Consider the following 110,067-nt stretch of genomic DNA (forward strand, 5'->3'; position numbering starts at 1 on the left):
CTTTTGGCTTTATGCCACTGGTTGGTCATTGGGATACGTGGAGGCCAAACCCGACTTATTAAGGAACTATCATGTCCCAAGTCAACATGCGCGATATGCTGAAGGCCGGTGTGCACTTCGGTCACCAAACCCGTTACTGGAATCCGAAAATGGGTAAGTACATTTTCGGCGCGCGTAACAAGATTCACATTATCAACCTTGAAAAAACCCTGCCAATGTTCAACGAAGCTCTGACTTTCGTAGAACGTCTGGCCCAGGGCAAAAACAAGATTCTGTTCGTCGGTACCAAGCGTTCCGCTGGCAAGATCGTTGCTGAAGAAGCAGCACGTTGCGGTTCGCCGTACGTCGATCACCGCTGGTTGGGCGGCATGCTGACCAACTTCAAAACCATTCGTGCTTCCATCAAGCGTCTGCGTGACCTTGAAGTTCAAGCCGAAGACGGTACCTTCGCCAAGCTGACCAAGAAAGAAGCGCTGATGCGCACTCGTGATCTTGAGAAGCTGGATCGCTCCCTGGGCGGCATCAAGGACATGGGCGGTCTGCCAGACGCACTGTTCGTGATCGACGTTGACCACGAGCGCATCGCGATCACCGAAGCCAACAAGCTGGGCATTCCGGTCATCGGCGTTGTCGATACCAACAGCAGCCCGGAAGGCGTTGACTACATCATCCCAGGCAACGATGACGCAATCCGCGCTATCCAGCTATACATGGGTTCGATGGCTGACGCAGTTATCCGTGGTCGCAACAATGTTGGCGGCGGCACTGTAGAATTCGCAGCTGAAGAAACTCAGGCTGCAGCTGAGTAATTGACGCCCTGGCGTTGACTCAGTAAGCAAAAAGGGGGCTTGGCCCCCTTTTTGCCACCTCGAAAACCATTTGTCGGCGCCCACTTGTGGTAGCGCTCACCCTGCATCTGTAACGTGCAGCGGCTACAAGGTGATTCGGGAAGAATTGAACGCCCGTTCGATCGGGTGGAATGGTTGAAAACCTATCCAAGAGGAATTTGAAAATGGCAGCAATTACTGCAGCGTTGGTTAAAGAACTGCGCGAGCGTACCGGCGAAGGCATGATGGATTGCAAGAAAGCCCTGGAAAAGGCTGACGGCGACATCGAAAAAGCCATTGATGACATGCGTGCTTCGGGCGCGATCAAAGCTGCGAAAAAAGCTGGCAACGTTGCCGCTGAAGGCGCAATCGCAATCAAGGACGACGGTAAAGCTGCCGTTATCCTGGAAGTGAACTCGCAGACCGACTTCCTGGCTCTGCAAGACGACTTCAAAAACTTTGTTGCTGCCAGCGTTGAAAAAGCTTTCGCTGACAAGCTGACCGATGCGGCTCCGCTGATCGCTGCTCAAGAAGCTGATCGCGAAGCACTGGTTGCCAAAGTAGGCGAAAACGTCAACATCCGTCGTCTGACCCGTATCGAAAGTGACGTTGTGGGCTCGTACCTGCACGGCAACAAGATCGGTGTTGTTGTGGCTCTGAAAGGCGGTGACGTCGAGCTGGCCAAAGACATCGCGATGCACGTAGCTGCAAGCAACCCTGAGTTCCTGCTGCCTTCGCAAGTTTCGGCTGAAGCGATCGAGCGCGAAAAAGCTGTGTTCATGCAGCTGAACGAAGAAAAAATCAAAGGCAAGCCAGAAAACATTGTTGAGAACATGGTCAAGGGCCGTATCAGCAAGTTCCTGGCAGAAGCGAGCCTGGTTGAGCAGGCGTTCGTCAAAAACCCTGAAATCAAGGTTGGCGAGCTGGCCAAGAAAGGCGGCGCAGAAATCGTTTCCTTCACTTACTACAAAGTAGGCGAAGGCATCGAGAAGCCGGTCGACAACTTCGCTGAAGAAGTTGCTGCCCAGCTGGCTGCCGCCAAGCAGTAAGACGGTTTTTCAACTGTCGCCCGAAAGAGGCTGCCCGCTCACGCGCGCAGCCTCTTTTCAGATGGGGCAACCAATTTTTTATTGGTTTCCACTTGGAACTGACTTACAAAGCCATGTTCCGATGGCGCTGAAGCAGCGCCAAGCTAGAGTGAACGCCAGCTGTAAACAGCTCGCAAAGAATTTTAAATACGCCGCAGGAGAGATTCGCAATGGCTCAGCAGGGCAGTGGTTATCAGGCTCGCTATAAACGCATTCTACTCAAGCTTAGCGGCGAGGCCTTGATGGGCTCGGAAGAGTTCGGGATCGATCCGAAAGTGTTGGATCGAATGGCGCTGGAAGTCGGTCAGCTGGTCGGTATCGGCGTACAGGTCGGTCTGGTGATCGGTGGTGGTAACCTGTTCCGCGGCGAAGCGCTGAGCAAAGCCGGCATGGATCGGGTGACAGGCGACCACATGGGCATGCTGGCCACTGTGATGAATGCCCTGGCCATGCGCGACGCGCTGGAGCGTGCCAATATCTCGGCCATCGTGATGTCGGCCATTTCCATGGTCGGCGTAACCGATCACTATGATCGCCGCAAAGCCATGCGCCACCTGAACTCCAAAGACGTCGTGATTTTCGCGGCCGGTACCGGCAATCCGTTCTTCACCACGGATTCGGCAGCCTGCCTGCGCGCAATCGAAATCGACGCGGACGTCGTGCTCAAGGCGACCAAGGTTGATGGCGTCTACACAGCCGATCCGTTCAAAGACCCGCATGCCGAGAAGTTCGATCATCTGACTTATGATGAAGTGCTGGATCGCAAGCTGGGTGTGATGGACCTGACGGCTATTTGCCTGTGCCGCGACCACAAGATGCCGCTGCGCGTATTCAACATGAACAAACCCGGTGCCCTGCTGAACATCGTCCATGGCGGCGCTGAAGGTACCCTGATCGAGGAAGGTCAACAATGATCAACGAAATCAAGAAAGACGCTCAAGAGCGTATGCAAAAGTCTCTGGACTCCCTGTCCCATGCATTCGGTCAGATTCGTACCGGCAAGGCGCACCCAAGCATTCTGGGTAGCGTGATGGTGCCTTACTACGGCACTGACACCCCGCTGAGTGGCGTTGCCAACGTCACCGTGAAAGACTCGCGCACGCTGCAGGTCGTGGCGTTCGAGCGCAACATGCTCGCAGCCGTCGACAAGGCTATCCAGAGCGCCGGTCTGAACCTCAACCCGACTAACCTGGGTGAGTTGCTGTTGATCCCGATGCCGGCCCTCACCGAGGAAACGCGTAAAGGCTTCACCAAGCAGGCACGCAGCGCTGCTGAAGACGCGCGTGTTGCCGTGCGCAATATTCGTCGTGATGCTTTGGGCGAGCTCAAGAAACTGGTCAAGGACAAGGAAATCAGCGAAGACGAAGAGCGTCGTGCCATCGCTGATATCGATAAGCTGACCAAAGAATCCGAGGCCCAGATCACCAAGGCCACGGACGAGAAAGAAAAAGACCTGATGGCCGTATAAGGGTCGAGCTTTAAATGGACAAGACCAAGCAGACTGCGCCGTCCGCGGTGCCGCGCCATGTCGCGATCATCATGGATGGCAACAATCGCTGGGCGAAAAAACGCTTTATGCCGGGTGTCGCCGGGCATAAAGCGGGCGTGGATGCTGTTCGGGCCGTGATCGAGGTGTGCGCTGAGGCCAAGGTCGAAGTGCTGACCCTGTTCGCCTTCTCCAGTGAGAACTGGCAGCGCCCGGCCGATGAGGTCAGTGCCTTGATGGATCTGTTCTTCAAGGCCTTGCGTCGTGAGGCCAAGCGCCTGAACGAGAACAACATTAGCCTGCGCATCATTGGCGATCGTTCGCGCTTCCATCCGGAGCTTCAGGCCGCGATGCGCGAAGCCGAAGCCATGACTGCGGGCTCCAATCGTTTTATCCTGCAGATCGCCGCCAACTACGGCGGTCAGTGGGATATCGCGCAAGCCGCGCAGCGTTTGGCGCGTGAAGTTCAGGCCGGGCATCTGCGTCCGGAAGACATTACTCCTGATCTGCTGCAAACCTGTCTGGCGACCGGCGATCTGCCGTTGCCGGACTTGTGCATCCGCACGGGCGGAGAGCACCGCATCAGCAACTTCCTGCTGTGGCAACTGGCTTACGCCGAGTTGTACTTCTCCGACCTGTTCTGGCCGGACTTCAAACACGATGCCATGCGCAATGCGCTGGCTGATTTCGCTTCGCGCCAGCGTCGTTTCGGTAAAACGAGCGAACAGGTCGAAGCTGGAGCCCGGGTTTAATGCTTAAACAACGAATCATCACTGCACTGATCCTGCTGCCGATCGCCTTGTGCGGGTTTTTCCTGCTCGAAGGTTCCGCTTTTGCGCTGTTCATCGGTCTGGTCGTGAGCCTCGGTGCCTGGGAATGGGCACGTCTGGCGGGCTTCACCGCGCAATCGTTTCGCGTCGGCTTTGCTGCCGTCGTCGCATTTATGTTGTTCGTCATGTACGTGGTGCCCAGTCTCGCGCCGTGGGTGCTGGGTGCTTCGGTGCTTTGGTGGGCAGTTGCGACGTATCTGGTGCTGACCTACCCGCGTTCCAGCGAACATTGGTCCAGTGCTGCCAGCAAGCTAGTGATTGGTCTGTTGATTTTGCTGCCGGCCTGGCAAGGCCTGATGCAGATCAAGCAATACCCATTGGGTAACTGGCTGATCATGGCAGTGATGGTGCTGGTCTGGGGCGCAGATATCGGCGCTTATTTTTCCGGTCGTGCATTCGGCAAGCGTAAGTTGGCCCCTCAAGTCAGTCCGGGTAAAAGCTGGGAAGGCGTCTACGGCGGTCTTGCCCTCAGTCTGGTGATCACCGCTATTGTCGGCCTGGTACGTGACTGGACGGTTGCCGAGTTGCTCAAGGGTTTGATTGGTGCTGCGCTGATCGTCTTCATCTCGGTTGTGGGCGACCTCACCGAAAGCATGTTCAAGCGTCAGTCCGGCATCAAGGACAGCAGTAATCTGCTGCCAGGTCATGGCGGCGTTCTTGATCGTATCGACAGTCTGACCGCGGCCATTCCAGTCTTCGCGGTGTTGCTGTGGATGGCTGCGCCGTGAGCCGCCCGCAACAGATCACTGTTTTGGGGGCGACCGGCTCGATTGGTCTGAGCACCCTTGATGTTATTGCGCGTCACCCTGAGCGCTATCAGGTTTTCGCATTGAGCGGTTTCACTCGCCTGAGTGAGTTGCTGGCGTTGTGCATACGGCATGTGCCGCAATTTGCCGTGGTACCGCAAGTCGCCGCTGCGCGCGGTTTGCAGGATGATTTGCGCGCAGCCGGTTTGTCGACCCGTGTGCTGGTGGGGGAAGAGGGCCTGTGTCAGGTCGCTTCTGCTCCGGAAGTCGACGCGGTGATGGCGGCGATCGTTGGCGCGGCTGGCCTGCGTCCGACTCTGGCGGCCGTTGTGGCCGGCAAGAAGATCCTTTTGGCCAATAAAGAGGCGCTGGTAATGTCCGGCGCCCTGTTTATGCAGGCGGTACGCCAAAGCGGTTCTGTGCTGCTGCCGATCGACAGCGAACACAACGCGATTTTCCAGTGTATGCCACTGGATTTTGCTCGCGGATTGAGCGCTGTCGGTGTTCGCCGGATTTTGCTTACAGCCTCTGGTGGTCCGTTCCGACAGACGCCGATGAGCGAATTGGCGCACGTTTCACCTGAGCAAGCGTGTGCCCACCCGAACTGGTCCATGGGGCGCAAGATTTCAGTAGACTCGGCCAGCATGATGAATAAAGGTCTTGAGTTGATCGAGGCTTGCTGGTTGTTTGATGCAAAGCCGTCGCAAGTCGAGGTGGTGATCCACCCGCAGAGCGTGATTCACTCGCTGGTCGACTATGTCGATGGCTCGGTACTGGCGCAATTGGGGAACCCTGACATGCGCACACCGATCGCCAATGCTCTGGCTTGGCCGGAACGCATAGACTCCGGTGTGGCGCCGCTGGATCTGTTCGCAGTTGCGCGCCTGGACTTTGAGGCGCCGGATGAGCAGCGCTTCCCTTGTCTGCGTCTGGCGCGTCAAGCTGCCGAAGCAGGCGACAGTGCACCGGCGATGCTCAATGCGGCGAACGAAGTGGCGGTGGCGGCGTTTCTCGACGGACGAATCCGTTACCTGGAAATCGCGAGTATCATCGAGCAGGTGTTGAACCTCGAACCGGTCGTAGCACTGGATGATCTCGACGCTGTGTTTACGGCAGACGCCAAGGCGCGAGTTCTGGCTGAGCAGTGGTTGAAGCGTCACGATCGATAGAATTTGAAACACAATGGCGTCACGCGGCACTGAACAGGATTGCGGAGAAAGTAGATGAGCGCGCTCTATATGATTGCCGGCACCCTGATCGCCTTGGGTGTGCTGGTCACCTTTCACGAATTCGGCCACTTCTGGGTCGCGCGGCGCTGTGGCGTCAAGGTTCTGCGCTTTTCCGTAGGCTTCGGCATGCCTCTGCTGCGCTGGCACGACAAACAGGGCACTGAGTTCGTCATCGCCGCGATTCCGCTGGGTGGCTACGTCAAAATGCTCGACGAGCGTGAGGGCGAGGTGCCGGTTGATCAACTGGATCACTCGTTTAACCGCAAGACGGTTCGTCAGCGAATCGCCATTGTTGCCGCCGGCCCTGTCGCCAACTTCCTTTTGGCCCTGGTGTTTTTCTGGGTGCTGGCCATGCTCGGTAGCGAGCAGGTACGCCCGGTCATCGGTGCGGTCGAGTCTGGCAGCATCGCCGCCAAGGCTGGTTTGGGTGTGGGGCAGGAGATCGTCGCGATTGATGGCGAGCCGACCACCGGTTGGGCAGCCGTCAACTTGCAGTTGGTGCGTCGGCTTGGTGAAAGCGGTTCGTTGCAGTTGCTGGTGCGTGAGCAGGGCTCTACCGCGGACTCTCCACGCGAGTTGGTGCTGGATCACTGGCTGCAGGGGGCTGATGAGCCCGATCCTATCCGCTCATTGGGTATTCGTCCGTGGCGTCCGGCCTTGGCGCCCGTGCTTGCCGAGCTTGATCCAGAAGGTCCAGCTCAGGCGGCTGGCCTGAAAACCGGTGATCGCCTTCTGTCTCTGGATGGCCAGGCGCTTAATGACTGGCAGCAAGTGGTTGATACCGTTCGTACGCGTCCTGATACCAAAATCATGCTGCGTATCGAGCGCGACGGTGCTCAAATCGACGTCCCGGTCACCTTGGCAGCGCGCGGCAAAAGCAAGTCTCCAAGCGGTTATCTGGGGGCGGGTGTAAAAGCTGTCGACTGGCCACCGGAGATGATCCGCGAAGTCAGTTACGGGCCGTTGGCCGCGATTGGCGAGGGCGCCCATCGTACTTGGACCATGAGCATTCTGACGCTGGACTCACTCAAGAAAATGCTGTTCGGCGAGCTCTCGGTAAAAAACTTGAGTGGACCGATAACCATTGCTAAAGTGGCGGGCGCTTCTGCCCAGTCGGGCGTCGCTGATTTCCTGAATTTCCTTGCTTATCTGAGTATTAGCCTGGGAGTTCTGAATTTGCTGCCCATCCCTGTACTGGATGGGGGGCACTTGTTGTTTTATCTGATCGAGTGGGCGCGTGGTCGTCCCTTGTCGGATCGGGTGCAAGGTTGGGGGATACAGATCGGTATCAGTTTGGTGGTCGGGGTGATGTTGCTTGCTCTGGTCAACGATCTGGGTCGACTGTAAAGCTTCGCTGAATTGCGAATCTGCCGCATTTTGCGGCAGTTTGTTTATTGCCAGTTGGAATAAGAAAGGACTTCATGAAACGTCTGCTGCTAACTGCGGTTCTCACCGTATTGATGATCGCCGAAGTTCACGCCGAGTCCTTCACTATCTCTGATATTCGCGTCAATGGCCTCCAGCGGGTCTCCGCGGGTAGCGTCTTTGGTGCCTTGCCGTTGAACGTCGGCGAGCAGGCGGATGATCGTCGCCTGGTGGAATCCACTCGTGCGTTGTTCAAAACCGGTTTCTTTCAAGATATCCAGCTGGGCCGCGAAGGCAACGTTCTGGTGATCACGGTTGTTGAGCGTCCATCTGTCGCCAGTATCGAGATCGAAGGTAACAAAGCGATCTCTACTGAAGACTTGATGAAAGGCCTCAAGCAATCCGGTCTGGCCGAAGGCGAGATCTTCCAGCGTGCCACCCTCGAAGGTGTCCGTAACGAACTGCAACGCCAGTACGTCGCGCAAGGCCGCTATTCCGCGACCGTCGATACCGAAGTGGTATCGCAGCCGCGTAACCGTGTTGGCCTGAAAGTGAAGATCAACGAAGGCACCGTTGCTGCCATTCAGCACATCAACGTGGTAGGCAACACGGTTTTTCCCGAGGAAGACCTGACCGACCTGTTCGAGCTGAAAACCACCAACTGGCTGTCGTTCTTCAAGAACGATGACAAATATGCCCGTGAAAAACTGTCCGGTGACCTGGAGCGTCTGCGTTCCTACTACCTGGATCGCGGCTATATCAATATGGATATTGCTTCGACCCAGGTGTCCATCACTCCGGACAAGAAGCATGTCTACATCACCGTCAACGTGACCGAGGGTGAGAAATACACCGTTCGTGACGTCAAACTCAGCGGTGATCTCAAAGTACCTGAAGATCAGATCAAGTCCTTGTTGCTGGTGCAGAAAGGCCAGGTGTTCTCGCGCAAGCTGATGACCACTACTTCTGAACTGATCACCCGTCGTCTGGGTAACGAGGGTTATACCTTCGCCAACGTCAACGGCGTGCCTCAGCCGCACGACGATGATCACACCGTAGACATCCTGTTTGCTGTCGATCCGGGCAAGCGTGCCTACGTCAACCGCATCAACTTCCGTGGCAACACCAAGTCCGAGGACGAAGTGCTGCGTCGCGAAATGCGTCAAATGGAAGGTGGCTGGGCTTCGACCTACCTGATCGACCAATCCAAGACCCGTCTTGAGCGTCTGGGCTTCTTCAAGGAAGTCAACGTCGAAACGCCGGCTGTTCCGGGTGTCGACGACCAGGTTGACGTGAACTACAGCGTTGAAGAGCAGGCTTCCGGTTCGATTACCGCCAGCGTCGGTTTCGCCCAGAGCGCCGGTTTGATCCTCGGTGGTTCGATTACCCAGAACAACTTCCTCGGTACCGGTAACCGCGTCAGCGTCGGTCTGACTCGAAGCGAATACCAGAGCCGCTACAACTTCGGCTACGTTGACCCCTACTGGACCGCCGATGGCGTGAGCCTGGGTTACAACGCGTTCTATCGCACAACCGACTACGCTGAACTCGATGCCGATATTTCGAGCTATTCCGTAGACAGCCTGGGTGCGGGTGTTAACGTTGGCTACCCGATCAGCGAGACTTCGCGACTGACCTTCGGTCTGTCTGCCCAGCAAGACAAGATCAAGACCGGCAAATACACCGTTGACGAGATTTTCGACTTCGTTAACAAAGAAGGCGACAACTACCTGAACTTCAAGGCGTCGGCCGGCTGGTCCGAGTCGACCCTGAACAAAGGTGTACTGCCAACCCGTGGTCGCTCCCAGAGCCTCACCCTGGAAACCACCATTCCGGGCAGCGACCTTGCATTCTACAAACTTGACTACCGTGGTCAGTTGTTCCAGCCGATCAGCGAAAACTACACTTTGCGTCTGCACACCGAACTGGGTTATGGCGACGGTTATGGTTCCACAGATGGCTTGCCGTTCTATGAAAACTACTATGCTGGTGGTTTCAACTCGGTTCGTGGCTTCAAGGACAGCACCCTCGGCCCGCGTAGCACACCAAGTTCGGGCAACAACCCGGGTACTGTCAAAGATCCGGACCAAGACCCGCTGCCGTTCGGTGGCAACGTCCTGATTCAGGGCGGTGTGGAAGTTCTGTTCCCGCTGCCATTCGTCAAGGATCAGCGTTCCCTGCGTACTTCGGTATTCTGGGACGTGGGTAACGTTTTCGATTCGCAGTGCAAGGACACCACCAACGCAAACGGCACTTCGTCCAACACCAAGTGCAACGACATCAGCCTGAGCAACATGGCCAGTTCCGTCGGTGTTGGCGTGACCTGGGTTACCGCGCTGGGCCCCCTGAGTTTTGCTCTGGCCATGCCGGTCAAAAAACCGGATAACGCTGAAACTCAAGTGTTCCAATTCTCCCTCGGCCAGACGTTCTAAGCGTCTGACCCAAGATAACGACAATGGATTTTGTAGGAGTGCATCGTGCGTAAGTTGACTCAATTGGTTCTCCTGGCCTCCGTACTGGTGGCAGGCCCGGCATTCGCCGACATGAAAATTGCCGTTCTGAACTATCAGATGGCGTTGCTGGAATCGGACGCGGCCAAGAAATACGCTGTCGATGCGGAGAAGAAGTTCGGTCCTCAACTGACCAAGCTCAAAACTCTGGAAAGCAGCGCCAAGGGCATTCAGGATCGTCTGATGGCCGGTGGTGACAAGATGCAGCAGGGCGAGCGTGAGCGTCTGGAGCTGGAGTTCAAGCAAAAGGCCCGTGACTTCCAGTTCCAGTCCAAGGAACTGAATGAAGCCAAGGCCGTTGCTGACCGCGAAATGCTCAAGCAACTGAAGCCGAAACTGGATAGCGCTGTAGAAGGCGTCATCAAGAAAGGTGGTTTTGACCTGGTGCTCGAACGTGGCGCAGTGATCGATGTCAAGCCTCAGTACGACATCACACGCCAGGTTATCGAGCGCATGAATCAGCTGAAGTAACCCATGACCGTGACTATCAAGCTCGGCCAGTTGGCCGAGTTCCTCGGCGCCACCCTGCGTGGCGACCCGGAGAAGCAAATTACTGGGCTAGCCACTTTGCAAGAGGCTGGCCCAGCTCAGTTGAGCTTTCTGGCAAATCCTCAATATCGAAAATACCTGGCCGGTTCTCAGGCAGCAGCCTTGTTGCTCAAAGACGCCGACGCAGAAGGTTTTGCCGGTAATGCATTGGTGGTGCCAGATCCTTATCTGGCTTATGCACGTATCTCTCACTTGTTCGATCCCAAACCGAAAGCTGCCGCGGGTATCCATCCCTCGGCAGTCATCGCTGACGACGCTGTGGTTGATCCAACCGCCAGCATCGGCCCCTTCGTGGTGATCGAGGCGGGTGCACGCATTGGGGCGCAAGTCACGCTGGGTGCCCATTGCGTCATCGGTGCCCGCAGCGAAATCGGCGAGGGCGGCTGGCTCGCTCCGCGTGTCACGCTGTATCACGATGTGCACATCGGCAAGCGTGTGGTTATCCAGTCCGGTGCCGTGCTCGGTGGTGAAGGCTTCGGCTTCGCCAATGAGAAGGGTATCTGGCAGAAAATTGCCCAGATCGGTGGTGTGACCATCGGCGACGATGTGGAGATCGGCGTGAATACTGCCATCGACCGCGGCGCGTTGGCCGATACCGTGATCGGCAATGGCGTGAAACTCGACAACCAGATCCAGATTGCCCACAACGTCCAGGTCGGTGATCACACTGCCATGGCCGCGTGCGTCGGGATCTCCGGTAGCACCAAAATCGGCAAGCACTGCATGCTGGCCGGAGGTGTCGGTCTGGTCGGCCACATTGATATTTGCGACAACGTTTTCCTGACCGGGATGACCATGGTGACGCACTCGATTACCGAGCCAGGCGCCTATTCTTCCGGCACAGCCATGCAACCGGCTGCCGAATGGCGCAAAAGCGCGGCACGCATTCGTCAGCTCGATGACATCGCGCGTCGTTTTAAACAGCTGGAAAAGCGCGTTGGGGAAGTGACCCCTGACGGCAATGCTTCATCAGATGGCTGATACCATTTCCATATCAAGTGTGCACAGCCTCTAGACTGCCTCCTTGATTTGCTAGAGGAGTGCGCGTCAGTCGCGCTCCCAATCTTTACATAGGCTTCCCCCCGAAATGATGGACATCAACGAGATTCGCGAATACCTGCCTCACCGTTACCCGTTCCTGCTGGTGGACCGGGTGGTGGATCTGGACACTGAAGGCAAGCGCATTCGCGCCTACAAGAATGTCAGCATCAATGAACCTTTCTTCAATGGTCACTTCCCGGCGCATCCAATCATGCCAGGCGTGCTGATCATCGAAGCGATGGCTCAAGCTGCCGGGATCCTCGGTTTCAAAATGCTCGACGTCAAACCGGCGGACGGCACCCTTTATTACTTCGTTGGTTCCGACAAGCTGCGTTTCCGCCAACCGGTCAAGCCTGGCGACCAGTTGATCCTTGAAGCCACGTTCATTAGCTGTAAACGCAAGATCTGGAAGTTTGAATGCCAGGCTTCGGTCGATGGCAAGCCGGTCTGCTCGGCCGAGATCATCTGCGCGGAACAAAAAGTATGAGTTTGATTGACCCTCGCGCAATCATCGATCCGTCGGCCGTTCTGGCAGACGGCGTCGAGGTCGGCCCTTGGTCGATCATCGGCGCAGGTGTGGAAATCGGCGAGGGTACCGTGATCGGGCCGCATGTGATCCTCAAAGGCCCGACACGTATCGGCAAGCACAATCGCATTTACCAGTTTTCCTCGGTAGGCGAAGACACGCCCGATCTGAAGTACAAAGGTGAAGAGACCCGACTGGTGATAGGTGACCACAACGTCATCCGCGAAGGCGTGACGATTCACCGTGGCACCGTGCAGGACCGTTCGGAAACCACGCTGGGCGATCACAACCTGATCATGGCCTATGCCCACATCGGTCACGACAGTGTCATCGGCAATAACTGCATCCTGGTCAACAACACGGCGTTGGCCGGCCATGTGCATGTTGACGACTGGGCGATTCTCTCCGGGTTCACCCTGGTTCACCAGTATTGCCACATTGGCGCCCACAGCTTTTCAGGCATGGGTACCGCGATCGGTAAAGACGTTCCCGCGTTTGTCACCGTGTTTGGCAACCCGGCCGAGGCGCGCAGCATGAATTTTGAAGGCATGCGCCGTCGCGGTTTCAGCGAAGACGCTATCCACGCATTGCGTCGTGCCTATAAGACCGTTTATCGCCAAGGGCTGACAGTCGAGCAGGCACTGGCTCAACTGGCCGAGCCTGCTGCTCTGTTCCCGGAAGTCGCGGTGTTTCGCGATTCCATCCAGTCGTCGACACGCGGCATCACCCGCTGATCATGGCCAATTTGCGTATTGCGCTGGTGGCGGGTGAAGCTTCCGGTGACATTTTGGGTGCCGGCCTCATGCGTGCCCTCAAGGCACAACATCCGTCGGTCGAGTTCATCGGTGTCGGCGGTCCGTTGATGCAGGCGGAAGGTCTGACCTCGTACTTTCCCATGGAGCGCTTGTCGGTCATGGGGCTGGTTGAGGTCCTCGGTCGTTTGCGCGAGTTGCTCAAGCGTCGTAAAGAGCTGATTGCCACGCTGATTGCCGAAAAACCGGACGCGTTCATCGGTATCGATGCCCCCGACTTCAACCTCAATATCGAACTCAAGCTGCGTCAGGCCGGGATCAAAACCGTGCATTACGTCAGCCCGTCGGTGTGGGCGTGGCGGCAGAAGCGCGTGCTGAAGATTCGCGAAGGCTGCGATTTGATGCTCACCCTTTTCCCGTTCGAAGCCAGATTCTACGAAGAGAAAGGCGTACCGGTACGCTTCGTCGGTCACTCGCTGGCCGATGCCATTCCGCTGGAGGCTGATCGTGCGGCTGCGCGTGCCGAGTTGGGATTGCCTGATGGGCCGCTGATCGCGCTGATGCCTGGTAGTCGTGGCGGTGAGGTCGGTCGCCTCGGCGCACTGTTCCTCGATACCGCCCAGCGCCTGCGCGCGATGCGTCCGGGTGTGCGCTTTGTCATGCCGTGCGCCAGCCCGGAGCGCCGTTTGCAGCTTGAAGAACTGCTCGCTGGCCGCGATTTGCCGGTGACCTTGCTCGATGGCAAGTCTCATCTGGCCTTGGCTGCCTGTAACGCCGTATTGATCGCCTCCGGTACGGCAACCCTCGAAGCGCTGTTGTACAAGAGGCCGATGGTGGTTGCCTATCGTCTGGCACCGCTGACGTTCTGGATTCTCAAACGCATGGTCAAGAGCCCGTATGTATCGCTGCCAAATCTGTTGGCCCAGCGTCTGCTGGTTCCGGAGTTGTTGCAGGACGATGCAACTGTCGAGGCGCTTGCCCAGACCCTGTCGCCCTTGATCGAGGGCGGTGAAGAGCAGACTCGCGGCTTCGACGAGATTCACCGCACGCTGCGTCTGGACGCATCCAATCAGGCGGCGCATGCCGTCCTTAACCTGATCGGTCAATCACGATGAGCAAGACAAGCATGCAAATGGGCCTGGATTTCACGTTGGTCGCCGAAGTTGAAGAACTGGTCGCCGGCGTCGATGAAGTCGGTCGCGGCCCGTTGTGCGGTGCAGTGGTGACGGCAGCGGTGATCCTCGATCCGAACCGCCCTATCGTCGGGCTCAACGACTCGAAGAAACTCACCGAAGCCAAACGGGAAAAGCTTTACGACGAGATCATCGAAAAATCCCTGAGCTGGTGCATCGCTCGCGCCGAAGTCGAAGAAATCGATGAATTGAATATTTTGCACGCGACCATGCTGGCCATGCAGCGCGCCGTGGCCGGGCTGCACATCCAGCCGAAACTGGCGATGATCGATGGCAACCGCTGCCCGAAACTGCCGATGCGCGCCGAAGCGGTTGTAAAGGGCGATAGCAAGGTGCCTGCCATTGCTGCGGCATCGATTCTGGCCAAGGTCAGTCGTGACCGCGAAATGGCTGCGTTCGAACTGATTTACCCGGGTTATGGCATTGGCGGCCACAAAGGCTATCCGACGCCCGTTCATCTGGAAGCATTGTCCCGGCTCGGGCCGACCCCGATTCACCGGCGCTCGTTCGCCCCGGTGCGTCAGGCATATGAGGCGCTGGAAGGCCTGACGCAGGTTTAGTCGCAAGGCTGATGTTTTGTTCGAGGCCCGGTACAATCCGGGCCTTGTTGTCTCTATGTAACTGGACAGGATCACTATGCCGGCTTCATTCGTTCACCTACGCCTGCACACTGAATACTCCCTGGTCGACGGGCTGGTGCGGATCAAGCCACTGGTCAAGGCCCTGGCTGGCATGAACATGCCGGCCGTCGCGGTCACCGATCAGAACAACATGTGTTCCCTGGTCAAATTCTATAAAAACACCATGGGCGCAGGGATCAAGCCGATCTGCGGCGCTGACCTGTGGCTGTCGAACAAGGATCCGGATGCGCCGCTGAGCCGGATCAGCCTGTTGGTCATGAACGCCAAGGGCTATCGCAATCTCACTGAGCTGATTTCCCGTGGCTTCATCGAAGGTCAGCGCAATGGCATGATCATCGTCGAGCGAGAGTGGGTCGCCGAGGCCAGCGAAGGCCTGATCATGCTGTCTGCCGCCAAAGAAGGCGAGATCGGCATGGCCCTCATCGGCGGTAACCCGGCTGAAGCTGAGGTTCTGACGCGTGAATGGATGGCGGTGTTTCCGGATCGTTTTTATCTGGAAATCCAGCGTACCAACCGTCCCAACGATGAAGAGCAACTGCATGGTGCTGTGGCTCTGGCCGACAAGCTGGGCGCGCCACTGGTGGCGAGCAACGATGTGCGTTTCATCAAGCAGGAAGACTTCGCCGCCCACGAAACCCGCGTTTGCATCGGTGAGGGCCGCGCCCTCGACGATCCGCGGCGTTCGAAGAATTACAGCGATCAGCAATACCTCAAAAGCGCCGAGGAAATGGCCGAGCTGTTCAGCGACATTCCTGACGCCATCGAAAACACCGTCGAAATTGCCAAACGCTGCAATATCGATGTGAAACTGGGCACGCACTTCCTGCCCAACTTCCCGATTCCCGATGGCATGACCATCGATGAGTACTTCCGCAAGGTGTCCTTCGACGGTCTGGAGGAGCGGCTCGCGGTTCTGTTGCCCAAAGACACCACCGAAGACTACGAAGCCAAGCGTCAGGTGTACGTCGACCGCTTGAATTTCGAGCTGGATATCATCATCCAGATGGGCTTCCCCGGTTATTTCCTGATCGTGATGGACTTTATCCAGTGGGCCAAGAACAACGGCGTACCGGTTGGACCAGGTCGTGGGTCGGGTGCTGGATCGCTGGTGGCCTATGTGCAGAAAATCACCGACCTCGACCCGCTGGAATACGACCTGCTGTTCGAACGTTTCCTTAACCCGGAACGGGTATCGATGCCCGACTTCGACGTCGACTTCTGCATGGACGGTCGTGATCGGGTGATCGACTATGTGGCCGAGAAATACGGGCGCAACGCGGTAAGCCAGATCATCACCTTCGGTTCCATGGCGGCAAAAGCTGTGGTGCGTGACGTGGCGCGGGTACAGGGCAAGTCCTACGGCCTGGCGGATCGTCTGTCGAAGATGATTCCGTTTGAAGTCGGCATGACCCTGGAAAAAGCCTACGAGCAGGAAGAGATCCTGCGCGACTTCATTAAGGTCGATGAAGAGGCGGCGGAAATCTGGGAGATGGCGCGCAAGCTCGAAGGCGTTGTGCGTAACGTCGGCAAGCACGCTGGTGGTGTGGTGATCGCACCGACCAAACTGACCGACTTCTCGCCGATCTATTGCGACGAGGCCGGTGACGGTCTGGTAACCCAGTTCGACAAGGACGATGTTGAGGCTGCCGGTCTGGTGAAGTTCGACTTCCTCGGTCTGCGGACGTTGACGGTTATTGACTGGGCGCTAAAGACCATCAACCGAGACCGCGCCAAGGTCGACGAACCACCGCTGGATATCGCGTTCATCCCGCTGGATGACAAACCGACTTACCAGTTGCTGCAAAAAGCTGAAACCACTGCGGTGTTCCAGCTTGAATCCCGAGGCATGAAAGAGCTGATCAAAAAGCTCAAGCCCGACTGCCTGGAAGACTTGATCGCACTGGTAGCGCTGTTCCGTCCGGGCCCGCTGCAGTCCGGCATGGTGGACGACTTTATCAACCGTAAGCACGGTCGCGCCGAACTGGCGTACCCGCACTCGGATTACCAGTACGAGGGCCTCAAGCCAGTATTGGCACCGACTTACGGCATCATCCTGTATCAGGAACAGGTGATGCAGATTGCCCAGGTCATGGCCGGTTACACCCTCGGCGGTGCGGACATGCTGCGTCGGGCGATGGGTAAGAAAAAACCCGAAGAGATGGCCAAACAGCGCGGCGGTTTCATTGAAGGTTGCAAGACCAACAATATCGACGCCGACCTCGCCGGTAACATTTTCGACCTGGTGGAAAAATTCGCCGGTTACGGCTTCAACAAGTCTCACTCCGCCGCTTACGGTCTGGTTTCGTATCAGACTGCCTGGCTGAAAACCCATTACCCGGCGCCGTTCATGGCTGCGGTACTGTCGGCGGACATGCACAACACCGACAAGGTCGTGACCTTGATCGAAGAAATTCGCACGATGAAGCTGCGTCTCGACGCGCCAGACGTGAATACTTCGGAGTTCAAGTTCACGGTGAACGACGACGGCCGCATTGTGTATGGCCTCGGCGCGATCAAAGGGGTCGGTGAAGGCCCGGTAGAAGCAATCACTGAGGCGCGTCAGGAAGGCCCGTTCAAGGATTTGTTCGATTTCTGCGCCCGTGTCGACCTCAAGCGCATCAACAAGCGCACGCTCGACGGTTTGATTCGCAGCGGTGCACTGGATCGTCTGGGGCCTTATTTTCACGACGAACAAAAGGCTTATCAGGCCAATATCGACCGTAATCGCGCGGTGTTGCTGGCGGCGATGGAGGAGGCGATCAAGGCTGCAGAGCAAACCGCCCGCACCCACGACAGTGGTCACGCCGACCTGTTTGGCGGTCTGTTCGTCGAGGAAGATGCTGACGTTTATGCCAGTCATCGCAAAGCCAAGGAGCTGACCCTCAAGGAGCGCCTCAAGGGTGAAAAAGACACCCTGGGCCTGTACCTGACCGGTCACCCGATTGACGAATACGAAGGTGAGATCCGCCGTTTCGCCCGTCAGCGCATCATCGACCTGAAACCGGCGCGCGATACGCAAACCGTGGCCGGGATGATCATTGCCCTGCGGGTGATGAAGAACAAGAAGGGCGACAAGATGGGCTTCATCACCCTCGACGACCGCTCCGGCCGGATCGAAGCGTCGCTGTTTGCCGAAGCGTTCCATTCCGCGCAGTCGCTGTTGCAGACCGACGCGATGGTGGTGGTTGAAGGCGAGGTCAGCAACGATGACTTCTCCGGCGGCCTGCGCCTGCGGGTCAAGCGCGTGATGAGCATGGAAGATGCGCGCACCAACCTTGCCGAAAGCCTGCGCCTGAAGCTGCAAACCCAGGACCTCAAAGGCGATCAGCTACGCTGGTTGGGTGATTTGCTCAAGCGTCATCGCGGGGCGTGTCCGATCACCATGGAGTACACCAGCCCCGATGCGAAGACCTTGCTGCAGTTTGGCGAGACCTGGCGCATCGACCCGGCGGATGCGTTGATTCAAGCCTTGCGTGACCAGTTCGGGCGAGACAACGTCTTCCTCCAATACCGTTGAGCGGCAGGTGCCATCATTGCGCTTGCCCGAAACCTGAATTTTTAATCTCGACCTTAGCGCGCCTCTCCCTTAAGGTAGGGCGCGAATAGACAACCGGCCGACCCAAGCTCATTTGGGATACGACCCAAGACGGACGCCTATGAACCCGAATTTTCTAGATTTCGAACAGCCGATCGCCGACCTGCAAGCCAAGATCGAAGAGTTGCGCTTGGTCGGTAATGACAATTCGCTGAATATCGGCGATGAGATCTCCCGCCTGCAGGACAAGAGCAAAACGCTGACCGAGGACATCTTCGGCAAGCTGACCAGCTGGCAGATCGCACGCTTGGCGCGTCACCCGAAACGCCCGTATACCCTGGACTACATCGAACACATCTTCACCGAGTTCGATGAACTGCACGGCGACCGTCACTTCTCCGACGACGCTGCGATCGTGGGGGGCATTGCTCGTCTGGAAGACCAGCCAGTGATGATCATCGGTCACCAGAAGGGCCGCGAAGTCCGTGAGAAAGTACGCCGCAACTTCGGCATGCCGCGTCCGGAAGGCTACCGCAAGGCATGCCGTCTGATGGAAATGGCCGAGCGTTTCAAAATGCCGATCCTGACCTTCATCGACACCCCGGGTGCCTATCCAGGTATCGACGCCGAAGAGCGTAACCAGAGCGAAGCCATCGCCTGGAACCTGCGTGTGATGTCGCGCCTGAAGACCCCGATCATCGCCACCGTTATCGGCGAGGGTGGTTCAGGCGGTGCACTGGCCATCGGTGTTTGCGATCAGTTGAACATGCTGCAGTACTCGACCTACGCGGTGATCTCGCCGGAAGGTTGTGCTTCGATTCTGTGGAAAACCGCCGAAAAAGCGCCGGACGCTGCTGAAGCCATGGGCATCACTGCCGAGCGCCTGAAAGGTCTGGGCATCGTTGACAAGGTGATCGGCGAGCCTTTGGGCGGTGCTCACCGTGATCCGGCCGCTGCCGCTGCCTCGATTCGTGCCGAGCTGAGCTCGCAACTGGCGATGCTGAAGAAGTTCGACAACGAAGCGCTGCTCAAGCGCCGTTACGATCGGCTGATGAGCTACGGTCTCTGACAGATCGCGCAATACCCAATGTGGGAGCGGGCTTGCTCGCGAAAGCGGTATAACAGTCGACAGATGTGTTGAATGTTGAGACGCCTTCGCGAGCAAGCCCGCTCCCACTTTGATTTGGGCAAAGAGTTAGATAGGGGTCAGTCCGTGAGTGATCTGCCTTCCCGGCTTCTGCTGAATCTTGCAGCTTGGCGCAACGCCACTGCATGGCGCGTCGCTTTCTCCGGTGGTCTCGACTCGACCGTCCTGCTGCATCTGCTTGCCGATCTCGTAAAAGACCAATCCCTTCCGGCGCTAAGCGCCATCCACATTCATCACGGCCTCCAGCCTGCGGCGGATGCGTGGCCACAGCATTGCCAGTCGTTCTGTGATGCGCTGGGTGTTCCATTGCAAGTGGAGCGGGTCACGGTGCAACCGGGTGCGAGTCTGGAGCGAGCGGCGCGCAATGCGCGTTATGCGGTGTTCGGTGCGCTGACGCAGGCCAATGATGTGCTGCTGACCGGTCAGCATCGGGATGATCAGGCCGAAACATTACTGTTTCGTCTGTTGCGTGGCGCAGGTGTCAGAGGATTATCGGGCATGCCGAGCCAGCGAGCGCTGGGGCGGGGTGTTCTGATTCGACCTTTGCTTGATGTCCCTCGGGCTGAACTGGAGGCCTACGCACAAGCTCATCAATTGCACTGGATCGAAGACCCGTCGAATCAGGATCGTCAGTTCTCGCGTAATTACCTGCGCCATCAGGTCATGCCGCTGCTGAGCAGTCGCTGGCCGCAAGCGCCAGCAAGCATGGCGCGCAGCGCTGCGCATCTGCGTGAGGCGCAGGGTTTGCTCGATGAATTGGCGCAAATCGATCTGGCACAGGCTGCAACGCCTCATGAGTTCCAATGGCTGCGCTTGCCGTCTCTGGCGTTGGCGCCACTTTGCGCTCTCACCGCCCCCCGGCAACGAAATGCGCTGAGTCATTGGCTCGAACCGCTGACACGTTTGCCTGACACCGACCATTGGTCTGGTTGGGCGGATCTGTGCAATGCCAGTCACGATGCTTCGCCGGTCTGGCGTCTGGCCGATGGCGAGTTGCATCGCAGTGCCGGTCGTCTGTGGTGGCTCAGTGGCGACTGGCTGCGCGCTCCAGTGATCGACGGCGAGTGGCAGGCACCGGCGTCGCCGCTAAGCTTGCCCCATAACGGGGGGGTCATGTTCAGCGGTCAGGCTCCCTGCGGCCCGTTACGCATTGCCTATCGGCAGGGTGGCGAAGTGATGCATTTGGCGGATCGCGGCCATCGCGACCTCAAACGGTTGCTCAATGAGCGTGCGGTGCCGGGTTTCGTGCGTGGCAGATTGCCGCTGCTTTTTCGCGGTGACGAATTGCTCGCGGTGGCGAACCTGCCGGGACTTGATGGCCACGAGCAGGACGGCTGGAAAATGAGTTGGCAGCCAACAGACGAAGATCAAGGTTTGAGATGAAAGGGGCATTCCGGTAGACTACGCTCCCTTCTTGATACAACTTCTGTGGATTCGCCTGAATTGCAGGAGTTGCCGATTACCAAGCAGTCTTTGCTGGGCGATTCCAAAAAATGTGTAGCGCACAACGTACCGGTGTTTCATCTGCCGGTCTGTCCCAACGCGGCGGTTTTTTTGAAAGGTGCACTGTGATTAACGCTGGTGATCGGGGGCTTCGGCCTTCCTTCGCTTTCCCCGGCGGCTCGTACCGCTTTAACGCAGACTTCTAGGGTTTTTCATGACGCGCTACATATTCGTCACGGGCGGTGTTGTTTCTTCATTGGGGAAAGGCATTGCCTCGGCTTCATTGGCGGCCATCCTGGAGGCGCGGGGGCTTAAAGTCACCATGCTTAAGCTGGATCCGTACATCAACGTTGACCCGGGCACGATGAGCCCGTTCCAGCACGGTGAAGTGTTCGTCACCCATGACGGTGCCGAGACTGACCTGGACCTGGGCCATTACGAGCGGTTCATCCGCACGACCATGACCCAGAACAACAACTTCACCACCGGCCGTGTCTACGAGCACGTGCTGCGCAAAGAGCGCCGTGGTGACTACCTGGGTGCAACCATCCAGGTGATCCCGCACATCACCGACGAAATCAAGCGCCGCATCATCAAGGGTGCTGGCGATGCTGACGTGGCCATGGTCGAGATCGGTGGCACCGTGGGTGACATCGAGTCGCAACCGTTCCTCGAAGCCATTCGTCAATTGCGTTTCGAAGTCGGCGCCAAGCGCGCGATGCTGATGCACCTGACCTTGGTGCCGTACATCGCCACGGCCGGCGAGACCAAAACCAAGCCAACCCAGCACTCGGTAAAAGAGCTGCGTTCGATCGGCCTGCAGCCAGACGTGCTGGTGTGCCGTTCCGATCACCCGATCGACATCTCGTCGCGTCGCAAAATCGCTCAGTTCACCAACGTTGAAGAACGTGCGGTGATCGCGCTGGAAGACGCCGACACTATCTACAAGATCCCGGGCATCCTGCATTCCCAGGGCCTGGACGATTTCGTTGTCGAGCGTTTTGGCCTGCAATGCGGCAGCGCTGATCTGTCCGAGTGGGAAGCAGTGGTTGATGCCAAGCTGAACCCGGAACACGAAGTCACCATCGCGATGGTCGGCAAATACATGGAGCTGCTGGACGCCTACAAGTCGCTGATCGAAGCGATGAGTCACGCCGGCATCAGCAACCGCACCAAGGTCAACCTGCGCTACATCGACTCCGAAGACATCGAAAACCAGGGCACTGCGCTGCTCGAAGGTGTTGACGCGATTCTGGTGCCGGGTGGCTTCGGTCTGCGTGGCGTGGAAGGCAAGATCACCGCTGTTCAGTACGCTCGCGAAAACAAGGTTCCGTACCTGGGTATCTGCCTGGGTATGCAAGTGGCAGTCATCGAGTTCGCCCGTAACGTAATGGGCTGGAAAGACGCCAACTCCACCGAGTTCGATCGCGCCAGCGGTCACCCGGTCGTGGGCCTGATCACCGAGTGGGAAGATGCGACCGGTGCCGTTGAAGTGCGTACCGAAGCTTCCGACCTGGGCGGCACCATGCGTCTCGGCGCTCAGGATTGCCTGCTCGAAGCCGGCTCCAAAGTGCACGATTGCTACGGCAAGGACGTGATTGTCGAGCGTCACCGTCATCGTTACGAAGTGAACAACAACCTGCTGCCGCAAATCATCGAAGCCGGCCTGAAAATCTCCGGTCGTTCCGCTGATGCTGCGCTGGTTGAAGTGGTTGAAGCACCGGATCATCCATGGTTCGTGGCTTGCCAGTTCCACCCTGAGTTCACCTCGACACCACGCGATGGCCATCCGCTGTTCAGCGGTTTTGTCAAAGCAGCGTTGGCTCAACACCAGAAGAAGGCGTAACCCCGATGGCACAGAAGATCATCCGCGTCGGCGACATCGAAATTGCCAACGACAAACCCATGGTGCTGTTCGGCGGCATGAACGTGCTGGAAAGCCGTGACATGGCCATGCAGGTTTGCGAAGAGTACGTGAAGGTTACCGAAAAGCTCGGCATCCCTTACGTGTTCAAGGCCAGCTTCGACAAAGCCAACCGTTCTTCTGTGGCCTCTTATCGCGGTCCTGGCCTGGAAGAGGGCATGCGCATCTTCCAGGACATCAAACAAGCCTTTGGCGTGCCGATCATCACCGACGTCCATGAGCCTGATCAGGCTCAGGTCGTTGCTGAAGTCTGCGACATCATCCAGTTGCCGGCCTTCCTGTCGCGCCAGACCGATCTGGTTGTCGCGATGGCCAGGACCAATGCCGTGATCAACATCAAGAAAGCCCAGTTCCTCGCCCCTCAGGAAATGAAACACATCCTGAACAAGTGCGTGGAAGCGGGTAACGACCAATTGATCCTCTGCGAGCGTGGTTCGAGCTTCGGCTACAACAACCTCGTGGTCGACATGCTCGGCTTCGGCATCATGAAGCAGTTCGAGTACCCGGTGTTCTTCGACGTGACTCACTCGCTGCAAATGCCTGGCGGTCGTTCCGACTCCGCCGGCGGTCGCCGCGCACAGGTTCTGGATCTGGCCAAGGCTGGCATGAGCCAAGGCTTGGCGGGTCTGTTCCTTGAGGCCCACCCAGACCCGGACAACGCCAAATGCGATGGCCCTTGCGCCTTGCGTCTGGACAAACTGGAGCCATTCCTGGCCCAGCTCAAAGCTTTGGACGAACTGGTGAAGAGTTTTCCGACGGTAGAAACCGCGTAAACCTCAATTCTCCGGTAAAGTACCGCACGATTTGTCGCTCATGCCCTCGGGCATGAGCGTTATCGTCTGCAAGACTGCCCGCTGCACACCCCTTGCCGACGGTAAAAAGATTTCCTCTAGCTGCGTCGTTTTCGTCAACTTTGGAGTGTTTACAACAATGGCAAAAATCGTCGACATCAAAGGTCGTGAAGTTCTCGACTCCCGTGGCAATCCCACCGTGGAAGCGGACGTGCTTCTCGACAACGGCATCATCGGCAGCGCCTGCGCGCCATCCGGTGCATCCACTGGCTCGCGTGAAGCGCTCGAGCTGCGTGATGGCGACAAGAGCCGTTACCTGGGCAAGGGCGTGCTCAAAGCGGTAGCCAACATCAACGGTCCGATCCGCGATCTGCTGCTGGGCGCCGACCCTAGCGACCAGAAAGCCCTGGATCACGCGATGATCAAGCTCGACGGTACCGAAAACAAAGCAACCCTGGGCGCCAACGCCATCCTCGCCGTGTCCCTGGCTGCGGCCAAGGCTGCTGCACAGGATCAGGACCTGCCGCTGTACGCGCACATCGCCAACCTGAACGGCACTCCGGGTGTTTACTCGATGCCGGTGCCGATGATGAACATCATCAACGGCGGCGAGCACGCCGATAACAACGTCGACATCCAGGAATTCATGGTTCAGCCAGTCGGCGCCAAGTCTTTCTCGGAAGGTCTGCGCATGGGCACCGAGATTTTCCATCACCTCAAAGCTGTACTGAAGGCTCGTGGCCTGAGCACCGCTGTTGGCGACGAAGGCGGTTTCGCACCGAACCTGGCGTCCAACGAAGACGCTTTGAAAGTGATCTCCGAAGCCGTAGCCAACGCCGGTTACAAGCTGGGCACCGACGTGACCCTGGCGCTGGACTGCGCGGCCAGCGAATTCTACGAAGACGGCAAGTACAACCTGTCCGGAGAAGGTCAGGTATTTACCGCTGAAGGTTTTGCCGATTACCTCAAAGGCCTGACCGAACGTTATCCGATCATCTCGATCGAAGACGGTCTGGACGAGTCCGACTGGGCTGGCTGGAAGATCCTCACCGACAAGATCGGGGAGAAGGTTCAACTGGTTGGCGACGACCTGTTTGTGACCAATACCAAGATCCTGAAAGAAGGCATCGATAAAAAGATCGCCAACTCGATCCTGATCAAGTTCAACCAGATCGGCACGCTGACCGAAACCCTGGAAGCCATCCAGATGGCCAAGGCTGCCGGTTACACCGCCGTGATCTCGCACCGCTCGGGCGAAACCGAAGATTCGACCATTGCCGACCTGGCTGTGGGCACCTCGGCTGGCCAGATCAAGACCGGTTCGCTGTGCCGTTCCGACCGCGTTTCCAAGTACAACCAACTGCTGCGTATCGAAGAGCAGTTGAATGGCAAAGCCAAGTACAACGGTCGTAGCGAGTTCCGCGGTTAAGCGCAAACTGATGGAAGGACACCGGATTGTGTCGGAAAAGTCGTGACAGCGATGGATTTGCCACTAATCTGATGCCTTGAAAGCACAAGCCTGGTTCTTCCAGGCTTCGTGCTATCAGACGTTTCAAATTTTGCATGGCTGTCTTTTTTCACTGGATACCTGATATTCGATGCGCAGTCCCTACTGGTTGTTTCTAGTGTTGCTCTTGCTACTGGCCGGTCTGCAGTACCGTCTGTGGGTGGGCGATGGCAGTCTGGCGCAGGTCGCCGAACTGAATCAGCAGATTGCTGATCAACACGCCGAGAACGAAGCCTTGCTGGAGCGCAACCGGGTGATGGACGCTGAGGTCAGTGAGCTGAAAAAAGGCATGGAGACCGTTGAGGAACGAGCTCGCCATGAACTGGGCATGGTCAAGGACGGCGAAACCCTTTATCAGTTGGCTCAATGAACGATTCGCTGCCGGCCTTCTGGGCCGTGATTCCTGCCGCGGGCGTGGGTGCCCGAATGGCCGCGGACCGTCCCAAGCAATACCTGCAACTGGACGGGCGCACAATTCTCGAACACAGCCTCGGCTGTTTCCTCGATCACCCGAGCCTCATGGGGTTGGTGGTCAGTCTTGCTGTTGATGATCCTTATTGGCCGAACCTTGCTTGCGTCAACGATCCGCGTATTCAGCGGGTAGACGGCGGGGCCGAACGTTCTGGCTCGGTGCTCAATGCCTTGCTGCATCTGAATGCGCAGGGTGCCGACGATGACGATTGGGTGCTGGTGCACGATGCGGCACGACCTAACCTGAGCCGTGATGACCTCGACAAGTTGCTTGCCGAACTGGCCACTGACCCGGTGGGCGGTTTGCTGGCGGTGCCTGCGCGCGACACGCTCAAACGGGTCGACAAGCATGGTCGTGTTGTCGAAACCGTTGATCGCAGTGTGATCTGGCAGGCTTATACGCCACAGATGTTTCGCCTTGGTGCGCTGCACCGGGCGTTGGCGGACAGTCTGGTCGCGCAGGCAGTGATTACCGATGAGGCCTCGGCGATGGAGTGGGCTGGTCTGGCGCCGCGTCTGATCGAGGGGCGCGCGGATAACCTCAAAGTGACCCGGCCGGAAGATCTGGAGTGGCTGCGTCAGCGTTGGGCCAATCGCCGCTGAATCCCGGTCGCATAAACAACCCATCCCTCAGTTGCGATACTCAGGCCGCTCGGCCAACCCTTCCTTCAAGAAATCCACCAGTTTTCGCACTTTCGGCGACAGGTGCCGCTGCTGCGGATACAGCGCCCACACCGCGGTATTCGGCGGTTGATGGGCCTCCAGCAACGAAATCAACGCGCCGCTGTGCAGGTGCTCCAGCACGTAATAGTCCGGCAACTGACACAGACCGACCCCTTGCAGCGCCGCATCCAGCACCGCTTGCCCACTGTTGCAGCGCCAGTTTCCCTGTACCCGTTGGGAAAATTCCCGACCGTTCTGTTCCAGTTGCCAGATATCCGAGCTGCCGATCAGGCAATTGTGCCGGCTCAGTTCCGACAAACTGTGTGGGCGGCCATACCTTTCCAGGTAGGACGGCGACGCACACAGATACATGCGCCGTGGCGCCAAGCGAGCAGCGACCAGTCGCGAGTCCTGCAACCGGCCCAGGCGAATCGCCAGATCCAAACCCTCATGCACCAAATCGAGTTGACGGTTGCTCAGTTCGATGTCAACGCGCAGTTGCGGGTAATGCCCCATGAATCGCGTCACCAGCGGCACGATAAAACGTTCGCCGTATGCCACGGCACAGGTCATGCGTAGCATGCCTTTGGGTTCGCTGGTCAGATCGCCGACCGCGCGCAGAGCTTCTTCTCGCCCGTCCTGCAAGCGTTGGCAATGTTGCAGAAAGGTTTGGCCGGCCTCGGTCAGTGCCACTCGACGAGTGCTGCGGTAGAGCAAGCGTGTCTGTAAACGCTCTTCCAGTCGTACGATTTGTCGACTGATGTGTGAGGAAGAAACACCAAGGCGTTCGGCAGCGGCGGTGAATTGGCTGCATTCGGCAACGGCGACGAATTCATCGATGCCTTCCCAGCGGTTGTCGGTCATCGGGATTATCCCTGTGTGGCAATAATGTTTTGCTTTTGTTCGGATTATTCATCAGTTGGCGCTGAACTACACTGCGTGTCTCGTTTTTATTCACTGGAGAGTCAGCATGATCAAGTCGCGCGCCGCCGTTGCCTTCGAGGCCAAGAAGCCGCTGGAAATCGTAGAGGTCGATGTCGCCATGCCCAAGGCGGGTGAAGTGTTGCTGCGCGTGGTGGCTTCCGGTGTTTGCCACACTGACGCTTACACGTTGTCCGGCGCTGACCCGGAAGGCATCTTTCCATCGATCCTCGGCCACGAAGGCGGCGCCATCGTTGAAGCGATCGGCGAAGGTGTCACCTCGGTTGCCGTTGGCGATCATGTGATCCCGCTGTACACCCCGGAATGCGGCCAGTGCAAATTCTGCAAGTCGGGCAAGACCAACCTGTGTCAGGCGATTCGTGCCACCCAGGGCAAAGGTTTGATGCCGGACGGCACTTCGCGTTTTTCCTACAAAGGCGAAACGATTTTCCACTACATGGGGACTTCGACCTTTTCCGAATACACCGTGTTGCCGGAAATCTCCGTGGCCAAGATCGCCAAGGACGCGCCATTGGAGAAGGTTTGCCTGCTGGGCTGTGGCGTCACCACCGGTATCGGCGCCGTAATCAACACCGCCAAGGTCAAGCCGGGTGACACCGTAGCGATCTTCGGTCTCGGCGGCATTGGCCTGTCGGCGGTCATCGGCGCCGTGAAGGCCAAGGCTTCGCGCATCATCGCCATCGATATCAACCCGGCCAAGTTCGAGATCGCCAAACAGTTGGGTGCCACCGATTGCGTTAACCCGAAAGACTTCGATCGTCCGATCCAGGAAGTGATCGTCGACATGACCGACGGCGGTGTCGACTTTTCTTTCGAATGTATCGGTAACGTGCAATTGATGCGCGCAGCGCTGGAATGCTGCCACAAGGGTTGGGGTGAGTCGGTGATCATCGGCGTGGCCGGTGCGGGCCAGGAAATCTCCACTCGTCCATTCCAACTGGTGACCGGGCGCGTCTGGCGCGGTTCGGCGTTCGGTGGCGTGCGTGGTCGCACCGAGCTGCCAAGCTACGTCGACATGGCCCAAAGCGGTGAAATTCCACTGGATACGTTCATCACCCACACCATGGGCCTGGAAGACATCAACAAGGCATTCGACCTGATGCACGAAGGCAAGAGCATTCGTACCGTCATTCATTTCTGATCAATCGCGACGTCATGGCTGCAAGTCTTGAAGGCTTGCAGCGTCGGCCGCGTAGGAGTCTTTACATGAGTCTGGAAAATATCTCCTGTCAGAAAAGTTTTGGTGGATGGCACAAGCGCTATCGCCATCGCTCGGATGTGCTCGGCTGCGACATGGTATTTGCCGTGTACTTGCCGCCACAGGCGGAGCAGGGCGGCAAGTTACCGGTGCTGTACTGGCTATCGGGCCTGACCTGTACCGATGAAAACTTCATGCAGAAAGCCGGCGCCATGCGCATGGCCGCCGAGCTCGGCTTGATCATCGTGGCGCCGGACACCAGTCCGCGTGGCCCTGATGTGCCGGGCGATCCTGAAGGTGCGTGGGACTTCGGCCTCGGTGCCGGATTTTATCTCAATGCCACGCAGGAACCGTGGTCGAGGCACTATCGGATGCATGACTATGTCGTGCAGGAATTGCCTTCACTGGTTGAAGCGCATTTTCCGGCCTCCGATAAGCGCAGCATCAGCGGCCACTCCATGGGCGGTCACGGCGCGCTCGTATGTGCGTTGCGTAATCCCGGGCGTTACCAATCGGTGTCGGCCTTTTCGCCGATCAATAACCCGATGGATTGCCCGTGGGGGCAGAAGGCGTTTTCGCGCTATTTGGGTGAAGACCGTTCGAAGTGGAAAGAATGGGATGCCTGCGCGCTGATCGCCGAAACCAACGAAAAGCTGCCGCTGCTGGTTGATCAAGGTGATCGGGATGACTTCCTGGCCACCCAGCTTAAACCCGAAGCCCTGCAACAAACGGCAAAACAAGCGAACCATCCGCTGACGTTGCGCCTGCAACCGGGCTACGACCACAGTTATTTCTTCATCTCAAGCTTCATAGACGACCACTTGCAGCATCACGCACGCGCTCTGCGCGGTTAATGCAGGTAGAATCACGCCCTGACAAAAATCGGGGCGTTTTTTTATGCGTATTGGCCACGGCTATGATGTGCACCGTTTCGCTGAAGGCGATTTCATTACTCTGGGCGGCGTGCAGATTGCACACGGCTTCGGGCTGCTCGCTCATTCCGACGGTGACGTCCTGCTGCACGCCTTGAGCGATGCCTTGCTCGGCGCAGCTGCGCTGGGTGATATCGGCAAACACTTTCCGGACACCGACCCGCAGTTCAAGGGCGCCGACAGTCGCGCATTGCTGCGTCATGTGGTCGGGTTGATCCACGCCAAAGGCTGGAAAGTCGGCAATGTCGACAACACCATCGTCGCCCAGGCGCCAAAAATGGCCCCGCATATCGAATCGATGCGCGCGCTGATCGCTGCGGATCTACAAGTTGAGTTGGATCAAGTGAACGTGAAAGCTACCACCACCGAAAAGCTTGGCTTTGTCGGTCGCGAAGAAGGCATCGCCGTGCACTCCGTTGCCTTGTTGCTGCGCGCATGAATGAACTGCAATTGCTCGGCCCGCGGGCCTATGGCGAACCCCTCGGCACTGCGGTACTGAAAGCCATCGCGGAAGATTTTCAGGTCGATGAAGTGCTCGACATCCCGTTCAGCGGCGATGGCGAACACTTGTGGATCTGGGTCGAAAAACGGGGTCTGAACACTGAAGAGGCCGCGCGGCGTATCGCCAAGGCTGCCGGCGTCCCGTTGCGCACCGTCAGTTACGCCGGGCTCAAGGATCGGCAGGCGCTGACCCGTCAGTGGTTCAGCGTGCAACTGCCGGGCAAGGCTGACCCGGATCTGTCGGCGGCGGAAAACGACACACTGAAAATCCTCAAGACCACCCGCCATAAGCGCAAGCTGCAACGTGGTGCGCATTCGGCCAACGGCTTTACCTTGCGCCTGACCCAGTTCGCCGGCGACAAGGCGGCGATCGAGCGGCGTCTGCAGTTGATCGCCAAACAAGGCATTCCCAATTATTTCGGCGCCCAGCGTTTCGGCCATGACGGTGGCAACGTCGTCGATGCGCGTGCATGGGCGGCGCGCAAGGCCTTGCCAGAGCAGCGCAATGTGCGTTCGCGCCTGCTGTCGACGGCGCGCAGTTTTCTGTTCAATCAGGTGCTGGCGGCGCGGGTCGCTGATGGCACCTGGCAGCGCGCGCTGGTCGGCGATCTGTTGGCGTTCACCGATAGCCGCAGCTTTTTCCCGGCCGGTGAAGCCGAGTGCAGCGATCCGCGTCTGGCGATTCTCGATCTGCACCCGACCGGCCCGCAGTGGGGCGAAGGTGACGCTCCGACCGCTGGCGCTGTCCATGATCTGGAACAGGGGATTGCCGCCCGTGAAGCAGAACTGCGTGACTGGTTGATTCACGCCGGCATGAGCCACGAACGTCGCATCCTGCGACTGCCCATTGGCGGGTTGACGTGGCATTATCCCCAGCCTGACATTCTGCAACTGGAATTCGTCCTCCCGGCCGGATGCTTCGCCACCGTATTGGTGCGCGAGCTCGTTGATCTGGTGCCGGTGGGGCAGACGGACAGCCCATGCGTATTCTGATTTCTAACGACGATGGGGTAACCGCACCCGGTCTCGCCGCGCTTTATGCTGCGCTGGCGGATTACACCGAATGCGTGGTTATCGCCCCGGAGCAGGACAAAAGCGGCGCCAGCAGTTCGCTGACGCTCGACCGTCCATTGCATCCGCAATATCTGGCCAATGGCTTCATCAGCCTCAATGGCACACCGACCGACTGCGTGCACCTGGGCCTCAATGGTTTGCTGGAGCGCGAACCGGATATGGTGGTTTCCGGTATCAACCTCGGCGCCAATCTCGGCGATGACGTGTTGTATTCCGGGACAGTGGCGGCAGCCCTTGAAGGCCGGTTTCTCGAGCGCCCTTCGTTCGCCTTTTCGCTGGTCTCACGTCAGGTGGATAATCTTCCTGCGGCGGCCTACTTTGCGCGCAAGCTGGTCGAGGCCCATGCCGGGCTCGATCTGCCGCCGCGCACGGTGCTCAACGTGAACATTCCCAATCTGCCGATTGATCATATTCGCGGCATTCAGTTGACCCGACTCGGTCATCGCGCTCGGGCGGCGGCGCCAATGAAAGTGGTCGATCCGCGCGGCAAGTCTGGTTACTGGATTGCCGCCGCCGGCGATGCTGAAGACGGCGGCCCCGGGACTGATTTCCATGCCGTGATGCAGGGCTATGTTTCGATTACTCCGTTGCAGCTTGATCGCACCTTCAACGATGCCTTCAGAGGGCTCGACGGCTGGCTGGAGGGGCTGCGCTGATGGCTCGTGAACACGAAGACAGAATGCGTAGCGGCATCGGCATGACTTCCCAGCGAACGCGCGAGCGTCTGATTCAGCGTTTGTACGAAGAGGGTGTGTCCAACACTAAGGTACTGGAAGTGATCCGGCGCACGCCGCGTCACCTGTTCGTCGACGAAGCGCTGGCGCACCGCGCTTATGAAGACACGGCGTTGCCGATCGGCCACAACCAGACCATCTCCCAGCCTTATATGGTGGCGCGCATGAGCGAGTTGCTACTGGAGGCCGGGCCGCTGGACAAGGTGTTGGAGATTGGTACCGGCTCCGGTTACCAGACCGCCGTGTTGTCGCAACTGGTGGAGCGGGTCTTCTCGGTTGAGCGCATCAAGGTTTTGCAGGATCGCGCCAAGGAACGTCTGGTCGAACTGAACTTGCGCAACGTGGTGTTCCGTTGGGGCGATGGTTGGGAAGGCTGGCCGGCACTGGCGCCGTACAACGGTATTATCGTCACTGCCGTGGCCACCGACGTGCCGCAAGCGTTGCTCGATCAGTTGGCTCCGGGCGGGCGCCTGGTGATCCCGGTAGGCTCGGGTGAAGAACAGCAACTGATGCTGATCGTGCGCGAAGAGCACGGCTTTTCCCGACACGTTTTGGGCGCTGTGCGATTCGTGCCTTTGCTCAATGGGCCGCTGGCCTGAGCATATATTCAAAGGCGCTGAATTCCTTTCGTTCGCTTTGGTCTTACTTCGGTGGCGAGGGTTTAAACGCAGCAGGTTGTCAGCTTGCAAACGTGTGCGCGAAGCCATTTCGCAACATTAAAGGTAAAGCTGATTCGGCCCGTTATACTGGCGACACTTCATGCCGAAAGCCGGCATTTCAAATTTTTCAGCCACCACAAAGGGAGCGGCGGGTGAGTCTCACAGTCATTGCGCAGCGTATGGTTAACACGAGCTTTCAGCGCCTGGTGACTGGCCTTGTCTTGAGCACCTTGTTAGTGGGTTGCTCCAGCACCAAATCGAGCAATGTTCGAGTCGTTGATCGCAACGCGGTCGCTCAGCGTCCTACAGTGACAACTGGGCAGTATGTAGTCCGAAAGGGGGACACCTTGTTCTCCATCGCGTTTCGCTACGGCTGGGACTACAAAGCCCTCGCGGCTCGGAACAATATTCCTACGCCGTACACGATCCACCCAGGTCAGACAATTCGCTTTGATGGCCGCACCGGTTCAACGTCCACGGCGGTGGTGAGCCGCTCCAGTTCTTCGCCTTCATCGTCGAGTAAAACCACGGTAATCCGGCGCCAGGCGAATGGCACGACAACCACTACAACCACCGGTTCTACGGGCGCTGTACCGTCCGTCGCCAGCAAGCCAGCGCCCGCTCCACTGCCTCCAGCGGGTCCGGCCCCTACCGGCTGGGGATGGCCATCTAATGGCATCCTGATCGGGAAATTCTCTTCAAACGGTAGTTTGAATAAAGGAATTGATATCGCCGGGGATTTGGGACAGCCTGTTTTAGCTGCGTCTGATGGGACGGTTGTATACGCCGGGAGTGGCTTAAGGGGCTACGGCGAATTGGTCATCATCAAACACAGCGAAACCTACGTAAGTGCTTACGGTCACAACCGTCGGCTGTTGGTTCGGGAGGGACAGCAGGTCAAGGTCGGACAGACAATTGCCGAAATGGGGTCAACGGGTACAGACCGGGTGAAACTGCATTTTGAGATTCGCCGACAAGGTAAACCTGTAGATCCGCTGCAGTTCCTGCCAAGACGTTGATTTGTAAGCCAGCCTGTTCCGTCGCGTAGAGGGGACAGGCTCCAGCGCTGCCAAGGATAAAGGCGTCGCTTGAGCTTGGGGTCGAACTCACCAAAGGACTATAACAATGGCTCTCAGTAAAGAAGTGCCGGAGTTTGACATCGACGATGAGGTTCTCCTTATGGAAACCGTCATTGATTCGGATTCGATGTCGAATGATGAAGGGGCTGCTCCACCTTCCGTTCGTTCCAAATCCAAACACTCCGCTTCACTTAAACAACACAAGTACATCGACTACACGCGGGCACTCGATGCCACGCAACTGTATCTCAACGAAATCGGCTTTTCCCCATTGCTCTCCCCGGAGGAAGAAGTTCATTTTGCGCGATTGTCGCAAAGTGGCGATCCGGCCGGGCGTAAGCGCATGATTGAAAGTAACCTGCGGCTGGTGGTCAAAATCGCCCGGCGTTACGTCAATCGGGGGCTGTCACTGCTGGATCTGATCGAAGAGGGCAACCTCGGGCTGATCCGGGCGGTGGAAAAGTTCGATCCCGAGCGCGGCTTCCGCTTCTCGACCTACGCGACCTGGTGGATTCGTCAGACCATCGAGCGCGCCATCATGAATCAGACCCGGACCATCCGGTTGCCGATTCACGTGGTCAAGGAGCTCAATGTGTACCTGCGGGCTGCACGGGAGCTGACGCAAAAACTCGATCACGAACCTTCACCCGAAGAAATCGCCAACCTGCTGGAAAAACCGGTAGGTGAGGTCAAGCGTATGCTGGGCCTGAATGAACGGGTTTCTTCGGTCGACGTCTCGCTGGGTCCGGATTCGGATAAAACCCTGCTCGACACCCTCACTGATGATCGTCCAACCGATCCATGCGAACTGCTGCAGGATGATGACCTGTCACAGAGCATCGATCAGTGGCTGTCTGAACTGACCGACAAGCAGCGTGAGGTGGTCATACGCCGCTTCGGCCTGCGCGGCCACGAAAGCAGCACGCTGGAAGATGTAGGCCTGGAGATCGGGCTGACCCGGGAACGTGTCAGGCAAATTCAGGTGGAAGGCCTCAAACGCCTTCGCGAAATCCTTGAAAAGAACGGTCTGTCGAGCGAGTCGCTGTTCCAGTAAGCCACTCGATAGACCGACCGCCAAAAGCCCCGACTGGTTCGGGGCTTTTTGTTTTGTGGATTAACGCGGGTTTACTTGGCGCGATGTAGTCTCAGTTTGTAAGCCATTTCTTACTGTTTCGTAAGTGTTCGCTATTTTTACACGGCAGAAGAAGCCGATTGAGCGAGCTTATGTTTCTTAAGTTTATGATTAATAAGATTATTTTTTGATATGAGGTGCTTGTGACAGCCCATTTTGGCGTCCAGAGGCAATTGCTCTTGGCAGGGAACTCTTTAGTATCTGGGTTGTGTCGACGGACAGACACGCCCTTCAAGGATGAGGGGAACGGACATCGCAGGAAGCGATTCATCAGGACGATGAAAAGGAACACAGGGAATAGGGAAAAAATGTGGGCGGGTCAAACCGCCCCTTTTTTTTGCCTGTAAAAAGGCAAAACCCGGCAAAGCAAAAAGGCCCGCAAGGGGCCTTTTTATCGAGCGCGTGACAGATCAGCGTTCGAGGTCTTTGATCTTGCCTTTGACGCCATCCCACTCTTCGGCGTCTGGCATCGATTCTTTCTTCTCGGTGATGTTCGGCCAGATTTCGGCCAACTCGACGTTCAGTTGAATGAACTCCTGCATCTCTTCCGGAACTTCGTCCTCGGAGAAAATGGCCACGGCCGGGCATTCTGGTTCGCACAGGGCGCAATCGATGCACTCGTCCGGGTGAATCACCAGGAAGTTCGGGCCTTCGTAAAAGCAGTCCACCGGACACACTTCTACGCAGTCGGTGTACTTGCACTTGATGCAGTTGTCGGTGACGACGAAGGTCATTTCTAATTCTCTCCTCAGGCGGCGGCAGCGTTGCCCCTTCACGGTAGGGGGCGCCAGGTTCGGGAGCGATGTCTGCCAGCCAGGCTATTAGCCGGCAGCATCCCAAACCGCGCGAGATTCTACCAGCTTGAAGCCGTTTGCGTTATATCCGCTTCGTTAGTGCTTAGATCCGGTTCTTCAGTGCATATAACATTTCGAGCGCCCGACGCGGCGTCAGGTCATCCAGATCCAGCTTAGCCAACTCATCCAGCACCGGATGCGGCAGGCTGGCGAACATGTCACTTTGTTGCGGTGTCGCCGGTTTGCCCTTGGCCGCTGGTTTTGGCGCTTCATGTGGCAAAGCGGTGTCTTCCAGGCGGCTCAGATGTTCGCGGGCGCGTACGATCACTTCGCTCGGCACACCGGCCAGTTGTGCAACCGCCAAGCCATAGCTCTGGCTGGCAGGTCCGGGCAGGACGTGGTGCAGGAACACGATGCGTTCGTTGTGCTCGGTGGCGTTGAGATGCACATTCGCTACCAGTGGCTCGGCTTCCGGCAAAACGGTCAGTTCGAAATAGTGCGTAGCGAACAACGTATAGGCGCGTAGATGCGCCAAACGCTCGGCCGCCGCCCATGCCAGCGACAGACCGTCGAAGGTGCTGGTACCGCGACCGACTTCGTCCATCAGCACCAGGCTGCGCTCGGTAGCGTTGTGCAGGATGTTGGCGGTTTCGCTCATTTCCACCATGAAGGTCGAACGGCCACCGGCCAGGTCATCGCTCGAACCGATCCGGGTGAAGATCCGGTCGACCAGTGACAACTCGCAACTGGCTGCCGGTACGAAGCTGCCGATATGCGCCAGCAGCACGATCAATGCGGTTTGGCGCATGTAGGTGGATTTACCGCCCATGTTCGGGCCGGTGATCACCAGCATGCGCGTGTTGTCATCCAGGCTCAGATCGTTGGCCACGAACGGCGTGGTCAGCACTTGCTCGACCACCGGGTGACGCCCCTGAGTGATGCGCATGCACGGCTCGCTGACGAAGCGCGGGCAGTTCAGGTCAAGGTTCAGCGCACGTTCGGCGAGGTTGCTCAGCACGTCCAGTTCGGCCAGCGCACCGGCGGTGTCCTGCAACGGGGGCAACTGGCTGATCAGATCTTCCAGCAGCGCTTCGTAGAGCATCTTTTCGCGGGCCAGGGCACGGCTCTTGGCTGACAGTGCCTTGTCTTCGAATTCTTTCAGTTCCGGTGTGATGAAGCGCTCGGCGCCCTTGAGGGTTTGACGGCGGATGTAGTCTGCCGGAGCCGATTCAGCCTGCTTGCTCGGCAACTCGATGAAGTAGCCATGAATACGGTTGTAACCGACTTTCAGGTTGGCCAGGCCGGTGCGGGCTTTCTCCCGCGCTTCCAGATCGATCAGGAACTGGCCGGCGTTTTCGCTCAACGATTGCAGCTCGTCGAGTTCGCTGTCGTAACCGGTTTTCAATACGCCGCCGTCACGGATCACCGCAGGCGGGTTGTCGATGATGGCTTTTTCCAGCAGCGCCGCCAGTTCCGGGTAGGTGCTGGTGGTGGTGGCCAGACGTTGCAAGTGCGGCGCTTCCAGATCGGTCATCGCCACTTGCAGTTGCGGCAGGGCGCCGAGGGCATCACGCAGCCGCGCGAGGTCACGGGGACGGGCATTGCGCAGACCGATTCGCGCCAGAATCCGCTCGATATCGCCGATTTCCTTGAGCTGCGGTTGCAGCTTTTCGAAGCGGTAGCCGTCGAGCAGACAAGTGATCGAGGTTTGGCGCGCCAGCAGTACGGTCAAGTCACGCAGCGGACGATTCAGCCAACGGGTCAGCAAACGGCTGCCCATCGCGGTCTGGCAACGATCGACCACCGATTGCAGGGTGTTGTCGCGACCACCGGCCAGGTTGGTGTCGAGTTCCAGGTTGCGGCGGCTTGCGCCGTCCAGCACCACGGTGTCGTCGAGGCGCTCATGGCGCAGGCTGCGCAAATGGGGCAGGGCGGTGCGTTGGGTTTCCTTGGCGTAGGCCAACAGGCAACCGGCAGCGCCGATGGCCAGGGTCAGGTTTTCGCAGCCAAAACCTTTCAGGTCCTGGGTGGAGAACTGTTGGCAGAGACTCTTGAGCGCCGAGTCACGCTCGAAATCCCACGGCGCACGGCGACGCACGCCACGGCGTTTTTCCGCTGGCAGATCTTTCGGCCAATCGTCCGGGATCAACAGCTCAACCGGGTTGACCCGCTCCAGTTCCGCCAGCAGGTTCTCCCAGCCTTTGATCTCCAGCACGGTGAAGTTACCACTGGTGATGTCCAGCACGGCCAAGCCGAACAAACGCTCGTCACCCAATACCGCCGCGATCAGGTTGTCGCGGCGCTCATCGAGCAGCGCCTCGTCGCTGACCGTGCCCGGGGTGATGATCCGCACCACCTGACGTTCCACCGGGCCTTTGCTGGTGGCCGGATCGCCAACTTGCTCGCAGATCACGACCGACTCGCCGAGCTTGACCAGTTTCGCCAGATAACCTTCCGCCGCGTGGTAAGGAATCCCACACATCGGAATTGCCTGCCCCGCCGACTGCCCGCGCGCGGTCAGGGTGATGTCCAGCAACTTGGCGGCCTTCTTCGCGTCTTCGTAGAAGATCTCGTAGAAGTCGCCCATGCGATAGAACATCAGCTGATCCGGGTGCTGGTTCTTCAGGCGCCAGTATTGCTGCATCATCGGGGTGTGGGAGGACAGGTCGGAGACGGCTTTATTCATCGGATTGTCAGGCAACTCGTTCAAAGGTGTAGGGCAAAAGCGAGGCATCTGCCAGGCTTTTACGCGATGAGCGCAAGGTTACCATGAGCGGTCTGCCCGACGCAGGCGCGACGGCCCGCTGACAGTTTTCTGCATTTAAATGTGATTTATGCACGATTTATGCAAATCAGCATTTGTCTTCGCGAAAAACTTCAAGCACTATGCGCGTTATGCAAAAACGCAACGTATCCTCCGTCTTAAGAGCACTGCTCGACCAGCACGGGATCTCCCCCACGGAGCTCCACCGTCGCACCGGCGTGCCTCAATCCACTCTCTCGCGGATTCTCAGCGGGAAGATCGTCGATCCTTCGGATAAACACATCTCGAAGATCGCCGAGTACTTCAATGTCAGCACCGATCAGTTGCGCGGGCGCGCGGATGTTGCGCCGTCGGCCGGTGCCGCGCGTGGTGACGTGCATGCGGAACTCAAGGACATAATGCTGTGGGACGACGACACCCCTGTCGATGACGACGAGGTGTCGGTACCCTTTCTTCGCGAGGTTGAATTGGCAGCTGGATCAGGAAGATTCGTCATCGAAGAAAGCGAGCGCTCCAGCCTGCGCTTCGGCAAGCGCAGCCTGCGGCACAACGGCGTGCAGTTCGACCAGGCCAAATGCGTGACCGTGCGTGGCAACAGCATGACGCCGGTGTTGCGCGATGGCGCCACCGTTGGTGTGAATGCGGGCAAGTGTGGCATCGGCGACATCATTGATGGCGACCTGTATGCGATCAATCACAACGGCCAGTTGCGGGTCAAGCAACTCTATCGCCTGCCTACGGGCATTCGCCTGCGCAGCTTCAACCGCGACGAACATCCGGACGAGGACTACACCTTCCAGGAAATCCAGGAAGAGCAGATCGTCATCCTCGGTCACGTCTTCTGGTGGGGCATGTACGCCCGTTAAGCAGACCCCGGTCAGATAAAACCCGTCCTCGGCGGGTTTTTTTTCGCCTGTGCAAAACCCCCAGCGCCTTGATTTATGCGGCTTTCATGCATGAACGCATGCTGCGCGCATAAATAAATGCATTTGCGCATTGACTGGATATGCATCCATGCATATTATTACCACCAAGCCGCTCGACAAAGCGGCTGGAAACGAAAGCTCTTTAGTTCCACAAGAACAGGCAGCGATGAACCGGCCTCAACGGTTCAGAGGGTTGGCAACTGACCCGGGTGTGCAGCGTAAAGCACCATAAGCAGTTATCCGGCGGGCAGGGACCGCGGTCGGAAAAACAATTTGAATGGACTCGTACCGCGCCAGTAGCGCCGAAAAGTCAGCTTCCTTTTTTGAACACAGGATTTAAAGGAAGGCGAAGGAGCGCATTACTGAAAAGCCCGGCGGATTTGCCGGGCTTTTTGGAATGCCTACCTCAAGAGAAACCGTTTGAACCCAACACACACTATTCATCAATCACACCAGGAGGCGTGACATGACAAACGAGCAACAAGCGTTGGCGGACATGCCTATCTGGCTGGTCATCCTGCTCGCCCTGGTCGGCGGGGTATCCGGCGAAATGTGGCGGGCCGATAAGGAGGGCGCTCGTGGCTGGGCGCTGATGCGACGTCTGGCATTACGATCAGGGGCCTGCGTTATTTGCGGCGTCTCGGCGATCATGCTGCTGTACGCCGCCGGCATGTCGATCTGGGCTGCGTGCGCAATTGGTTGCCTGACCGCAATGGCCGGCGCCGACGTGGCCATCGGTCTTTACGAACGCTGGGCGGCCAAGCGCATCGGCGTCTGCGAAGTGCCAGCGCCGCGCGATCCACACTAACCCCTTCACTGATTTGCTCTGCCGCAACTGTTGCGGCGGGGTTTTGCGTGGACATTTGAAAAGGAGGTCAATACATGCCGGCACCGATCCAGCAGCCCTCGCAGCTGTTCACCGCGATGGCGACAACCTTGCGCAACGCCACCGGCCTGAATGTGCAGGTTGGCGGTCACGAAGACTTCAGTGCTCCCGGCGATCAGGCCTGGGTGTTGATCGACTTTGACCGCAACGCACCGGGAATACGTGCCGCTGATGGACGTATCGCTCATGTGCTGACGCTGTCGCTGCAAGTCATCCCGGCACTTTCCGCCACGGCGTTTGCAGCGTGCGATCTGATCGCCGTGCTGAAAAACCTGATTACCGACAACCGTTGGAACCTGCCCGGCGATCAATGCGATCTGCCAATGAACATTGACGGCTTGCCTTCATTGCTCATCCGCGCCGAGCAGCAATACAAAGCCTGGACCCTGACGTTCACCCAGACCCTCTACCTCGGCCCGACCTTGCTTGATGACCCGCTCGGCACGCCGAAATTCGCCCGTACCTGGGAAGTCAGCAATATCGACGACCCCGACCAATACACCGCGCTGGAGGCCTGACCGATGTTCGACGCATTGCTGCGCATGCAACTGGGCCCGGTCATCGAACGTCTGGCCGAGATGGAAGCGGAAATCGAAGACCTGCATCGGCGCGCCGAAAGCTACTGCCGCATCGGCGTCTGCCAGACAGTCGACGCGGCGAGCAACACCTGCACGGTCAGCCACGGTGGCCTGCTCACGCCGGCCATCAAGTTCTTCAACCCGAGCGCCGGAGCGCAAAGTGAATCGCGGATCCCGACCGTGGGTGAGCAGTGTCTGCTGTTCAACTACGGCAGCGGTGAAAGCAGCGCGCAGAGCGTGGCGCTTTTCGGTCTGAACAGTGACCGTTTTCCGCCGGCTTCGACCGTACCGACGCTGACGCGACGCGTGCATCAGGACGGCAGCGAAAGCGGCTACGACGACGCCACACACACCCTGCATTGGCAGAACGGCCCGGCAGCCTTCAGTGGTTCTCGCGAAGCGCTTGAGCTGAGCATCGGCGCCGCGCGACTGGCAATGACCCCGCAGGCGATCAACCTGCAACTGGGCGCGGTCGGCCTGACCATCGACGCCTCGGGCGTGCACTTCAGCGGCCCATTGGTCGATCACCAGGGCCGTGTCATCAGCCCCTGATTCAAGAGCTTCCCATGATCGGAATCGATAGAGACAGCGGGGCCACGGTCGACGACTGGCTGCAGTTTGTGCAGCGCGCGACCCGGGCCCTGACCACACCGCTGGGCACCCGGCAAAAAAGGCCCCTTTATGGCTCGCTGATCCCCACGCTGCTGGGGAAAAACCTCGGCGACGACGTTTTGCTTCTGGCTCAGAGCCACGCAGCACAGGCGTTCTACAACAAGCAAAACGGCATCGATGATTTTCAGCCGCAAGTGATCGTCGCCAGCCGTCAGGGCGCCGGTCTGCTGCTGCGTTTCGCCGGTACCTGGAAAAACCGTCAACAGACATTCGAGGTCGTGACATGAGCATGTTGATCCCCGGCCAGAACCAATTGGCCGAACCCGCGCTGATCGCCGTCGACGCCTTCGAAGACCTGCTCGCCGAGTTCAAGACCTTCGTCGTCGAATACGTCAGCGCCCGAGCGCCGGGCAGCGCTGCGAAACTCAAAACCAGTCTGGAGAACGAGAGCGAGTTGCTGACGATGGCGCTCGAAGCCTTCTGCGTTCGACTGCAAACCCACGAGCGCAAATACAACGCCCGCATCAAGCAGATGCTGGCGTGGTGGGCGACTGGCAGCAACCTCGACGCACGGCTGGCGGACATGGGCCTGGAGCGGCAGTTGCTCGATCCGGGTGACCCGGCGGCATTCCCGCCAGTGCCGGCGATTTACGAAAGCGACGACGACGCCCGGTTGCGTTATTACCTGGCGCCGCATGCACCGGCGGCGGGTTCGCGGATGCAGTATCGCCGCGAGGTGTTCACCCTCGGCGAACGGCCGACGGTGAAAGTCGAATCCACCGATGCCGGTGTGGTGAATGTCACTTACACCTTCAACCCGGATGGCCTCCCCGCGCAGGTCAAGGATGGCAATGGCCGCCGCACCGCGCCGGGCGAAGTGCAGGTCACCGTGCTTGCTCGGAACGGTGACGGCACGCCTTCGCAGGCATTGCTTGAAGGCGTTCGCCAACACTTCGCCCGGCCCGATGTGCGACCGGAAACTGACCTCGTCACCGTCAAGGCTGCCGACATTCAGCGCTACAAAATTCGCGTCGTTGCCAAGATCAATTCCGGCCCCGATTCGGGCCTGACCCAAGTCGCCGCGCAGCAGCAACTGCAGGCTTACGCCGACAGTTGCCATCGTTTGGAAGGACGGGTCGATCCGAGCTGGATCGACTACACGCTGCACAGCGCCGGTGCCGTGCAACTGCAGATTCTGGAACCGCTGGCGCCGATCGTGACCACTGCGTTTCAAGCGCCGTACTGCACGGCGGTCGAGGTCGAGGTGCTGACGTTATGAGTGAGCCAACACAACGCCCGAGTTTGTTGCCGGCCAACAGCTCGGCACTCGAACGCGGGCTGGATCAGGGCTTCGGCGCACTGCTTGATCGCATCGTGCCGCCGTTTCCTGAACTGATGAATCCGAGTGAAACACCGGTCGCGTTTCTGCCGTATCTGGCGGCGGATCGCGGTGTCGCCGAATGGAGCACTGCCGCACCGGAAACGGAAAAGCGCCTGACCGTCGAACTCGCCTGGCCCACCGCACGCCAGGCCGGCACCCGCAAGGCACTGGAGAACGCGGCCAAGGGGTTGCAACTGCGCCCCGAAGTTCGCGCTTGGTACGAGCAGACACCGCCCGGCGCGCCCTACAGCTTTACCGTGCGCGCCTTCAGCGACCAACCCTACAGCGAAGAAATCGACGCCCGTCTCGACCGACGGCTGGCCGATGCCAAGAGCGAACGGGATGTGCTGTCGGTCTCGGTCGGCTTGAGCGCTTTTGGCAGACATTACATCGGCGCAGCGACCTTTTGCGGCGAACTGACCACGGTTTATCCGGTGTTCATCGAAGGGCTTGAAACCTCTGGCGAGGCGTTCATGGCCGCTGCTTTGTACACCGTCGAAACATCCACTATTTATCCTCAGGGGGCCTGAATGGCTGACTATTACACCCTGCTCACCAACGCAGGGATTGCCTATGAAACGGCGTGCAAGGCCGCGGGCGTACCGATCAAGTTGACGCAAATTTCCGTCGGCGACGGCGGCGGCTCGGTCTACAACCCGGCCGCGACCGCCACGGCGCTGAAACGTGAAGTCTGGCGCGGGCCGCTCAATGCGCTGTTCCAGGACGAGAAGAATCCGAGCTGGCTGCTCGCCGAAGTGACCATTCCGCCGGATGTTGGCGGTTGGTATGTGCGGGAAGCGGGGCTGTGGACGGACACTGGCGTTCTCTACGCCATCGTCAAATATCCGGAGTCGTTCAAACCGGTTTTGGCCACGTCGGGGTCGGGGAAAGAGTTCTACATTCGCTCTATTTTCGAGACCAGCAATGCGTCGCTGGTGACGTTGTTGATTGATGACACGGTGGTGAAGGCGACTCGTGCATGGGTCATGAGTTACCTCGCCGAAGAACTCGGCAAACTCGATGGCAAGCAATCGGTGCGTGTTGCTGCATCCAACAACATTGTGTTGAACGGCGCGCAGCAAATCGACGGCGTGGCCGTGATTGCTGGCGACCGCGTGTTGCTGACGAACCAGACCCTGGCCAAGGATAACGGCCTGTGGATCGTCGCCAATGGCGACTGGGTGCGGGCGACCGATGCCAATACCAGCGCCAAGGTCACGCCCGGTCTGACGGTGATGGTGGAGGAGGGCGCGGCGAACGGAGATTCGCTGTGGCACCTGACCACCAACGCGCCGATCACCTTGGGCACCACCTCACTTACCTTCAAGATGCTCGCCGGGCGCACCGGGATTGCGGCCGGGACTTACAAAAGTCTGACGGTTGATGAATATGGCCGGGCGACTGCCGGGGCGAATCCTGAAACGTTGGCCGGGTTTGGCATTAAGGATTCTTACACCAAGGCTGAAGTTGAAGCGCTGATTGCCAAGGCGTCGGCGTTGCCGGTGGGCTCGATTGTGGCGTTCCCGGTTGACTCGCCACCGCCGGGGTTTCTTGAACTGGATAACAGCGTCAAGAGTAGTGCGACTTACCCGGACTTGAGCGCCTATCTGGACGGCAAGTTCAATAAGGGTGATGAAGGGGTTGGGAATTTCCGTTTGCCTGAGGCGCGTGGGGAGTTCTTGCGTGGTTGGGATCATGGGCGCGGTGTGGATGCCGGACGAGGCCTCGGCAGTTGGCAAGCCGACGACAACAAGTCGCATGCCCATACCGTCACACGCATGCAGGCGTTCGCCAACGCCTCCGGCAGCAATCCGAGTGCCGTAGTGGTAGACAACGGCAATACTGCTGTAATGACCAATTTCGCGGCTGGCTTCAATAGTTCTGGTGGAGCGGAGGCACGACCTCGCAACATCGCCGTCATGTGGTGCATCAAAGCCTGGAACGCCCCGGTCAATCAGGGAACCATCGATGTTGCCGCGCTGGCCAAGGAAGTCGAACGGCTCAAGTCCGCCGTTCCGGTGGGCGCTGTTCTGGCATTCCCGACAGGGATCGTTGCACCCGGTTATCTGGAGCTGGATGGCAGTGTGCAGAGCATTGCGACTTATCCGGATCTGGCAGCGTTTCTCGGCACCACCTACAACAAAGGTAACGAGGGCGCGGGCAATTTCCGGTTGCCAGAGTCGCGTGGTGAATTTCTGCGTGGTTGGGATCATGGCCGAGGAGTAGACGCTGGACGGGAATTGGGAAGCTTCCAAAAGGCAACACTCATAGCGACCGATGCAGTAACCCCCGCACTTACAGCGCTGCAAGACACGACCGTTGGGTTCAAGCTTGGTCCGACTCTCACTGAGAACAGTCATTCCTACGTTGGAGGTGACGTTGTCAGTAAGGCCATGTATCCGGATACCGGCATTTCCGTTAGCACGGCTGAGAGAGCAGGGCTGTCATATTTAGACAGTCTGCCTATCTATGACCGAGGCATTCTTGTTGGAGCACGCCCACGAAACATCAGTGTCATGTGGTGCATCAAAGCCTGGAACGCCCCGATCAATCAGGGAAGCATCGATATCGCCGCGTTGGCCGTTCTCGCGCAGCAAGCATCGGAAACCAACCGAGGCTCGGCGAAAATTGCCACTCAGGCACAAGCGGATTCGGGAGCGGATGACACGACCATCGTGACACCGAAGAAACTGCGCTGGGGATTCCAGATATTAAAGGCCGCGAACGGCTATCTGGTTTTTCCAACATGGCTGGGTGGTCTGATCATCCAGTGGGGTTATGCCTCGATCCCGGCTGCCTTCACGGCAGTTCCGTTTCCGTTGAGCTTCCCTAACGCCTGTCTGGGTGTGCAATCCACACCGTTCAACGTTTCGGGTGCGGCCGATGTAATCGAGTTCACGAGTATGCCGTCGAATACCGGATTCACAGCCGTAGGCGTCAGCTCTGGTTTGTCGGGCGGGGCAATACAAACGCCCACGAACTTCTTTTGGTTCTCTATTGGACATTAAAGGTGAATGGCATGAAGTACGTGACATTTGATGCCACAGGCATTCTCAACTCACGCCTGATTCGCGGCGTAAATGAAATTCCCGAGGGCGCCCTCGAAGTCGATGAAAGCCTGTGGATGCGCATTACACAAGAGATGGATGGCGTTTGGAAACTCGATGCCGCGGGCGTTATTTCCAAACATGCCCTGCCTGAGCAACAGCCTGCGTCATATACCGCTGAGGAAGTCGAAGCTCTACGACTTCGCGCTTATGCCAATCCCACTACCGGTTCGGATCGATTTTTCGCCGAAGCGCAGCGCATGGAAATTATGGGAGAACCAGGCTGGGAAGGTATTCGTGCTGCTGGAGTGTGCAGATTCAATGAAATTCAGCAGGAATTCCCATGGCAAGTTCCTCGGTTGCCATAACTGAATAAACGCCCCGCATCGCCAGGGCGTTTTCTTATACGAAACTCAACACCCGCCAAGCCCCTCCCCACGAGGGGCTTTCCCGTTTATGGAGAAACGAAAAATGGCAACCCGCCAAACCTACACCGTGCTCGTCCCATTCCCCACCGGCGGTGGGCACTGGTCGAGCGTCGGTCAAGACCTTGATCTGCTCGACGTCGAGGCGAGTGCTTTGCACACCGCCGGTCGACTGGAACTGAAAACACCTACCACCCAGGCCAAAAAGGCCGCTGCCAAGAAGGCTGACTGAACATGGCTGAGGTTTTGAACTTCGAGCACAACGGCATTACCGTCAATGCCACCGAATCCCCCGAGGCCATGGGTGGCCTGGGTGACAACGTCATCGGTCTGGTCGGCACTGCGCCGAAGGCCGATCCGCTGATTCCGCGTAACGCACCGTTCCGCATCAACAGCTTCACCACCCATGCGCTGCTCGATCCGACCGGTTCGGAAGAGGGCACGCTGTATCACGCGGTTTACCAGATCCTCAAAGTGGTCAAGGTGCCGGTTTACGTAGTGATCGTCGAAGCGGGCGCGACCCCCGCCGACACCGTCAACGCAGTGATTGGCGGCGTTGAGCCGGCGACTGGCCGCAAACTGGGTCTGGCCGCACTGGGCAGTGTCCCGGAAGACCTGACCATCATCGGCGCGCCGGGCTTCACCGGCACCAAAGCGGTGGCCAGCGAGTTCGCCTCGTTCGGCAAGCGCATCAAGGCCCGTGTGGTACTGGATGGCAAGGATGCCTCGGTCGCCGATCAGGTGCTGTACAGCCAGGAACTGGGCGGCGCCGATCTCGGTTTCGACCGTTGCCTGGTGGTGCACAACATGCCGGCCGTGTACTCGAAAGCGGCGAAGAAAAACGTCTTCCTGTCGCCTTCCAGCCTGGCGATTGCCGCGCTGGCCAAGGTCAAGCAGTGGGAGAGCCCGGGCAACCAGGTGACCTACGCCGAAGACGTTTCCCGCGTCGTGGAATACAACATCCTCGACACCTCCACCGAAGGCGATCTGCTCAACCGTTACGGCGTGAGCTACTACGCCCGCACCGTGCTCGGCGGCTTCTCGCTACTGGGTAACCGCTCGATCACCGGCAAGTTCATCAGCTACGTCGGCCTCGAAGATGCGATCAGCCGCAAGCTGGTCAAGGCCGGCCAGAAAGCCATGGCGAAGAACCTGACCAAGTCGTTCATGGATCAGGAGGTCAAGCGCATCAACGACTGGTTGCAGACCCTGGTCGCCGACGAAACCATTCCGGGCGGTAGCGTCTATCTGCACCCGGAACTCAACAGCGTCGAGAAGTACAAGAACGGCACCTGGTACGTGGTCATCGACTACGGCCGCTACGCGCCGAACGAACACATGGTTTATCAACTCAACGCCCGCGATGAAATCATCGAGCAGTTCCTGGAGGACGTTCTCTAATGTTTACCAACCGCGTAAGACAGGCCATCGCGGCCACCCTGCAAGGCCTGCCGCTGTCGGCGACCGTTGAGGAATTCACCCCGCCGAAAATCGATTTCGACATGGAAAGCATGACGGGCGGGCGCTTCATCGTTGAGGAAATGGCCAAGAGCGCCAAGCCGCTGAATGCTCAGATCAAGCTGCAAGGCACCGGTGCTGAAGTGTTGCTGGCGATGGGGGTAAAACTGGGCGACGACATCCTGCTGAACGTGCGTGAAGCCGGTCAGGATCAGGACGGCAACACCTGGTTCACCTATCACACCATCGGCGGCAAGCTCAAAACCATGGGTGAGGACGCGATCAAAATGGGCGGCAAAGCCCTGACGACGCTGGACTTCTCCTGCCGCACCTACAACCGTCTGGAAAACGGCATTCCGGTGATCGACATCGACGTGCGCACCCAGAAATTCGTGCTCAACGGCGTCGACATCCTCGGTGATGCGCGTCGTGCGGTGCTGATGCCGTAACGCTGTAAGCCAGCCCGGCACCTGACCCTGTGGGAGCGGGCTTGCTCGCGAATGCGGTGTGACAGTCGACACTCATTCATCTGACAGGCCGCCTTCGCGAGCAAGCCCGCTCCCACATTGGGCCAGTGTGACTGGCCGATGTTTAGCAACACCCCTCCTCAAGAATCACCAAGGAATTCATTCATGTCGTGGATGCCACCCCAGCATGACCTGCTGTCGCCGATCACCGGCGACGACGGCGCGCAGATCGAACAGATCCAGCTCAAACCATTGTTCTATGCCGCGCAAAAAGAAGCGCTGGAACGCGCCGGCGATGATGAAGACGATCAGTTCTTCGAACTGGCGCTGCTCGCTACCGGCCTGTCGGTCAAGGAACTCGACCAGCTCAAACGCCCGGACTACGTGAGCATCGCCCAGTACGTGCACGAAATGTCGACCCGTCCGGCGTCGTACTTTCTCGATCAGGTTGAAGACGCGGAAAAGTCTGACGATCCCGATCAAATCCAACTGCTGCAACCGCTCGCCGTGACCGGCCGCACCGTGACGTCGCTGAGCCTGGAAATGCCGGTGCTGCGCGCCACCAAAGTGATGAAGAAACTGAAAACGGCCAAGGAACGCGCCGAGTTCATCACCGCCCACTGCGCCGGCCTGATGATCCCCGATCTGGCTCACTTGACCGTCCCGGACTGGACCCAGTTGCAGGTGCGCATAGACGATTTTTTAAACCAGCCGGCGGCCTACTTTCGGAACGCGACATCGAAGTAATCCTCGATATCGTCCCGCTCATTTACTCGGTAAGTGAGGCGGAGATTCTGGAATGGGACGCCGAAAAGGCGTTGCGCCGCTACGACATAGCGATCACTCGCCTTGGCGTGAAACAGGAGTAGAGCGGCATGGCACAGAGTAAATATGCGCCGATGAATGCCGATGAGCGCAGTGCTGTTGCGCCCGGCAACAGCCGTTTGAACATGGCGGCGGCGAGCGCCGGTACAGGAGCAATTGCCCGCGAGCAGGTTTCCAGCCTGAGTCAGGCGCTCAACACGGCGAGCAGCAAGATCGGCTCGCTGACGGCGGCGATCGACGCGTTGCGGCTGGTGTTGTCCAACCTGCGTTCGATCCCGCTCAATATCGCTGCGAAGGGCGAGGCCGCCCGCGAAGCGACGACGCCGGGTGAGGCAAGTGAGCGGGCCAAAGCGCCTGATAGTCTCAAACCCGCAATTGACTTGTACTCGGCTGCGGCCGAGTTGGGCAGCGCCGCGCAACTGCCGCCAAAGCAGACCAATGAAATGGCAGTGTCGAGCTTGATCATGGCCAGTGCGCCACTGGTGGCGGCGGGCGGCACCAGCGGTCAAGAGTTGCTCAAGGTTGCGACGCTGGCGGCTGACGCAGGGATCGGCAATGAACTGACCAATGCATCGGACAAGCCGTTTGAATTGCTCAACTTCGCCGGTGATGCTGCGTCCGTTGCGTCAGCCTTCAAAGTCCCGGCCATGGAAGTCGCCGAAATGATGGCGGTGTGGCGCACTTCGATGAAGCTCACTCGAGATCAGGCGTTTGACCTTGCGGATGCGACAAACCAGCTCGGCAAAATGGCGGGGGGGGCCAAACCGGCAGACATCGGTGCCGTCCTCAAGCAGTCGGGTGGTGCGGCGATCACGGCGGGCCTGCAACCTGAGCAAGCCGCCGCGCTTTCGGCAGCTTTGCTCAACAGCGGGACGAAGAAAGACGATGCCGGCGAGGTGTTGAAGAGCATTTCCATCGCACTGGATAAAGGGGGCAGCGTGTCCGCCTCCGAGCGTGGCGCCTGGAAGCAACTGGGGCTTGATCCGGCGGCCGTGACCGCGGAGATGCATGATCCCGACAAGCAAAATGCACAGGGTGCGGTGCTCGCGGTATTTGCTGCGCTCAATGCCAAACCGGCCGAGCAACGCGCCATGTTGGCGCAGACGTTATTTGCCGATAGCGGTAATGCCGTGCAATTGCTGTCGCAGAACCTTGGTGACGTCAACGAGGCCTTCTCGCAAGTGAAGGACAAAGACCAATACGCAACTTCGAAGGTCGGTTATCAGAGTTCGGTGCACCAGTCTGCACTGGCCCTCTCCAATACCCCGCAAGGACAGTGGAACGCTCAGAATGCGCGAAACGAGCGCTTGGCGATCGCCAGCGCCAATGCAGTGTCGCCTTCTCCACAGACGCTGAGTGTTGCCGGTGCCAGCCTCGACAGAATGAGCGAATTCGCCGAGGAGCATCCGACGACTTCTGCCGTGATCATCACGGTGGGAACAGCGCTGAAAAAGATCTTCGATGTGTTGTTGGACGCCGTTGTCGATGAGGCGAAAGACCGGTTGCGCAAACGGATACCCGGCGGCGCGTCCGCCACCCCACCGGACGTTTCGTCTACCGCCGATTCTGCTTTGCAGCTTCCAACGGATCCGCCGGTGACGGAGATCGCCAGTCTGGCGCCCGCGACCGTCAGGGAAGTGGAAATCGGCGAACAATCGTCATTGCTCAATACACCCCGCCTGGGGCCATCGAGCGTTGCCATGGGGGCGATTTCCCAGATTGTTCCAGCCTCGGACGGGGACGCGGGAGCAGCCATGGGTGAAAGGCTAGTTGTCGTCGCGTCTGACACACTCGCCGCACCCGGCCAGGTCAGCAAGGATCTGGCGAGCTCCCAGGCTTCCAACCAGCATGTCACCTTCGCCCCTTCGGTTCAGGTGTACTGCAGTGATCCCGGCAGTTCGGAAAACATCGGATTGCTGGTCACACAGCATCTGCAAAGTCAGTTCGACAACCAATTCACACCGCTGATGTCCAGCAACCCCCTCGCCACCCGCCGTGACGCAGCCCTGACCGATGGAGTCGCCTGATGAAACAACAAATGGCCCTGGGCAGTTTCATCTTCGGCCTCTCGCGCAATTTCGCCTACAGCACGCTGGCGCGCAAATCCGACGGTGGCTGGACTGAACTGCCGATACTCACCAGTAAACCCAAGTCCCATCAGACCGGGCAAAAACCGGAAACCCTGACCATCGGCGGCACCGCGATGTACGCCGTGGCCATGGAACGGCTCGATGAGCTGCGTGCGCTGCAAGCCTTGAGAGCACCGCTGCCGTTGATCGACGGCATCGGTCGCAACTGGGGTTTGTGGCGGATCACCAGCGTTCAGGAAAACCAGAGTGAGGTCATCGATGACGGCACCGCGATGGTAATCAAGTGGGTACTCGAATTAGCGGAGTTCAACAATGCGTAAGGTCCGAAGCGTGGCCGGTGATTCGGTGAATCTGCTGCTCTACCGCGAGACCGGTCGCAGCGATGACGCCGCCGAAGAAGCCCTGTGGAAACTCAACCCGACCCTGGCCGAACACGGCCCGGTCCTGCCGGCCGGTGTCTGGGTGACCTTGCCGGAACTCGACAGCAGACCGGCCGCGATCAAGCCGGTTTTGGCGTGGGACTAAGGAGGTTGCATGGCACAGGGATTTACACCGGCGATCGAAATCTACGGGGCCAACCATGCCCTGCTGAACCAGCGCCTGATCAGTTGGGAACACATTGATGCCGCCGGGATGGAGTCCGATCAGCTGACACTGGTGATCGACCTGGAAGGCCTTGAAGGCTTGCCGACCCTGGGCGGAAAAATCGGCCTGCGGGTTGGCTATCTGGAGTCCGGGCTGGTCGAAAAGGGCCAGTTCAAGGTGACTCGACTGACCCCGACGCTGTTCCCGTTACGCTTGACACTGGTGGCTACCGCAGCGCCTTTCAGCGGCAAGGATGAGACCCGATTCAAGGAACGGCGCACAGCCAGTCATGGCCCGACAACCCTGGGCGGACTGTTTCGCGAACTGGTCTCGCCGCACGGTTTTTCGCCGCGCGTCGATCCAGAGCTGGCGCTGATCCGGATTGCTCATGTTGATCAGTCGAACGAAACCGATATGAGCTTTATCACACGACTGGCAAAGAAGTACGACGCGGTGGCCAAACCGTTCAACGACCTCTACGTGCTGGCGAAACCGGCGCAGCTCAAAAACCTCTCGGGCCAGGTGATACCTGACGTCAGGCTGTCGGTGACCAGCAACAATCGACCGGGGGATCACGCCTTCATCAGCGCCACACTGGAAGAGACGGCCCGTACTCAGAATCAGGGTTGCAAGACCTGCTTCTGGGACATCGCCGCCGGCAAACTGCGCGAGGTGATAACCGGTTCCGAGCCCTACAAGGTCATTCGCCAGAAACAGGCCAGTGAAGAAGAAGCCAAAGCCATCGGCGAAGCCGAAGTGCGCAAGATGCTGCGCGAGAAATACAAGCTGAAGGTTACCTGCCCAGGCGATCCGCTGCTGGCCGCCGAAGGCCTGTTGGTGCTCGATGACACCTGGCCGGACTTCATGCGCGGTCGCTGGTCGATCAAAAAGGTCACCGCCAGCGGCAAGCGCGAGGAAAGCTATCGCTGCTTGATCGAGGCAAGCGGCCTCGACGCCAAGACCTGATCCCCGCACAAACTCAAAGTGGGAGCGGGCTTGCTCGCGAAAGCGTTGTGTCAGTCGCCATCGATGTTGAATGCGCCGTCCCCTTCGCGAGCAAGCCCGGTCCCACATGGGGGCCTGCGGTAATTCCCTTCATTCTGGAACACCACCATGAAGATCACCCCGATCCTCACGCAGTTGCGTGCGCAATGCCCTGGCCTTGCCAATCACATTGCCGTCGGTGTCGATCTGGCCTTGCTGCAAGGCAACGCCGATCTGCCGACACCTTCGGCCCACGTCACACCGCTGGCCGATCTGGCCAGTAACAGCACCGCCCAAAACCTCACCACCCAACCGATCCGCGACCGCTTCGACATCGTTCTGGTGCTTGACGCCAGCGACGCTACAAAAGCGCTGGATCTGTTGCACGACCTGCGTGCCGAACTGTGGCGCGCATTGGTGGGGTTCAAGCCGGAAAAAGACTACAGCGCCATCGTTTATGACGGCGGCGAGATGGTGTCGATCAACAGCAGCCGCGTCTTTTACCGGCTGCGCTTTTTTGCCGAGTTCCAGCTTGGCCGCAATCTGCCGAGTCAGCCTGCGGAAAGTTGGCACGAACGTGAACTGGACGGTTTGTCGTCCTTTACCGGGGCCACCGTGCGGGTCGATGCGATCGACCCCGCTGACCCCAACCTGAAACGCCCGGGCCCCGATGGGCGCGTGGAACTGACTTTCTCTGGAGACGTAACCCCATGAGCAATCGCATCACCGTAGTGCCGGCCGCTGGCCGTGCCGTGCCAGACCCGGAGGCGGGCGATCTGCTGCCTCTTGAAGGCCGTGAAGTGCTGGACAGCGCCTGGTGGCGCCGACGTCTGACCGACGGCGATATCACACTCAAAACCGCAAAAGCGGCTAAACCACAGGGAGCCAAATAATGGCGATCGGATTCAGCAACATCCCCGCGGACATTCGTGTACCGCTGTTCTATGCCGAAATGGACAACTCGGCCGCCAATAGCGCGACCTCGGCCATGCGCCGTCTGATCGTGGCCCAGGTCAATGACAACATCGCGCCGACCGAAGTCGGCAAACTGGTTTTGGTCTCCAGCGTCGCGCTGGCGAAAAGCATCGGCGGCCAAGGTTCGATGCTCGCCTCGATGTACGAGACCTTCCGCAAGGCTGACCCGATCGGCGAGATCTGGTGCCTGCCACTGCACAACGTTGAAGGCGCTATCGCCAAAGGTGTGTTGACCCTGACCGGCACCGCGACTCAGGCTGGCGTGCTCAACCTGTACGTCGGTGGTGTGCGTGTGCAAGCCACCGTGGTCAACGGTGCCACGGCGGCACAAGCGGCCACTGCGCTGGCGCAGAAAATCAATGCCACCGCCGATCTGCCGGTCAGCGCTGCGGCTGTTGAAGGTGTAGTGACCCTGTCCGCGAAATGGACTGGCGACAGCGGCAACGACATCAGCCTGCAATTCAATCGCCTGGGCAAGAGCAACGGCGAAGAAACCCCGGCTGGCCTGACCACCGCGATTACCGCCATGACCGGCGGCGTCGGTGTACCGGATCAGGTCGCTGCGGTCGCGGCGCTGGGCGATGAGCCGTTCGAATTCATCGCGCTGCCGTGGTCGGATCTGTCGACCCTCAACACCTGGCAAGCGGTCATGGATGACAGCACCGGTCGCTGGTCTTGGGCCAAGCAACTGTTCGGTCACGTCTACAGCGCCAAGCGCGGCACCGTTGGCACGCTGGTCGCCGCAGGCCAGGCCCGCAACGACCAGCACATGACCATTCAGGCGCTGGAGCCGGGCGTACCGCAACCGGTTTGGGTTCAAGCCGCCGCACTGGCCGCACGCACGTCGGTGTTCATCTCCGCCGACGCCAGCCGTCCGACCCAGAGCGGCAGCCTGCCGGGTGTCGATCCGGCGCCGGCGAGCGAGCGTTTCACCCTGACCGAGCGTCAGTCGCTGCTCAACTACGGCATCGCCACCGCTTACTACGAAGGCGGTTACGTGCGCATCCAGCGTTCGATCACCACGTACCAGAAGAACGCTTACGGCCAGGCCGACAACTCCTACCTGGACAGCGAAACCATGCACCAGTCGGCGTTCATCGTGCGTCGTCTGCAAAGCGTGATCACCAGCAAATACGGTCGCCACAAACTGGCCTCCGACGGCACCCGCTTCGGCGCCGGCCAGCCAATCGTTACCCCGAGCACCATTCGCGGTGAGCTGATTGCCCAGTACGCCAAGCTCGAACTGGAAGGCCACGTCGAGAACGCCGAGCTGTTCGCCGAGCACCTGATCGTCGAGCGTGACGTGCAGGACCCGAGCCGCGTGAACGTGCTGTTCCCGCCGGATTACATCAACGGTCTGCGCGTGTTCGCACTGCTCAACCAATTCCGTCTGCAGTACGACGACGCGGCTTGATAACCGCGTTTAGCGTCAAGCATTCAGCCCACCTCGCGTGGGCTTTTTTATTGAAGGGAGTAACACCATGGGTCAACTGATTGCAGGCACCTGCTACGTCAAAGTCGACGGCGCGCAACTGACTATCAATGGCGGCTGCGAAGCCCCGCTGATGGCGGTCAAACGCGAAACCGTCGTACCCGGCTTCTACAAGGAAACCGACATCGCGCCGTCGTTCAAAGTGACCGCGCTGCACACCGCCGACTTCCCGCTGAAGAAGCTGATCGAAGGCACGGACATCACCGTCACCTGCGAATTCAGCAACGGCAAAGTCTACGTGCTGGCGGGTGCGTACCTGGTCGAAGAACCCGTTTCCAAGGGCGATGACGCCACCATCGAACTGAAATTCGAAGGCATCAAGGGGACCTGGCAATGAGCGGCGCCGTGAAGCTTCAGGTTGCGATCGAAGCTCACGGCGAGCCCCTGACCGAACTCGTCCTGCGCCGTCCGACGGTGCAGGAAGTGCGAGCGATCAAGGCGCTGCCGTACAAGATCGACAAGAGCGAAGAGGTCAGCCTCGACATGGACGTCGCGGCCAAATACATCGCCGTGTGCGCCGGCATTCCGCCGTCGTCGGTCAACCAGTTGGATCTGGCTGACCTCAACGCGCTGAGCTGGGCCGTTGCGAGTTTTTTCATGAGTGCGGCGTCGGCGCCATCACCGACCTGATCGCCGTCGCCTATGACCTGGCCTGGTTCTGGAAGGTTGACCCCGAACAGATGATGGCCAGGCCACTGGATGTGCTCCGCGAATCGCTGGAGCACGCGCAACGGATCAACGCGATGCAGCAGGTGCAGTGATGGCAGACACAGATAGCAACCCCAAAACATCGGTGCTGATTACCGGCATCGATGAGTTGTCGCCCAAACTCGGCGCCCTGCGAGTGAAAGTCGATAGCTTCAAGAAAAACCTCGAACAGACCGGCCTCGGCAAACTGGACATCAGCGGGCTGTTCAAGGGCGGCAGCGTGATCACGCCGTTCGTGGACGGCATCAAGTCGGCGGCGGCGTTTCAGGGCAAATTGACCGAAGTCAGCGAGGCGGCGAAAACCGTCGACCTGCCCGCCGCACCGAAAGTGGCTGCGCAGAACATGAACGTGTTCAGTGCGGCGATGGATAAGGTCTCGGCTGCCGTGGATGCGGCGTTGGTGCCGGCAGTGGGGGCGTTGGTGGTCGGGCTGGAACCGATGCTGAACCAGGTCAGCAGCCTGCTCGCCGACAACCCGAAACTGGTCGAAGGCCTGGCGGCGGGGGCGATTGCCTTCTCTGCCATGCAAACCGCCGTCACCGGTATGACCCAGGTCATGGACGTCATGAGCATGGTGCTCAAGACCAATCCGATCATGTTGATCGCGATGGGCATCGCGTTGGCGGCCGGTTTGATTTATGCCAACTGGACGCCGATCAGCGCTTTTTTCAAGGGCATGTGGGAGGGCGTGAAAAACATCGGTGTGAGTGCGATGGCGACGTTGCGCTCGATCCTTGACTGGCGACCGCTGGATGCACTGGCGGCGCTGTGGTCCCCGATTGCGGGATTCTTCTCGGGCATCTGGGACAAGGTCAAAACCGTCACCGCGCCGGTGATCGACTTTTTCAAATCGGTGTTCTCGTGGACGCCCGCCGGCATGATCCTGGAAAACTGGGCGCCGCTGACCGGTCTGTTTTCGGCGATCTGGGAATTGCTCAAGGCCTTGAGTGTGCCGGTGATGGCGTTCCTCAAGGGGCTGTTCGACTGGACACCGTTGGGGATGATCATCAACAACTGGGGGGCGATCACCGGGTTCTTTGTCTCGATCTGGACGGCGCTGCAACCGGCGGCACAAGCCATCAAGGACTTCTTCGGCACGTTGTTCGACTATTCCCCTCTGGGGATGATCGTCAACAACTGGGGCAGTGTCGTGGCCTTCTTCGAACCGGTCTGGGCCGCATTGCAAACTTCGGCTCAGCAGATCAAAAGCTTCTTCCAGAGCCTGTTCGAGTGGTCGCCGCTGGAACAGATTGCGACGTACTGGCAGCCGATCAGCGAAGTATTTTCGGCGCTGTGGGGTGTGGTGCAGGCGCTGGCTGCGCCGGTACTGGAGTTTCTGCACAACATGTTCGAATGGACGCCGCTGGGGCAGATCATCAAGAACTGGGGGCCGATCACCGAGTGGTTCGGCGAGTTGTGGCAAAAGCTGCAAACCGTCATTGCGCCGATCAAGGAGTTGTTCGACGGTGGTTTCGCCGGGTTGATCGCCAAGGTCACCGGCAAGGTCGAAACCTTGACTCAGGCGCAACAGCAGACCAATGCAGAAGGCAAGGGGGAACTGGCGCCGGCGTTCTTTGGCGCAAGCCCTCAAACGTCGTCCAACGGTGTGTTGCAGGGCGGTTCGCTGCCACAAACCTCCAGCGCCCTGATCCAGCAAAGCGCCGCCAACAACCGTACGCAACTCGAAGGCGGCCTGACCGTGCGCTTCGAAAATGCGCCGGCGGGGCTGCGCACCGATCAACCGCAAACCAATCAACCGGGCCTGGCGCTGTCTTCGCGCATTGGCTATCGCTCGCTGTCGGCAGGAGGTTCCAATGAACTGGCGTGACCGTTTGTTGCCGGCATCCTTTCGCGGTGTCGGGTTCTGGATCGATCAGGCGAAAACCCCGGTCGGTCGCAAAGGTCAGTTGCATGAGTATCCGCAGCGTGACCTGCCGTTTTTCGAGGACCTTGGTCAGCAGGCCAAGACCCACGATCTGACGGCGTTCATCATCGGCCCTGACTGCCTTGAGCAGCGTGACAAGCTGCTCAAGGCGCTGGAGGCGGGCAGCGGTGAGCTGGTGCACCCGTGGCTCGGCCGCCTGCAAGTCAAGGTCGGCGAATGCGACATGACCCACACCCGCCAGGACGGCGGGTTGGTGACTTTCGCGTTGAAGTTTTACCCCGATAAACCGCTGCCTTTTCCGACCGCCACCGTCAGCACCCAGAAAGTGCTGCTGGCCAAAGCCGACACACTGTTGGGTTCGGCAGTGGCGCGTTTCGAACAGGCCATGACTCTGATCAAGGCTGCGCGGATCGGCATCGCGAATCTGCGCAACAGCCTCACCGGGGTGTACGAGGTGATCAAGGAACAGCTCAAACCGCTGATCGAGCAATACCGGCAGATCACCGAACTGGTCAAAGCGGTCAAGGAATTGCCCAAGGAAGTGGCGACCGAGTTCAAGGGCTTGCTTGGTGATATCAAAGAACTCAAGGCATTCGCGAAGGAAGGCTACCGTGGCGTGATTGCCGACGTGTCCCAACAACTCGAAGCCATCCGCAAGGCTGATGCGCCGAAGATCACCACCGGCAAGGACACCAACGCGGCGGCGCAAGCCATGGCCGATCTGGTGCAGGACACCCTGCTGGTGAAAGTGGCGCAATGGGTGGCGTCGATGCCGATAGCGACCCCTGCGGTGAAATTGTCATCGACACCGTCGGTGGCTCAGCAGGCGGATCAACCGGTGACCCGTCAGGAAGTACCGGTGACCGATGAGATGAAAGCGCTGCAGAAGGCAATCGGGGCGGCCATTGATCCGATGCTGGACAAGGCCGACCCCAAGCATCACCAGGCAATCAATGATGTGAAGGAAGCGCTGATCGCGCATCTCAAGGCTGTGGCGTCATCCGGTGTGCGACAGATCAGTAAATCGTTCCAGGAAAGCCTGCCGGCGCTGGTCGTGGCCTACAAGCAATTTGCCGATGCTACCCGGGTGACTCAAGTGACTCAGAGCAATGCGATGAACCATCCGGGCTTTTCACCTAACGACGTGAACGTGTCCAGGGAGTAAGCCATGAGCGAGATGGATAACCGCGTCACGCTGACGGTCAATAACATGGAATACGGCGGCTGGAAAAGCGTGGAAATCAGCGCTGATCTGGAGCGCCAGTTCCGCACTTTCAAACTCGACATCACCTGGCAATGGCCAGGGCAGACGGTGGATCAGCGGATCAAACCGGGCGACCCGTGCGAAGTGAGAATCGGCCAGGATCTGGTGCTCACCGGTTACGTGTTCAAGGCACCGATTCGTTATGACGGCCGGCAGATCAGCCTGAGTATCGAGGGCAGTTCCAAGACTCAGGACCTGGTCGATTGCGCCGCCACCAACCGGCCCAATCAATGGCAGGAGCAACCGCTACTGAGCATCGTGCAGGCACTGGCGATGGAGTATTCGCTGATGGTCGTCAACGAAATCCCCGAGACCGCACGGTTGACCAAACACACGATCGTGCCGGGAGAAACAGTCTTTCAGTCGATCGACCGTTTGCTCTCGTTGTTGCGGGTGTTTTCCACCGATGACGAGCAGGGCCGGTTGGTGTTGGCCAAGCCTGGCAGTGGCGGACGCGCTAGCGATGCGCTGGAGTTGGGCAAAAATATTTTGTCGGCCAATGCAGCGATGGATCAAAGCCAGGTGTTCTCCGAATACCGAGTGATCGGCCAGCAGAAAGGCTCGGACAACAAGAGCGGGGCGGCGGTCAGCGAAGTTGAATCCACGGCGGCCGACCTGACCTTCAAGCGGCGGCGTACCACGATTATTAACGAGGGCACGGCGCTGACTTTCGAGCTGGCCCAGCAACGGGCCCAATGGGAGAGCGCCACCCGCATGGGCCGCGCACAGTCCACCACTTATCAAGTGCAGGGATGGCGCCAGTCCAACGGTGATCTGTGGCGTCATAACACGCTGGTGAAGGTCAAGGATCCGGTGCTCGATTTCGATAGCGACATGCTGATCTCCAAAGTGACGTATTCGCTGTCGGCGCAGGGCTCGGTGACGACCCTGCAAGTGGCGCCGCCGCATACCTTCGATCCTGATCCAATCCCCCCGAAAAAAACCTGAGCCTGACACCCGCCCCCACGTTTGTCCGTGTCGGGGCTGCTCTTTGAGGACAATTCATGAGCCTACTGACACGCCTGCTGGCGCGCGGCACTGTCGTGCTCGCCCATTCGGCATCCAAGCTGCAATCGCTGCAAATGCGCCTCACCGCTGGCGAAGTGAACGATGACATGGAGCACTTCGAACCTTACGGCTTTACCAGTAACCCACTGGCCGGCGCTGAAGGTGTTGTCACGTTTATCGGCGGTGACCGTTCACACGCCATCGCCCTGGTGATCGCCGACCGCCGTTATCGCCTGCAATCGCTGGCCTCCGGTGAAGTGGCGATCTACACCGACGAAGGCGACAAGATTCACTTCAAGCGTGGCCGGATCATCGATATCGAAACCGCCACCCTGAACATCCGCGCCACGACCGCTGTGAATTTCGATACGCCGGTGATCAACCAGACCGGCAAGATCGTTTCCAGCGGAGACCAACTGGCTGGCGGCATCAGCCAGATCAAACATGTGCACGTCGGTGTACAGGCCGGCAACGGCCAGACCGGTGCACCGGCAGGAGGCCAATGATGTTGATCAGCCAGAACCTCCACGCTGCGCTGACCCGAGCCGTGCTTATCAGCCTGTTCACCTGGCGCCGTGCCGCCGATGACGACGCCCTCGACGACGACGAACGTTACGGCTGGTGGGGCGACACATTTCCCACCGTCGCCGACGACCGCATCGGTTCGCGATTGTGGCTGTTGCGCCGGGTCAAGCTGACCCGCCAGACCCAGATGGACGCCGAATTCTATGCCCGCGAAGCCCTGCAATGGCTGATCGACGACGGCCATTGCAGCGCCATCGACATCATCAGCGAACGCCTCGACGCCCAGCGCCTGAACCTGCGCACGGTCCTGACCCTGGCCGACGGCGAACGTCTGGACATCAACCCCGATAACAGTTGGCAGGTGATCTATGCCGTTTGAAACCCCTTCGCTGCCGGTGCTGATCAAGCGCACCCAAAGCGACCTGGCCGGCGATTCGCTGCGCCAGTCCGATGCGCAAGTGCTGGCCCGTGCCCTCGGCGGCGCCGCTTATGGCCTGTACGGTTACCTCGACTGGATTGCCGAGCAGATTTTGCCGGACAAAGCCGATGAATCGACCCTGGAACGCATCGCCGCATTGCGCCTGAATCAGCCGCGCAAACCTGCGCAAGTGGCCACCGGCAGTGTGAGTTTTACTGCGACGGCCGGTGCTGTTCTGGACGCCGACACACTGCTGCAATCAAGCGATGGTCGCACCTACAAAGTGACGACCGCGCGCACCACGGTGAATGGCAGCAACAGCACCACCATCGCCGCACTCGACGCCGGTAGCCTGGGCAATGCCGACGCGGGTCTGGCACTGACGCCGGTGCAACCGATTGCCGGCGTGGTCGGCAACAGTTTCGTGGTGCTGGCGCCGGGTCTCAGCGGCGGCGTGGCGCGGGAAAGTCTGGAGTCGCTGCGCTCGCGGGTGATTCGCTCTTACCGCGTGATTCCCCATGGCGGCTCGGCCAGTGACTACGAGACGTGGGCGCTGGAAGTGCCGGGCGTAACGCGCGCCTGGTGTCGTGGCGGCCTGCTCGGGCCAGGCACAGTGACGGTGTTCATCATGCGTGATGAAGACCCGCAACCGGTGCCCAACGATGAGCAACTGGCCGAGGTTCAGGACTACATCGAACCGCTGCGTCCGGTGACTGCGGAAGTGCACGTGCAGCGGCCGATTCAGGTGCCGGTGGTCTATCGCTTCAAGAGCGTCAATCCGGACACCACCGCTGTGCGCGCCGCCGTTGAAGCGCAATTGCGCGACCTGCACAACCGTGAGGCCGATCTGGGTGTGCCGTTGCTGATCAGCCATATCCGCGAAGCCATCAGCAGTGCCGGCGGTGAATACGATCACACGTTGACCGCACCGGCCGCTGATGTACCGGCCGGTCAAAGCGAATTGCTGACCTTCGGAGGTTGCGTATGGGGGGCATAAGAACCGCCGCGCAATATCAGGCGCAACTGCACGCCCTGCTGCCGAGCGGCCCGGCATGGGACCCGGAGCATGTGCCGGAACTCGAAGAAGTGCTGCAAGGCGTCGCCGTCGAACTGGCCCGCCTCGACGCCCGCGCCGCCGACCTGCTCAACGAGATGGACCCGGCAGGCGTCAGCGAACTGGTGCCGGACTGGGAGCGGGTGATGGACCTGCCCGACCCATGCCTGGGCGCCACGCCATTGTTCGACGACCGCCGCCTCGCCGTATGCCGCCGTTTGCTCGCGGTCGGCAGCCAGGCCGTCGGCTACTACCTCGAAATCGCCAAAAGCCAAGGCTACCCCAACGCCAGCATCACCGAACACGAAGCCCCACGCATGGGCCGTGCACGCTTCGGTGCCGCGCATTGGGGCACGTGGGAAGCGCAGTTCATGTGGACGCTCAACACCGGCGGACGGCTGTTGCTCGGCCGGCGATTCGGCGCGAGCTACTGGGGCGAGCGCTTCGGCGTCAACCCAGGCTCGGCACTGGAATGCCTGATCCACCGCAGCGCACCGGCGCATACCAAGGTGCACATCAATTATGACTAGGGAGGAATGAAGGGATGGATTATCCGAAGAGTGTGCCCAGCGCCGGGTTGGTGAATGGGAAGTTTGTTGATGAGAACCCGTTGATGGGGACGCCGGGGTCGTTGATTCCGGCGGTGTGGGGCAACAGTGTGACTCAGGAGATCCTGAGTGTGATTACCGGTGGCGGCTTGGTCGCTTCTGAAGCGGATAACGGCCAGTTGTTCAAGGCGATACAGGCGATTGTTGGCAAAGCCAGTCCGATGCGTTCGGTCATCACTCGGGTAGGCACGTCGAGGTTGTTGACTGGTGAAGAGCTTGGTCTGGTTCTGATCGATGCCGGGGCCGGATCGCTGAGTGTACGTCTGCCGCCAGCCAATGCCAGCTTAGGGGTACGTGACGTCATTGTGCGGCGTGTCGATAACAGTGGAAATCGCTTGGTCGTGCAAAGTTCAAGCGGCGATGTGATCAAGTTTCACACCCACCTGAATGCTTCGGGTTATCCGTTTCTCGTTTTGATGGGAGCGGGTGACTGGTGGCATTTACGCAGCGATACATCGGGCAATTGGTGGCCAGTCGGTCGTCTGGACGGATCCTCACTCGGGTACATCGCCTTTGAGACCACGCTGGCAGTACTGCCCGGTGGCTATGCCGCGCTGAATGGATCGTTACTGAATCGCTCGGAATGGCCATGGCTCTGGGATCACGCGCAGCAGTCGGGCATGTTGCGTTCGGAAGCCGATCGAGGTGGTGCGTGGACGCCTGGAGACGGCGCCACGACTTTTCGTCTGCCAGAGGCCCGTGGCGAGTTTTTGCGCGTACTGGCCGAAGGCGGTCTGGTCGATACCGGACGTGCACCGGGGTCTTGGCAAAAAGGCTCTTTGGTTCAGGGCGACAATGGGATTGCCGACAATATTTTGTTCGCGACACACATCATTTCCCAGAAAACCCAGTTGGGTCTCGACATGGGCAACTACGCCGATTACGCGGGCGCTACAGTCAAATACATCACACCTGCAGCGCCGGTTACGCCAATCGTAGACTCTGAGTTGTTGAACCATGGCGGTATCACGCGTCCTCGAAATATTGCCTATCCGGGTCGAATCAAACTTATCTGAGGTGCCCATGTTTAATTATCTGATTGATCACTTGGGCTTCTTGAATGGCCCTGTTGAATTTGCTGTTACACCAGGCCTCGGTGTCCAACTGCCGAGTAATGCCGTTCAACTTTCATTCAAATTACCAGCGCCTGAAAGTGGCCGTGTCTGGACATTGGTGAACAACGTTCCCCGTGAAGTGATAGACCGTCGAGGTGCGGTGTATCGGAAGGAAAACGGAGTAAAGCAGATATGGAGTGAGCCGGGAGAGTTACCAGACGAACTCACTGCCGAACCGTGGCCGGGCGACGGTTACTTCTGGATCGAGAACACTTGGAAACTCGATGAAACCGCGCGCGTATTTGCGATCAAAGTCGATGTGTTCCGCTTGCGAGACACGTTACTTCGCGACGCCGTCCTGCGCATCGCGCCCCTTCAATACGCCGAAGACATCGGCGATGCCAGTCATGACGAACAGCTTCTGTTGATCGAATGGAAACTCTACAGCGTTGAACTCAACCGCATCGAAAAGCAGGCCGGTTTCCCCGAGGAAATCATCTGGCCCGTTGCACCCGGAACGACGGTAGACACCTGATTCACACACAAGGAGAAGGATAGTGGACTATCCAAACAGTGTCCCGAGTGCCGGCTTGCTCAACGGTCGGTTTGTCGATGAAGACCCAATCGCCGGCAAACCGGGATCGTTGATACCGGCCAGTTGGGGCAATGGCGTTACCCAGGAGTTGCTGAATGTCATCCAGGCAGCGGGCCTCACCGCGTCAGAAGCCAAAACCGATCAGCTGCTGACGGCCTTGCGCAGCAACCGATTGTTTGCAACACCGCCACAGTTTGATAACAGCCAGAACGTTGCCACCACCGGTTTTGTAAACCGCAGCGGTACGCAGTTTTCAGGATTTTCGACCTATGCGACCAGCGCTGCTTTGACAGCGGCTCAAGCGGGCGGAGTGGTGAGTTTCAACAGCAGCACGGCGGTCACGGCCACGATGCCGGTTACCACCAGTGTCATGAGCACAAGCACGCTGACCATCCTTAATCTTGGCACCGGTGTGCTGACGATCAACCCGGCGCCGAACGACCGTATTGTCAGCAGCAATACGGTGGGAACGCTGGTACTGGGTATCGGTGACTCCGCACAGTTGTTCCGTACAGGCGGCGACTGGCGCCTCTACGGCGGCTCGGTCAGCGACCGGTTCGCGTCGGCTCATTCCGGTGTCTTTGGCGATGCCGGCTATCAGCGGTTTGCGAGCGGCGTTATCGAGCAGTGGGGGGCGGCAGTTTCGGACGCCAATGGCGATGTCAATGTCGTATTCCCTATCGCTTTCCCCAATGCATTCAGCAACATCGTGGCGACTCATGCCGGGGGCGATAGCGCCATGGTTATTCTGAATGGCAACCCGTCGGCAAACAAATTCGGGTGCCATCTGAAAATCCGCAGTTATCTCGGTACGGTCTCAGCCGGCTGGACTGTCCACTATCAGGTGAAGGGTTATTGAATGAACGTCTACAGTGTTCTCTTCAGCGCCAGCACCCGGGGCGTTTATGTACCGGGTATCCATTTGTCGGAGATTCCCGACGATGTCATCGAAATACCTCAAGCCTACTGGACCTCGCTTCTGCAGCAACTGTCGGTCTCTGCAAAAGTCATTGGTGTACGGGCGGATAACGGCTTTCCCATTCTCGTTGACCCGCCACCGCCTTCAGCAGAGGAAGCCGCCGACGCTGAGCGTCATTGGCGCACCGCGCAACTGGCCGCCACTGATGGTCTGGTGGCACGTGACCGCGATGAACTCGAGGACGGCGGCGGCACTACATTGACCACCGAGCAATACGCTGAATTGCAAACCTATCGCCGTGAGTTGCGGGACTGGCCGCAAGGTTCTTTTTTTCCGTTCAGCGAGCATCGGCCGGTAGCGCCGAAGTGGCTGGCTGCTGCGCGCTAAATCATCAGGGATGTGGAAATGGATTATCCAAAAAGTGTTCCCAGCGTAGGGCTGGTCAACGGCAAGTTCGTCAATGAAGACGTCATCGCAGGATTGCCTGGATCTTTGATCCCGGCTACCTGGGGCAATAGCGTTACCGATGAATTGTTGAATGTCGTCAAATCCGCTGGGCTTGAACCGAGCGAAACCGATGCCACGCAAGTGCTGCAAGCGGTGAAAAAGCTCAGTCAGGCAGGCGAAGATAAACATGCGTCCGATCTCGGTGCCGCCAACCTTTACATGGCCAACTACGCGCCACCTATCACGGCGCTGAAGGATGGCCTCGCGTTGCGATTCACCGCCGGTAATGCCAACACCGGGGCGAGTACATTTGCGCCGAATGGTTTGCTGCCCAAGCCGCTGGTGAATCTGGCGCTGAGTGCGTTGCGCCCGGCGGAGATTGTTGGCGGCAGTGTGTGCGCGGTGGTGTACAGCGCGGCGCTGGACAGCTGGGTTTTGGTTTATGCGAGCGGTGGTATCGCATTGAGTGGGCGGTTGTTGGGGGTGAAGACGTTTACTGCATCCGGGACATATGTGCCCGCCGTGGGCATGAAAAATGTGTTGGTGAAAATGGTTGGCGGTGGTGGTGGTAGTGCGGGCATTCCTGCAACAGGCTCCAATCAGATTTCTGTCTCGGGTGGTGGTGCGTCGGGCGGATATGCAGAAGCCTGGCTTGATTCTGCAGCGATTGGCAGCAGTCAGACGATCACGATAGGCAGCGCAGGCGCGAGCGGGCCTATAGCAGAAGGTAACGGTGGTAGTGCCGGGAGCGGGGTCGGATCGCTTGTTTCTGCTCCGGGTGGTGGGGGTGGTAACGGGGTCGCATTGCTGGCATTACCTGGGTTCGGTTTGTATACGGGCGGTTTTCCAAACCAGGCCCCATCTGGCGGCAATATTGTCAGCACGGCGGGAGCCGCAGGCAGCCCGGGTATCTGCGTCAACGGCTCGGTGCTTGCGGGGCACGGCGCTAGCTCCCCATTGGGAAGCGGCGGATATGGCAGCAGCGCCTTGTCTGTGGCGGCGGCGCCGGGCTCCGGCTACGGTTCCGGAGCGGGCGGTATTGGTAACTCGGTTAACCGACCTGGAAGACAAGGTGGGGCCGGTGGTCCGGGTGCCGTAATCATTTACGAGTACGCCTGATGAAAACCTACGCGCGCATCGCCAATAACACGGTGGTCGAACTGTTCTCGACTGACGGCAATATGGTCGAGATGTTTCACCCGGATTTGCTCTGGAATGACATCACCGCTATCACTCCAGCGCCACAAGTCGAATGGACAGCGAACTTTGGCACTCTTGGCTGGGTGTATTCGCCGCCCGAGGACAATGTCCAGAACAGCACTCTGAAAACTCTGGCAAGAAAATGGCTGGCAGGCATTGGCCGCCAACCATGATTCAATCCGGGCATCCAGGGAGGATTACGCATTATGCAAATAACTGAAAACAACCTTATCAACATCATGCCCAACGCCCGCACCCAAGCGGGCGTTTTTGTTTCTGCGCTCAACAGCGCAATGGCCAACCGTCGGATCGATACGCCCAAACGTATCGCTGCATTCCTCGCGCAAATCGGCCACGAGTCGGGCCAGTTGCGGTACGTGCGCGAGTTGGGCAACAACCAGTACCTGAGCAAGTACGACACTGGCACCTTGGCGTTACGGCTGGGCAACACGCTTGAGGCCGATGGTGACGGGCAAAGGTACCGCGGTCGCGGGCTGATCCAGATCACCGGTCGCGCCAACTATCGCCAATGCAGCCTCGGCTTGTTCGGCGATGAGCGTTTGCTGTCCTTGCCGGAACTGCTGGAACAACCGCAATGGGCGGCCGAATCCGCCGCGTGGTTCTGGGAAAAGAATGGCTTGAACGAACTGGCCGACCGCGACCAGTTCAACACGATCACCCGGCGCATCAACGGCGGGTTGAACGGTTTGCAGGATCGGCTGGAAATCTGGGCGCGGGCGAGGGCGGTGCTATGCCAATCCCCTGGCGAGTGATTGGCGTTGTTTTGCTCGCCGCCGGGGCGGCGGCGCTGGCCTGGCAGTTTCAGGACTGGCGTTACGGTCGGCAGTTGGCCGAGCAGGCTCGGTTAAACGCCGAAACGCTCAATCAACAGACCACGGCCGCCGCCACCGCACAACAGGCCGAACAGGATAAACGTCTGGCGCTGGAGCAACGCCTTGCGGCCAGTGAACAAACCCACTATCGAGCGATGAGCGATGCCCAACGTGATCAGGATCGCCTGCGCGATCGTCTTGCCACTGCTGATCTGCGCCTGTCAGTCCTTCTCGACACCGGCGACGTTGCCCAAGGCTGCCGGGTGCCAGCCACCGCCGGTACCGGCAGCGTGGATCATGCAACCGTACGCGCCCGACTTGACCCGGCGCATGCTCAACGAATTATCGCCATCACCGACACCGGCGACCGCGGACTGATTGCCTTGCAGGCCTGTCAGGCCTATGTCAGAGCATTGGCGCCTGAACATTTTGAATGAGTCTGTGTATTGAAAGCGCAACCGGCTCGTGTACGGTGGTACGCATTCCACGCGATCCGGAGAGCACCTTGAAAGAGATCACCCAACTGGCTGCCGAACTTGGCCGACGCCTGCAAGTGCTCAATGCCCACGTCACCACGGCCGAATCCTGCACCGGCGGCGGCATTGCCGAAGCCATCACACGGATACCGGGCAGCTCGGCGTGGTTCGAGGCCGGCTATGTGACCTACTCCAATCGCCAGAAAACCCGGCAACTGAATGTGCCGGCCGAGTTGTTCGAAACGGTGGGAGCGGTCAGTCGTGAAGTGGTTGAGGCCATGGTGTGCGGCGCCCAGGACAAAAGCCTGGCGCGGTTCGCCGTGGCCGTCAGCGGTGTGGCCGGCCCCGACGGTGGTACACCGAACAAGCCTGTGGGCACGGTGTGGCTGGCGTGGGGCGTCGGCGACGCGGTTTGCAGCGAGGTTCAGCACTTTGCCGGTAACCGCGATGAAGTCCGCCGACAAACGGTGAAGGCCGCGCTAGAGGGGCTCCTGCGACTAGCGGCAAGAGAAATCGAAAATCAGGGGTAGGCGATCCACGAACGCTGTGGAATAATACTGGCTACTTATACAGGTGTTGGCCGTCAGGCCTTATTGATTACGTGAGGACTTTAATGGACGACAACAAGAAGAAAGCCTTGGCTGCGGCCCTGGGTCAGATCGAACGTCAATTCGGCAAGGGTGCCGTAATGCGTATGGGCGATCAGGACCGTCAGGCGATCCCATCCATCTCCACTGGCTCTCTGGGTCTGGACATTGCACTCGGCATTGGCGGCCTGCCAAAAGGCCGTATCGTTGAAATCTACGGTCCTGAATCTTCCGGTAAAACCACACTGACGCTGTCCGTGATCGCCCAGGCTCAAAAAGCCGGCGCGACCTGCGCATTCGTCGACGCCGAACACGCACTCGACCCTGAGTACGCCGGCAAACTGGGCGTCAATGTCGACGACCTGCTGGTTTCCCAGCCGGACACCGGCGAACAGGCCCTGGAAATCACCGACATGCTGGTGCGCTCCAACGCTGTTGACGTGATCATCGTCGACTCCGTGGCGGCATTGGTGCCTAAGGCTGAAATCGAAGGCGAAATGGGCGACATGCACGTCGGCCTGCAAGCCCGTTTGATGTCGCAGGCGCTGCGTAAAATCACCGGTAACATCAAGAACGCCAACTGCCTGGTCATCTTCATCAACCAGATCCGTATGAAGATCGGCGTGATGTTTGGTAGCCCGGAAACCACCACCGGTGGTAATGCGTTGAAGTTCTACGCATCGGTCCGTCTCGACATCCGCCGTACTGGTGCAGTGAAAGAAGGCGACGAAGTGGTGGGTAGCGAAACCCGCGTCAAGGTTGTGAAGAACAAGGTGGCTTCGCCGTTCCGTCAGGCCGAGTTCCAGATTCTTTACGGCAAGGGCATCTACCTCAATGGCGAGATGATCGACCTGGGTGTGCTGCACGGTTTCGTCGAGAAGTCCGGCGCCTGGTATGCCTATGAAGGCACCAAGATCGGTCAGGGCAAGGCCAACTCGGCCAAGTTCCTCGCGGACAATCCTGAAATCGCCACCAAGCTCGAGAAACAACTGCGTGACAAGCTGCTGGCCCCCGTAGCAGACGTCAAGGCTTCGCTGGCCAAGGACAAGGTTGACGATATGGCCGAGGCCGATGTCGACGTTTGAAGCCTTTGAATGACACTTGTACTCGATACCCTCGTCGCGGTGCGGCGAACCGCCATGGACCTGCTCGCACGTCGTGAGCACGGTCGAGTCGAGCTGACGCGTAAACTGCGTCAGCGCGGCGCTCCGGCGGAGATGATCGAAACAGCCCTGGACCGTTTGACGGAAGAAGGGCTGCTTTCGGAGTCTCGTTACCTTGAAAGCTTTGTTTCCTACCGCGCCCGTTCCGGTTATGGCCCTCTGCGAATCCGTGAGGAACTGAGCCAGCGCGGTTTGCAACGTGCCGATATCGAACTCGCCTTACGCGAAAGTGGTATCAGTTGGCAGGAACAACTTCGGGACACGTGGCAGCGAAAGTTCTCCGGGCATCTGCCGATTGATGCCAAAGAGCGGGCCAAACAAGGTCGGTTCCTGGCGTATCGGGGCTTCTCGATGGAGATGATCAACCGCTTGTTCAGCGGCAGAGGGATGGACGATTAAAACGGTTAAATAAAAACGGCCCACTATGAAAATAGCGGGCCGTTTTTTTTCCTTCAAATTACCTTCGAAGGCTCTCGGTTGCGTTGCGCGGTTTGTGGTTTGGAATGGGCCCAGTTTTCCGGCAAGTTGATGTAGTCCACCAGCTCCCTTAAGCGTCCGTGATTGCGGGCATTGAAGGCGAATGCCAATCGCGTCAGGTGGCTGAACTGTGCCTCGTCGTGTTCCTCACCATTGAAAGTGTGTTGATGGAACTGGTCGCTCAAACACAAGTCGGCAAAGGCTTCCTGCAGATGCGCCAGTGCCTGATCGCTGAGCTTGTGGTTCATGCGGATCACGAATTGGCGCTTGAGCCAGCGGCTGGAGTGGAAGTTGCTGTAAAACTGGTTGATCTCTTCTACTGCCTCCTCGACCGAGTAGACCAGCCGCATCAGTTTCATGTCGGTCGACAGGATGTAGTGGTTGTCCGCCAGTTGCTGGTGGATGAAATCCATCGCACCCTGCCAGAAGGTGCCCCCTGGTGCATCCAGCAGTATCACCGGTACCAGTGGGCTTTTACCGGTCTGAATCAGCGTCAGCACTTCCAGTGCTTCATCCAGCGTGCCGAAGCCGCCAGGGCACAGCACCAGTGCATCGGCTTCCTTGACGAAGAACAGCTTTCGGGTGAAGAAGAAGTGGAAGGGCAACAGATTGCCGGTGCCGCCCACGGTGGGATTGGCATGCTGCTCGAAGGGCAGGTTGATGTTGAAGCCCAGGCTGTGATCGCGACCTGCCCCCTCATGCGCGGCGGCCATGATGCCGCCACCTGCCCCGGTGATGACCATCATTTCCGAGCGCACCAGCGCTGCACCGAGTTCCCGGGCCATGGCGTACAGGGGATGTTCGACCGGCGTGCGCGCCGAGCCGAAGACGGTGACTTTGCGTCGGCCCTTGAATTGCTCCAGCACCCGAAACGCCTCCTCCAGCTCGCGCAGGGCTTGCAGGGTGATCTTGGCATTCCATCGATTGTGATCTTCCTGAGCCATACGCAGCACGGTCAGGATCATGTCGCGATAGATAGGGATATTGGGGCTATTGGGTGAAACGCGGTTGAGTTGTTCTTCGACCTTGATGACGAGGTCGGGGCCGCTTTCCTGAAAATGACGGCTTAAGAGGTCATTCGGTTGGTAAGGCATTCAACGTCTCCTTCTGCACAGAGCTTGTGGCCCTGACGAGCGGCGTCAGTGCCGCGCTGCAAAAACACACAGTCGGCAGTTCCTTTTCTGCCGTTAACAAGTGATCGGGAATACTCTGAATCTAGACCCTTGTGCGCGATTGCGCCGACTCGATCATTGCGCCGCACGTCCAGACTGGCAATCGCTGATTGATTTTTACGCGATGACAGCACCGCTCGTCCGAACGTGCGCCGAGCGGCAAACCCTCTGATTAACTGATTTACAGGCACCGTACGACAACGTTGCGTCAACGACAGTACGCAAGGTGCGCGCTATTGAAGGATTTGCGGTTGGCAAGGAGGCGGGACATATGCCCAGAGTGATTCTGGAAATCGATACGCAGCTGTATCGGATGTTGAAAGCATCGGCCGAGACCCATCAAGTCAGTCTCGAAGATGAATGTTGCCGGCGGTTGGCGGGAGGAGAGCGCCGTTCACACTATTTACAGGCCTTGCTGGCTGAGCTACGCGCCGAGGATGAACAGCGGCGCGCCAATTCGCGATGATTACTTCTTTTTCGCCGGTGCGGCTTTCGGGCAATCCGATTCCTGGTAACTGGCGGAGCCGATCGCTTTGTTGGTTTTCACTTCGGTGAAGTCGTAACGCATGATCGCGCCCTTGGCCATCAGCTTGCGGTACGACGGGTTGTTGCAAACCGAGGTGCCCAGCTGGAAATATACGGCTTTGGGATCAGCGCGCATTTTCTCGGCGTGGCTCTTTTGCACGCTCAGGTGGTTGATCAACTGCGTGCCTTCAACGGTGTAGCCCTGATCAAGAATGTCTTCATTGATGGCCCGTGGCGTACCGACGCTGCTTTGAGCGGCGACGTTGCGCAGCTCTCTGTTCAGATTCTGCTCACTCAAGGACGCCGCCTGAGCGGTGAAGGACGACGCCAGCACAATGGCAGCGGTGGGAACGATAAGGCGCAGCATGAAACTCTCCTGATTCGGTGACTGGTGGTTCGACCAGCCACGGGGCTGTGCGTTCAGTGGCGGCGAATTATAGGGGAGCCGGTCTGGACGGTACAGGCTTGTGCCCGCCGCTCTGGTAAACTGCCGGCCTTTATTGCCCTGCCGAGTGTTGTTCGTGTCGAGTTTTCCTGTCTGCCGGTCGTCCCCGCGATGAATCATGCCCCCAACGCTGTAGCCCGCCTGCGCGATGAGCGCGAGGACGCGGGCATCAAGCCGATTCAGGCGCGAGGTTTTCGCTCCGAGCGGTGCCGCGACTGCCGGGTGATCATCAGTCATTGCCTGTGCGCCTGGCGGCCAAGCGTCGAAACCCGTTCCGGTGTGTGTCTGATCATGACCGGCAAGGAAGTGTTCAAACCGAGCAACACCGGTTGGCTGATAGCTGATGTGGTCAGCGATAACCATGCGTTCATCTGGTCGCGCACCGAGCCGGACCCGCAGATGTTGGCGCTGCTCAACGATCCGCAATGGCAGCCGTATCTGGTGTTTCCCGGCGAATACGTCGAGCCATCGCGAGTGACCAATACCGTCGCGGCTGATGGCAGCAAGCGGCCGCTGTTCATTTTGCTCGACGCAACCTGGACCGAGGCGCGGAAAATCTTTCGCAAGAGTCCGTACTTCGATCACCTGCCGATTCTCAGTCTGTTGCCCGACAAACTCTCGCGCTACCGCCTGCGCCGCTCAACCCGAAGCGAGCACCTGTGCACCGCCGAAGTGGCGGCGTTGTGCCTTGAGCTGGCCGGCGATACGGACGCCGCCTCGGCGCTGGACGCCTATTTCGATGTGTTCAGCCAGCATTACCTCGGTGCCAAACAGCAATTGGACGTGAACGAATCAACCCCGGCCCACGCCGAGCTGCAACCCTTTATACGAAAGCCGCAAGCAGCGTTGGCCCAATAGTGGCCCATACTGTACAGCGCGCTGGCCGTACTGCTTGACCGCCCAGTCTTCGCTGGGCATGCTTGGCGCCGATTAGGGTGCGGCCAAGGTTTGAAACGCCGTGTTTGCAAGTGATTGGCGTTGAACGTGCCCCTGTGGATACCGCTACAAAGCGGCATCTTGAGTTGCTTTGGCCAGACCCGAATGCTCCGGGCCGGCCATCAAAAACAGGATCATTTGAAAAATGGCCACATACGACATCCTGATTGCCGATGATCACCCCCTCTTTCGTAGCGCACTGCATCAAGCGGTTACGCTGGGCCTTGGCCCGGATGTGCGCCTGGTGGAAGTGGCGAGCATCGCCGAACTGGAAACGCGTCTGACTGAAAAGTCTGACTGGGATCTGGTCCTGCTGGACCTGAACATGCCCGGTGCTTTCGGATTTTCCGGGTTGGTGATGTTGCGCGGCCAATACCCGCAGATTCCGGTGGTGATGGTTTCGGCGCAGGAAGAAGCATCTGTGATGGTTAAGTCCCGCGAGTTTGGCGCCAGTGGTTTTATTCCCAAGTCCAGTGGCCTGAGCGTGATTCAGGAGGCCGTGCGCAAAGTGCTCGATGGCGACGTGTTCTGGCCACCGCAAGCGTTCGAGGCGGTCAGCGTTTCGGCTGAGGCCAAGGCTGCCAGCGATGGCCTTGCCAGCCTGACGCCGCAGCAATTTCGCGTATTGACGATGGTCTGCGAAGGGTTGCTGAACAAGCAGATTGCCTACGAGCTGAGCGTGTCGGAAGCGACCATCAAGGCCCACGTCACGGCAATCTTTCGCAAGTTGAATGTGCGCACTCGCACGCAGGCTGCTTTGCTTCTGCAACAACTTGAGTCAATTGCGAGCCAATAATGACTGGCGTCTTCACGCTTTTTTGACTGTCGTTGATCTAGCTTTCCCACTCCTTTTTGGTTGGTTTCTACTTTATGTCACCTTTCAAGGGCCAGACTGGCCTGAAACGCATCCTCAACGCTTCCGGTTACTCGCTCGATGGCCTGCGCGCGGCCTTCACGGGCGAAGCGGCGTTCCGTCAATTGGTGCTGCTCAATGTGGTGCTGATTCCGTTGACGTTCTTCCTCAATGTTAGCCGGGTTGAGCGGGCGCTATTGATCGCTGTGTGCCTGTTGGCGCTGATCGTCGAGTTGCTGAACTCGGCAGTGGAAGCGGCCATCGACCGCATCTCGCTGGAATTGCACCCACTGTCCAAGAACGCCAAGGACATGGGCAGCGCGGCGCAATTCGTTGCGCTGAGCATGATCGCCCTGGTGTGGGCCGTGATTCTGCTTTAAGCGATGGTTGGCAAGACGATCTCGTCGCTGCGCTGCACCCCGGCGGTGAAAGCGCGGCACAGTTCGAGAAACTCGCGCATGGCCGACGTCTGGTATTTCTGTTTGTGCCAGATGAAGTAGAACTGTCGCGCCAGATCCAGATCTGGCGTTTCCACCGCCACCAGACTGCCGCGGCGGAAGGCATCGCGCAGCGCCAGTCGCGAGATGCAGCCAATCCCCAATCCTGATTCCACTGCACGTTTGATCGCTTCGGTGTGCTCCAGCTCCAGCCGGATGTTCAACGCACTGCGATGGTGACGCATGGCCTGATCGAAGGTCAGGCGCGTGCCGGAGCCTTGTTCACGCAGAATCCATGCCTCATGGGTCAACTCTTCCATGGTCGCGCTGCCGCGTTTGGCCAGCGGATGCTGCGGGGCGCAGAACACCACCAGCTCATCCTCGACCCAGCTCTGCACTTCGATGTCCGGGTGGTTGCAATCACCTTCGATTAGACCCAGATCAATTTCGTAGTGGGCCACCTGGTGCACGATATTGGCTGTGTTCTGTACATGCAGCTTTACCTGGCTTTCCGGGTGGCGCTGCATGAAGCCGCCGATCAGCAGGGTCGCCAGATAATTGCCGATGGTCAGCGTCGCGCCGACGGAGAGCGAGCCGAAACCGGATTTGCCGTTGAGCAGGTCTTCGATTTCCTTGGCCTGATCGAGCAGCGCCACTGCTTGTGGCAACAGCTGTTTGCCGAGGGCATTGAGGCTCAACCGTTTGCCGGCGCGGTCGAACAGTTGGCAGCTGGATTGGCGCTCAAGCTCGGTAATAGAGGTGCTGGCCGCCGATTGCGAGAGGTTGAGCAGACCCGCAGCACGGGAAACGCTTTCCTGCTGGGCGACGGCGACGAAGACTTGCAGTTGACGGAGAGTAAATCGCATATCGATATAACCGATAACCCTTATCTTAATAATCCAGTTAACAGATATTGTCGGCGCTATTAGAATGCGATGCAATTGCGCACCATCGGCATTTATTCAGCCCAGAGCAAGCGCAGAGCCAATATCCAGGAGTCAAACGTACATGAGCAACATGAACCACGAGCGTGTCCTCAGTGTTCATCACTGGAACGATACCCTGTTCAGCTTCAAGTGCACCCGCGATCCGGGCCTGCGCTTCGAGAACGGGCAGTTCGTGATGATCGGCCTGCAACAGCCCAACGGCCGCCCGCTTATGCGCGCTTACTCGATCGCCAGCCCGAACTGGGAAGAGCATCTGGAATTTTTCAGCATCAAGGTGCCTGATGGCCCGCTGACCTCCCAGTTGCAGCATCTGAAGGAAGGCGACGAGATCATCATCAGCAAAAAGCCTACAGGCACGCTGGTGCTGGACGATTTGAAGCCAGGCAAACACCTTTACCTGCTCAGCACCGGTACCGGTCTGGCGCCGTTCATGAGCGTGATCCAGGATCCGGAAACCTACGAGCGTTTCGAAAAAGTCATCCTGTGCCACGGCGTGCGCTACGTGAACGAAGTCGCTTACCGCGAATTCATCACCGAGCATCTGCCGCAGAACGAGTTCTTCGGTGAAGCGCTGCGTGACAAGCTGATTTACTACCCGACCGTCACTCGCGAGCCGTTCGAGAACGAAGGTCGTCTGACCGACCTGATGCGCAGCGGCAAACTGTTCAGCGACATCGGCCTGCCACCGATCAACCCGCAGGACGACCGCGCCATGTTGTGCGGTAGCCCAAGCATGCTCGACGAGACCAGCGAAGTACTCAACAGCTTCGGCCTGAGCGTGTCGCCGCGTATGCGCGAGCCGGGCGACTACCTGATCGAGCGTGCGTTCGTCGAGAAGTAAGCACCGTCAAAACCCGTGGGAGCGAGCTCCTGAAGAGGGCGGAACATTCAGCCGTTGTGTTGACTGACACGCCACCTTCGCGAGCAAGCCCGTTCCCACATTGGGTTTGTGGTGTGACAGTAAAAAACCCGCGTGCCTGAGAAGGTCACGCGGGTTTTTTCGTTTTCGGGGTTTATGCTTCGGCGGGGATGACCTCTAGGACGCAAATCTGCGCAGGCGTCGGGTAATGCCAGCGCACATCCAGATCCCAGAATTGCGCGCCGTATTCGCGTTCCGGCGCCGGGGTTTGATAGGCCGGGCGCGGATCCTGGGCCAGGCATTGCTCGATCAACTCGACCAGTGGCTCGGCAAGGCGTCGCGCGTGGGCATGCGCCTGTTGCAGCGCGCTGTCCGTCCACTGCACGTCGATCAGTTGCGGCGCGGCGCTGGCGATGCTGTTGGAGGCGCTGTTGATGATGTCGGCGTAAGGCACGTAGGGTTTGATGTCGAGGATCGGCGTGCCATCAAGCAAGTCGATGCCGGAGATGAACAGGCGATGAGCTTCAACCTTGTCCAGTTTCACCACGGATTGGCCGATGCCATTCGGGCGATGGGTGGCGCGGGTGGCGAACACGCCCATCGACTTGTTGCCGCCCAGGCGAGGCGGGCGGACCTTCAGGCGCGGTTTTTCTTCCAGCGCTTGATGGAAGAGGAACAGTAACCAGATGTGGCTGACGTGCTCCAGCCCCTGCACCGCGTCACCCTGATCGAACGGCGCCACCAGTTCCAGCACACCACGGGCGGCGGGGGCCAGTTGTGGCTGACGAGGGATGGCGAACTTCTCCTTGAAGCAGGAGCGCACGAAGCCGATGGGGGAGACGCTGTAAGTCATGGTTTAGAGTCAGAAGCGGGATCGGGCGGGCATGATACCCCGGCATGCCTCAAGACGGGTGCTGGCAGGGCTGGCCTCTTCGCGAGCAAGCTCCACACAGAGAACGCATTGCAAATGTGCAAGCGAGCCTGCTCGCGAAGGCCGCGCCGCCGATATCAGAGGTTGAACCCACCATCCAGCGGAATGATATTCCCCGTCATATAAGCGCCGGCGGTGCTCGCCAGACTGATAGCCAAGGCCGCCATCTCTTCCTCACGCCCCCAGCGCTTCATCGGAATCAGCGCCGTATCCTCGGCCAACGCCTGCTGATCATTGCCAATATGCTGGGTCATCTTGCTCGGAAACCGACCTGGTGCAATCACGTTGACGTTGATGTGCTGGCTCACCAGTTCGCGCGCGAGAATTCGCGACAGTTGATGCAAAGCCGCTTTACTCGGCCCATAGGCATACGCCTGCTCACCAAAAGAAGACATTCCGGCCACTGAGCCGATATTGATGATCCGCGCCGGATTGGCCGCCGACCCCGCTTTGCGCAGCAGTGGCAGAAACTGCTGGATACAGGTGAACACCGACGTCACGTTGAGCTGCATGACTTTCTCCCAGCCCTTGACCGGGTAACTCTCCAGCGGGGCGCCCCAGGTCGTGCCGGCATTGTTCACCAGAATATCCAGATGGGTGATCTGCTCGCCCAGTCGCGCGGCCAGTTCTTGGACGCCTTGTTCAATCGCCAGATTCGCCGCCACGCCATGGCAGATGCCCAGGGCGCTGAGTTCTTCGGCGGTTTGATGACAGGCTTCTGCATCCCGGGAGCAGACGTACACATGGGCGCCGGCCTCGACAAACGCCTTGGCGATCATTTTGCCGATACCACGGGTGCCGCCGGTCACCAGAGCGGTGCGGCCTTTCAGGGAAAAGTACGGGTGCATGGCAAGTCCTGAGGGCTAGGGATGAGTACACCCTAGTCGTCAACCGCGAAAAGCGGAGCCACTATTTTTGCAAGGAATGAACGGTCATGCGCAGCGGCGGCGATTGGATATCGCCGCCGCTGAAGAGCGATCAGGTGCGAACGCGTAGGGTCAGGCCCTTGAGGAAGTTGCGCAGCAACTGGTCGCCGCACGGGCGGTAGTTGGTGTGGCCGACCTTGCGGAACAGCGCGCTCAGCTCGGGCTTGGACACCGGGAACTCGGCAGCCTTGAGGATGGCATGCATGTCGTCTTCTTTCAGTTCGAAGGCCACGCGCAGCTTTTTCAGGATGATGTTGTTGGTCACCGGCACTTCGATCGGCTGCGGCGGACGGCTTTCGTCCTTGCCACGCTTGAAGATCACCAGGCCGTCGAGGAAGTGCGCGATGACTTCGTCCGGGCAGCGCACGAAACCTTCTTCGTCTTCTTCTTTCTTGTCGAGCCAGGTGATTACGTCAGCGAGGTCCACGTCCATGCCGCCGAGTTTGATGATTTCGACGACTTTTTTGTCGCTGATGTCGAGCATGTAGCGCACGCTGCGCAAAACGTCGTTATGAATCATGTGGGTAATCCTGATAAACGTTGTGGGCATCGCGCGGGCGCAATGCCGGAATGTGTGGCGGCAATCGAAGCTTTAGAACTTCTCTTTGCCGGACAAGTAGCGCCATTGACCGACCGGAACCTTGCCAATCGAGACGCCGCCGATGCGGATGCGACGGATGCCGACAACCTTGAGGCCAACCGCTTCGCAGAACTGGGCGATGATCCCCGGCTGCGGGTTTTTCATGGCGAAGCGCAGGCGGTTTTCGTTCTGCCAACTGGCCTTGACCGGCGGCAGTTCCTTGCCCTTGTGGGTGAGGCCGTGCTGTAAGCGGTTAAGGCCGTGAGCGACCATGTCACCTTCGACTTCAACGATGTATTCCTGCTCGATCTTGGCCGAGTCGGCAGTGAGCTTGCGCAGAATCTTCCAGTCCTGGGTGAACACCAGCAGGCCGCTGGCCTTGGCTTGCAGGTCGGTGCTGGCGGTCAGGCGCAGGAAATGGCCACGCAACGGGCGTTTGCTGAAGCGGTGCTCTTGGCTGAGGGTTTCAGCACTCAGTGTCTGCATCGCGCTGTCCGCATCCATGCCCGCCGGCACGTTGAGCAGGATGGTCACCGGCTCCGGTGCGGTGGCTTTGGCGTCCTTGTCGAGTTCGACCTTCTGGTCGCCGACCTTGAATTGCGGCTCGTCGATCACTTCGCCGTCCACGGTGACCCAGCCGCCCTCAATGAACAGCTCGGCCTCGCGGCGGGAGCAACCCACCAGTTCGATGAGGCGTTTGGAGAGGCGAATCGGGTCAGTCATGACAGGGCCGTAACAAAAAAGGGGTGGGCATTGTACCTGTGTGGCGCCGGTTAAGCCCGGTTCCATTTACAGGCGGTTAATTGAGGGTGGGAGCGGGCTTGCTCATGAGTGCGCAGTATCTGTTGACGCCAAGGCTGCTGATCCACCGCTTTGGCGAGCAAGCCCGTTCCCACAGGTTGTTCTGTGTTGCATCAGCCGTGTTGCGAGCGCTGCGGGTTCTGCCGCAAGCGCATATGCAGCAAAGGATACGGCTGGCCCATGCCATCGACTTGCGAGCGGCCGATGACTTCAAAACCTTGCTTGAAGTAAAACCCCAGCGCCTGTGGGTTCTGTTCGTTAACGTCGAGTTCATCGGCGTTCAAATGCTGCATGGCGTAATTCAGCAGTTTTTTGCCCAGACCCTGGCCGCGATGGTCAGGATCAATGAACAGCATTTCGATCTTGCCTGCCGCAACGCCGGCGAAACCGGTGATGCGTTGCTCGCGATCCTTGGTGCAGATCAGCATCACCGCGTCGAGGTAGCGGGTCAGCACCAGATTGCGCAACAGTTCGATGTAGCTGTCCGGCAGAAAATCATGGGTCGCGCGGACCGAGGCCTCCCAGACCCGGGTCAGTTCCTGATAGTCGCTGAGTTTCGGTGTGTGGATGACCGAATGGTGACGCATGCCCGGTAGCCTCTTGTCAGGTGTGATGGGAGTCCTTCCCCCCACAAACGATAGACCTAAAAAAGCCCCGCATCTCGTAAAAAGAGCGGGGCTTTTCAATACGACACTATTGCCCTGTGGGAGCGGGCTTGTTCGCAAAAGCGGTGTATCCGTCACCGGATTTGTCGACTGATACGACGTACTCGCGAGCAAGCCCGCCCACAGGTACTGCGTGGTGCTTAGATCTGTTCAGCCCACAGATCGTATTCGTCAGCGTCAGTCACTTTGCACCAGACCTTGTCGCCCGGCTTGAGGTTGCTGCCGTTGTCGATGAACACGTTGCCGTCGATTTCCGGGGCGTCAAAGAAGCAGCGGCCGACGGCGCCTTGTTCGTCGACTTCGTCCACCAGCACTTCGATTTCACGGCCGATGCGCATTTGCAGGCGCGCCGAGCTGATCGCTTGCTGATGCGCCATGAAGCGCTCCCAACGATCTTGCTTGACGTCGTCAGGCACCACGTCCAGATCCAGATCGTTGGCCGGAGCGCCGTCAACCGGCGAGTACTGGAAGCAGCCGACGCGGTCGAGCTGCGCTTCGGTCAGCCAGTTCAGCAGGTACTGGAAGTCTTCTTCGGTTTCGCCAGGGAAGCCGACGATGAAGGTCGAACGGATGATCAGGTCCGGGCAGATCTCGCGCCAGTTCTTGATGCGTGCCAGGGTCTTGTCTTCGAAGGCCGGGCGTTTCATCGACTTCAGCACTTTCGGGCTGGCGTGCTGGAACGGGATGTCGAGGTACGGCAGGATCTTGCCGGCGGCCATCAACGGGATCAGCTCGTCAACGTGCGGGTATGGGTAAACGTAGTGCAGACGCACCCAGACCCCGAGGGTGCTCAGGGCCTCGCAGAGCTCGGTCATGCGGGTTTTTACCGGCGCGCCGTTCCAGAACCCGGTGCGGTATTTCACGTCGACGCCGTAGGCGCTGGTGTCTTGCGAGATCACCAGCAGCTCTTTGACGCCGGATTTGACCAGGCGCTGAGCCTCGTCCAGCACATCACCGACCGGACGGCTGACCAGTTTGCCGCGCATCGACGGGATGATGCAGAAGCTGCAACTGTGGTTGCAGCCTTCGGAAATTTTCAGATAGGCGTAGTGGCGCGGCGTCAGCTTGATGCCTTGCGGCGGCACCAGGTCGATCAGCGGGTTGTGATCCTGACGCGGCGGCACGACTTCGTGCACGGCATTGACCACTTGTTCGTACTGCTGCGGGCCGGTCACGGCCAGCACGCTTGGGTGTACGTCGCGGATGTTGCCTTCTTCCACGCCCATGCAGCCGGTGACGATGACCTTGCCGTTTTCCTTGATCGCCTCGCCGATCACTTCCAAAGACTCAGCCTTGGCCGAATCGATGAAACCGCAGGTGTTGACGACCACGACGTCGGCGTCCTGATAGGTGGACACTACGTCATAGCCTTCCATACGCAGCTGGGTCAGGATGCGCTCGGAGTCGACCAGTGCTTTCGGGCACCCTAGCGATACAAACCCTACACGCGGATTATTACTCATATACTTACTTACCTGCAGGGTTCGCCCTGGCCGAATTTCGTGGCGCGCGATTCTAAGCGTTGATCAAAAAATGCGCAAAAACAATTGTCGCGAACAAGTATTGTTCTCATGTGTAAGGAGTGTCAGAGAGTGCCCGCTATTGAAGCTATGGAAGGACTGGAGGACGTCTCCGGACGTGTTAGGGACGCTGGTGTTTCAGCATGAAAAAGACCGGTCACGTTTACAGCTACCTACGGTTCTCTGATCCACGCCAAGCAGTAGGGAGCAGCGCCGATCGCCAACTTGCCTACGCTGCGTCTTGGGCCGCAGAACGAGGCATGGCGCTGGATGCCACGCTGACCCTTAAAGATGAAGGACTGTCTGCCTACCACCAACGTCATGTGAAACAAGGAGCATTGGGCGTTTTCCTTCGGGCCATCGAGGACGGTCGGATTGCCAGTGGATCAGTTCTGGTGGTGGAAGGCCTGGACCGCTTGAGTCGAGCTGAGCCTATACAGGCTCAGGCGCAATTGGCCCAAATTATCAACGCAGGCATCACCGTCGTTACCGCAAGCGACGGCCGCGAGTACAACAGGGCTGGTTTGAAAGCTCAGCCTATGGACCTGGTTTATTCGCTCCTGGTGATGATAAGGGCGCATGAAGAGTCCGACACGAAGAGCAAGCGAGTCAAAGCCGCAATCCGTCGTCAATGTGAAGGGTGGATATCCGGTTCGTTTCGTGGGGTGATCCGCAACGGTAAAGACCCACAGTGGGTGCGATTGACCAATGAGGGTTGGGAGTTGATCCCGGAGCGTGTCGCGGCGGTAAAGCGGGCGCTTGAGCTTTATCGTTTGGGACTCGGTGCCGGCCGTGCTGCAAACATCATGCATGAAGAGGGATTTCAACTGACTGAGGGAGGAATATCCGGATTACAGATTTACCGGACGATCAAGTTGCCTGCGCTGCGGGGTGTCAAACGGTTGAGTCTGGAGGGCGAGGATTACGAGCTGGAGGAGTATTATCCGCGTGTACTGTCCGATGCAGAATGGAATGATCTGCAGCACCTTGCTGGCCAACGGTTGCGTCGTCGAGGAGCGGGGGAAATACCAGGCATCATCACCGGGGTCGGATTGGCCTACTGCGGCTACTGCGGTACAGCGCTAGTTGCGCAAAACATAATGAAGCGTAGGCGTGTGGATGGAAGTATTGCAGACGGCAATCGCAGGTTGCACTGCACTTCTTACAGTAAAAACGGCGGGTGCTCCGCCGGTGGAAGCTGCAGCGTTGTCCCAATCGAGCAAGCGTTACTCAAGTTCTGCACGGATCAGCTCAACCTCCAGCGACTGATGCAACCAAGCGATGATGGCCAGGCTGTCCATCGTCAGCTTGTGGATGCAAGGGCTGCTGTTGCGAAGATCACAGGTCAGTTAGGCAAGGTAACTGATGCGCTTTTAGCAGACGAGAGTGGCGCCGCCCCTCTGGCGTTTGTCCGTAAGGCAAGGGAGTTGGAATCACAACTTAGAGATGCTGAACAAAGCGTTTCAACACTGGAGTATGAGGTGAGCTCAATATCCGCAGGGGCTGCTCAACCAGCCCAGGCAGAGCGCTGGGCGGATCTGTCTGCCCAAGTGGAAGCGGGAGATTACGGGGCAAGAGAAAGCGTCAGGCAGTTGGTCATGGACACATTCAGTCGAATTGTCATTTTCATGCGGGGTGTGGAAGCAACCGACCGCGAAGGTCAGTTCATTGATGTGCAGCTTTTCTCGCGTACGGGACAGCACCGTCTGCTTCGGATCCATCGGAAAACAGGCGATTGGGTGGCGAGTGAGGACTGGGATTAGGCTAAATATTAGCAAAGCTACATTTCCTATATACTGTCTGTATATACAGTAGTAGCAGGATGCTTTTGTGCTTCAGCAAAACCGCTTTTTTCCAATGCAGCCGTCCACCCCATTCGACCAACTTGCATGCCGTATTTACCGACAGGTCAACAGTGCCTCCGCCCAAGTCCTGCGGCGAACGTTAATACGGCGATTATCCGGCGAGCGCTCCGATGACTGGGATCGACTTTTAGAGCAATTGAATAACGAAGAAAGCGTGCGCTTGAAGCACCTAGGCGACGGGATTGCGCAATTGAGCTGGACCAATCATCATCCCGCTTGATTACCCAGCGGCTAATAAAAAACCAAAAATATGCCGCAGGTGTTTGACATAAAATTAGCCTCAGGCTAATTTGTCTCCATCAGTTCAGGGTATCGCGCTACGGTGCCCTGATCGCTTTGGAGGTTTACACGATGTACGCCCTTTGCCTTTCGCCGGATGCGCGCTCTCAGTTATCAGACCAGGTCACTCAGAACGGCACCTTTTCGCACCATTTTTTTGCAGAAGACGGACGCTGCTGCGCGACGGCCATTGTTGCCATTGAGCAGGGCTTAGAAGATGTATCTGTTCAGGTCAGACTGGGTAGCACTGTAAACAGTTTGACCATCCCAAAAACTGATCACGTTGCCGAACGAATTGCGCGCCTTCTTGAGGAGCTTGCTCTTTGCAGCGATCCGAGAATCACGCCAGACGCCGATGGGCAGTTGACCATTTCCATCCTGGAGCCAAATGCGAAACGACTGTTCAGTCAAAGTATTGAGGGGTATCGGAGTGCAAACGCGGAGCTCGATGCCGCAATTGCAAAAGAAAACTGGAGCGCGATACACACAGCCCAAAGTCGCCGTGATCTCCACGCCAGTACGATCGCTTTGATCGTGAACAAGTGCTCTGTGGGTATTGAAGTAGGGGTAAGACCATGATCGGTCTCCCCAAGACAGGCACGCTGGAGCTTGGCCGTATCAGTGCCAATGTCAGCAGCGGTTATCAATTCAGCACAGCCGACGGGCGTCCTGCTCGTCTAGCGATTATCGATGACCAGGGCAATGTGGTCGAAGCCGGCGATGCTGTTGCCCGCGAGGCGTGGAACGTATGCATCGCTGTAATGAAGAACTTCAAGATTGGCCAAGGTCATATCGTGGTGCACAGTGACCCGCCTGGATCAGCTCAAGGCGATGCAGGCAAGTTATGTCCACGCAAGGTTAGAGGATGAGCTGCGAAGCTGATCGGAATGCTTTAAGGCACACCGGTGGGTTATCAACGACGTTACATACCGGTGATTTTCGCATCGATCGCACGGCCGATAATTTCCCAAGTACCGTCCAGAGCGACCGCCTTGTACTCTGGATTGAGTGGCACCAAGTAGCCTACCCCAGCATCTAGATTGTATTGCTTGAAGGTGGTTTCGCCGCTCACGGTGTGGCGGGCGATGTAGAACTTGCCGCTGATGAGGTCAAAGCCTTCAGGGCGAATCAATATCGGAGTGCCTTCCGGGAAGCTAGGCGGTGTGTCCGATGTCATCGACTTTCCCTTGACCTTGAGCCAATAACCACGTGGCCCTGCATTCTCCGTAGACGACAGCCAATCGTCTGCAATTCCGGTCGGATAGCAGACGGAAGATTCGATCTGCTCGCCGGCGGCAACCCATGAGATCAATGGATATTCCCGGGCCTCTCGGTGAGGTTGCAGCATTGGGGAAATGTTGGAATGACCACTTGTAGCCGCCATCCCCTCGATTTCGGCAGCAAGGCGTGGACTGAAGCTCTCGACCGGCTCATTTAGCAGCTTCGCCAGCACCGAAGCAAAGCGGGCATTGAGCGCATTTATACCCTTCAAATAATGGTTCACCGAAACCGGTGTTATGCCTGCGGCATCGGCAATCTTCCGTTGATTCAGCTTGAGAGCGTTCTTCTTCGAAAGATAGAGCTCGTGGGCTGCTTGGCATTCCGCGAATAGGGCAGGGGCGATGGGCTTTTTCTTAGTCATTGTCGAAGTATAAGCCGCTGGCTAACTCAAAAGATTAGCCGTAGGCATTGATAATAAATATGTTAGCGGTTAATCTTTCAGTCATTCATCAATCTTAGGTGTATGACATGGAAGAGATGTCCCTTAGTGATTTAGTGCAACGGATGGGGCAGGCGCCTGTAGCGCGTGCCCTCGGTGTGAAACCGGCGTCGATCGCGAAAGCACTAAGAACTCATCGAAACATCACCGTAACCATCAGTGACGATGGTGCCTGTGCAGCCCAGGAGACCCGCCCGTTTCCTTGCCAGGAACACTCGGCGTCACCCGATGGCTCTAAGTCCAGCCACGAGAAAACGTTGGGGCAGCCTAAATTCGGTGAACAGCCTTGACCACGTCCACACACGGACAGCTGTCCATTTCCCGTGATCAAGTACTTGTTGCTCATGCCGCTGAGATGATTGCCCGCACCGGTTTGAGCCAAGACGACTTCGCCCAGGCGCTGAGCTGCAACCTTCATCGCCAGATCCCCGCCAAGGCGGTCAGTAAAGACGTGCCCGACTTTGAAATACTTGCCCAGAGCAACGACAGCGCGTCCTTCCTGAGAGCATCGGGCGCCTGGCTGCGCCGTGTAGGCCGTTGGCTCAGTGGTGAGGTTGACCTGCCGAGCTGGATCGAGGAGTCATGGGTAGGCGCTTTGGAGGACGACTTCAAAGACTGCTGCATTAATGAGCTTGCCCATCGTCATGGGCTGACTGGGGCACGCGAGCTGGAAGGCGACGGCAACCCTGTGGGGGCGTTCGGCCAGCTAGTGGCTCGACTTGGCAATACGGTTGCTCTGGGTAGCGAGATCCTGGCTGACGGTCGAATCGACATTGATGACTTGGAAAAGCTGCCTGAATTTGTCGATCGACTTCGTTCGGTAGAGGCACGTTGCAGCGAGCTGCGCTCTCGTGCCGAGATTGTTCTGCTCGAGCAACCTCAAAAGCCCCACCTGTCCCAAGTGAAATAGCCTCTTTGACTTCCCGGGACATGGACATCCGCACGCGATCGGCAAGCAGCCGCAAGGGTAGCCTCAACAAGGGCCGACCTGCTGTCGTCCATCGCGACAAGAAAGATCCTCACGCAGCCCTCCGTGCACCAATTCGAGCACCTCGTTACACAGCTCCGCGTCGTCTGACTACCCAACAACTCAAAAACCCTTTGCTGCGGATGGCGTTTTCTCGACTGAGCCAGATTGGTGAACTACGTGGACAGTACCTGCGCGATCTGGACACCATCCATGGAGGACGCCGCACCCGTTCCGAGAAATTCGACGCGTTAGCTAAAGCATCTGAGCAGATGCTGCTGCGCTTAGATTTGGCCACTGGCGTACTGGGTTGGCTTGATATTGAGCGGGGGCAGTTCTTTCTCAACACCCAGTGCGGTGTCGCTGAAGATAGCGGAATGTCTGCTGCTTCTCTCAATCGCCTTATGCACAGTTTGGAGCTGGCCGGGTATGTTTACCGGCGCATTGAAAAAGTGCAGTTGGAGGAGAAAGACGAGGCAGGACTTAATCTCGTGCGGACACGCGTCCTGGTGCGCTTCACAGAGAAGTTCTTTGCAGACCTAGGGGTGCGTTATCTTTGGTACCGAGCTAAGAAAGCTGCTATCAAACGTCGTGAGAGAGAGCTTCGCGAGGTCAGCGGTCTTCGTGCTGCGCGTCAGGAGAAGGCTTCCTTAGAGGCGTTCCGCAGGCAGCAGTCGCGTAGCAACTGGGAAAAGAGTGAAGCGCGTAAGTCTGCTCAGCTTAGTAGGCAGGCAGAAATACTGATCTCAGCTCGTGGATCACCCAACGGTGCAACACCACCCCTGGAGCTCGACAGGAGCTCAGGCGGACTGGACGAATCCATGGCGCGTCTACTGCGCAACGTCCAAATCAAGAAAGACTCCCCCTCGAAGTAATCGCATCCCCTGCGAGGCCAGGCTACGCCTGGCGGTCGAAAAAACTCCCAACGTTCCCGCTAACACTGCCGCCATGCATCGTCATGCTGGCTTGTGGGTGCCTGCGCCCCCATTTTTTACCGACGTTTCGTGCGCTCGGCCGGGCGCAGCACGCGCATCCAAGATGCCTTTGAATTAAATGGAATTTTAAACCCCACTCAGCAACCCCAAAGGGTATAAAAAAGAGACTTTCGAGGTGTCCACAGGTTCGGTGTGTTGAGTACAAGATGATGCCTTCGCCCAAGGGCTCAGTTCGCTGCGCTCAGCTTTTTATGAGGGTCGCGGGCTACGCGCCCGCCGAGCGGCAGGGCAGTGCCCTGCACCCAAACCAATAGCCTGCGCTCCGCGCTGGAAAACCAGGGAACACAAAGCGGTAATTGGGCGCGCCGAGGGGAGTTGGAGTTTCGCTGATAGCGCTCGCGGGCAAAAGACGGCAGTGCGGCTGAAATTTTTGGGTGCGAATTTGTCGAGTGACCGGCCGCTTCGCGGGTACCGCCGCTCTAAGATTGTGAATTTCAGCGGAGATCGGGTTGGCGGCTTATATGCCTGCGGGGCAGGCATCCCGAAGCAAGATTCGAGATCGACGTGCAGACTCACACAAGGGGAGCTTGGGAAAGGAAGGGCTTCAGTGAATTGGGGAGGTTGCGACCTTGGTTGTAAAGTTAGCGAGGTTGCGAAGCGCTGACCTGCAGCAATAGTTCTTGCTGCTGCTCCGCCGGCAAACTTCTGATTCTCTCCAGAAGGAGAGTGTCGACGTGTTGTGCTGGCGGCCTCAAGGAATGCTTGAACGTTAGTTCGGACACCCAAGTGTGCCCGCACTTTGCATCCAGGCACTGGCAGTAGAGCTTCACGTAGCCCCGGGTAATTTCCTCCCGTGAGCCGATGCGCCCTTTGTGGTCGCAAGCTGTGCAGTAAATTCGCATGGTTCCCTCCCCAGGGTTTCGAAGCCATTATTATGCCGTCACTTTTAGTGATAATCACCAAATACTGTCTATTTATTCAGTGGTTTTATCGTCTTCTGCCAGGGTTCTCCAGCTAATTCGCCTGCCCGGCACTAGCGTGTCATTTACCTGGTCGAATAGTTGGCAGATCGGCCTGATCTCATTGTTGGTGTAAACCCGGTCAATTTTTTCGATGTCGCCAAATCCCCCGCTGTTTTCCGGAATGATGCCGGCCAGTGCCGGGTTCATTCGCCAGGCGGCGATCACGTCGTTTCGGGTGATGTTCTTCACCTTCTCAAGCTCGTCTTTGGCCTGGAAATCCCCCACGGGAATGATCTGGATCGCGTTTTCTTTGCCGTTAGGAATGTTGACGAACATCGAGCGGAAGTTGCCCACGCCCTTGCTGGAACTGATCTGTGCGCGCAGGTTCTCCTCGTCTTCTTCGGTCAGGTCCGGATCGTTGGTGTAGAAGATGTAACCAGCGTGGGCGCCGTTGCTGTAGTAGCGCCGGCGAAACAGGGTTGCGGCTTCGTTGAGCAGCAGCGCCTGTAGTCCGCCCAAGTAATCCGGAATACCGTAAATAGTCTGTTCAACGTCGTAGTCCATGACGTGTTCGATCTCGTCCTGGTCGAAGTCCATGAACTTGTTGTCCGGTAGCAGCATCCGGAACCCACCGTCCACCTTCACTCGCATATTTATCGCCGGTAGATGCTGCAGCTCCAGCACCTGACCGAAGACGTTGATGTCGCGATAAAAAAACGCATCGCCGAACACCATGTAGTCCAGACCCGCGCAGCCCATTGTCCGGGCACTGCAGCCCGCCGAAGGAATGAACTCACGCAGCAACAGGTTGCGCTTGAACTTCGGAATGGCGCCGTGATGTGCATTGGCGCGTAGCAGTTTGGCCAGACCGGTACGCGACACCGGTGGCTTGTAAATTTCGCCGTCGTCGCTGGGAAACACCCCCACGTACTCGCCGATGTTGCCCGATAGCACCTGCTCGGGTTCGCCGAACGTAAACGCCCGCATGGGCTGTTGCTGTTGCTGTTGCACCTGATGTTTGACCAGGCGTTTTTTGCGTCGAAGCTTGGGCATCGTTTCCACTCGTGACGTAGCGGCTACGACGCCGCTTGTTGGTGTTCAAAGGTTCGTTGGCCAGGGCATGCATGACCGCCCACGCGATATCGGCGTGGCCGGTTGCATCGGTGCGCGAAGCGCTGTACGTGACCTGGCCGCTATTGGTGGTGCCGCGCTTGATAGTCAGGAACGCCTGGGCGATGTCGGTCCATCCGGCATCCCACTCGATGCGGCTGCCTTGGATCGTGTCCTGGGCTTTGAGCACCAGTGCGTTCTTCGCCTCAAGGCTGTAATGAATCGGCGTCGCTTTTGCGTAGAAGTCGCGCACCAGATCGAACACGCCGTAACCCACGCCGGTGACATCGATGCCGATGTGCTGAACGTTGAAACGCTCGGTCAGCTTTTTGACCTGAGCAGCCTGGTAGGTGAACGAATGACCACGCCAGCTGTGCTTCTCCAGGATCCGGAACTTCGCGCCCGGCTCGAGCGGCGGGGCTATGACCACGCACGTCGCGTCGTCGCGAGTCCGGCTCGGGTCGTACCCCAGCCAGACCGGACTGTTGCCGAATGGTCGTTCCTCGTCGGGCTTGTAGTCCTCCCACAACGAAAGATCGGAATAGCAGCGCTCCAGATCCTTGAGGCCGAACGCGCTCTGTGTGCTGTCGATGAACTTGCAGTAGAAGAGCTGCTGAAACTTGTCCTCGTCGTACTCCAGTTGCAGTTGCTCGAGGTCGAACAGATCGCAGCCGCCGTCGATCGCATCCTGAATGGTGATCGTCTTGCGCCATTGGCCGTCCGGACACAGAGCACCTTGGGTATAGGACGCCTCGATCGGCCAAGTGCCGCCGGCTTTTTTTCCGCGTTTGCTGTTGCGAAACTCTTCACCAGTCCAGAACGGGTAGGCCTGGTGCGACACCGCGCTGGGCGTCGAGAAATAGGTCTTGCGCCACTTCTTGTGGGTGCCCATGGCGCTGGCCACGGTGCTCAGTTTTTCGAAGTCGCGGATCCAGAAGTATTCATCGACGTAGACGTGCCCGTGGTAGCCCTGGGCCGTGCTGCTGTTTGTCGATAGGAAACGCAGTTCGGCGCCGTTGCTGAGCACGATTGGGTTACCGGTCAGCTCGATGTCGAACCATTGCTTGGCGAATTGGATGATGTAGCTGCGGAAGATCTCGGACTGCGATCGGCTGGCCGACAGAAAGACCTGGTTGTCGCCACTCAAAACCGCATCCATGAACGCTTCGCCGGCGAAGTAGTAGGTCAGGCCGACCTGACGACTTTTAAGGATGTTGCGGATCCGGCAAGTCAGCGGGTTCTGCTTGGCCGCGAACAGCTCCTGCTGGTAGCGGTACATTTTGCTGATGAACTTATCCAGGAAGTCGACTTCGGTGAGACCGCTGATGTCGTTCTTGGCCTTCTTCTCTTTCTTCTTGCCGCCGCCTTCGCCACGGCCGGAACGTTCGCCACGCGGTCGCTGACGAGGTTCCGAGGAATCGCCCGGATCGTCTCCGATCGATGCCGCCGTAGGCGCCGGTTTGGCCGCTTGCTTTAGCAGTCGTTCGCGCACGGCGGTCAGCCGGTCGAGTTCGTTTAGATCGTCCTTGGAAAGGCTGCCGACCTTGTCCAAGAGCAAGGTGATACGCCGGCCAACAGCGGTCAGCGGTTCCTCGTCCGACAGCATGTCCTCCCAACCACCCTGGCGGATCCAGTAGTAGACGATCCGGATGTTGGGCAGGTTGAGTTGCACCTGAATTTCCTTGGCCTTACAGCGGCGCAGAAACAGGCGTTTGGCGGCTTCTTTAACTTCGGTCGAGTAGTACATGGGCCGCAGTCTATGCGGCGAAAACGGCGAAAACGCGGGGTTAAGTTCTGCAATCAACCTAGATCGTGGATATAGGAGGAATGCGTAATTGAACCGTTTGTTAGGGGGCGTTTTGCTCCATATCTTGGCGGCTCAAACCACCGATTGAGCGCAGTTATCGCCCATGCCCCGTTCCCTTGTTTCGTTCTGGAAACGTGTCGCCACCAGCGGCACCACCGCCGATGGTCGCGAGATCCTTCCCCAGGAACTGCGCGATATCGCCGAGACCTACAAACCGTCCAAATATACGGCGGTGATCTGGTGTGAACACGAACGCTGGAGTGGTTCCCACGGCACCGTTTATGCGGTCCGCCTGGTGGAAGAGGGCGACGATCTGGAGCCGGGGCAAATCGCCCTTGAAGCTCAGCTCAAGCCAAATGATCGACTGCTGTACCTGAATGATCAGGGCCAGAAGTTGTTCACCAGCATTGAGATTACCCCGAATTTTGCCGGCACCGGCAAGGCCTATTTGACCGGCTTGGCCGTAACCGATGAGCCGGCCAGCCTAGGCACTCAGGAACTCTACTTCTCCAACCGAACCAGCCGGGCCGCTTACTACGCCGCGTCGTTGGAACTTGGCCCGCTGCCCGTGACCAAGACCATGACTGAGACTGAGCCGCAGGGCGAGATCGGGCGCCTCGCCGCCATGTTTACCCGCTTGTTCAAGCGTTTCGGCATTGATGACACAACCACCGAAACCACTCCGCAAACCCCAACCGAGAGCAAACCCCCAATGGATGAAGCTACCGCAACGGCTTTGAAAGCCCTGCTGGCCCAGCTGCTGGTCGTCGCTGCCGGCATTCAGGCCGTGATCGAGCCTGCTGCCGAAGACGCACCGGAACCTGATCAAGCCCCGATCGATGACGTAAGCGCTGCAGTTGACGATATCGTCACGACGGCTGAAGAAGAGCGTGAATTCAAGCGTAGCGGCGGCGGTAATAAAGCGGTGCTGGCTGCGCTGACCAGTCTGCAAAAGCAGTTCACGACGCTGCAGAACACCAGCACCGGCCGTCAGTTGCCGCGTTCCACCGGCGCAGCCGACAAAACCAAAGCGCGGGTACTCTGACATGGCTCGTTCCCTGAGCGCCTACGGCGCCAAGATGTATGCAGCCATGCAACTGGCCATGGCCGAAACCTATGGCGTCGAGCTGTCCAGCAAGATGTTCAGCGTTGAGCCGTCCATCACCCAGGAACTGAACGACGCCATCACCGCCAAGTCGGACTTCCTTTCCCGCATCAACGTCATCGGCGTGAGCGAGATCAAGGGCGAGAAGGTGTTCATTGGCGTGTCTGGCCCCGTCACCGGACGCACCAACACCAAGACCACCGACCGCGAAGCGAAAGACGCTTCCGAGCTGGAAAACACCACCTACGAACTCTCGTCCACCGAGTCCGATGTAGGTCTTCCGTACGCCAAAATCGACGCCTGGGCGAAGTTTCCGGATTTCCACCAACGCTATTCTGCTGCCGTGCAGAAACAGATCGCCCTTGATCGCATCATGGTTGGTTTCCACGGCTTGAAAGCGGCTGCACAGACCGATATCGCTGCTTATCCGATGCTGCAGGACGTGAACAAAGGCTGGTTGCAGCAACTGCGCGAGCAGGCTCCGCAACAGGTACTCAAAGAAGGCAAGGAAGCGGGCAAGGTGACCTTGGGCCCGGATGGCGACTACGCCAACCTTGACGCCCTGGTGCATGACACCAAGCAGATGGTGGACGAACGTCTGCGTGATGGCGGCGACCTGATCGCGATTATCGGTACTGACCTGCTGGCGGCTGATAAGGCGAAGCTGTATGCCAAGCAGGGCGACACACCGACCGAGAAAGAGCGTATCGAGGATGCTCAGGTGATCGCCACCTACGGTGGCCTGCCGAGCTTTAGCGTGCCGTTCTTCCCGGTCAACGGGGTGCTGGTCACCAGTTGGGACAATCTGTCGATTTACTTCCAGGATTCGAGCTGGCGCAAGCAAACCGTCGATAACCCGAAACGCTCCCGCGTTGAAGATTACAACAGCCGCAACGAAGGCTACGTGATCGAGCAGATGGAAAAGATCGCGTTTACGGAAAACGTCGAGTTGGCCGCATGAGCCTGGCCCTTGCACACAAACGCCGCACTTTGGCTCAGGGAACCGCTGCATTGATCGCTGCAGCAGCCGCACCGCTGGCGTATTCGCCGGCGGAAGCCCTGAGCAGTCCGGCCAACGCTAAAAAGCACTTGCTGCTGATGGAAGCCTCGCTGGATCAGGATCTGCAGCGCCTGAGCGATATCAAGGGGCTCGCCGGACGTCAGGCACTCAAGCGCGAGGAACTGCTGCCCAAATACCAGGACTTTATCCAGCGCTACATGGAATCAGGTTTGGTGATGCCGAATCGTGTCCTGGTGCAGGTCATGGTCTGGCTGTTCGACACCGAGCAGTTCGAAGACGGCCTGGCACTGGCGGACTTTGCGATCGGGCAGGGGCAGGAAATGCCCGAGCGGTTCAAGCGTCGCGACGTGCAAACCTTCGTTGCGGACGCAGTGATCGACTGGGCTTACGCCGAATACAACGCCCAGCGCAGCCCGGAGCCGTACCTGTCCGATCTGCTGCCTCGCGTCGACGGTGAATGGGAGCTGACCGAACAGATCCCGTCCAAGTATCACAAGTTGATCGGTATGCGCGCCATGGAGGCCGAGCAGTGGGAAACCGCGCTCCAGCACCTGGAACGATCTACCGAGCTTTACGCGAAAGCAGGCAATGAGACGCGCATTGCGAAGTGCCGCAAGGCGATCGCCAAACAAATACCCGCCGACAACGGCGCCCAATAACCGACTACCCCCCCAGCGGGGAACTGTGGACGTGTGTCTGCCATTCATGGCCAGCCCCACGAAAAACAGTCTCCCCGCCCTATTTGAGCGGCCAGCAATGAGCTTTTCCGGGAACCCCACCACCTTTGTGGAACAGGCGATTGAGAACGACGGCTTCTGGCCGAACCTCTCCGTGTCCGAGTTCCAGAAGGGTTACCGCCTGCCGGCGGAGTACCTGGTCGAGATGCTGGTCACCGATTTGAACACCGCGATGATTGAGGTCAACCGCGACCTGGCCAAGCGTAAAAGCCAGTGGCAGAACGTCGGTGTCACCACAGTGGAATCTGCGGATACCACGGTGCTACCTGAGCGCACATTTCACGCAGCGACGTACAAGCGCGCCGTTTATTGCCGCGCCAAGGCCAGCTTGCTCACCCAGTTCGCGACCGTGAACCGTCGCGAAAGCGCTGAAAACATCGGCAAGGAATTGCCCGAGCGCGGCGAAACCTTTTTGGAGTTCAGCCAGCAGGCCGTCCGGGTGCTGCAAGGCCGTGGCCGCGTCACGGCGGTGTTGCTGTGATCAAGCTGCAAGGTCTAACCGCGTACCTGCGCGAACGCCGCCTAGTCCAGCCTGAACAGCTCGACAGTTTCACCGAGCAGGTGAAGCTCTCGCTGATCTGGAAACCCGACGTCGCCGGCATGCACTTTGCCGACATGCACTATCGCGCCGCGATCATCCTGGAGCGATTCGCTGACCATCCGGCACGCTTAATGGCATTGGTCGGTAGTTGGTTGGAAAACCACGACTCCGACCGCGACCGACACGAATTGCCAGCGCCGGAGTTCGCGGTTGAGCCGTTGGATAACGACCTGTTCGACGTGGAAATCACCTTGGAATTCGTCGAGCCGCAATATCTGGCCGAAGAGCCGGGCGGTGAGATCGAGGCCTTCGGCAAACGCTGGGCGTTCCTCCCGTTTGACCTCTGGGTTGCCGAGCGCGGCGAGGTGGCCAGCGGTGAGCGCTAATGCGTGCGACCTCGATGTTAGGGGGCTACTCAACGTCGACGCTCAACTGGCGCTGCTGGAGCTGCCGCCCAAGCTGCGCCGGCGCCTGCTGAACAACGTGACCAAGCGCGTGCGCTCAATGAGTCGCAAGCGTCAACGCGCTCAGCAGAACGTCGACGGCTCGCCGTTCGCCGAACGCAAGGGATCGGCCAAGGGCAAGAAAAAGATGGAAGCCGGTCTGGCCAAGCTGCTGCAAGTCACGCGGGTCAGTGCCGACGAGGCCGAACTGGGCTGGAAAAACGCCCTGACTCGCTGGGTCGCCACGCAGCAACACAACGGCGTTACTGAGCGGCGCACTGCTGCACAGATGAAGCACTGGAACGCCGTTGCGCCGGGTATCGCCTGCACGGAAAAACAAGCGAAACGCCTGCGCCGTCTGGGATTCAGCGTTCGCCAGAAGGGCAAAAAGAAGCCGGCGCGGCCGTCCGTAGCGTGGATTCAACAGCATGTGAACTACGCCAAGGCCGGTCTGCTGATCCGCATTTTGAATGGCGAGAAAACCGAGACCTCCGGCGCGCAAAGCTGGGACATCACCCTGCCAAAACGTCAGTTCCTCGGCGTGGCCACCAGCAACGAAACCCGCGAGCTGGTTAACCAGGTCTTTCAACAAATCCTAACTTCACCCCGCTAACGAGGCACTGCATGGCACTCGGTCAAGTCACCGTCGACAATCTCAATCTAGGCCAGGGTGCCGTGACTGAGGTTGAGCGTTACTTTCTTTTCATCGGCCCCGCCGCCAAGAACGTCGGCCAGTTCATCCCGTTGAACACCGACAGCGATCTGGACGCCGCCCTGGGCATTCCAGCCAGCGACCTGAAAACCCAAATCACGGCCGCACGCCAAAACGGCGGCCAGCGCTGGGCCTGTCTTGCCGCCCCGATCGGCGCCGAAGGCGACTGGGCCACCGCGTTGCAGAAAACCCAGCAACAGGGCGTGTCGGTAGAGGCGGTGATAGTGACTAAGCCGGTCACGAAGGCAGACGAACTGTCGGCCATGCATGACGCCGCTGTTGCCCTGAACAACACCTACGGGCGCCGTGTTTTCTTTCTCGCAAGCACCGCCGGCATCACCGTCGACCAGACCTGGGCGCAATACCTCACCGAGCAAAAGGCTTTGGTAACAGGGCTGGCCGCACCGCGTGTTTCACCGGTACCGCAACTGCACGGTAACGACTTGGGTGTGTTGGCCGGCCGCTTGGCCAATTCGGCGGTGAGCATCGCTGACAGCCCGATGCGGGTCGCCACTGGCCCGGTGCTGGGACTGGGCCAGGTGCCCGTCGATAGCGAGCTGATTCCGCTGCCGTCCGCTGTGCGCAGTGAACTGGATCGAGCGCGGTTTTCCGTGTCGCAGACCTATCCGGACTATCCGGGCGTGTATTGGGGTGACTGCAACATGTTGGACACCCCGGGCAGTGACTTTCAGGTCGTGGAATACCTGCGCATCACCGACAAGGCCGCTCGCCAGATCCGCCCGCTGTTGATCCGCCGTGTCGCTGATCGGCGTTTGAACAACACGCCCAACAGCATGGCGGTGAACACCAACCAACTGATGGCGCCACTGCGAGCCATGGCCAAGTCGATCAAGTTCAACGGCGAGGTGTTCCCCGGCGACATCGAGCCGCCGAAAGACGGTGACCTGGTACTGGAATGGCTGAGCAAAACCAAGGTCGCGGCCTACATCAAGCTCAAACCCCTCAACTGCCCGAAAGACCTCACGGCGAACATTGCCCTGGATCTTTCCAACGAAAAAACGGAGTAACGCCCCATGGCAAAAATTGGCGGCAAGAACTTCGACGTGAGCCTGGGCGATCTGTCGCTGCACGTCGAGAGCTGCACCCTGGACATCACCGACAACTCGGCCGTGGCCCAAACCCGGGGCGTGCCTGACGGCTACGTGGAGGGCGACGTGGCCGCTGCCGGCGAACTGGAGCTGGACAGCTCCAACCTTCGGTTGCTGATCGATGCGGCGCGATCGGCGGGGAGCTTTCGCAAGCTCAAGCCTTTTGACGCGGTGTTCTTCGCCAAGGCCGGCGAAGACGAGGAACTGCGCGTTGAGGCATTCGGCTGCAAGGTGAAGATTTCCAGCCTGTTGTCGATCGACCCGAAAGGCGGTGAGAAGACCAAGCACAAGGTGCCGTTTGACGTCACCAGTCCGGACTTTATCCACATCAACGGCGTTCCGTACCTCGACGCTACCGAGATCGAGGGGCTGCGCTGATGGTGGATTGGTTCGACCGCGCCCAGGAGCTGGAGCAGCGCCAACGTGACCAGGCGATCAAGGCCCAGCTACTGAAACCTGTGCCGGTCGGGCCGAGCCTGACCCATTGCCAGGACTGCGACAAAGAGATCCCGCCGGCGCGCCAGGCACTGGGCGGCAAAACTCGGTGTGTCCCGTGCCAGACCACCTTTGAGAAAGGAACCGCCTGATGAGTGACGAACTCCGGCCAGCTCCCACCGCTCCACTGTCCGCGCATGGCCGGCTCACCGCGATTGAACGTGACGTGGCGATGATTGATTACCGGCTGGGCCAGATGGAAACCCGACATGAGCTGGTACCAACCCGCGTCACGATGCTGGAACAGCGTTTTGAACACATGTCCGGTCAATTGGCAGAACTCAATGTTGGCCAGCAAAAGCTCACTGCGGTGGTATCAGCCATCGCCAGCAAGATTACGTGGGCATTGGCTATTGCAAGCACCCTCTGGGCCATCTTGCAGATGTTCGGCCCGGTGCTACTTAGAGCGGTCTTTCCGTGAGCCTGCGCGGAAAGATTCAGGCCGGCGCCGTGACCTTGGCCAGCGCCTCTTTGGTGGCGTTCCTGGGCACTTGGGAGGGCAACGGACAGAACACTGTTTATGCCGACAAGTTGGCCAGTGGCCTGCCGACCGTGTGCAAAGGCATCACCCGACACACCAGCCCGTTTCCGGTGGTGGTCGGTGATTACTGGTCGCCCGAGCGGTGTGCCGAGGTGGAGCAGTTGGTTATCAGCAAAGGGCAATTACAGCTCGCTGACTGCATCACCAACCCTGACGTGGGCCAGAACACCTTCGACGCTCTGACCAGCCATGGCCACAACGTTGGCGTGCCGAGCACCTGCGCCAGTCGGGCGGTGGCATTGATCAACGCCGGCCGCATCGCTGACGGCTGCAAAGCGTTGGCCTGGGCACCGGACGGCAAGACACCGGTGTGGGCTTATGTCACCGGCGCACAGGGCCGCAAGCGCTTCGTTCAAGGCTTGCACAACCGCCGGCTGGCTGAAATGGAGCTGTGCCTGCGATGAGCCTTTCCCCGTTGCGCCTGGCGCCGTTCGCGCTGCTGTTCGCTCTGTTGTTGTGGGTGGCGTTTGATCGGGTGACCGATCAGCGCGACGACGCCAGGCGCGAGCGCGACAGCGCGCAATGGGAAGTGAATGGCCTGCGCGAAGCGGCCCGCATCACCGGCGAGATGCTCGCGGAGCGCGATGCGATCGACCAACGAAACACCAAGGAATTGAACGATGCGCTCACTGAAAACGAGCGCCTGCGCCGCGTTGTTGGCAATGGCACTGGCCGGTTGCACGTCCGGGCCATCTGTCCCGCCGCCGGATCCGTGCCCGCCACCGCCGGCACCGCCCGCGTGGCTGATGCAGGACGCGCCGAACTCGCAGCAGACGCTCGACCGGATTATTTCACCCTCCGAGATCAGCTCGCTCTAAGCAGGCAAATGATTCTCGGATTGCAGCAATACGTCCGTGGCGTATGCCGGCGATCGCCGGCGCACCAGGACACCACTTTTCCCAACCTCAACAAGAGAACAACCCCATGAGCCAACAGAACACCGAAATCACCCTGGAAGTCGGCGAGCAGGAATTCACCTTCAACCTGACCCCGGCGGACGTCACCAAATACTTCAACGCACTGACCCAGACCAACAAGGTCGCACCGGGCAACAACCTGCTCATGACCACCGTCAAGCAGGACGAAAAAGCCACGCTCAAACCGGTGCTGGCCAACCCGGTGATGGTGATGCAGATCGCCGGCGCGCTGCTGGAGGAATACGCACCCAACGTTGAGGTGATCGTAAAAAAGCGCTCGAGCACGCTGAGCGCCTAAGCGAAAACGGACTGGGCCAGCTCATGGCCCTGACGAACCGCTGGCTACCTGGAGTCGAACCCACGCCCGAGGCGATGGGAACGGCCAGGTGGCTGGAGGACGAACACTGGAGACGCATGGAGTTTGCCGTGGCTAACGGCATCGCCCTTGCGCTGAACGGGTAACGACTTTGGCAGACCGTAGCGCCAGCCTGGCTTTCATTCTCAGCTTGCAGGACAAGGTCACCGGCCCCTTGGGCAAGTTGAAAATGGGTTTTTCCGACCTTGCCGAGCAGAGCGAAAAGCACATTAAAACGATCGGTTTGGGCATGGCCGGCGTGACGGCAGCCGTGGTCGGGATTCGCGCTTCCATGGAACCAGCATTGGAGGTCAATCGCGCCCTGGGCGATGTGCGATCGCTGGGCGTGGCCGAGGATGCGTTGTCTGCGCTCAATGCCAAGTCGTTGCAGTTCGCGGTGAACTACGGCGAGAACGCCAAGGACTTTGTGGCCTCGGCGTACCTGATCGAGGGCGCTATCAAGGGGCTTGCCGGCAACCAGCTCGCCGTCTTTACCAACACCAGCAACCTGCTGGCCAAGGCCACCAAATCCGACGCCGAAACCATGGGCGAATACGTCGGCACGCTCTACAACCTGCAAAAGTCGCAAGCCGATGCGATGGGCAAAGGCGCGTGGGTGGAAAAACTTGGCGGGCAAACCGCGCTGGCGGTGCAGTTGTTCCGCACCAGCGGCGCGGCGATGAAAGACGCCTTCAAAGAGGCCGGCGCGATCGCTACGACCTCCGGCGTGGATCTGGCCGAACAGATGGCAGTGATCGGCACCCTGAGCAGCACCATGGAAGGCGGCGACGCCGGCGGACGCTACAAGGCGTTTTTCGAGAACATCGGCGCCGCCTCGGAAAAGCTGGGCATGCAGTTCACCGACCAGCAGGGCAAGCTCCTGCCGATGATGACCATCCTGGACAAGCTCCAGGGCAAGTTCGGCGATCTAACCACCGCCTCGACCGGGGCCAAGCTGGTGGAGGCGTTTGGTGGTGAAGGTGCGCAGGTGATTGGCGCGCTGGCCAAGGATACGGATCGACTGCGCAACGGCATCGTGCAGTTGGGCAATGTGCGTGGGCTGGAGAACGCCGAGAAGATGGCCCAGCAAATGGTCGATCCATGGCAGCAATGGGCGTCCCTGGTCGAGGTCATGCGTGTGGTGTTTGGCCAGGTGCTGATCCCGGTACTGACCCCGTTTATGAACAAGATGGTGGATATCGGCAAAACCCTGGTGCGCTGGTCGACGCTGTTCCCAAACATTACGCGGGTGATCGGTATCACCACGCTGACCATCATGGTGATTGTCGGCGCTCTGTCGTTGCTGACCGTGGTGGTAGGCGTCTCGAAAATGGCCTGGCTGAGTCTGGTGACGGTCTGGAAAGTCGTCCGGTTGCTTAACCTTCGAATTGCCGCGACCTTCATTTTGCAGAAGCTGGCGATGCTGACTTACGTCGCCGTGATCTACACGCTGAGCGCCGCTCTGCGCATTATTCGGGGCGCGATGTTGCTGTGGCAGGGCGCCATCTGGCTGGTCAACTTTGCCCTGACGGCCAACCCGATCGGCGTCATCGTGATGGGGATCGCTGTCCTGGTGGCGATCGTTGCCGTCGCGATTTACTACTGGGACGAATGGACGTCTGCCCTGATGAACACGGCGGCGTTCCAGTTCGTCGCCGCGCAATTCCAGAAGCTGTCCGACTGGTTCAGCTCCGTGGGTGGTTGGTCAGGCATGGTCAAGACCGCGTGGGACAGCATCGTCAGTGTTTTTCAGAAGGCCATCAACAGCCTGATCGAGCTGATGAACAACATCCCCGGCGTGAACATCGAGGCGCGTCTTGGCGGCATGCCCGAAGTGCCCGGCGTCGACGCGGCGACCAATGCCGCCGACACCGCCAACGCCGCGCAAAAAGCCCAGCAGACCATCAACGCGGCAATCCCCAGCCTTTCGCCGGCGCGCCCTTCAGCGGTGCCGCCCGGTGGCCTGTTGACGAGCATCCAGAACAACAACAGCAACCAGAACAAGGGCACGCATGTGGAAAACGTGAACATCCACACCAGCAAACCGATGACCCCGCTGGAGATTGAAAACACGATGGCCATGGCGGTCGGCGGATGAGCGAGTACGTCGATCTGTTGATCATCGACAACGACTTGGCGCTGGATCCGTCGCATCAGCCGCGCCTCATCGATGACCGTGCCTGCATCGCCCAGGACATCGCGCACATGATCCGCGACAGCGGGCTGCTGGTGACGTTGGTGGCTGAGCGCGATCGGCTGCGACAACGCGACTGCATCCAGCAACTGGAACTGTTGGTGGAGGACGACCAACGCCTGGTGCCCGGTACGGCACGCATCACCCAGCAGGAGCCAGGCGTGTACCTGGTCACTGCGAAAACCCTGAAATTCGGTTCGATTGAGGTAAGTCTGTGAGCCAGGTCGATTTTAAAAAGGTGATTGCCGACGCCGGCATCCCAACCACCGAGGCCGGGTTAAAGGCTGCGTGGGAAAAGGAGGTGGAAGCCCAGGGCGCCAAGGTGGCCAACACCAGCAGTTATTCCCCGTTCTGGCGGGTGATGACCGCACTGGTGACCAAGCCAGTGTTGTGGCTGCTGGATTTTCTGTGTCTGACGGTGCTGCCGAACTTCTTTGTGAAAACGGCGGTGGACGCCTGGCTGGACATGCTTGCATGGGCGGTCAATGTCGAGCGCAAGGGCGCCACCAAAGCCCGTGGCACCTTGCTGTTTACCCGCGCTTTGCCGGACGGCGTTCTGGAGCTGGAAAAAGGCATTGTGGTGCAGTCGGCCGCCATCAACGGCAACGTCTACAAACTGATTACCACGGCGCCGGCGACGTTCGTAGCGGGTCAGTTGCAACTGGAAGTGCCCGTGGAGGCGGTCGAGTCCGGCAGTGGTTTCAACCTCGCCCCGGGTTACTACGCCATCCTGCCCGTGCCCATTCCCGGCATTGTCCAGGTGGTGAACAAGGACGGCTGGCTGGAATCACCAGGTGCGGATCCGGAGCCGAACGACCAACTGCGTTTGCGCGTGCGCAACCAGTTCTCGGCGGTGAACCAGTGGCACACTGACGCGGTGTATCGCGCCATGATTTCAGCCTTCCCGGGCGTGCGTCCGGATGGCGTCTACTTCGAACACGGCGCACCGCGTGGGCCGGGCAGTGCGAACGCTTATGTGCTGTTTGATGCAGGCGTGCCGGCGGACAGCTATCTGGAGCAGATCAACGCGCACATTCGTGACCAGGGCAATCATGGGCATGGTGACGATCTGCTGGCGATGGCCATGCCAGAAATTGAGTACAACATCTTTTTGACCATATGGCCCTTTCCCAACCAGACACCGGAGCAAATCACCGCCCTGAAACAGGACGTGGAATTCTTTGTCCGTGCTGCTTTTCGTGAGAGCACTCCCCGCGACTACCAGCCCACACTGACTTACCCACAATCGCGATTCAGCAAAAGCCGTCTGGTGACAGAACTGCACGAGCAGTTCCCAGGTATTGAGGCGGTGAAGATCACGCCCATCGTGGATTTGGTGAACGGTCTGTCGATCCCTCGCCTACAAACCTTGTCGGTGACCATGCAGTGATCAAGCTCAAATTGCCGTTCTGGCTTGAAGGCTCCGAGCTTTCAAAGCTGGTCAGCGCTGCACAGGCGTGGTGGGAAACCGTCACCGGTTGGCTGCGCTGGCCCTATTCGCAGATCGATCCCGACACCTGCCACATGAGCATCCTTGAACTGTGGGCCTGGCAGCGCGACGTGACGCGCTTTCAAGGTGAGCCGGAATCGCTGTTCCGGCTGCGTGTGAAATACGCCTTTATCAACTCCGTCGACGCCGGCAGTACCGCCGGCATGAAACGCATTTTCGAGCGCCTCGGCGTGGGTTACGTCGAGATCGAGGAGCGCCAGCCCGATCGGGATTGGGATGTTGTGTTACTCAAATTCAGCAACTCTCAGTTGTCACTGAATCCAGAGCTGTTGCGCGTACTGATCCAGCAATACGGCCGCACCTGCCGGCGCTATGACTTCGTGACCATCACTCCCATGGGGCTGCAAATGGCCCTGATCGACTTTAACGACGACCAGCAAACACTGGTCGCCAGCCTGTAGGAGCGCACCGTGAGCGCCAGTATTACCTTGGCCGGTGAAGGCCAGATCGCCCTCAAGCACAGCCAGAAAAAGCCGCTGATCATCAGCAAATTCATCTTTGCCAATGTGCCCCTGTTAGATCCGGAAGTGCCGGTGGATCGCGCCGCCGGCAAGCCGCCCGCTGGGCAGATTGTTCACGTCTACGACATCCCGAAAGAAAACGCCGGCTTTGTGAACCCCAGCCAGATCGTCTACAGCGCCCAGTTGGGGTCGGACATCGGCGATTGGGACTTTAACTGGGTGGGCCTTGAGGACGCTGACGGCCTGCTGTTCGCGGTGTCCTACGTGCCGCTGCAACAAAAGCGCAAGAACATCCCGCCCCAGCAGATCGGCAACAACGTCACGCGAAACTTTCTGGTGGCCTTTGACGGTGCGATGCAACTGACGGGCGTCACGATCGACGCCAGCACCTGGCAGCATGACTTCACGGTGCGCCTTGCCGGCATCGATGAGCGCGAGCGCCTGAGTAACCGCGACGTGTATGGGCGCGCCTGCTTTTTCGGTGACTCGCTGGCATTCGCAAAAAACACTGATGGATTCCAGCTAAACCCGGGCACGGCCTACATCGAAGGCATCCGGGTTTTTCTGGCAAAGCCTCTGCCGATCAACGGTGTGATTCCCGAAGGGAAAATCACCCTCGACGTCTGCCTGGAACGGCAGTTAAACGATCGGGTTGCGACGTGGAAAGTCGTCTATGGCGAACAAGCCGACTACACCGACGCCGCCGGCGTTCGCCATTACTGCGTGCGGATCGCTCACTACACACCGCCGATGGCGTTCTGGGACGAACGCCTGCCCGAGCCAATCGCTGGGCCACTCGTTCAACACTTCGCGGCGCGTGATGGTGATTACGCGACTCTGCGCGCCCGGGGCACGACCAAACAAGACGTCGGGTTGGGCAACCTCCCCAACGCAATCAGCGACGACCCAACGACAAACAGCAGTCAGATCGTGGCGTCGACCGCTGCCCTGAACAAGCTGCAAAAACAGGTCGGCGACTCGCTGACAGGCATGGTTTCAGCGTTCGCGATGAACGCGGCGCCGCCGGGCTGGCTCAAGTGCAACGGCGCCGTGGTGTCGCGCACCGCGTTCGCGGGTCTGTTTGCGCGCATCGGTGTCGTGTTCGGCGAGGGTGATGGCTCCACGACTTTCGGTCTGCCGGATCTGCGAGGCTTGTTTCTTCGGGGGCTGGACGACGGGCGCGGCCTTGATCCTGCGCGGGTGTTCGGCACCTTTCAGGACATGATGATCCACTCTCACGGGCACACGGCCTCGGCCGCAGCGGTCGGTGACCACGGCCACACCGCTTGGACGGATGCGCAAGGCAACCACGCTCACCGCGCATGGACTGATGCCCAAGGTGCGCATAACCACTCTGCTCCAAGCTCGCCAGGTATTGGTCAAGGCGCCGGAGGAATCAATTCCGTTCAACAGGCCGCTGGTGCGCACGAAACCTCCTGGGCCGGACAGCACGCTCACAACATCGGGATGGATGCTGCCGGTAACCACGCGCACAACGTTGGCATTGGTGCCGGCGGCGCCCACACCCACGGCGTCACTGTAGCCGCCGCCGGCGGTACCGAAACCCGGCCGAAAAACATGGCCCTACTTTTCTGCATTAAGTATTGAGATCGAGCATGACTGACAAACTCGTCTATCAGACCGACCGCCTCGGCATTTTCATTGGTGCCGTGAAGGCTGACGAATCGCCGCTGGAACCCGGCGTTTACATGATCCCCGGCGGGTGCATCGAGATCCCGCCGCCGGCGATCCCCGAACACAAAGCCGCCTGGTGGAATGGCCAAGACTGGCAACTGGTGGACTACTTCGGCGGCGCGGTGGTGTACAGCATCGCCACCGGTGAGGCGCGCACGCTGGAAGGCTTCGAACCCGTGCCGGCGGGCTACACCATGAAGAAACCCAAGGCGAATCAGATCTGGAAGAACGGTGAATGGATCGATGACATCGATTCGGTATTGATCGCGCTCCAGGACAAGAAACTGCAAGCGATCGCGACCGACTGCGCGGCCTACATCGCCGGCGGCTTCAACTCCAGCGCCTTGGGCGAGTCTTACCGCTACAGCAGTGCGATCGATGACCAGGTGAATTTGAATGGCCAGGTACTGCTGGGCATGGACGACGTTTACCCATGTTATGACGCTCATCAGGTAATGACTTTCCTGCCGCACACGATCGCCCAGTTGCAGAAAGTCAGCCACGACCTGGTGCGCTTCCGCCAAGCCGCCCAACAGCACGCGGAGACACTGCGCCAAGCCGTCGCAAAAGCGCTGAAAGACAAAGACCTCAAGGCAATGAAAGCCATCACCTGGACGCCGCCGGCATGACCTGGGCACCGGTGACCATGCGCTGGCCAGAGCAGTCCACGCAATGGATGGGCGGGCTGTCAGCGGCCAAGGATCTGGCCGGCGGTGAGCTGGCCAGCACCGCTCAGCGCTTGGCTGGATTGAGCGGGTTGGCCAACACCAGCCCAGGGCCGGTCGGTGACGCGGCCAAAGGCGCGATCGCGGCCGGACGCGCAGCGCTGGCCGAGCAGTTGGGTCAGGTGCCGGCCTGTCTGGTGGTGACGCCGTTCCAAAGTGGGGTCGGCCAGGGCACCGGCTACCAGCGCTTTCTGTCCGCGCCGAACGTGCTGGAACATCTCGCCAACAAGCTGGAGGACGCCAGCGACAGCGGGCGCCCGACCGGGCCGCAATACGCGCTGTCGATCTTGTTCCTGGGCACACGGCTGGAGCAGCTCGCCAGCAGCTTGGCGCGGTTCAATGCGTTGCTGCCGATTCCTGACCTGGTACGCACCGAACGCCGGGCGCAACACCTGATGAAACTGGAAAGCGAAAAGTGGGAGATCCCCGGCGCCGGCCCTTTGCCGCGCTGGCAAGGGTTGCCGCTGGAGCGCTGCACCGTGGTCAAAGCCGCCAAGCAATCCATGGCGGGCCAATTGGCAGTGCTGGAGGGCTACGCCGCCGACAGTTCGCCGTTGGCCGATCTGGCTGCGCTGGCAGCGCGCAAGAGCGCCCAGCAACAAGGGCGGGATCAGCAATTGGCTGACCTGAAAGCACTGCTGGCAGGGGGGAACCCTGACGTCAGCATGCGCGCACGGCTGATCGGCCCGGGCAATGCCGGCGAACTGCGCCACGAGCTGTTGGCCGGCGATGCCCCGGGCCACGAATGGATTCAGTGCGCCGGGCTGCTCTTGGTGGGCAGCAAGCAGGGACTGAGCTTCGTACAGGAGCTGGTGGGCCTATGACGCTGCTACTCGACGGGCAAAAAGTCCAAGGGAAGAACCTCAAGGTCACCGCCAACCTGCGTATCGAAAGCGGCGACATGTCTGGCCAGACCAGCAACACCGACAAGGCCCACAAGGGCTTCAAGCCCAAGACGCTGACCGTTTCGCTGATGATTGCGTTTGTGGATAAAACCCAACTCACGGATCTGCTGCGCTTAGCGGAAACCACGGCCAGCGGTGGACAACTTCACCTTTACCGGATCGTCAACGACACGGCCGAGGCCTTCGGCGTTCGCCAGGTGGAGTTTTCGGACGGTATCAGCGCCCGGGAAGCGGACAACCTGAAAGCCTGGCTGGTGCAGTTCACGCTGAGCGAGCGTGAATCGAACCCGGAAAAAGTCGAAGGCCGGCGCGCCAGCAACAAGGTCAACGCCCAGGGCGCCCCGGGCAGTCCTGTCGGGGAGGGCGGTGGTACTGCCGGCAACGGCGAGGCTACCGATGACAACCCTGCGCTGAGCGGCTTCGAAAAGGTGCTGGGCCGTGTGGATAAGTGGCTGGGCGGGAGTGAGCAGACGTGAAACTGCACAAGGTGTTGGCCATTAATGGCGCGCCGATCGCGCTGATCAAGGAAGACGTTCGGCTGGACGCCACCAGTCCCGGCCGGGCGAACTTCACGGTTCAATCTTCGGTACCGCTGAAAGGTCTGGTGACGCTGGATATCGGCTACAACGAAGGCACGCTGCAACGTCACTTTATCGGCTACGTCGAGCGCTGCACCGCCGCGAACGCGGTCGAGCAAGTGCTGTTTTGCCGCGAGCTGGCCGCCGTGCTGGCCAACCCGCTGCCGTTGAATCTGCGTCATGTGGATCTGCGTGCGGTGCTGGCCGAGGTCAGCGAGCAAACCGGTCTGCGCTTCCGCGTTCCCGATCGGCCCTACGCCAGCGTGAAGTCGCCGTATTTCTACAGCCTCGCCGCCGGTTACCAGGCGATGGACAGTCTGGCCCGCGTATTCAGCATTCCCGACTTCACCTGGCACCAACTGGGCAACGGTGAAGTGTTCGCCGGCAGTTGGGCCGACAGCTTTTTTGGCGCCCGGGCGCCGCTGCAAATCCCCACGGAGCTGTTCGACGGCTACCAGGGCAACCAGAGCGCAATGGTCGCGGCCCTTCCCGGGTTGCGACCAGGTGCAACGATCAACAACGGCGAGCGCGTCACCACGGTGTCGCTTGCCAATGACCAGATGGCCATCCGATGGAAGACGCAATCCGCCGCGCTGTAGAGCGCCAATTCCCCGAACTCACCGGTGGTTACCACCTGCCGCGCTTCGCCCGGGTCACCGCCGTGGCCGACGCGCCGGCGGACGCCGGACTGTGCGACGACTTCCGCCCGCGCTACGCCGTGGACATTGTCGTACTCGGCCCGGACGATGAACCGGATCCGGCCATGCCGCCGCTCACCGGCGTTCCGTTGCCGTTGCCAACCGGTGGCGAGGAAATGGGTATTTACGCCTTTCCGGAGGAAGGCACGCGGGTAGTGGTGTGCTTTGCCTACGGTTTGCCGAACAAGCCCTACATACAATCGATCTTGCCGCATGGGCTGAGCATGCCGAAGGTGCCGAAAGGTGATCAGGTGTGGCAACACAGCGAAGCCGCCCAGCAACGCGTCGACGCTGACGGCAACTGGCTACGGCAAACAGACGGAAAGATCCGGGATCAGGCGATCGAGCGCGAGGTTGAAGCCCTGGACAACCGCGAGCAGTTCCAGAGCCACACACAAACGATCGATGACCACTCGACCGAGTCGGTGGGTGGTGTGAAAACGATCGAGGCGCTGGGCGCGCTCAAGCTGATGTCAGGCGGATCTGCGAGCTTGGCAGCGGTAGACGACCTGCACCAGGCGACCGGACGGGATTTGAATCTGGTTGTGGGTCAGAAGCACAACGCCACTGTGGGTGGCGACATGCAGGAGCGGATTGAAGGCTTGCGCCAAAGCGTGGCGGGAGTGAGTCAGAGTTTGCAGGCACCGAAAAATTGGATCGGCTCAAAGGAGGTAAACCTATTCAAAATCGTGTGTGAGACGCTCAATCTACTGCAGGAGATGAATACTCAACTTGCTGTGCACACTCATGGGCCGACACCCCCGCCGGGGAATGCTAGTGCGTTCTCAGCCGCAGCAGTTACTGCAACGCAGCTTGGAGCGAAATTGAAAAAAATAACGCAATAGCTGTGATGCTGCACAACTGACCGCTGACGGCCCAGAGTGTGTAAAAACGCTTCGCCAAAATTGAAGTGCGCACGTCTACGTTAAATCTGAAATTTATCGGCACGTAAGCAGATGTGGATTTCGCGTAGAAGCGCGATTTCCAGTCAAGTTTTGAGTGCTTATCGCGCTCAAAAACGTTTTTACACACCCTTGTCCAAAAGTGGACGGTCAACGTCGCATCTAATTTATCCGGCTGCTTGCCCATCAATTTGATCATCATGGATCGTCTCAGTTTTTATTTTATTCCACTTTTGACTATGTCGAAATTGGGATAAAAAAGAAACAACTAAGAAAAAAGATCCAAATGCCATGGTCGTCCATTTCAAGGTATTCCATGTTGCGACTGCACTAACAGGAGCAGCAGTACCTGCAAGAGAAATAGACATAAATGCACCTGCAGAGAAGCTTAATAAAGCAAGGGCTATGGCGAAACACAAACTTGCAGTTAGTTGCAAGGTTCCTAGGTTCTCCAAAGTGTCCTCGGCTAAAGTGTATACTGTAACCCTTCTTTTTCCGTGGACCACATCGATTGTACTTCCTTTGAGTGCTGCCGGTCCGCGCTCTAGAGGTTCCATATTATTGATTGCTCACGGTAAGAACCGTAATTCCCAAATTTTTGGCCACGTACTCTGTGAGATGCCCACAATTTTTACAGTACTTTGCGACTGTTGGAAGTCGAGTGTGCGAAGACATAATGCTTACAGTGTCCGAACGATTACCTAAGAGTGCCGGATGAATAAAAAACTCATATGCGCCACAAGTTGGGCACTTCGGTGCGCCATTAGGGTTGTTGGCCCATAAATCAGTGAGCTTTTTAGCTACCGCTATAAACTCTTCATCTGTCAGTGTGCCATCAGGATGCGGCATGTTATTACCTTCAAAAAAATCGATGTGGGCTGGTTATGAATTCATGATTTGCAGAGATGAATTACCACTCTGAATGATAGCTATCACTACTTGCTGTTAAATTAAAAGTGTAGCATCAAATGCTAGCCTCCAATCTGGATTCAAATAGCCGCCAACATTTCCGCCAATATCGCTTGTCTTTTCATCCTGTCCGGCGAGATGTCACCAAGACTTTCAAATATCTCAACCACCTTTGTTAAAGTTTCAGTTGCCTTGTGGCCATGTTGCCCCATTACACCAATTATCACTTCCGACTGCTGCAATGCC

General features: G+C 58.7%; 127 protein-coding genes (1 of these 127 only partly in view). 108 read left to right on the top strand and 19 right to left on the bottom strand.

Translation table 11 applies throughout. From position 1 onward, the window contains the following. The first annotated feature begins 71 nt into the window (after positions 1–71). The 23 genes from rpsB to ispD all read left to right on the top strand — a co-directional run bounded on the left by rpsB (position 72) and on the right by ispD (position 26,204). Positions 72–809 (top strand): 30S ribosomal protein S2, encoded by a 738-nt coding sequence (gene rpsB / locus AACY18_RS03925; protein WP_095189367.1) that lies wholly within the window; start codon positions 72–74, stop codon positions 807–809. Positions 810–1,012: 203 nt separating this feature from the next. Further along, on the top strand, positions 1,013–1,876 hold the full coding sequence (gene tsf / locus AACY18_RS03930; protein WP_339430544.1) for a translation elongation factor Ts: 864 nt from the start codon (positions 1,013–1,015) through the stop codon (positions 1,874–1,876). Positions 1,877–2,085: 209 nt separating this feature from the next. Further along, positions 2,086–2,829, top strand: coding sequence for a UMP kinase (gene pyrH / locus AACY18_RS03935; RefSeq protein ID WP_003222124.1), 744 nt, complete (start codon positions 2,086–2,088; stop codon positions 2,827–2,829). Beyond that, entirely contained in the window at positions 2,826–3,383 is a 558-nt protein-coding gene (frr, locus tag AACY18_RS03940; protein ID WP_339430545.1) for a ribosome recycling factor, read from the top strand. Before pyrH ends, frr begins: the two co-directional genes overlap by 4 nt. Positions 3,384–3,397: 14 nt before the next feature. Next, positions 3,398–4,153 carry a polyprenyl diphosphate synthase gene (uppS, locus tag AACY18_RS03945; protein WP_221732444.1) on the top strand — a complete coding sequence of 252 codons (756 nt, stop codon included), beginning with the start codon at positions 3,398–3,400 and terminating at the stop codon, positions 4,151–4,153. After that, positions 4,153–4,959, top strand: a complete 807-nt coding sequence (locus tag AACY18_RS03950; RefSeq protein WP_339464335.1) for a phosphatidate cytidylyltransferase — start codon at positions 4,153–4,155, stop codon at positions 4,957–4,959. Before uppS ends, AACY18_RS03950 begins: the two co-directional genes overlap by 1 nt. Further along, a complete protein-coding gene (gene ispC / locus AACY18_RS03955) occupies positions 4,956–6,146 on the top strand; it encodes a 1-deoxy-D-xylulose-5-phosphate reductoisomerase (protein WP_339464337.1) in 1,191 nt (396 codons plus the stop codon). Before AACY18_RS03950 ends, ispC begins: the two co-directional genes overlap by 4 nt. A gap of 54 nt (positions 6,147–6,200) precedes the next feature. Further along, complete coding sequence (gene rseP / locus AACY18_RS03960) at positions 6,201–7,553, top strand: sigma E protease regulator RseP (RefSeq protein WP_339430548.1); 1,353 nt, start codon at positions 6,201–6,203, stop codon at positions 7,551–7,553. 74 nt (positions 7,554–7,627) lie between these two features. Then, on the top strand, positions 7,628–10,003 hold the full coding sequence (gene bamA / locus AACY18_RS03965; RefSeq protein ID WP_339430549.1) for an outer membrane protein assembly factor BamA: 2,376 nt from the start codon (positions 7,628–7,630) through the stop codon (positions 10,001–10,003). Positions 10,004–10,048: 45 nt separating this feature from the next. Next, entirely contained in the window at positions 10,049–10,552 is a 504-nt protein-coding gene (locus AACY18_RS03970) for an OmpH family outer membrane protein (RefSeq protein WP_339430550.1), read from the top strand. A 3-nt stretch (positions 10,553–10,555) separates the two neighbouring features. Then, positions 10,556–11,611, top strand: a complete 1,056-nt coding sequence (gene lpxD, locus AACY18_RS03975) for a UDP-3-O-(3-hydroxymyristoyl)glucosamine N-acyltransferase (RefSeq protein WP_339464340.1) — start codon at positions 10,556–10,558, stop codon at positions 11,609–11,611. 106 nt (positions 11,612–11,717) lie between these two features. Continuing rightward, complete coding sequence (fabZ, locus tag AACY18_RS03980) at positions 11,718–12,158, top strand: 3-hydroxyacyl-ACP dehydratase FabZ (RefSeq protein ID WP_042557884.1); 441 nt, start codon at positions 11,718–11,720, stop codon at positions 12,156–12,158. After that, positions 12,155–12,931 (top strand): acyl-ACP--UDP-N-acetylglucosamine O-acyltransferase, encoded by a 777-nt coding sequence (gene lpxA / locus AACY18_RS03985; protein WP_339430552.1) that lies wholly within the window; start codon positions 12,155–12,157, stop codon positions 12,929–12,931. Before fabZ ends, lpxA begins: the two co-directional genes overlap by 4 nt. A 2-nt stretch (positions 12,932–12,933) precedes the next feature. Then, positions 12,934–14,064, top strand: coding sequence for a lipid-A-disaccharide synthase (gene lpxB / locus AACY18_RS03990; protein ID WP_339430553.1), 1,131 nt, complete (start codon positions 12,934–12,936; stop codon positions 14,062–14,064). An 11-nt stretch (positions 14,065–14,075) separates the two neighbouring features. Continuing rightward, positions 14,076–14,702 carry a ribonuclease HII gene (gene rnhB / locus AACY18_RS03995; RefSeq protein WP_339430762.1) on the top strand — a complete coding sequence of 209 codons (627 nt, stop codon included), beginning with the start codon at positions 14,076–14,078 and terminating at the stop codon, positions 14,700–14,702. A gap of 76 nt (positions 14,703–14,778) precedes the next feature. Next, positions 14,779–18,300 carry a DNA polymerase III subunit alpha gene (gene dnaE, locus AACY18_RS04000; protein ID WP_339430554.1) on the top strand — a complete coding sequence of 1,174 codons (3,522 nt, stop codon included), beginning with the start codon at positions 14,779–14,781 and terminating at the stop codon, positions 18,298–18,300. A 139-nt stretch (positions 18,301–18,439) separates the two neighbouring features. Then, the gene (locus AACY18_RS04005; RefSeq protein ID WP_038357918.1) at positions 18,440–19,387 is read left to right on the top strand and encodes an acetyl-CoA carboxylase carboxyltransferase subunit alpha; all 948 of its coding nucleotides are present in this window, start codon (positions 18,440–18,442) and stop codon (positions 19,385–19,387) included. 144 nt (positions 19,388–19,531) lie between these two features. After that, positions 19,532–20,848: a tRNA lysidine(34) synthetase TilS gene (gene tilS / locus AACY18_RS04010; protein WP_339430555.1), complete on the top strand. Its 1,317-nt coding sequence runs from the start codon at positions 19,532–19,534 to the stop codon at positions 20,846–20,848. Between the two features lie 274 nt (positions 20,849–21,122). Next, a complete protein-coding gene (locus tag AACY18_RS04015) occupies positions 21,123–22,754 on the top strand; it encodes a CTP synthase (RefSeq protein WP_339430556.1) in 1,632 nt (543 codons plus the stop codon). A gap of 5 nt (positions 22,755–22,759) precedes the next feature. After that, positions 22,760–23,605 (top strand): 3-deoxy-8-phosphooctulonate synthase, encoded by an 846-nt coding sequence (gene kdsA, locus AACY18_RS04020; RefSeq protein WP_339430557.1) that lies wholly within the window; start codon positions 22,760–22,762, stop codon positions 23,603–23,605. Positions 23,606–23,762: 157 nt separating this feature from the next. Next, entirely contained in the window at positions 23,763–25,052 is a 1,290-nt protein-coding gene (eno, locus tag AACY18_RS04025) for a phosphopyruvate hydratase (RefSeq protein ID WP_339430558.1), read from the top strand. Between the two features lie 169 nt (positions 25,053–25,221). Further along, positions 25,222–25,500 (top strand): cell division protein FtsB, encoded by a 279-nt coding sequence (gene ftsB, locus AACY18_RS04030; RefSeq protein WP_339430559.1) that lies wholly within the window; start codon positions 25,222–25,224, stop codon positions 25,498–25,500. Next, on the top strand, positions 25,497–26,204 hold the full coding sequence (gene ispD, locus AACY18_RS04035) for a 2-C-methyl-D-erythritol 4-phosphate cytidylyltransferase (RefSeq protein WP_339464341.1): 708 nt from the start codon (positions 25,497–25,499) through the stop codon (positions 26,202–26,204). The genes ftsB and ispD overlap by 4 nt, the downstream gene beginning before the upstream one ends. Before the next feature lie 27 nt (positions 26,205–26,231). Here the strand turns inward: ispD and AACY18_RS04040 are convergent, their stop codons facing one another. Further along, on the bottom strand, positions 26,232–27,128 hold the full coding sequence (locus AACY18_RS04040; RefSeq protein ID WP_339430561.1) for a LysR substrate-binding domain-containing protein: 897 nt from the start codon (positions 27,126–27,128) through the stop codon (positions 26,232–26,234). A 106-nt stretch (positions 27,129–27,234) separates the two neighbouring features. On the opposite strand from AACY18_RS04040, the gene AACY18_RS04045 reads away from it, so the two are divergent. The 8 genes from AACY18_RS04045 (at position 27,235) to rpoS (ending at position 34,437) form a co-directional block, all read left to right on the top strand. Continuing rightward, complete coding sequence (locus tag AACY18_RS04045; protein WP_339430562.1) at positions 27,235–28,347, top strand: S-(hydroxymethyl)glutathione dehydrogenase/class III alcohol dehydrogenase; 1,113 nt, start codon at positions 27,235–27,237, stop codon at positions 28,345–28,347. A gap of 65 nt (positions 28,348–28,412) precedes the next feature. Next, entirely contained in the window at positions 28,413–29,258 is an 846-nt protein-coding gene (gene fghA / locus AACY18_RS04050; RefSeq protein WP_339464342.1) for an S-formylglutathione hydrolase, read from the top strand. A gap of 43 nt (positions 29,259–29,301) precedes the next feature. Beyond that, on the top strand, positions 29,302–29,775 hold the full coding sequence (ispF, locus tag AACY18_RS04055) for a 2-C-methyl-D-erythritol 2,4-cyclodiphosphate synthase (protein WP_221732463.1): 474 nt from the start codon (positions 29,302–29,304) through the stop codon (positions 29,773–29,775). Then, entirely contained in the window at positions 29,772–30,830 is a 1,059-nt protein-coding gene (truD, locus tag AACY18_RS04060) for a tRNA pseudouridine(13) synthase TruD (RefSeq protein ID WP_339464343.1), read from the top strand. Before ispF ends, truD begins: the two co-directional genes overlap by 4 nt. Further along, a complete protein-coding gene (surE, locus tag AACY18_RS04065; RefSeq protein WP_339430565.1) occupies positions 30,818–31,567 on the top strand; it encodes a 5'/3'-nucleotidase SurE in 750 nt (249 codons plus the stop codon). The genes truD and surE overlap by 13 nt, the downstream gene beginning before the upstream one ends. A gap of 41 nt (positions 31,568–31,608) precedes the next feature. Further along, the gene (locus AACY18_RS04070) at positions 31,609–32,244 is read left to right on the top strand and encodes a protein-L-isoaspartate(D-aspartate) O-methyltransferase (RefSeq protein WP_339430763.1); all 636 of its coding nucleotides are present in this window, start codon (positions 31,609–31,611) and stop codon (positions 32,242–32,244) included. 212 nt (positions 32,245–32,456) lie between these two features. Beyond that, positions 32,457–33,323: a peptidoglycan DD-metalloendopeptidase family protein gene (locus tag AACY18_RS04075; protein ID WP_339430566.1), complete on the top strand. Its 867-nt coding sequence runs from the start codon at positions 32,457–32,459 to the stop codon at positions 33,321–33,323. Positions 33,324–33,429: 106 nt separating this feature from the next. Next, on the top strand, positions 33,430–34,437 hold the full coding sequence (rpoS, locus tag AACY18_RS04080; RefSeq protein WP_221732467.1) for an RNA polymerase sigma factor RpoS: 1,008 nt from the start codon (positions 33,430–33,432) through the stop codon (positions 34,435–34,437). A gap of 488 nt (positions 34,438–34,925) precedes the next feature. On the opposite strand, the gene fdxA is transcribed toward rpoS, so the two are convergent. Continuing rightward, complete coding sequence (gene fdxA, locus AACY18_RS04085; RefSeq protein ID WP_054047139.1) at positions 34,926–35,249, bottom strand: ferredoxin FdxA; 324 nt, start codon at positions 35,247–35,249, stop codon at positions 34,926–34,928. Positions 35,250–35,412: 163 nt separating this feature from the next. Then, positions 35,413–37,995 carry a DNA mismatch repair protein MutS gene (gene mutS / locus AACY18_RS04090; protein ID WP_339464344.1) on the bottom strand — a complete coding sequence of 861 codons (2,583 nt, stop codon included), beginning with the start codon at positions 37,993–37,995 and terminating at the stop codon, positions 35,413–35,415. 200 nt (positions 37,996–38,195) lie between these two features. On the opposite strand from mutS, the gene AACY18_RS04095 reads away from it, so the two are divergent. The 41 genes from AACY18_RS04095 to recX all read left to right on the top strand — a co-directional run bounded on the left by AACY18_RS04095 (position 38,196) and on the right by recX (position 69,948). Then, a complete protein-coding gene (locus AACY18_RS04095) occupies positions 38,196–38,939 on the top strand; it encodes a LexA family transcriptional regulator (RefSeq protein WP_339430568.1) in 744 nt (247 codons plus the stop codon). A 148-nt stretch (positions 38,940–39,087) separates the two neighbouring features. After that, positions 39,088–39,231 (top strand): hypothetical protein, encoded by a 144-nt coding sequence (locus tag AACY18_RS04100; protein WP_339464345.1) that lies wholly within the window; start codon positions 39,088–39,090, stop codon positions 39,229–39,231. Positions 39,232–39,465: 234 nt separating this feature from the next. Further along, positions 39,466–39,807 carry a phage holin family protein gene (locus AACY18_RS04105; RefSeq protein ID WP_339430569.1) on the top strand — a complete coding sequence of 114 codons (342 nt, stop codon included), beginning with the start codon at positions 39,466–39,468 and terminating at the stop codon, positions 39,805–39,807. Positions 39,808–39,881: 74 nt separating this feature from the next. Then, positions 39,882–40,403: a hypothetical protein gene (locus AACY18_RS04110; RefSeq protein ID WP_339430570.1), complete on the top strand. Its 522-nt coding sequence runs from the start codon at positions 39,882–39,884 to the stop codon at positions 40,401–40,403. Between the two features lie 3 nt (positions 40,404–40,406). Then, entirely contained in the window at positions 40,407–41,015 is a 609-nt protein-coding gene (locus AACY18_RS04115; RefSeq protein WP_339430571.1) for a phage baseplate assembly protein V, read from the top strand. A 14-nt stretch (positions 41,016–41,029) separates the two neighbouring features. Continuing rightward, positions 41,030–41,362 (top strand): phage baseplate protein, encoded by a 333-nt coding sequence (locus AACY18_RS04120; RefSeq protein ID WP_339430572.1) that lies wholly within the window; start codon positions 41,030–41,032, stop codon positions 41,360–41,362. Continuing rightward, entirely contained in the window at positions 41,359–42,354 is a 996-nt protein-coding gene (locus AACY18_RS04125; RefSeq protein ID WP_339430573.1) for a baseplate J/gp47 family protein, read from the top strand. The genes AACY18_RS04120 and AACY18_RS04125 overlap by 4 nt, the downstream gene beginning before the upstream one ends. Continuing rightward, complete coding sequence (locus AACY18_RS04130; protein ID WP_339464346.1) at positions 42,351–42,986, top strand: phage tail protein I; 636 nt, start codon at positions 42,351–42,353, stop codon at positions 42,984–42,986. The genes AACY18_RS04125 and AACY18_RS04130 overlap by 4 nt, the downstream gene beginning before the upstream one ends. Continuing rightward, a complete protein-coding gene (locus AACY18_RS04135) occupies positions 42,987–45,464 on the top strand; it encodes a phage tail-collar fiber domain-containing protein (RefSeq protein ID WP_339464347.1) in 2,478 nt (825 codons plus the stop codon). 11 nt (positions 45,465–45,475) lie between these two features. Then, on the top strand, positions 45,476–45,871 hold the full coding sequence (locus AACY18_RS04140) for a hypothetical protein (protein ID WP_339464348.1): 396 nt from the start codon (positions 45,476–45,478) through the stop codon (positions 45,869–45,871). 103 nt (positions 45,872–45,974) lie between these two features. Next, positions 45,975–46,160 (top strand): hypothetical protein, encoded by a 186-nt coding sequence (locus AACY18_RS04145; RefSeq protein WP_003222199.1) that lies wholly within the window; start codon positions 45,975–45,977, stop codon positions 46,158–46,160. A 2-nt stretch (positions 46,161–46,162) separates the two neighbouring features. Next, positions 46,163–47,329 carry a phage tail protein gene (locus AACY18_RS04150; protein ID WP_150604687.1) on the top strand — a complete coding sequence of 389 codons (1,167 nt, stop codon included), beginning with the start codon at positions 46,163–46,165 and terminating at the stop codon, positions 47,327–47,329. Further along, positions 47,329–47,835 carry a phage major tail tube protein gene (locus tag AACY18_RS04155; RefSeq protein WP_160056265.1) on the top strand — a complete coding sequence of 169 codons (507 nt, stop codon included), beginning with the start codon at positions 47,329–47,331 and terminating at the stop codon, positions 47,833–47,835. The genes AACY18_RS04150 and AACY18_RS04155 overlap by 1 nt, the downstream gene beginning before the upstream one ends. Positions 47,836–48,018: 183 nt before the next feature. Further along, entirely contained in the window at positions 48,019–48,600 is a 582-nt protein-coding gene (locus AACY18_RS04160) for a phage tail assembly protein (RefSeq protein ID WP_339430577.1), read from the top strand. 128 nt (positions 48,601–48,728) lie between these two features. Further along, positions 48,729–50,705, top strand: a complete 1,977-nt coding sequence (locus AACY18_RS04165; protein ID WP_339464349.1) for a phage tail tape measure protein — start codon at positions 48,729–48,731, stop codon at positions 50,703–50,705. Continuing rightward, positions 50,705–51,088 (top strand): phage tail protein, encoded by a 384-nt coding sequence (locus tag AACY18_RS04170; protein ID WP_339430578.1) that lies wholly within the window; start codon positions 50,705–50,707, stop codon positions 51,086–51,088. Before AACY18_RS04165 ends, AACY18_RS04170 begins: the two co-directional genes overlap by 1 nt. Further along, a complete protein-coding gene (locus AACY18_RS04175; protein ID WP_339430579.1) occupies positions 51,081–51,293 on the top strand; it encodes a tail protein X in 213 nt (70 codons plus the stop codon). Before AACY18_RS04170 ends, AACY18_RS04175 begins: the two co-directional genes overlap by 8 nt. 9 nt (positions 51,294–51,302) lie before the next feature. Beyond that, a complete protein-coding gene (locus tag AACY18_RS04180; protein WP_339430580.1) occupies positions 51,303–52,319 on the top strand; it encodes a phage late control D family protein in 1,017 nt (338 codons plus the stop codon). 147 nt (positions 52,320–52,466) lie between these two features. Beyond that, complete coding sequence (locus AACY18_RS04185) at positions 52,467–53,051, top strand: phage tail terminator protein (RefSeq protein ID WP_339430581.1); 585 nt, start codon at positions 52,467–52,469, stop codon at positions 53,049–53,051. After that, positions 53,048–53,230, top strand: coding sequence for a DUF2635 domain-containing protein (locus tag AACY18_RS04190; RefSeq protein ID WP_221732484.1), 183 nt, complete (start codon positions 53,048–53,050; stop codon positions 53,228–53,230). The genes AACY18_RS04185 and AACY18_RS04190 overlap by 4 nt, the downstream gene beginning before the upstream one ends. Beyond that, positions 53,230–54,726 (top strand): phage tail sheath subtilisin-like domain-containing protein, encoded by a 1,497-nt coding sequence (locus AACY18_RS04195; protein ID WP_339430582.1) that lies wholly within the window; start codon positions 53,230–53,232, stop codon positions 54,724–54,726. Before AACY18_RS04190 ends, AACY18_RS04195 begins: the two co-directional genes overlap by 1 nt. Positions 54,727–54,793: 67 nt before the next feature. Further along, entirely contained in the window at positions 54,794–55,141 is a 348-nt protein-coding gene (locus tag AACY18_RS04200; RefSeq protein WP_007908779.1) for a phage tail tube protein, read from the top strand. Then, entirely contained in the window at positions 55,138–55,434 is a 297-nt protein-coding gene (locus AACY18_RS04205; RefSeq protein ID WP_007908778.1) for a phage tail assembly protein, read from the top strand. The genes AACY18_RS04200 and AACY18_RS04205 overlap by 4 nt, the downstream gene beginning before the upstream one ends. Positions 55,435–55,564: 130 nt before the next feature. Continuing rightward, on the top strand, positions 55,565–57,340 hold the full coding sequence (locus AACY18_RS04210) for a phage tail protein (protein ID WP_339464351.1): 1,776 nt from the start codon (positions 55,565–55,567) through the stop codon (positions 57,338–57,340). Next, complete coding sequence (locus AACY18_RS04215; protein WP_339430584.1) at positions 57,327–58,562, top strand: DNA circularization protein; 1,236 nt, start codon at positions 57,327–57,329, stop codon at positions 58,560–58,562. Before AACY18_RS04210 ends, AACY18_RS04215 begins: the two co-directional genes overlap by 14 nt. 3 nt (positions 58,563–58,565) lie before the next feature. Continuing rightward, complete coding sequence (locus tag AACY18_RS04220) at positions 58,566–59,609, top strand: phage baseplate assembly protein (RefSeq protein ID WP_339464352.1); 1,044 nt, start codon at positions 58,566–58,568, stop codon at positions 59,607–59,609. 56 nt (positions 59,610–59,665) lie between these two features. After that, positions 59,666–60,175 carry a phage baseplate assembly protein V gene (locus AACY18_RS04225; protein ID WP_221732489.1) on the top strand — a complete coding sequence of 170 codons (510 nt, stop codon included), beginning with the start codon at positions 59,666–59,668 and terminating at the stop codon, positions 60,173–60,175. Next, positions 60,175–60,573 (top strand): phage GP46 family protein, encoded by a 399-nt coding sequence (locus AACY18_RS04230; RefSeq protein ID WP_221732523.1) that lies wholly within the window; start codon positions 60,175–60,177, stop codon positions 60,571–60,573. The genes AACY18_RS04225 and AACY18_RS04230 overlap by 1 nt, the downstream gene beginning before the upstream one ends. After that, positions 60,563–61,609 (top strand): baseplate J/gp47 family protein, encoded by a 1,047-nt coding sequence (locus tag AACY18_RS04235; protein ID WP_339430586.1) that lies wholly within the window; start codon positions 60,563–60,565, stop codon positions 61,607–61,609. Before AACY18_RS04230 ends, AACY18_RS04235 begins: the two co-directional genes overlap by 11 nt. Then, a complete protein-coding gene (locus tag AACY18_RS04240) occupies positions 61,597–62,196 on the top strand; it encodes a YmfQ family protein (RefSeq protein WP_339464353.1) in 600 nt (199 codons plus the stop codon). The genes AACY18_RS04235 and AACY18_RS04240 overlap by 13 nt, the downstream gene beginning before the upstream one ends. A 14-nt stretch (positions 62,197–62,210) precedes the next feature. Beyond that, complete coding sequence (locus AACY18_RS04245; RefSeq protein ID WP_339464354.1) at positions 62,211–63,290, top strand: phage tail protein; 1,080 nt, start codon at positions 62,211–62,213, stop codon at positions 63,288–63,290. A gap of 7 nt (positions 63,291–63,297) precedes the next feature. After that, a complete protein-coding gene (locus tag AACY18_RS04250; protein WP_339464355.1) occupies positions 63,298–63,864 on the top strand; it encodes a tail fiber assembly protein in 567 nt (188 codons plus the stop codon). Positions 63,865–63,919: 55 nt separating this feature from the next. Further along, complete coding sequence (locus AACY18_RS04255) at positions 63,920–64,783, top strand: gp53-like domain-containing protein (RefSeq protein ID WP_339464356.1); 864 nt, start codon at positions 63,920–63,922, stop codon at positions 64,781–64,783. Continuing rightward, on the top strand, positions 64,784–65,230 hold the full coding sequence (locus AACY18_RS04260) for a phage tail assembly chaperone (protein ID WP_339464357.1): 447 nt from the start codon (positions 64,784–64,786) through the stop codon (positions 65,228–65,230). A gap of 18 nt (positions 65,231–65,248) precedes the next feature. Beyond that, positions 65,249–66,409: a hypothetical protein gene (locus tag AACY18_RS04265; protein WP_339464358.1), complete on the top strand. Its 1,161-nt coding sequence runs from the start codon at positions 65,249–65,251 to the stop codon at positions 66,407–66,409. After that, entirely contained in the window at positions 66,409–66,663 is a 255-nt protein-coding gene (locus tag AACY18_RS04270) for a hypothetical protein (RefSeq protein ID WP_339464359.1), read from the top strand. Before AACY18_RS04265 ends, AACY18_RS04270 begins: the two co-directional genes overlap by 1 nt. 33 nt (positions 66,664–66,696) lie before the next feature. Continuing rightward, positions 66,697–67,263, top strand: coding sequence for a glycoside hydrolase family 19 protein (locus tag AACY18_RS04275; protein ID WP_339464360.1), 567 nt, complete (start codon positions 66,697–66,699; stop codon positions 67,261–67,263). After that, a complete protein-coding gene (locus AACY18_RS04280) occupies positions 67,242–67,760 on the top strand; it encodes a lysis system i-spanin subunit Rz (RefSeq protein WP_339464361.1) in 519 nt (172 codons plus the stop codon). Before AACY18_RS04275 ends, AACY18_RS04280 begins: the two co-directional genes overlap by 22 nt. Before the next feature lie 68 nt (positions 67,761–67,828). Further along, entirely contained in the window at positions 67,829–68,329 is a 501-nt protein-coding gene (locus AACY18_RS04285) for a CinA family protein (RefSeq protein ID WP_339430765.1), read from the top strand. 83 nt (positions 68,330–68,412) lie between these two features. Beyond that, a complete protein-coding gene (gene recA, locus AACY18_RS04290) occupies positions 68,413–69,471 on the top strand; it encodes a recombinase RecA (protein WP_339430596.1) in 1,059 nt (352 codons plus the stop codon). A gap of 9 nt (positions 69,472–69,480) precedes the next feature. Beyond that, positions 69,481–69,948: a recombination regulator RecX gene (gene recX, locus AACY18_RS04295; protein ID WP_339430597.1), complete on the top strand. Its 468-nt coding sequence runs from the start codon at positions 69,481–69,483 to the stop codon at positions 69,946–69,948. Positions 69,949–70,001: 53 nt separating this feature from the next. Here the strand turns inward: recX and AACY18_RS04300 are convergent, their stop codons facing one another. Further along, positions 70,002–71,120 carry an LOG family protein gene (locus AACY18_RS04300; protein WP_339430598.1) on the bottom strand — a complete coding sequence of 373 codons (1,119 nt, stop codon included), beginning with the start codon at positions 71,118–71,120 and terminating at the stop codon, positions 70,002–70,004. 349 nt (positions 71,121–71,469) lie between these two features. On the opposite strand from AACY18_RS04300, the gene AACY18_RS04305 reads away from it, so the two are divergent. Then, positions 71,470–71,664, top strand: coding sequence for a hypothetical protein (locus AACY18_RS04305; RefSeq protein WP_339430599.1), 195 nt, complete (start codon positions 71,470–71,472; stop codon positions 71,662–71,664). Here AACY18_RS04305 and AACY18_RS04310 read toward each other — a convergent pair whose 3' ends face one another. Next, on the bottom strand, positions 71,665–72,090 hold the full coding sequence (locus AACY18_RS04310; RefSeq protein WP_339464362.1) for a PA3611 family quorum-sensing-regulated virulence factor: 426 nt from the start codon (positions 72,088–72,090) through the stop codon (positions 71,665–71,667). Between the two features lie 189 nt (positions 72,091–72,279). Here AACY18_RS04310 and AACY18_RS04315 point away from each other — a divergent pair, with 189 nt between their 5' ends. The 3 genes from AACY18_RS04315 to AACY18_RS04325 all read left to right on the top strand — a co-directional run bounded on the left by AACY18_RS04315 (position 72,280) and on the right by AACY18_RS04325 (position 74,337). Continuing rightward, positions 72,280–73,026 (top strand): tRNA-uridine aminocarboxypropyltransferase, encoded by a 747-nt coding sequence (locus tag AACY18_RS04315; protein ID WP_339464363.1) that lies wholly within the window; start codon positions 72,280–72,282, stop codon positions 73,024–73,026. Between the two features lie 223 nt (positions 73,027–73,249). Beyond that, positions 73,250–73,900, top strand: a complete 651-nt coding sequence (gene erdR, locus AACY18_RS04320; RefSeq protein WP_221732508.1) for a response regulator transcription factor ErdR — start codon at positions 73,250–73,252, stop codon at positions 73,898–73,900. 74 nt (positions 73,901–73,974) lie between these two features. Next, the gene (locus AACY18_RS04325; RefSeq protein ID WP_236190235.1) at positions 73,975–74,337 is read left to right on the top strand and encodes a diacylglycerol kinase; all 363 of its coding nucleotides are present in this window, start codon (positions 73,975–73,977) and stop codon (positions 74,335–74,337) included. On the opposite strand, the gene AACY18_RS04330 is transcribed toward AACY18_RS04325, so the two are convergent. Beyond that, positions 74,334–75,260 carry a LysR family transcriptional regulator gene (locus AACY18_RS04330; RefSeq protein ID WP_221732510.1) on the bottom strand — a complete coding sequence of 309 codons (927 nt, stop codon included), beginning with the start codon at positions 75,258–75,260 and terminating at the stop codon, positions 74,334–74,336. The genes AACY18_RS04325 and AACY18_RS04330 overlap by 4 nt on opposite strands. Positions 75,261–75,402: 142 nt before the next feature. Between AACY18_RS04330 and fpr the strand changes: the two genes are divergently transcribed. Continuing rightward, positions 75,403–76,182, top strand: coding sequence for a ferredoxin-NADP reductase (fpr, locus tag AACY18_RS04335; protein ID WP_339430602.1), 780 nt, complete (start codon positions 75,403–75,405; stop codon positions 76,180–76,182). Between the two features lie 172 nt (positions 76,183–76,354). Here the strand turns inward: fpr and tsaA are convergent, their stop codons facing one another. From tsaA to rimO, 6 genes are all read right to left on the bottom strand, one after another. Next, complete coding sequence (gene tsaA, locus AACY18_RS04340) at positions 76,355–77,053, bottom strand: tRNA (N6-threonylcarbamoyladenosine(37)-N6)-methyltransferase TrmO (protein ID WP_339464364.1); 699 nt, start codon at positions 77,051–77,053, stop codon at positions 76,355–76,357. Between the two features lie 155 nt (positions 77,054–77,208). Further along, a complete protein-coding gene (locus tag AACY18_RS04345; protein ID WP_339430604.1) occupies positions 77,209–77,979 on the bottom strand; it encodes an SDR family oxidoreductase in 771 nt (256 codons plus the stop codon). Between the two features lie 130 nt (positions 77,980–78,109). Beyond that, complete coding sequence (locus AACY18_RS04350) at positions 78,110–78,577, bottom strand: YehS family protein (protein WP_339430605.1); 468 nt, start codon at positions 78,575–78,577, stop codon at positions 78,110–78,112. Between the two features lie 72 nt (positions 78,578–78,649). Continuing rightward, positions 78,650–79,360, bottom strand: a complete 711-nt coding sequence (locus AACY18_RS04355) for an rRNA pseudouridine synthase (protein ID WP_339430606.1) — start codon at positions 79,358–79,360, stop codon at positions 78,650–78,652. A 191-nt stretch (positions 79,361–79,551) separates the two neighbouring features. Beyond that, positions 79,552–80,025 carry a GNAT family N-acetyltransferase gene (locus AACY18_RS04360; RefSeq protein ID WP_339430607.1) on the bottom strand — a complete coding sequence of 158 codons (474 nt, stop codon included), beginning with the start codon at positions 80,023–80,025 and terminating at the stop codon, positions 79,552–79,554. A 218-nt stretch (positions 80,026–80,243) separates the two neighbouring features. Beyond that, positions 80,244–81,566 carry a 30S ribosomal protein S12 methylthiotransferase RimO gene (gene rimO, locus AACY18_RS04365; protein WP_339464365.1) on the bottom strand — a complete coding sequence of 441 codons (1,323 nt, stop codon included), beginning with the start codon at positions 81,564–81,566 and terminating at the stop codon, positions 80,244–80,246. 200 nt (positions 81,567–81,766) lie between these two features. Between rimO and AACY18_RS04370 the strand changes: the two genes are divergently transcribed. The 4 genes from AACY18_RS04370 to AACY18_RS04380 all read left to right on the top strand — a co-directional run bounded on the left by AACY18_RS04370 (position 81,767) and on the right by AACY18_RS04380 (position 84,636). After that, positions 81,767–83,386: a recombinase family protein gene (locus tag AACY18_RS04370; RefSeq protein WP_339464366.1), complete on the top strand. Its 1,620-nt coding sequence runs from the start codon at positions 81,767–81,769 to the stop codon at positions 83,384–83,386. Positions 83,387–83,480: 94 nt separating this feature from the next. Continuing rightward, positions 83,481–83,708, top strand: a complete 228-nt coding sequence (locus AACY18_RS27995; RefSeq protein ID WP_445261947.1) for a DUF1654 domain-containing protein — start codon at positions 83,481–83,483, stop codon at positions 83,706–83,708. Positions 83,709–83,839: 131 nt separating this feature from the next. Beyond that, entirely contained in the window at positions 83,840–84,346 is a 507-nt protein-coding gene (locus AACY18_RS04375; RefSeq protein ID WP_339464367.1) for a hypothetical protein, read from the top strand. Further along, on the top strand, positions 84,343–84,636 hold the full coding sequence (locus AACY18_RS04380) for a hypothetical protein (protein WP_339464368.1): 294 nt from the start codon (positions 84,343–84,345) through the stop codon (positions 84,634–84,636). Before AACY18_RS04375 ends, AACY18_RS04380 begins: the two co-directional genes overlap by 4 nt. A 53-nt stretch (positions 84,637–84,689) precedes the next feature. Here the strand turns inward: AACY18_RS04380 and AACY18_RS04385 are convergent, their stop codons facing one another. Beyond that, positions 84,690–85,409, bottom strand: coding sequence for a S24 family peptidase (locus AACY18_RS04385; RefSeq protein WP_134101691.1), 720 nt, complete (start codon positions 85,407–85,409; stop codon positions 84,690–84,692). A 116-nt stretch (positions 85,410–85,525) separates the two neighbouring features. Between AACY18_RS04385 and AACY18_RS04390 the strand changes: the two genes are divergently transcribed. The 3 genes from AACY18_RS04390 (at position 85,526) to AACY18_RS04400 (ending at position 87,329) form a co-directional block, all read left to right on the top strand. Then, positions 85,526–85,777, top strand: a complete 252-nt coding sequence (locus tag AACY18_RS04390; RefSeq protein WP_339464429.1) for a Cro/CI family transcriptional regulator — start codon at positions 85,526–85,528, stop codon at positions 85,775–85,777. Beyond that, a complete protein-coding gene (locus AACY18_RS04395; protein ID WP_339464370.1) occupies positions 85,774–86,397 on the top strand; it encodes a hypothetical protein in 624 nt (207 codons plus the stop codon). The genes AACY18_RS04390 and AACY18_RS04395 overlap by 4 nt, the downstream gene beginning before the upstream one ends. Positions 86,398–86,597: 200 nt before the next feature. Further along, positions 86,598–87,329 (top strand): hypothetical protein, encoded by a 732-nt coding sequence (locus AACY18_RS04400; RefSeq protein WP_445261948.1) that lies wholly within the window; start codon positions 86,598–86,600, stop codon positions 87,327–87,329. A 701-nt stretch (positions 87,330–88,030) separates the two neighbouring features. On the opposite strand, the gene AACY18_RS04405 is transcribed toward AACY18_RS04400, so the two are convergent. From AACY18_RS04405 to AACY18_RS04415, 3 genes are all read right to left on the bottom strand, one after another. Beyond that, positions 88,031–88,291, bottom strand: coding sequence for an ogr/Delta-like zinc finger family protein (locus tag AACY18_RS04405; RefSeq protein ID WP_201234307.1), 261 nt, complete (start codon positions 88,289–88,291; stop codon positions 88,031–88,033). A gap of 72 nt (positions 88,292–88,363) precedes the next feature. Beyond that, positions 88,364–89,233 carry a phage portal protein gene (locus AACY18_RS04410; RefSeq protein WP_339464375.1) on the bottom strand — a complete coding sequence of 290 codons (870 nt, stop codon included), beginning with the start codon at positions 89,231–89,233 and terminating at the stop codon, positions 88,364–88,366. Then, entirely contained in the window at positions 89,145–91,208 is a 2,064-nt protein-coding gene (locus AACY18_RS04415; RefSeq protein ID WP_339464377.1) for a terminase large subunit domain-containing protein, read from the bottom strand. The genes AACY18_RS04410 and AACY18_RS04415 overlap by 89 nt, the downstream gene beginning before the upstream one ends. Before the next feature lie 163 nt (positions 91,209–91,371). Between AACY18_RS04415 and AACY18_RS04420 the strand changes: the two genes are divergently transcribed. The 24 genes from AACY18_RS04420 to AACY18_RS04530 all read left to right on the top strand — a co-directional run bounded on the left by AACY18_RS04420 (position 91,372) and on the right by AACY18_RS04530 (position 108,855). Next, positions 91,372–92,313, top strand: a complete 942-nt coding sequence (locus AACY18_RS04420; protein ID WP_339464378.1) for a GPO family capsid scaffolding protein — start codon at positions 91,372–91,374, stop codon at positions 92,311–92,313. A 1-nt stretch (position 92,314) separates the two neighbouring features. Further along, entirely contained in the window at positions 92,315–93,334 is a 1,020-nt protein-coding gene (locus AACY18_RS04425; protein ID WP_339464379.1) for a phage major capsid protein, P2 family, read from the top strand. Then, entirely contained in the window at positions 93,331–94,053 is a 723-nt protein-coding gene (gpM, locus tag AACY18_RS04430; RefSeq protein ID WP_339464380.1) for a phage terminase small subunit, read from the top strand. The genes AACY18_RS04425 and gpM overlap by 4 nt, the downstream gene beginning before the upstream one ends. A 97-nt stretch (positions 94,054–94,150) precedes the next feature. Further along, a complete protein-coding gene (locus tag AACY18_RS04435) occupies positions 94,151–94,612 on the top strand; it encodes a head completion/stabilization protein (RefSeq protein WP_339464430.1) in 462 nt (153 codons plus the stop codon). Continuing rightward, positions 94,609–95,058 (top strand): phage tail protein, encoded by a 450-nt coding sequence (locus AACY18_RS04440; protein WP_339464381.1) that lies wholly within the window; start codon positions 94,609–94,611, stop codon positions 95,056–95,058. Before AACY18_RS04435 ends, AACY18_RS04440 begins: the two co-directional genes overlap by 4 nt. Continuing rightward, on the top strand, positions 95,048–95,728 hold the full coding sequence (locus AACY18_RS04445; RefSeq protein WP_339464382.1) for a virion morphogenesis protein: 681 nt from the start codon (positions 95,048–95,050) through the stop codon (positions 95,726–95,728). Before AACY18_RS04440 ends, AACY18_RS04445 begins: the two co-directional genes overlap by 11 nt. A gap of 11 nt (positions 95,729–95,739) precedes the next feature. Next, positions 95,740–96,855, top strand: coding sequence for a DUF2586 domain-containing protein (locus tag AACY18_RS04450; protein WP_339464383.1), 1,116 nt, complete (start codon positions 95,740–95,742; stop codon positions 96,853–96,855). 6 nt (positions 96,856–96,861) lie between these two features. After that, positions 96,862–97,314: a phage protein gene (locus tag AACY18_RS04455; protein WP_339464385.1), complete on the top strand. Its 453-nt coding sequence runs from the start codon at positions 96,862–96,864 to the stop codon at positions 97,312–97,314. Beyond that, positions 97,314–97,523, top strand: a complete 210-nt coding sequence (locus AACY18_RS04460; RefSeq protein ID WP_339464386.1) for a TraR/DksA family transcriptional regulator — start codon at positions 97,314–97,316, stop codon at positions 97,521–97,523. Before AACY18_RS04455 ends, AACY18_RS04460 begins: the two co-directional genes overlap by 1 nt. After that, on the top strand, positions 97,523–97,852 hold the full coding sequence (locus AACY18_RS04465) for a hypothetical protein (RefSeq protein ID WP_339464387.1): 330 nt from the start codon (positions 97,523–97,525) through the stop codon (positions 97,850–97,852). Before AACY18_RS04460 ends, AACY18_RS04465 begins: the two co-directional genes overlap by 1 nt. Continuing rightward, complete coding sequence (locus AACY18_RS04470) at positions 97,849–98,376, top strand: lysozyme (protein WP_339464388.1); 528 nt, start codon at positions 97,849–97,851, stop codon at positions 98,374–98,376. The genes AACY18_RS04465 and AACY18_RS04470 overlap by 4 nt, the downstream gene beginning before the upstream one ends. Next, positions 98,373–98,900: a lysis protein gene (locus tag AACY18_RS04475; protein WP_339464389.1), complete on the top strand. Its 528-nt coding sequence runs from the start codon at positions 98,373–98,375 to the stop codon at positions 98,898–98,900. Before AACY18_RS04470 ends, AACY18_RS04475 begins: the two co-directional genes overlap by 4 nt. Continuing rightward, positions 98,897–99,187, top strand: a complete 291-nt coding sequence (locus AACY18_RS04480; protein ID WP_339464390.1) for a putative phage tail assembly chaperone — start codon at positions 98,897–98,899, stop codon at positions 99,185–99,187. The genes AACY18_RS04475 and AACY18_RS04480 overlap by 4 nt, the downstream gene beginning before the upstream one ends. A 23-nt stretch (positions 99,188–99,210) precedes the next feature. Then, entirely contained in the window at positions 99,211–99,351 is a 141-nt protein-coding gene (locus tag AACY18_RS28000) for a DUF6890 family protein (protein WP_445261945.1), read from the top strand. A gap of 5 nt (positions 99,352–99,356) precedes the next feature. Next, positions 99,357–101,342: a phage tail tape measure protein gene (locus AACY18_RS04485; RefSeq protein WP_339464391.1), complete on the top strand. Its 1,986-nt coding sequence runs from the start codon at positions 99,357–99,359 to the stop codon at positions 101,340–101,342. Next, the gene (locus AACY18_RS04490; RefSeq protein WP_339464392.1) at positions 101,339–101,656 is read left to right on the top strand and encodes a DUF2590 family protein; all 318 of its coding nucleotides are present in this window, start codon (positions 101,339–101,341) and stop codon (positions 101,654–101,656) included. The genes AACY18_RS04485 and AACY18_RS04490 overlap by 4 nt, the downstream gene beginning before the upstream one ends. After that, positions 101,653–102,828: a baseplate J/gp47 family protein gene (locus tag AACY18_RS04495; protein WP_339464393.1), complete on the top strand. Its 1,176-nt coding sequence runs from the start codon at positions 101,653–101,655 to the stop codon at positions 102,826–102,828. The genes AACY18_RS04490 and AACY18_RS04495 overlap by 4 nt, the downstream gene beginning before the upstream one ends. Then, positions 102,825–103,349, top strand: a complete 525-nt coding sequence (locus AACY18_RS04500; RefSeq protein WP_339433265.1) for a phage tail protein — start codon at positions 102,825–102,827, stop codon at positions 103,347–103,349. Before AACY18_RS04495 ends, AACY18_RS04500 begins: the two co-directional genes overlap by 4 nt. Positions 103,350–103,358: 9 nt before the next feature. Next, positions 103,359–105,017 carry a phage tail-collar fiber domain-containing protein gene (locus AACY18_RS04505; protein WP_339464394.1) on the top strand — a complete coding sequence of 553 codons (1,659 nt, stop codon included), beginning with the start codon at positions 103,359–103,361 and terminating at the stop codon, positions 105,015–105,017. Positions 105,018–105,025: 8 nt separating this feature from the next. After that, a complete protein-coding gene (locus AACY18_RS04510; protein WP_339464395.1) occupies positions 105,026–105,733 on the top strand; it encodes a DUF4376 domain-containing protein in 708 nt (235 codons plus the stop codon). Beyond that, positions 105,730–106,653, top strand: a complete 924-nt coding sequence (locus AACY18_RS04515) for a hypothetical protein (protein ID WP_339464396.1) — start codon at positions 105,730–105,732, stop codon at positions 106,651–106,653. The genes AACY18_RS04510 and AACY18_RS04515 overlap by 4 nt, the downstream gene beginning before the upstream one ends. After that, entirely contained in the window at positions 106,650–107,210 is a 561-nt protein-coding gene (locus tag AACY18_RS04520; protein ID WP_339464397.1) for a baseplate complex protein, read from the top strand. The genes AACY18_RS04515 and AACY18_RS04520 overlap by 4 nt, the downstream gene beginning before the upstream one ends. Then, positions 107,207–107,911: a hypothetical protein gene (locus AACY18_RS04525; RefSeq protein ID WP_339464398.1), complete on the top strand. Its 705-nt coding sequence runs from the start codon at positions 107,207–107,209 to the stop codon at positions 107,909–107,911. Before AACY18_RS04520 ends, AACY18_RS04525 begins: the two co-directional genes overlap by 4 nt. After that, positions 107,884–108,855 (top strand): hypothetical protein, encoded by a 972-nt coding sequence (locus AACY18_RS04530; protein ID WP_339464400.1) that lies wholly within the window; start codon positions 107,884–107,886, stop codon positions 108,853–108,855. The genes AACY18_RS04525 and AACY18_RS04530 overlap by 28 nt, the downstream gene beginning before the upstream one ends. A 224-nt stretch (positions 108,856–109,079) precedes the next feature. On the opposite strand, the gene AACY18_RS04535 is transcribed toward AACY18_RS04530, so the two are convergent. The 3 genes from AACY18_RS04535 to AACY18_RS04545 form a co-directional block, all read right to left on the bottom strand. After that, on the bottom strand, positions 109,080–109,469 hold the full coding sequence (locus tag AACY18_RS04535) for a hypothetical protein (protein WP_339464401.1): 390 nt from the start codon (positions 109,467–109,469) through the stop codon (positions 109,080–109,082). Between the two features lies 1 nt (position 109,470). Then, positions 109,471–109,761 (bottom strand): hypothetical protein, encoded by a 291-nt coding sequence (locus AACY18_RS04540; RefSeq protein WP_339464402.1) that lies wholly within the window; start codon positions 109,759–109,761, stop codon positions 109,471–109,473. A gap of 140 nt (positions 109,762–109,901) precedes the next feature. Further along, positions 109,902–110,067, bottom strand: the 3' end of a protein-coding gene (locus AACY18_RS04545) for an AIPR family protein (protein WP_339464403.1). Its footprint extends 1,526 nt past the window's final position; only the last 166 of its 1,692 coding nucleotides appear in the window; the start codon falls outside the window, past its right edge — the gene reads right to left on this strand; the stop codon is at positions 109,902–109,904.

It is taken from the genome of Pseudomonas sp. EA_65y_Pfl2_P74 (assembly GCF_963970575.1).
GTDB lineage: Bacteria > Pseudomonadota > Gammaproteobacteria > Pseudomonadales > Pseudomonadaceae > Aquipseudomonas > Aquipseudomonas baetica_A.

What these genes read in the sequence shown, in the direction of transcription:
- rpsB (WP_095189367.1), top strand. Translation starts at nt 72, where the DNA reads ATGTCCCAAGTCAACATGCGCGATATGCTGAAGGCCGGTGTGCACTTC.
- tsf (WP_339430544.1), top strand. Translation starts at nt 1,013, where the DNA reads ATGGCAGCAATTACTGCAGCGTTGGTTAAAGAACTGCGCGAGCGTACC.
- pyrH (WP_003222124.1), top strand. Translation starts at nt 2,086, where the DNA reads ATGGCTCAGCAGGGCAGTGGTTATCAGGCTCGCTATAAACGCATTCTA.
- frr (WP_339430545.1), top strand. Translation starts at nt 2,826, where the DNA reads ATGATCAACGAAATCAAGAAAGACGCTCAAGAGCGTATGCAAAAGTCT.
- uppS (WP_221732444.1), top strand. Translation starts at nt 3,398, where the DNA reads ATGGACAAGACCAAGCAGACTGCGCCGTCCGCGGTGCCGCGCCATGTC.
- AACY18_RS03950 (WP_339464335.1), top strand. Translation starts at nt 4,153, where the DNA reads ATGCTTAAACAACGAATCATCACTGCACTGATCCTGCTGCCGATCGCC.
- rseP (WP_339430548.1), top strand. Translation starts at nt 6,201, where the DNA reads ATGAGCGCGCTCTATATGATTGCCGGCACCCTGATCGCCTTGGGTGTG.
- bamA (WP_339430549.1), top strand. Translation starts at nt 7,628, where the DNA reads ATGAAACGTCTGCTGCTAACTGCGGTTCTCACCGTATTGATGATCGCC.
- lpxD (WP_339464340.1), top strand. Translation starts at nt 10,556, where the DNA reads ATGACCGTGACTATCAAGCTCGGCCAGTTGGCCGAGTTCCTCGGCGCC.
- fabZ (WP_042557884.1), top strand. Translation starts at nt 11,718, where the DNA reads ATGATGGACATCAACGAGATTCGCGAATACCTGCCTCACCGTTACCCG.
- lpxA (WP_339430552.1), top strand. Translation starts at nt 12,155, where the DNA reads ATGAGTTTGATTGACCCTCGCGCAATCATCGATCCGTCGGCCGTTCTG.
- lpxB (WP_339430553.1), top strand. Translation starts at nt 12,934, where the DNA reads ATGGCCAATTTGCGTATTGCGCTGGTGGCGGGTGAAGCTTCCGGTGAC.
- rnhB (WP_339430762.1), top strand. Translation starts at nt 14,076, where the DNA reads ATGCAAATGGGCCTGGATTTCACGTTGGTCGCCGAAGTTGAAGAACTG.
- dnaE (WP_339430554.1), top strand. Translation starts at nt 14,779, where the DNA reads ATGCCGGCTTCATTCGTTCACCTACGCCTGCACACTGAATACTCCCTG.
- AACY18_RS04005 (WP_038357918.1), top strand. Translation starts at nt 18,440, where the DNA reads ATGAACCCGAATTTTCTAGATTTCGAACAGCCGATCGCCGACCTGCAA.
- AACY18_RS04015 (WP_339430556.1), top strand. Translation starts at nt 21,123, where the DNA reads ATGACGCGCTACATATTCGTCACGGGCGGTGTTGTTTCTTCATTGGGG.
- kdsA (WP_339430557.1), top strand. Translation starts at nt 22,760, where the DNA reads ATGGCACAGAAGATCATCCGCGTCGGCGACATCGAAATTGCCAACGAC.
- eno (WP_339430558.1), top strand. Translation starts at nt 23,763, where the DNA reads ATGGCAAAAATCGTCGACATCAAAGGTCGTGAAGTTCTCGACTCCCGT.
- ftsB (WP_339430559.1), top strand. Translation starts at nt 25,222, where the DNA reads ATGCGCAGTCCCTACTGGTTGTTTCTAGTGTTGCTCTTGCTACTGGCC.
- ispD (WP_339464341.1), top strand. Translation starts at nt 25,497, where the DNA reads ATGAACGATTCGCTGCCGGCCTTCTGGGCCGTGATTCCTGCCGCGGGC.
- AACY18_RS04040 (WP_339430561.1), bottom strand. Translation starts at nt 27,128, where the DNA reads ATGACCGACAACCGCTGGGAAGGCATCGATGAATTCGTCGCCGTTGCC.
- AACY18_RS04045 (WP_339430562.1), top strand. Translation starts at nt 27,235, where the DNA reads ATGATCAAGTCGCGCGCCGCCGTTGCCTTCGAGGCCAAGAAGCCGCTG.
- fghA (WP_339464342.1), top strand. Translation starts at nt 28,413, where the DNA reads ATGAGTCTGGAAAATATCTCCTGTCAGAAAAGTTTTGGTGGATGGCAC.
- ispF (WP_221732463.1), top strand. Translation starts at nt 29,302, where the DNA reads ATGCGTATTGGCCACGGCTATGATGTGCACCGTTTCGCTGAAGGCGAT.
- truD (WP_339464343.1), top strand. Translation starts at nt 29,772, where the DNA reads ATGAATGAACTGCAATTGCTCGGCCCGCGGGCCTATGGCGAACCCCTC.
- surE (WP_339430565.1), top strand. Translation starts at nt 30,818, where the DNA reads ATGCGTATTCTGATTTCTAACGACGATGGGGTAACCGCACCCGGTCTC.
- AACY18_RS04070 (WP_339430763.1), top strand. Translation starts at nt 31,609, where the DNA reads ATGACTTCCCAGCGAACGCGCGAGCGTCTGATTCAGCGTTTGTACGAA.
- rpoS (WP_221732467.1), top strand. Translation starts at nt 33,430, where the DNA reads ATGGCTCTCAGTAAAGAAGTGCCGGAGTTTGACATCGACGATGAGGTT.
- fdxA (WP_054047139.1), bottom strand. Translation starts at nt 35,249, where the DNA reads ATGACCTTCGTCGTCACCGACAACTGCATCAAGTGCAAGTACACCGAC.
- mutS (WP_339464344.1), bottom strand. Translation starts at nt 37,995, where the DNA reads ATGAATAAAGCCGTCTCCGACCTGTCCTCCCACACCCCGATGATGCAG.
- AACY18_RS04095 (WP_339430568.1), top strand. Translation starts at nt 38,196, where the DNA reads ATGCGCGTTATGCAAAAACGCAACGTATCCTCCGTCTTAAGAGCACTG.
- AACY18_RS04100 (WP_339464345.1), top strand. Translation starts at nt 39,088, where the DNA reads ATGCATATTATTACCACCAAGCCGCTCGACAAAGCGGCTGGAAACGAA.
- AACY18_RS04105 (WP_339430569.1), top strand. Translation starts at nt 39,466, where the DNA reads ATGACAAACGAGCAACAAGCGTTGGCGGACATGCCTATCTGGCTGGTC.
- AACY18_RS04110 (WP_339430570.1), top strand. Translation starts at nt 39,882, where the DNA reads ATGCCGGCACCGATCCAGCAGCCCTCGCAGCTGTTCACCGCGATGGCG.
- AACY18_RS04115 (WP_339430571.1), top strand. Translation starts at nt 40,407, where the DNA reads ATGTTCGACGCATTGCTGCGCATGCAACTGGGCCCGGTCATCGAACGT.
- AACY18_RS04120 (WP_339430572.1), top strand. Translation starts at nt 41,030, where the DNA reads ATGATCGGAATCGATAGAGACAGCGGGGCCACGGTCGACGACTGGCTG.
- AACY18_RS04125 (WP_339430573.1), top strand. Translation starts at nt 41,359, where the DNA reads ATGAGCATGTTGATCCCCGGCCAGAACCAATTGGCCGAACCCGCGCTG.
- AACY18_RS04130 (WP_339464346.1), top strand. Translation starts at nt 42,351, where the DNA reads ATGAGTGAGCCAACACAACGCCCGAGTTTGTTGCCGGCCAACAGCTCG.
- AACY18_RS04135 (WP_339464347.1), top strand. Translation starts at nt 42,987, where the DNA reads ATGGCTGACTATTACACCCTGCTCACCAACGCAGGGATTGCCTATGAA.
- AACY18_RS04140 (WP_339464348.1), top strand. Translation starts at nt 45,476, where the DNA reads ATGAAGTACGTGACATTTGATGCCACAGGCATTCTCAACTCACGCCTG.
- AACY18_RS04145 (WP_003222199.1), top strand. Translation starts at nt 45,975, where the DNA reads ATGGCAACCCGCCAAACCTACACCGTGCTCGTCCCATTCCCCACCGGC.
- AACY18_RS04150 (WP_150604687.1), top strand. Translation starts at nt 46,163, where the DNA reads ATGGCTGAGGTTTTGAACTTCGAGCACAACGGCATTACCGTCAATGCC.
- AACY18_RS04155 (WP_160056265.1), top strand. Translation starts at nt 47,329, where the DNA reads ATGTTTACCAACCGCGTAAGACAGGCCATCGCGGCCACCCTGCAAGGC.
- AACY18_RS04160 (WP_339430577.1), top strand. Translation starts at nt 48,019, where the DNA reads ATGTCGTGGATGCCACCCCAGCATGACCTGCTGTCGCCGATCACCGGC.
- AACY18_RS04165 (WP_339464349.1), top strand. Translation starts at nt 48,729, where the DNA reads ATGGCACAGAGTAAATATGCGCCGATGAATGCCGATGAGCGCAGTGCT.
- AACY18_RS04170 (WP_339430578.1), top strand. Translation starts at nt 50,705, where the DNA reads ATGAAACAACAAATGGCCCTGGGCAGTTTCATCTTCGGCCTCTCGCGC.
- AACY18_RS04175 (WP_339430579.1), top strand. Translation starts at nt 51,081, where the DNA reads ATGCGTAAGGTCCGAAGCGTGGCCGGTGATTCGGTGAATCTGCTGCTC.
- AACY18_RS04180 (WP_339430580.1), top strand. Translation starts at nt 51,303, where the DNA reads ATGGCACAGGGATTTACACCGGCGATCGAAATCTACGGGGCCAACCAT.
- AACY18_RS04185 (WP_339430581.1), top strand. Translation starts at nt 52,467, where the DNA reads ATGAAGATCACCCCGATCCTCACGCAGTTGCGTGCGCAATGCCCTGGC.
- AACY18_RS04190 (WP_221732484.1), top strand. Translation starts at nt 53,048, where the DNA reads ATGAGCAATCGCATCACCGTAGTGCCGGCCGCTGGCCGTGCCGTGCCA.
- AACY18_RS04195 (WP_339430582.1), top strand. Translation starts at nt 53,230, where the DNA reads ATGGCGATCGGATTCAGCAACATCCCCGCGGACATTCGTGTACCGCTG.
- AACY18_RS04200 (WP_007908779.1), top strand. Translation starts at nt 54,794, where the DNA reads ATGGGTCAACTGATTGCAGGCACCTGCTACGTCAAAGTCGACGGCGCG.
- AACY18_RS04205 (WP_007908778.1), top strand. Translation starts at nt 55,138, where the DNA reads ATGAGCGGCGCCGTGAAGCTTCAGGTTGCGATCGAAGCTCACGGCGAG.
- AACY18_RS04210 (WP_339464351.1), top strand. Translation starts at nt 55,565, where the DNA reads ATGGCAGACACAGATAGCAACCCCAAAACATCGGTGCTGATTACCGGC.
- AACY18_RS04215 (WP_339430584.1), top strand. Translation starts at nt 57,327, where the DNA reads ATGAACTGGCGTGACCGTTTGTTGCCGGCATCCTTTCGCGGTGTCGGG.
- AACY18_RS04220 (WP_339464352.1), top strand. Translation starts at nt 58,566, where the DNA reads ATGAGCGAGATGGATAACCGCGTCACGCTGACGGTCAATAACATGGAA.
- AACY18_RS04225 (WP_221732489.1), top strand. Translation starts at nt 59,666, where the DNA reads ATGAGCCTACTGACACGCCTGCTGGCGCGCGGCACTGTCGTGCTCGCC.
- AACY18_RS04230 (WP_221732523.1), top strand. Translation starts at nt 60,175, where the DNA reads ATGTTGATCAGCCAGAACCTCCACGCTGCGCTGACCCGAGCCGTGCTT.
- AACY18_RS04235 (WP_339430586.1), top strand. Translation starts at nt 60,563, where the DNA reads ATGCCGTTTGAAACCCCTTCGCTGCCGGTGCTGATCAAGCGCACCCAA.
- AACY18_RS04240 (WP_339464353.1), top strand. Translation starts at nt 61,597, where the DNA reads ATGGGGGGCATAAGAACCGCCGCGCAATATCAGGCGCAACTGCACGCC.
- AACY18_RS04245 (WP_339464354.1), top strand. Translation starts at nt 62,211, where the DNA reads ATGGATTATCCGAAGAGTGTGCCCAGCGCCGGGTTGGTGAATGGGAAG.
- AACY18_RS04250 (WP_339464355.1), top strand. Translation starts at nt 63,298, where the DNA reads ATGTTTAATTATCTGATTGATCACTTGGGCTTCTTGAATGGCCCTGTT.
- AACY18_RS04260 (WP_339464357.1), top strand. Translation starts at nt 64,784, where the DNA reads ATGAACGTCTACAGTGTTCTCTTCAGCGCCAGCACCCGGGGCGTTTAT.
- AACY18_RS04265 (WP_339464358.1), top strand. Translation starts at nt 65,249, where the DNA reads ATGGATTATCCAAAAAGTGTTCCCAGCGTAGGGCTGGTCAACGGCAAG.
- AACY18_RS04270 (WP_339464359.1), top strand. Translation starts at nt 66,409, where the DNA reads ATGAAAACCTACGCGCGCATCGCCAATAACACGGTGGTCGAACTGTTC.
- AACY18_RS04275 (WP_339464360.1), top strand. Translation starts at nt 66,697, where the DNA reads ATGCAAATAACTGAAAACAACCTTATCAACATCATGCCCAACGCCCGC.
- AACY18_RS04280 (WP_339464361.1), top strand. Translation starts at nt 67,242, where the DNA reads ATGCCAATCCCCTGGCGAGTGATTGGCGTTGTTTTGCTCGCCGCCGGG.
- recA (WP_339430596.1), top strand. Translation starts at nt 68,413, where the DNA reads ATGGACGACAACAAGAAGAAAGCCTTGGCTGCGGCCCTGGGTCAGATC.
- recX (WP_339430597.1), top strand. Translation starts at nt 69,481, where the DNA reads ATGACACTTGTACTCGATACCCTCGTCGCGGTGCGGCGAACCGCCATG.
- AACY18_RS04300 (WP_339430598.1), bottom strand. Translation starts at nt 71,120, where the DNA reads ATGCCTTACCAACCGAATGACCTCTTAAGCCGTCATTTTCAGGAAAGC.
- AACY18_RS04305 (WP_339430599.1), top strand. Translation starts at nt 71,470, where the DNA reads ATGCCCAGAGTGATTCTGGAAATCGATACGCAGCTGTATCGGATGTTG.
- AACY18_RS04310 (WP_339464362.1), bottom strand. Translation starts at nt 72,090, where the DNA reads ATGCTGCGCCTTATCGTTCCCACCGCTGCCATTGTGCTGGCGTCGTCC.
- AACY18_RS04315 (WP_339464363.1), top strand. Translation starts at nt 72,280, where the DNA reads ATGAATCATGCCCCCAACGCTGTAGCCCGCCTGCGCGATGAGCGCGAG.
- erdR (WP_221732508.1), top strand. Translation starts at nt 73,250, where the DNA reads ATGGCCACATACGACATCCTGATTGCCGATGATCACCCCCTCTTTCGT.
- AACY18_RS04325 (WP_236190235.1), top strand. Translation starts at nt 73,975, where the DNA reads ATGTCACCTTTCAAGGGCCAGACTGGCCTGAAACGCATCCTCAACGCT.
- AACY18_RS04330 (WP_221732510.1), bottom strand. Translation starts at nt 75,260, where the DNA reads ATGCGATTTACTCTCCGTCAACTGCAAGTCTTCGTCGCCGTCGCCCAG.
- fpr (WP_339430602.1), top strand. Translation starts at nt 75,403, where the DNA reads ATGAGCAACATGAACCACGAGCGTGTCCTCAGTGTTCATCACTGGAAC.
- tsaA (WP_339464364.1), bottom strand. Translation starts at nt 77,053, where the DNA reads ATGACTTACAGCGTCTCCCCCATCGGCTTCGTGCGCTCCTGCTTCAAG.
- AACY18_RS04345 (WP_339430604.1), bottom strand. Translation starts at nt 77,979, where the DNA reads ATGCACCCGTACTTTTCCCTGAAAGGCCGCACCGCTCTGGTGACCGGC.
- AACY18_RS04350 (WP_339430605.1), bottom strand. Translation starts at nt 78,577, where the DNA reads ATGATTCATAACGACGTTTTGCGCAGCGTGCGCTACATGCTCGACATC.
- AACY18_RS04355 (WP_339430606.1), bottom strand. Translation starts at nt 79,360, where the DNA reads ATGACTGACCCGATTCGCCTCTCCAAACGCCTCATCGAACTGGTGGGT.
- AACY18_RS04360 (WP_339430607.1), bottom strand. Translation starts at nt 80,025, where the DNA reads ATGCGTCACCATTCGGTCATCCACACACCGAAACTCAGCGACTATCAG.
- rimO (WP_339464365.1), bottom strand. Translation starts at nt 81,566, where the DNA reads ATGAGTAATAATCCGCGTGTAGGGTTTGTATCGCTAGGGTGCCCGAAA.
- AACY18_RS04370 (WP_339464366.1), top strand. Translation starts at nt 81,767, where the DNA reads ATGAAAAAGACCGGTCACGTTTACAGCTACCTACGGTTCTCTGATCCA.
- AACY18_RS27995 (WP_445261947.1), top strand. Translation starts at nt 83,481, where the DNA reads ATGCAGCCGTCCACCCCATTCGACCAACTTGCATGCCGTATTTACCGA.
- AACY18_RS04375 (WP_339464367.1), top strand. Translation starts at nt 83,840, where the DNA reads ATGTACGCCCTTTGCCTTTCGCCGGATGCGCGCTCTCAGTTATCAGAC.
- AACY18_RS04380 (WP_339464368.1), top strand. Translation starts at nt 84,343, where the DNA reads ATGATCGGTCTCCCCAAGACAGGCACGCTGGAGCTTGGCCGTATCAGT.
- AACY18_RS04385 (WP_134101691.1), bottom strand. Translation starts at nt 85,409, where the DNA reads ATGACTAAGAAAAAGCCCATCGCCCCTGCCCTATTCGCGGAATGCCAA.
- AACY18_RS04390 (WP_339464429.1), top strand. Translation starts at nt 85,526, where the DNA reads ATGTCCCTTAGTGATTTAGTGCAACGGATGGGGCAGGCGCCTGTAGCG.
- AACY18_RS04400 (WP_445261948.1), top strand. Translation starts at nt 86,598, where the DNA reads ATGGCGTTTTCTCGACTGAGCCAGATTGGTGAACTACGTGGACAGTAC.
- AACY18_RS04405 (WP_201234307.1), bottom strand. Translation starts at nt 88,291, where the DNA reads ATGCGAATTTACTGCACAGCTTGCGACCACAAAGGGCGCATCGGCTCA.
- AACY18_RS04415 (WP_339464377.1), bottom strand. Translation starts at nt 91,208, where the DNA reads ATGTACTACTCGACCGAAGTTAAAGAAGCCGCCAAACGCCTGTTTCTG.
- AACY18_RS04420 (WP_339464378.1), top strand. Translation starts at nt 91,372, where the DNA reads ATGCCCCGTTCCCTTGTTTCGTTCTGGAAACGTGTCGCCACCAGCGGC.
- AACY18_RS04425 (WP_339464379.1), top strand. Translation starts at nt 92,315, where the DNA reads ATGGCTCGTTCCCTGAGCGCCTACGGCGCCAAGATGTATGCAGCCATG.
- gpM (WP_339464380.1), top strand. Translation starts at nt 93,331, where the DNA reads ATGAGCCTGGCCCTTGCACACAAACGCCGCACTTTGGCTCAGGGAACC.
- AACY18_RS04435 (WP_339464430.1), top strand. Translation starts at nt 94,151, where the DNA reads ATGAGCTTTTCCGGGAACCCCACCACCTTTGTGGAACAGGCGATTGAG.
- AACY18_RS04450 (WP_339464383.1), top strand. Translation starts at nt 95,740, where the DNA reads ATGGCACTCGGTCAAGTCACCGTCGACAATCTCAATCTAGGCCAGGGT.
- AACY18_RS04455 (WP_339464385.1), top strand. Translation starts at nt 96,862, where the DNA reads ATGGCAAAAATTGGCGGCAAGAACTTCGACGTGAGCCTGGGCGATCTG.
- AACY18_RS04460 (WP_339464386.1), top strand. Translation starts at nt 97,314, where the DNA reads ATGGTGGATTGGTTCGACCGCGCCCAGGAGCTGGAGCAGCGCCAACGT.
- AACY18_RS04465 (WP_339464387.1), top strand. Translation starts at nt 97,523, where the DNA reads ATGAGTGACGAACTCCGGCCAGCTCCCACCGCTCCACTGTCCGCGCAT.
- AACY18_RS04475 (WP_339464389.1), top strand. Translation starts at nt 98,373, where the DNA reads ATGAGCCTTTCCCCGTTGCGCCTGGCGCCGTTCGCGCTGCTGTTCGCT.
- AACY18_RS04480 (WP_339464390.1), top strand. Translation starts at nt 98,897, where the DNA reads ATGAGCCAACAGAACACCGAAATCACCCTGGAAGTCGGCGAGCAGGAA.
- AACY18_RS28000 (WP_445261945.1), top strand. Translation starts at nt 99,211, where the DNA reads ATGGCCCTGACGAACCGCTGGCTACCTGGAGTCGAACCCACGCCCGAG.
- AACY18_RS04490 (WP_339464392.1), top strand. Translation starts at nt 101,339, where the DNA reads ATGAGCGAGTACGTCGATCTGTTGATCATCGACAACGACTTGGCGCTG.
- AACY18_RS04510 (WP_339464395.1), top strand. Translation starts at nt 105,026, where the DNA reads ATGACTGACAAACTCGTCTATCAGACCGACCGCCTCGGCATTTTCATT.
- AACY18_RS04515 (WP_339464396.1), top strand. Translation starts at nt 105,730, where the DNA reads ATGACCTGGGCACCGGTGACCATGCGCTGGCCAGAGCAGTCCACGCAA.
- AACY18_RS04520 (WP_339464397.1), top strand. Translation starts at nt 106,650, where the DNA reads ATGACGCTGCTACTCGACGGGCAAAAAGTCCAAGGGAAGAACCTCAAG.
- AACY18_RS04530 (WP_339464400.1), top strand. Translation starts at nt 107,884, where the DNA reads ATGGAAGACGCAATCCGCCGCGCTGTAGAGCGCCAATTCCCCGAACTC.
- AACY18_RS04535 (WP_339464401.1), bottom strand. Translation starts at nt 109,469, where the DNA reads ATGGAACCTCTAGAGCGCGGACCGGCAGCACTCAAAGGAAGTACAATC.
- AACY18_RS04540 (WP_339464402.1), bottom strand. Translation starts at nt 109,761, where the DNA reads ATGCCGCATCCTGATGGCACACTGACAGATGAAGAGTTTATAGCGGTA.